Raw genomic sequence first — 113,670 nt, forward strand, 5'->3', positions numbered from 1 at the left:
TCATGGCGACATCGGCATGGCGGTGGAGGCGATCAGGAACGGCGCATGGGACTTCCTGTCCAAGCCGTTCGATCCCGAGGCGCTGGTCGCCGCGGCGGTGCGCGCCGCGACCGCACGCGGGCTGACGCTGGAGAACCGGCGGCTGCGCGCGCTCGCCGACGAACAGCAGGGCGAGACGCTGATCGGCGACAGCCTCGCGATCCGGCGATTGCGTGGCATGATCCCGCTGCTCGCCGATGCGCCGCTCGATCTGGTGATCGAGGGCGAGGTGGGGACGGGGCGCGAACATTTCGCGCGGCTGGTGCATCGCGCCGGGCGGCGTGCGCGCCATCGCTTCCTCGTCATCGACTGCGCGACGGTGCCGGTGGCGCTGGTCGAGCGCGAAGTGTTCGCGCGCAACGGCCCGATCGACCGTGCGCATCGCGGCACGTTGTTCCTCGACCATCTCGAAGCCGCCGGACCCGAATTGCAGAACCGGCTGGCGCATTTCGCCGAAAAGCGCGCGCTGCCGCTCGACGGCCGCGATCCGCATGCGGTCGACGTGCGGATCGTCGCCGCGCTGGAGGAGGGGCAGCGCGACCGCATCCTGCCCGGCCTGTTCCACCTGCTCGCCGGCGTGCCGCTGCGCCTGCCGCCGCTGTCCGAGCGCAAGGAGGATATTCCAATGCTGTTCGCGCATTTCGCCGCGCGCGCCGCCGAGCGCCATCGCTGCGCGGTGCCGGCATTGGCCGATCACGCGATGCGGCTGGCGGCGCGGCCATGGCCGGGCAACGTGCTCGAACTGGAGAAAGCGGCGGAGCGCATCTGCCTCGGCCTCGACGACGGCGCGCCGAGCAGCGGCGAACCCGCGTCGCTGCCCGAGCGGCTCGACGCATTCGAGCGGGCGACGATCATCGACGCCATCGCCGCTGCGGACGGCGAGATCGCCGCCGCGATCCAGGCGCTCAAATTGCCGCGCAAGACCTTCTATTATCGCGTCAACCGGCTCGGCATCGACCTGCGCGCGATCCGCCGCCAGACCCGTCCGTGACCGCCTGACCGGCATCGGTGGTCGAGGCAACAGGAGAGCCTCGACCCGCTCCTGCTACCGGTCGAACAGGAAGCGGAACCAGCCCTGATACATGCCGCCGATCGCGATCAGGCAGGCGACGACCAGCAGCGCGATCGCGGTATAAGCGACCGGCCCGGGCCGCACCTTGTCCGGACGCTTGCTTCCGTCGCTCATGCCGGGGCCGCCTTTCGCCTGCGATAGCCACGATCCTGCCGCAAGCAGGTTACAGATCGCTGACGGTGCCGGGAGAGGGAGACGGCATGCCCTGATCCGGCCTGCCGTCCCACCCGGCGGTTACGCCGGCTGGCCGTTGCCGCCGGTCGAGCCGAAGATCTGGCCGGTCGAATAGCTCAGCGCCGGATCGGCGGCGGCGACGTAGAGGCCGGCAATTTCAGCGGGCTGCCCCGCACGCGCCAGCGGCGAATCGCCGCCGAAGCTCTTGAGCTTGTCGGGCGTCGCGCCGCCGCTCACCTGCAACGGCGTCCAGAACGGCCCCGGCGCCACTGCGTTGACGCGGATGCCGCGGCTGGCGAGTTGCTTGGCCATGCTTTTGGTGAAGTTGAGCACCGCAGCGCGGGTCAGCGCATAATCGACGATGTCGGGCGAGGGGTTGCCCGCTTGCTCGGACGAGGTGTTGACGATCACCGCACCCGCGCCCATCCGCTCGACCGCCGCCTTGGTCAGCCAGAAGGGCGCATAGACGTTGGTCTTCATCGTATCGTCGAAATCCTGGCTGGAGATATCGGCGATGCCGGGGCGGGTCTGCTGCCGCGCGGCGTTGTTGACGAGGATGTCGAGCCCGCCGAGCTGCTCGGCCGCCTGCTGCACCAGCTTGCGGCAGAAGCGTTCGTCGCGCAGATCGCCGGGGATGGCGACCGCCTTGCGACCCTCCGCCCGGATCAGCGCGACGACCTCGCGCGCATCGGGCTCCTCCGCGGGCAGATAGTTGATCGCGACGTCGGCGCCTTCGCGGGCGTAGGCGATCGCCGCAGCGCGGCCGATGCCGCTGTCGCCGCCGGTGATCAGGGCCTTCTTGCCGGCGAGCTTGCCCGATCCCTTGTAGCTCGTCTCGCCATGATCGGGGCGCGGCGTCATCTTGCTGGCGAGGCCGGGCCAGGGCTGGCGCTGCACCGGATAGGGCGGCTTGGGGTAAGCCGCGGCGGCGGGCGTCGTGGCGGCGGCGCTGCCGCCGGCCTGGGCGGCGGCGGCGGCAGTGGCGGTGGCGGCGGTGCCGGCAGCCAGCGCTGCCCCCGCCACGAAGGTGCGGCGTGTGGTATCGGTCATGATCGTTACTCCCGGAAAGATCACGACCAGAAGCGTCGACCGAACGGTTCCGTTCCGAACCTTTCGGGCTGCCGACCCCCCGATCGGCAGCCCGGTACGGTTACAGACCGTAAGACAGGCGCAGATAGCCGAAGCGACCGGGGATATCGTAGGTGGTCGGGTCGAAATTGTTGAGGCTGCAGCTGAAGCAGGCCGGCGGATCCTTGTCGAAGACGTTGTTGACGCCGAATGTGAAGGCGAATTTCGCATCGAGCCAGCTCGGGCGGAATTGCAGCTGCGCGTCGCCGTACAGCCGGCTCTTCAGCTCGTTCTCCGCCGCGATCTCCTGGACGTTGTCGATATAGCGTGCGGTGATGCTCGCGGTGACCGGGCCGAGCGTCCAGTCGATCGTGCCCAGCCCCTTGAAGTGCGGATAGGCCTGATCGGGCGATCCACGCTCGGTGCCGACATAGTCGGTGGTGGTGAAGCCGTCGGTCGCCGGCGTGCGCTCGGCATATTTGAGCAGGTAATTGCCCGAGACGTAGAGGCCGAAGCGGCCGGCGCCGGTCTCGCCCGAGCGGACGGTCAGCGTCGCGTCGATGCCCTTGGTGCGGACGCCGCCGGTGTTGAGCAGCAGGCCGTTGATCGCGGTGACGATGCCGCTCGGCGCGCGGCGGATCGCGGTGCAGCTGAGCGCGTCACCGGTCTCGGCGCAGCGGCTGAGCAGCACCTGCGCCGGGATCGACGCAATCGCGCCATCGACCTTGATGTCGTAATAATTGACCTCGAGGCTGAGCGCCGAAAGCGTGCCGTTGCGCGCCCAGCGCGGGCTGTAGACGCCGCCGAACAGCAGGGTGCGCGCGGTTTCGGGGCGCAGGTCGGGGTTGCCGCCGGTCAGCACCGGCAACTGGCCCGACGGCTCGGCATAGCTGCCGCTGGCGGGAACGCCGTTGGCGACGCAATTGGCGCGCACCGTGGCGTTCGACGGGAACAGGCCGCCCGCCGCGCTGGTGCAGGGATCGTCGATCGTCGCGTCGAAGCGTGACTGCGCGCCATAGAGTTCGCCGATCGACGGCGCGCGCAGCGATTCGGCATATTGGCCGCGCAGCAGCAAGTCGTTGAACGGCTTCCACAACGCGCCGCCGCTGAACGTCGTGTTGCTGCCGAAGGTCGAATAATTCGAATGGCGGACCGCGCCGTTCAGCTCGAACGAGGCGATGGCGGGCAGGTCGCGCAGCAGCGGCAGGCGGATCTCGCCATAGACCTCGTCGACGTTGAAGCGGCCGCTCGCCGCCTGCGCGGGGATGTCGGCGCCCAGGCCCGCCTGGATGATCGGATCGGGGGTGAAGCTGCCGAACTGGTAGCGATGTTCGTAGCCCACCGCGATGCCGACCGGGCCGCCGGGCAGGTCGAACAATTCGCCCGACAGATTGGCGGTATAGTCGTTGAGCGTCTGGCGGCTGCGATCGCGCTCGTCGAAGCCGATATAGCCGAGCATCGCCGGGGTGATCGAGCCCACGCCGCCGAAGAAGTTGAACGGCACGCATTCGTCGGTGCACTGGCTGACCGGGCCGATCGCGCGGGCGAGGCGGGCGGCGTTGATATTGCCGGTGAACAGCTGCTTGGCGTCGTTATAGCCGAGCACGGCATTGACGTCCCAATACCAGTTGCGGTCGAACATCCGGAACTTGCCGTCGAGCGTGCCGGTCAGCGACATGGTGTCGACCTGCTGGCTGTAGGTGCGCTGCCCCGCCTCGACGAGGCGGCGGAAGATCGCGGTATAATTCTGGCCGGGGGTCAGCGTGACGCCGAACGGATTGTACGGATTGGTGGCATCCACGGACAATCCGTCGAGCATGTTGCCGTTGCCGACGTCGGGGCCGATGCCGAGCGGCAGATAGGCCGCCTGATTTTGCGAATTGCGCCGGTTGTAGACCGCCTTCACGCTGAGGTTGATCGCGTCGGAGAAGCGCGCGCGGGCGTTGACGAAGCCGCCGAAGCGCTCGACCGGGGTCAGGAAGTAATTGAACGGCGCGAAATTGTAGCGGTCGGCGGCGGTGAACGCCTTGAAGTCGCCGGTCGCCAGCGTCGGGTCGTAGACCGGGCGGCCGCTGGCGACGGGGCCGCGCAACGTGATGTTCTGGCCGTTGACCAGGAAGCGGCCGAGCGGGGTGAAGCTGGAACAGCCGCCGATCGGGTCCGCACAGCTCGTCTGGCCGGGGTTGGGGAATTGCGAGATGCTGCGGTTCGCGGCGCTGACCGATTCCTGCTTGGTGTAATAGCCGCCCGCGACGACATGGACGTCGTCGCCGCCGACGCCGTAGCTGAGCTGGTAATCCTGCGTCTTGCCGTCATTGTCGCCGAGGAACTGGCCGTATTGCGCCGAGCCCTTGAAGCCCTTCTGGCTCTGTTTGGTGATGATGTTGACGACGCCGGCGATCGCGTCCGAACCATATTGCGGCGAGGCACCCGATTGCAGCACTTCGACGCGTTCGATCATCGACGAGGGGATCGAGTTGAGATCGACGGTGGCGGGGATGCCGCTCGCCGAGGCGCCGTTGACGAAGCGCAGCCCGTCGACCAGCACCAGGGTGCGCTTGGCACCGAGATAGCGCAGGTCGAGCACTGCCGAGCCGGCACCGACGCCGCCGCCGTCGGGCGGGTTGCCGAAATTGCCCGAGCTGTTGAACTTGGAGTTGAGCCCGCCCGACGAGGCCGGCAGCCGCTGCAGCACGTCGGCGATCGAGGACAGGCCGGTGCGCGCGATCGCGCTATCGTCGATGGTGACGACGGGGGAGGGCTGATCGAGCGGGTCGCGGCGGATGCGCGATCCGGTCACGACGATGTCCTCGGCGGGGGCCTCGGTCGCGGCGGGGGCGGTCGGCGTCTGCGGATCGGTCGCCAGCTGCGCGGCGGCGACCTGCGCCGACAGTGCCAGCCCGGCCATCATCGCCAGGCTCGACGATCGCATCATCCACGTCGTTGCACGCATTGCTCATTCCCCTTGTCTTGCGCCCTTTGCGGCGTCGCAGGGGGAATATGCAGGATTGTTGCCGCGCGGCCATATCGCAGCGCCGGGCAAGAACCATAATGGCAATATTTCGGTAACGATGTTGCTGCGCGGTAACAGGCCGGAGCGCATAATGCATAGATTTACAGCAGTTTGCCCGGTCCCTGCCTTGTGATGCGGCACGATGCCGCCGATAGGCGCGGCCATGACCGATCATCCCGCGCCACCCGGCATGCACCCGCGCGAGTTCGTCGCGTTCATCGCCGCCGTGATGGCGGTCAACGCATTGGGCGTCGACCTGATGCTGCCGGCGCTCGCCGAAATCGGCCGCGACCTGCTGGTGAGCGCGGCCAACCACCGGCAGTGGGTGGTGACCGTCTACATGGTCGGCTTCGGCGCCGGCCAGCTCGTCTACGGGCCGCTCGCCGACCGGCTGGGGCGGCGGCCGGTGCTGATCGCGACGCTGCTCGGCTTCATCGCGGCGAGCGTCTTCGCGGCGAGTTCGGTGACCTTCGCCGCGCTGCTCGGCGCGCGGCTGTTGCAGGGGCTGATGTCGGCCTCGACGCGCGTGCTCGCGGTGGCGATCGTCCGCGACGGCGCCTCGGGGCGGCAGATGGCGCGCACCATGTCGATCGCGCAGATGATCTTCTTCATCGTGCCGATCCTCGCGCCGACGCTCGGCCAGGGGCTGCTCGCCTTCGGCCCGTGGCGGTTCATCTTCTACGCGCTGGGCGGCTTCGCGGCGTTGGTGCTCGCCTGGTCGCTGGTCCGCCTGCCCGAGACGCTGCCGGTAGCGCGGCGGCTGCCGCTGTCGCTCGCCAATCTGCGGCAAAGCTACCGCCTGACGCTGACCAACCGCTATTCGATCGGCTATGCGATCGCCGCGGCGCTGACCTTCGGCGGCATCATCGCCTTCGTTTCCTCGGCGCAGCAGATCTTCGTCGACGAATTCGGCGCAGGCCGGCGGTTCACCTTGTTGTTCGCGATCTGCGCCTTTTCGATGGGCGTCGCCTCCTTCGCCAACAGCCGGCTGGTCGAGCGGCTGGGAACGCGGCTGATCTCGCAGGCGGCGGTGCTGGCGCTGATCGCGCTGTCGGTCGTCCACCTGATCGTCATCCAGGCGGGGCAGGAGACGCTGACCAGCTATATGATCCTGCAGGCGCTCAGCATGACCTGCATCGGCCTGTGCGGATCGAACTTCGGCGCGATGGCGATGGAGCCGGTCGGCCATATCGCCGGCACCGCCTCGTCGGTGCAGGGCTTCATCACCAGCATCGGTGCGGTGCTGGTCGGCTCGGCGATCGGCCAGTCCTATGCCGGCACGACGCTGCCGCTGGCGATCGGCTATCTGCTGATCGGCGTTGCGGTGCTCGCGCTGATCTGGGTGGTGGAGAAGGGCGAGCTGTTTCGGCCGCGGATGGCGGGTTAGCGGTATCTGCGATCGTACGTTCGGGTGATCCCGGCGTCGGCCAGACCTTGCGATCCTCGATACGCTGTACCCCGGCGGAGGCCGGGGCCCAGTTGGGGAAGGTTTGTAATAGCTTACAGGGGCCTTCCCAACTGGGCCCCGGCCTTCGCCGGGGTACATCAGGGAGTCTCGCGTCGGGCCGGATGCCCGAATCCTACAGCAATTTGTCGAGGGTGATCGGCAGGTCGCGGATGCGCTTGCCGGTGGCGTTGAACACCGCATTCGCCACCGCCGCGCCGACGCCGGTGATGCCGATCTCGCCGACGCCGCGCGCACCCATCGGCGTGTGGGGATCGGGGATGTCGGTCCACATCACCTCGATCTCGGGCACGTCCATATGCACCGGCACGTGATATTCGGCGAGGCTGGGGTTCATGATCCGGCCGTTGCGCTCGTCATATTGCGTCTCCTCCATCAGCGCGAGGCCGAGCCCCATGATGATGCCGCCGCGGAACTGACTCGCCGCGGTCTTGGGATTGAGGATGCGGCCGCAGTCGAACGAGCCGAGGAAGCGGCTGACCCGCACCTCGCCGGTCACGATATTGACCCGCACCTCGCAGAACATCGCGCCGTGCGAGTGCATCGACCAATGCATCGTCTCGAGCGGCATCGGCGGCGTCGCCTCGACCACGACCGTGTCGCGCTGCGCGCGCGCGAGGATCGAGGCATAGCTTTCGTGCCGCGTCGGCTCGTCGAGCTTGGCGAGGCCGCCGTCGATCCCGCCGACCTCGTCGGCATCGAGCCCGGCGAGCGGCGAATCGTTGCCAGCGAGCTTGAGCAACTCGCCGACCAGAGCGCGATGCGCGGCGATCACCGAGGCGCCGATCGCCGCGGTCTGCTGCGACCCGCCGGCCATGACGACGCCGGGCAGGCTGCTGTCGCCGTAGCGGAAGGTCACCTGCTCCATCTCCAGCCCGAGCCGGTCGGCGGCGACCTGCGTCTGCGCGGTGGCGGTGCCCATCCCCATGTCGTGCGCGGCGATGTCGACCGTGGCATGGCCGTGGCGGGTCAGCGTGATCCGCGCCGCGCCGCCGGGCATCCGGTAATAGGGATAGGTGGCGGTGGCGACGCCCATGCCGACCAGCCATTCGCCCTCGCGCCGCGCCCCGGGCTTGCCGCGCTGCGCCCAGCCGAAGCGGGCGGCGCCGTCGCGATAGGCCTTCTCGACCTCGCGCGACGAGAAGGGCGCGCCGGTGGTCGGGTCCTTCTCGGGCTCGTTGCGCATCCGCAGCTCGATCGGATCGATGTCCATCGCCACGGCGAGTTCGTCGATCGCGCTCTCCAGCGCGAAGGTGCCGACCGCCTCGCCGGGCGCGCGCATGAAGGTGTTGGCGACCATGTCGAGATAGGCGACCTCGACGTCGAGCTTCATCGTCTTGCTCGCATAGGCGCTGCGCGTCGGCAGGATGAACGGTTCGGGCAGGACATTGTGGTGGCTCATCGCCACCGTGCCGGTGTGGACCAGCGCGTCGAAGCCGCCATCCGCCTGCGCGCCGATCGCGACGCGCTGCTCGGTGATCGTGCGGCCGCCGACGATGCGATAGACGCCCTCGCGCGACAGCATCAGCCGCACCGGCCGGCCGGACAGCTTTGCGGCGGCGGCGGCGAGCACCTGATGCTGCCACAGCCCCTTGCCGCCGAAGCCGCCGCCGACGAACGGCGAGGTGACGTGGACCTGATCCTCGTCGAGCCCGAAGACGTGACCGAGCGACCACGCCATGTGCGCGACCATCTGCGACGCGTCGTGGACGCGCAGCGTCTCGCCCTCCCAGACGACGGTGACCGCATGCAGCTCGATCGCATTGTGGCTGTGGCGCGGCGTCGTATAGGTCGCATCGACGCGATGCGGTGCGGCGGCGAGCGCCGCGTCGGCGTCGCCGCTCTCGTATTTGAGCGGCTGGCCCATGAACTGGCCGGGCTCGGTGCCGTTGGCCTTGGCCTCGTCGAGCGCGGTGACCGAGGCTTCGGCGACGTAATCGACGTGGATCAGCGAGGCGGCATGATCGGCCTCGTCCTGCGTCTCGGCGAGCACCAGCGCGACCGGCTCGCCGTTCCAATAGACGCGGTCGTCCTGCATGATCGGCAGGTCGTTGCCGCCGCACGCCTTCTCCGAGGTCATGAACAGCGGCATCGGCGCCATCCGCGGCGCGTTGCGATAGGTCATCACCAGCGCGACGCCGGGCGCGGCCTCCGCCGCCGCGGTGTCGAGCGTGGCGATGCGGCCCTTGGCGACGGTGCTGAACACCAGCGCGGCATAGGCCATGCGATCGAGGGGGAATTCGGCGGCATAAGGCGCGATGCCGCGCACCTTGATGGCGCCGTCGAGCCGCGAGATCGGCTTGCCGACGAAGCCGTGCTGCTGGCGGATCAGCGGATCGGGGCGGCCGCCGGGCATCCAGCTGTCCGGCGCCATCTGCACCGCGGTCTGCATCGCGGCCTGCGCGGCGCCCTTTACCGCCTGTTTGGCGTCTTCGACGATGCTCATGAATCCACTCCCGCGAGGTCGGCGAGCACGGCGACGATCGTCCGCCGCGCCAGTTCGATCTTGAAGCCATTGTCGCGCAGCGGCTGCGCCGCCGCGAGTTCCGCCGCCGCCGCCGCCTCGAAGGCGGCTCGCGTCGCCGGGCCGCCCCGCAGCGCGGCCTCCGCCTGCGTCGCACGCCACGGCTTGTGCGCGACGCCGCCGAGCGCGAGGCGGACGTCGGCGACCCGCCCGTCCCGCACCTCGATCGCCGCGGCGACCGAGATCAGCGCGAAGGCATAGCTCGCGCGGTCGCGCACCTTGCGATAGGTCGAGTGCGCGGCGAGCGGCAGCGCGGGCAGCTCGATCGCGGTGATCAGCTCGCCGGGTTCGAGCAAAGTCTCGATCTCGGGATGATCGCCGGGCAGGCGGTGCAGCTCGGTCAGCGGCAGCGTGCGGGTGCCGCCCGGCGCGGCGAGATGGACGGTCGCGTCGAGCGCGGCGAGCGCCACCGCCATGTCGGACGGATGCGTCGCGACGCAGGCGGACGACGCGCCGAGGATCGCGTGGATGCGGTTGAAGCCGTGGATCGCGTCGCAGCCCTGGCCGGGCTGGCGCTTGTTGCAGCGCGACCCCTCGACGTCGTAGAAATAGGTGCAGCGGGTGCGCTGGAGCAGATTGCCGCCGATCGTCGCCATGTTGCGGATCTGCGCGCTGGCGCCGGCGAGGATCGCCCGGCTGAGCATCGGGTAGCGGCTGCGCACGATCGGATGCGCGGCGAGCGTGCCGTTGCGCACGCCCGCGCCGATGCGCAGCCCGCCCCGCTCGGTCTCCTCGATCGTGGTCGACAGCGCGGTGACGTCGACCAGCGCGGCGGGACGCTCGATCGTCTCGCGCATCAGGTCGACCAGATTGGTGCCGCCGCCGAGATAGCGGGCGTCGGGCGCCGCGGCGAGGCGGAGCGCCTCGTCGGTGGCGGTCGCGCGGGCGAAGGTGAAGGGGGTCATGCCGCCACCGCCCGGTCGTCCGCCGCGGGGGCGTAGACGTCGAGGATCGCATCGACGATGCCGTTATGCGCGCCGCAGCGGCACAGATTGCCGCTCATCCGCTCGCGCAATTCGTCGCGGTCGAGCGTGATCGCGGCGCCGAGATCGGCGGTGACGTGGCTCGGCATGCCGCGTTCCAGCTCGGCGGCCATGCCGATCGCCGAACAGATCTGTCCGGGCGTGCAGTAACCGCATTGGAAGCCGTCATGCGCGATGAAGGCGGCTTGCAGCGGATGCAGCGTCTCGCCATCGGCAAGCCCCTCGATCGTCGTCACCGACCGGCCGTCATATTGCACCGCGAGCGCGAGGCACGAGACGATCCGCTCGCCGTCGACCAGCACGGTACAGGCGCCGCACGCGCCCTGGTTGCAGCCGAGCTTGGTGCCGGAGAGGTGGAGGCGCTCGCGCAGCAGGTCTAGCAGAGAGACGCGGGGGTCGTCGGGCAGCGGCACCGAAGATCCGTTGACGGTGATGGGCATCGCGATTTCTCCCAATATTTTGGCCAACTTAGCCGAGGCGCGGCGGGCCGGCAACGCAGCCGTCGGCTTTTTGGGAAAGCGATGCGATCTGACGCGTTCGGGTCATCGAGCATAAGGAATTCCCGATGAAAGCGATGACATTGCCCGCCCCCGGCGGCCTCGACCGGCTGGCCTTCGCGGAGCGCGCCGATCCCGGCGCGCCCGGCCTGCAGCAGATCCGCGTCGCGCTGCACGGCAGCTCGCTCAACTATCACGATCTCGGCATCGCCACCGGCCGGATGCCGAGCGCCGACGGCCGCATCCCGCTCGCCGACGGCGCCGGGATCGTCGAGGCGGTCGGCGAGGGCGTGAGCGAGTTCGCGGTCGGCGACATGGTCGTCTCCTGCTTCTTTCCCGACTGGCAGGACGGCACCCCGACCGTCGGCGACTTCAGCCGCACGCCGGGCGACGGTATCGACGGCTTCGCGCAGGAGCATGTCGTCCTGCCCGCCACCGCCTTCACCCATGCACCCAAGGGCTATGACGCGGTCGAGGCGGCGACGATCACCACCGCGGGGCTGACCGCGTGGCGCGCGCTCGTCGTCGATGCGCAGATCAAGGCGGGCGACACCCTGCTGCTGCTCGGCACCGGCGGCGTATCGATCTGGGCGTTGCAGATCGCCAAGGCGATGGGTGCGCGCGTCGCGATCAGCTCGTCGTCCGACGAGAAGCTCGCGCGCGCCGAGGCGCTCGGGGCCGACTTCACGCTCAACTATCGCAGCGACGAGAAGTGGGGCCGGACGGTGCGCGACTGGACCGGCGGGCGCGGCGTCGATCACGTCGTCGAGGTCGGCGGCCCGGGCACGCTCGCCCAGTCGATCGAGGCGGTCCGCGTCGGCGGGCATATCTCGTTGATCGGCGTGCTTACCGGCGTATCGGGCGAGGTGCCGACCGCGGCGCTGATGGGCAAGCAGGCGCGGCTCCAGGGCCTGATCGTCGGCAGCCGCCGCGAGCAGCAGGAGTTCGTCCGCGCATTGGAGGCGACCGGCATCCGCCCGGTGATCGACCGCCGCTTCCCGCTCGACCGGCTCGCCGAGGCGTTCCAGTATGAGATGGACGGCAGCCATTTCGGCAAGATCGGCATCGAATGGTGAGTTCAGGGGCGCCCGCACCTAATTCCCGTTAGCCCTGAGCTTGTCGAAGGGCGGCGCTGCAAGCGAATCCGGCTCTTGTGGAACCCGTGCTTCGACAAGCTCAGCACGAACGGGTGGTGGAGGGTTGGTTGAAGGGTGATGGAGCGGTGGCTCAGCGGATGCCGAACCCCTCATTTCCGTTAGCCCTGAGCCTGTCGAAGGGCGGGTGCCGCAAACGCACCCGCCTCTTGTCGAGCCCCATGTTTCGACAAGCTCAGCATGAACGGGGATAGAGGGTTTGTGGAGAAGTGGTGGAGAGGCGGCGGAGCGGTGGTGGAACGCATACCCGACCCCTCTCCGTTAGCCCTGAGCCTGTCGAAGGGCTGTGCCGCACACGATAGGTCGGATGTAAAAACCCGTGCATCGACAAGCCGCAACCCCCCATCGGAAACGCCCACAGCACGGCGCGTTCAGAACGCCGCGATCGCCTTGAGCACCCGATCGGCCTGCGCCACCAGCCGCGGCAGTTCCGCCGGCAGGTCGATCGCGGCGACGCTGTGCGTGTGCAAAGCATCGGTGTCGATCGCGCCCTGCCGGATCGCGTCGATCACGCGGGCGAAGTCGGCGGCGAGCGCGTTGCGGCTGGCGAGCAGCGTCGTCTCGCGCTTGTGGAAGTCTGGGTCGGCGAAGATCAGGTCACCCTTGGCGACGCCTACCAGCACGTAGCTGCCGCCATGCGCGACCTCGGCGAGGCCGGCGTTCATCGCCGCGATGCTGCCGGTGGCGTCGAACACCGTCGCAAAGCCGCTGCCCTCGGTCAGCACCGCGAGGCGCGCCGCGGCACCCTCGTCGGCAAGGATGCAATCGCCGAAGCCGAGCCGGTCGCGGGCATGGTCGAGCCGGGCGGCGCGCGTGTCACAGAGCACGACGTGCGCGCCATCCAGTCGCGCGAACAAGGCGGTGGCGACGCCGATCGGTCCCGCGCCGCGGACCAGCACGCGCTCGCCCGCCGCCAGTCGCGCGCGCGCGACCGCATGCGCGCCGATCGCGAGGAATTCGACCATCGCCGCCTGGTCGAGGCTGAGCCCGGTCGCATCGATCGCGGCGCGTTCGGGGATCGCGATCACCTCCGCCATGCCACCGTCGACATGGACGCCGAGCACCGCGACGGTGACGCAGCAATTGGGCTTGCCGCCGCGACAGGCGACACAGACGCCGCAGGCGAGATAGGGATTGATCGTGATCCGCTGGCCGGCGCGGAAGGCGCTGCCCGCGGGCGCCTCGACCACCTCGCCGGCGAGTTCGTGCCCCATCACCCGCGGATAGGCGAGGAACGGCTGGTTGCCGGCGTAAATATGGTAATCGGTGCCGCACAGGCCGACGCGGCGGATGCGGACCAGTAGTTCGCCCGGCCCCGCCTGCGGCGGGTCGCGCTCGACCGCCTGCAGGTCGAAAGGTTGCTGGCACACGATCGTCAACACAAGGCCAGCCTCTATTTGCAAGTCAGCTTGCAAATATGAAAGAACACGGGATCTGGCAAGCACCGATCGCCGACCCGCGGCGAACCGGTCAGGAGGGGTGGTAGCCCATCGCGATCGAGATGTCGGCGGCGGCGTTGCGCAGATGCTCGCGTGCCGCCTGCATGTCGACGGTCTGCGATCCGTCGATCAGTTCGAGGAAGGGGATGGTCAGCGCCGCCGCGACCTGCCCGTCGAAGCCGAAGATCGGGAAGCTGAGGTCGGTGACGCCGCGGGTGATCGGGCTCTTGCGCTGATCGTAACCGCGGGCGCGGACCTGCGCCAATTGCCGGTCGAGCGCCGCGCGATCGACCGGTGTGCGGGCCGCGGGGATCGCCTGCGCGAGCACCTGGTCGCGTGCCTCGTCGGAGGAGAAAGCGAGCAGCACGTTGCCCGAACAGCTCGCCAGCATGTCGATCCCGGCGCCGAGCCGCAGCGAAAAGCCGCGCGTGCCCGGATTCTGTTCGCGGGTGATGACGAGGCCGCTGCCGTCGTTGACGACGACGAGGTGGCAGGACTGGCCGGTGTCGATCGCGAGGCGGCGCATCGCGGCGCGCGCGGCGGTGACGAGATCCTGCGCGGGCGTCGCGCGATAGGCGAGGTCGAGCAGCTTGTAGGCGACCGAATAGCGATCGTCCTTGCTCGATTTCTGGAGATAGCCGAGCTTCTCCATCACCACGACGATGCGGAACAGCTCGCCGACCGAACGGTTGAGCCGCACCGCCATCTCGCTGATCAGGATACCGCTCGGCTGCGTTTCGAGCAGTTCGAAGATCTCGAACGCCTTTTCCACGGCCGGCGCCGCGTAGGTCGTCTTCGAACCCGATGCCATCTGGCCCTCCTCCGTTCGTCGTCGCCATGCGGGGACCGCAGGCGGCTGTCAAATCGCTCGCCGCTGCCGGATGCGCGCCGAGCTGCGCGAGGCGGCGGCACGCGCGCCTTGCCGCATCCCGGCGTACGGGCGATGTTGCCGCATCCCCAAGCACTTGCAGCGAGAATGCCGACGATGACGCGCCACCTTCTGTTCCTCGACATCGATCCGTCGTCGGCCTCGGTCGCGGCCTATCGCGACTGGCACCGCGCCGGCGGGCCTCCCGCCGCGATCAACCGCTCGATTCGCGCCAGCGGCATCGAATCGCTCGAGATCTGGCACGTCGGCGACCGGCTCGCGATGATCATGGAGACCGGCCCCGATTTCTCCGCCGCGGCGAAGGCGGCGGCGGATGCGGCGGACCCCGACGTCCAGGCCTGGGAAGCGTTGATGGAGCGCTTCCAGCGGCGGCTGCCGTTCGCCCCCGACGGCGAGAAATGGGTCGCGGCGGAGCGCGTCTATTCGCTCGACGAACAGCCCTGACGTGCCGCCCGGCGGCCTTGTCGCCGCGGTAAGACTATGAAAGGCGACGATCTTTCACGACAAGGCGAGGTGGAACGTGGCAATCGGAACGGCAGGCAGCACCGCGATCGCCGGGGTGGTCGACGCGCATCACCATGTCTGGCGGCTCGACTGGCCGGGGCATCAATGGCCCGATGCGAGCCTGCCGGCGATCCACCGTGACTTTGCGCTCGCCGATCTGCGCGCCGACAGTCGCGGCGTGGATCTCGCCGCGACGGTGCTCGTCCAGTCGCAGCCGACCGATGCCGATACCGACCGGCTCTGCGCGATCGCCGCCGCCGAGCCGCTGGTCGGCGCGCTGGTCGGCTGGGTCGATCTCGCCGCCGCCGACGCGCCGCGCCGGATCGCGCAACTGGCGGCGGCCCCCAAGCTGCGCGGGCTGCGGCCGATGCTCCAGTCGATCGCCGACACCGACTGGATCCTGCAACCGGCGCTGGACGATGCGATCGCGGCGATGGTCGCGCACGGCCTGCGCTTCGACGCGCTGGTCCAGCCGCGCCATCTCAGCGCGCTGCATCGCCTCGCGCACCGCTGGCCCGACCTGCCGATCGTGATCGATCACGCCGCCAAGCCGAGCGCGGCGGCAGGCGGGCTCGATCCGTGGCGCGACGAGATCGCCGCGCTGGCGGCGTGCGACACCGTCTGGTGCAAATTGTCCGGCCTGCGCACCGAACAGCCGCCGGGCGAGCCCGCCGCGGCTCTGGCGCCCTATGTCGCGCATCTCGTCGCCTGTTTCGGCGAGCGGCTGATGTGGGGCAGCGATTGGCCGGTGCTGCACCTTAGCGGCGACGATTACGGCAGCTGGTTCCAGGCCGCCCGCACGCTCGCCGCACTCGACCCCGCCGGCGAGCGCAGCCTGTTCGCCGACAGCGCCCGGCGGTTCTACGGACTCGCCCTGCCATAGAATGCCCGGAAGATCGCTTGCCTAATGAAAATACATTTGCAAGTATGATAACTTGACCGAGCGCCCGACCTGGCGGCGAGCGGCGCGGGAGAGAGACATGGCGGGCATCAGCAAGCGCGAATTGTTGGGGGCATCGCTCGGCGCGGGGCTCGCCGCCGGGCCGTTCGCGCGCGCCGTCGCCGCCGCACCGCTGCCCGCGATCGCCCCCGGCCGCTTCCAGCCGACGGTGGACTCGCTCAGCGCCTATCAGACGCCCGACTGGTTCCGCGACGCCAAGTTCGGCATCTGGGCGCATTGGGGGCCGCAGGCGGTGCCGCGGCGGGGCGATTGGTACGCGCGCTTCATGTACGTGCCGGGTCATCCGCATTACGCGCATCACCTCGCCACCTACGGCCATCCGTCCGAATTCGGCTATAAGGACATCATTCCGCTGTGGACCGCGGACAAGTTCGATCCCGAAGCGCTGATGGACCGCTACGCCGCCGCGGGCGCCAAATATTTCGTGTCGATGGGCGTCCATCACGACAATTTCGACCTGTGGAAGTCGCGGCATCATCGCTGGAACGCGGTCGCGATGGGACCCAAGCGCGATATCGTCGGCGACTGGCAAAAGGCCGCGACGCGTCGCAAGCTGCGCTTCGGCGTCTCCGAACATCTCGGCGCCAGCCACAATTGGTGGTATCCGAGCCATCTCTACGACCAGTTCTGGCCGAAGCTCGGCGTCGATTACGACGGCGCCGATCCGCGCTTCGCCGATCTCTACCACAAGCCGCACGACGAGCCCTACACCAACAAGCCGGGCAGCTGGTACACCAACGATCCGGCCTATCATGCGCTGTGGTTCGCGCGCATCCGCGACCTCGTCGACAGCTACCAGCCCGACCTGCTCTATTCCGACGGCGGCCTGCCGTTCGGCGCCACCGGCCGGTCGCTGGTCGCGCATCTCTACAACAGCAGCATCGCCCGCCACGGCAAGCTCGACGCGGTCTACACCTGCAAGGATCAGGGCTCGGGCGATTTCTACAAGGGCGCCTGCGTCCAGGACGTCGAGCGCGGCGTGCTCGCCGGCATCAACCCGCTGGCCTGGCAGACCGACACGTCGAACGGCGACTGGTTCGACAATGTCGACGACAAGTTCAAGACGCCGCCGCAGGTGATCGCGATGCTCGCCGACATCGTCAGCAAGAACGGCAACATGCTGCTCAACGTCGCGCTGCATGCCGACGGCAGCCTGCCGCCGCAGTCGGAGACGCTGCTCGCCGAACTCGCCGCATGGATGGCGGTCAATGCCGAGGCGATCCACGGCACCCGGCCGTGGACGATCTACGGCGAGGGGCCGACCGAGGCGGTGGCGGGCAGCTTCAAGGAAGATGGCAGCTACGTCGCACAGGACATCCGTTTCACCACCAAACGCGGCCGGCTGTATGCGATCACGCTCGGCGAGCCCGCCGGCGCGACCGCGATCAAGGCGCTGGCGCAGGGCAATCCGCACGATCCGCGCCGGATCCGGCGGGTGCGCCTGCTCGGCCACGGCGGCGCGATCCGCTTCGAACAGACCGGCCAGGCGCTGGTGATCGAACGACCGGACCGGCTGCCGACCCGCCACGCCAGCGTGTTCGAGATCAGCTTCGCCTGAGCGGCGATCCTAAAGACAATCGAAAGTACAATCATGATCCCGATCAAATCCTTCGCGCTCGCGGCGGGTGCGCTCCTGCTGGCGGCGGCGCCGGCCCCCGCGGTCCACGCGCAGGATTCCGCAATGCGCGCCGACTGGCCCGGCAAGGGCGATCTGTTCGTCGGCACCTGCTACCAGCCGGTCGACCGGTCGCCGGCGCAGATCGCGCAGGACATTGCGGTGATGAAGGGCGCGGGCTTCACGATGGTCCGCATGGGCGACCTGTCGTGGGATTCGTTCGAGCCGGAGGAGGGGCGCTACACCTTCGCCTGGTTCGACAGCGTCATGGACCAGATGCACCGCGCCGGCATCCGGGTGGTGCTCGACATCCCCGGCCTGCCGGCGCCCGGCTGGCTGCACAAGACATATCCCGGCGTCGACCTGATCAACCAGGACGGCGCGCGGCTGCATGCCGCCAGCCGCTATTGGGACGACATCAGCGATCCCGACTACCGCCGGCACGTCCATGCGCTCGCCGAGCAGATGCTCAAGCGCTACGCGCACCACCCCGCGGTGATCGCGATCGGCTATGACAATGAGGTCGGCAGCTCGCCGATGTCCTATTCGGACGGAGTCCGGCAGCGGTTCGTCGGCTGGCTCAAGCAAAAATATGGCACGATCGAGGCGCTCAACACCGCCTGGGCGACGCAGCGCTGGTCGCGGCGCATCGCCGATTGGGACGGCGTCGACATTCCTTATGGCAACGGGCCGGGGCCGAACGAGCGCAATCTCGACCTCCATCGTTTCTGGTCCGACCAGACGATCGCCGCGCTCGACGATCTCGACGGCGTCCGCCGGCAATATGCCCCGCACCTGCCGACCGCATCGAACCTGTGGCCGGAGGCGGGCAACAAGGGATTCGACTATCTGCGGTCGTGGAACCGCTATGCGACCTATGGCGCGCTCGGCTTCTATCCGGGCGATGCGCTCGGCGCCGCGTTCCAGGTGATGATGATGAAGGCGGGACACCGGACGCCGGTGTGGTTCAACGAATTCACCGCCGGCGGCGGCGGCGATTACGGCATGCCGGACCGGTCGCGGATGTGGGCCTATTTCGGCCTGCTCAATTATGCGCAGACCTTCCTCGCCTGGACGTTCAACTCGCATCTCGGCGGCGAGGAGCAATCGTTGTTCGGGCTGCTCGATCATGACGACCGGCCGTCGTGGAAGGTCGCCGAATTCGCGCGGATCGCCAAGGAGTTCGGCAGGATGAAGACGCTCGGCTTCCCGCGCGACGTACAGCCGCAGGTGGCGATCGCTTATTCGTTCGATACCAACTGGCTGGTCAGCCCGCCGCCCGGCCCCAATACGATCAAGCAATATTTCGCCGGCAGCTACGTCGATCAGGCCAAGGCGGCGTTCCAGCCTTTGTTCGAGGACAATGTCGATACCGCGGTGATCGACATCGCGCACGACCCGATCGACGCCTACAAACTCGTCGTGCTGCCGAGCGCCTATATCATGGATGCGCCGACCGCCGCGGCGGTGCGGCGCTATGTTGCGGGCGGCGGCACCGTGGTGATGACCGGCTATTCCGCCAAGGCGGACGAGACCGGCAAATGGTTCGCGACGCCGCTGCCCGGGCGACTTACCGATGTGTTCGGGCTGCGCACCAACGCCTTCTACCGCGCCGCCACGCCGCTCAAGGTGACGCTGAACGGCGCGACGGCGACCGCGACGGACGGCTATTACGAGATCCTCGAACCCTCGACCGCCAGGCCGCTCGCGATGTTCGACGGGCTCGCGCAGCCGACGCCGGCGATCACCGTCAACCGCTTCGGCAAGGGGCGCGCCATCTATCTGGCGACCGCGCCGCAGGCGGCGCTGCTCGGCCCGCTGCTCCTCTCGCTCTATGCCGGGACCGGCATCGTGCCGGGGCCGAAGACGCCCGCCGGGGTCGTCGCGCGAACGGTCGAGGGGCGGACGATGTACGTCAACACGACCACGGCGCCGGTCGCGGTGCCGCTCGCCAAACCGGGTCGCGACATGATCGGCGGCCGCGCGGTGGCGGGAACGCTGACGCTGCCGGCCTATGAGGTGGCGCTGGTCGAGTGAGCCGCGGCCGGTGCGGCGGCGGCGCTACAGGCGGATGCCGCGCCGCGTCATCTCGGCCACCGCGATCGCGCCGAGCGGCGTGTCGGCCGAGGCGTTGAAGATATCGGCGAGGTCGAGCAGATCCTCGTCGCCGAGCTGGAGGATCGAGGTTTCGATGTCGGCGAGACGCTGCACCGCCAGCTCGCCGCGATCGGCAAGCCGCTTCATCCGTGTTCTTAGCATGACGGGGTCCTAGCAAAGATGGCGGGGCAATGGCAGCAGAGACTTGCCGCGGTCAATCGAGCCGGCGTTGCGCCTCGAACAAGCGTTCCAGCATCGTCTGGACCATCTCGTACCCCAGTTTCGACAGCGCCAGCAGGCCGTCGCGTCGCTCGATCAGCCCGGCTTGGGCGAGCGCGATCACCCAGCGTTCGGTCGTCGCGGGCGGCCCGCCGAGTTCGGCTTCCGACGGATAATGCGCCGCTTCCTCGGCGACGAACAGCGCGAGCAGGATATTGGTCGGCAACGGCGCGTTGAAGCCTTGCGGCAGCGCCTCTGCCACCACCTGCGCCGCGGCGAGCATCCGCTCGGCGAGCTTGGTCGTGGTCGTCGTGCTCACGATCCGCACCGAACCATCCGACGGTGTCAAGGTGCGCGGCATGACCTTCTCCCCCCAAGGTCATCTGTTTAACTTCCATTGATATGGAAAATCAACAAGCTACGGTAAGATCAATGCGGCGGCCCGGCCTGCATCCGCACCTCGATGTCGCTGAGCACGTCGACCGGCAGCGGATGGCTGAACTCCACGCCGACCTCATGCTCGCGGTTCCATGCGATCCAGCCTTCCAGCTTGGTCAGCTGCGGCATGTCGATCGTCACATAGGTGCCGACCGTGACGCGATGCGCCAGCATGATCCGGCATCCCAGATGGGTGATGTCGCTGATCGAACATGCCTCCGCATCGAACTTCATCGACGAGATCGTCGCCGGCCAGACGACGGCGAGACGCTCCGCCTGGCGCTCTTCTTGCGCGAGCCAGGACGGATAGGGGGTGGGATCTACGGAAGCCATGGCTCCTGCTACGGAAAATAGGTTAATATCCCGTCTTGCCGGCGGCTGGACGGGCGCGCTGACACGATGGCAACAGCCAGTGGCACACGGGCAATGGCCGCGCCGGTATCGGCGTCGCACCCGCCGCTCTAGGGCCGGAGCCGACGGGCTGGATTGCGGGGGCACGCATGACCTATTTCATCGTCGCGGCGGCGGCCACGGTCGCTGCCGTCGCGACCTATGGCTATGGCCGGCATCGCCAGCGGCGTGCGCTGCGCAGCGATGCCCGCCGTCGCCTGTCGCGGACGATGGCCGGTGCCCGCGCCGGTGCCGGACGGTCGCGGGACTGACTTTTCGCCGTATCCGACCGCGCTGAACCCTGGATAAACACTTGGTTCAGCATCATTCCATAGCAGTGGGCGCAGTACCATGGGTTTTTGAGGAGCGTATCATGCCTGCTCTACGCTGCCGCATCGGCCTGCATAAATGGACGATCAAGCCGGCGACCCACCGGCCGGGAACGACGGTCCACCGCTGTTCGCATTGCGGCCTCGTCCGCCTCCGCCACGCCCGGCCCAGCTAGGCCGGATCGACAGTCCCGATCCCAGCGGCCCCGTCCGTCACCCCGGGCTTGACCCGGGGTCCCGCTTTTCCCGATCGACACGGTGAAGAATGTGGCGAGACCCCGGATCAAGTCCGGGGTGACGGCGGGGGCTATCGCATTTGGCTGAGGCGATGAGGTTCGATCGGTGTCCTCATAGAATTCGTCACCCCGGACTCGTTCCGGGGTCCGCCCGGCCGCAAGAGAATGGTGGCGACTCAAGCCTTTCTCCTCGCCGCGGAGTGGACCCCGGAACAAGTCCGGGGTGACGGGGCGGGTTTTGAAGACGGCAGGCTCACCCCAGATCCTCATATGCGATAGCCCTCGTGGTGACGGCGACGGGGTAACGCGGTTGCGGCAGCGAAAGATGACGAGCGGTCCCGCCCTCCTTACGGCACCGCCACCGTCGCGATCGCCTCGCCCGCGTCGCGCAGCCGCAGGGAGAGGCTGGCGGGCTTCTGCCCGGCGACCGACGGTGCGACCTCGACCGCATTGCCGGTGAAGCCGTCGGGAATCGCCTGCGCCGCATCGACGCGCGCGTCGGTGGCGATCGCCTGCGCCAGGAACAGCCGGTCGCCGGTCACCGTGCAGCGGCCCGCCGCCGTACAGGCGATCGACCGCAGCTCGGGCAGGCGGACGACGCTGCCGAGCGGAACCCAGCGCGTCGCCACGCCATCCTGCACGATGCGGAGGCGCAGCGCGCCGTGTACCAACGGGCCGAGTGCCTCGGCAGGCACGATCGTGCCGATGCCGGTCGTCGCATCCTGCAGGTCATAGCCCTTGCCGGCGGTCAGCCGGCTCGTCGTCTGGCCATCGGCGGTGGCGATCTCGACCACCTCCTTGCCGGTGAGCGGCGTCGCGGGATCGAGGCGGAAGGCGAAGGTGAGCCGCGCGTCCTGCGCGAACACGCCGTCGGGCTGCACTGTCATCGGCAGCACACCCGCGTGCGGCACCGGCTGCGCGCTGCGCTGGAGCACCAGCGGCGTGCGCCGTGCGGCGCCGACGGTCACCGCGATCGTCTTGTGGCGGTTGCCGGCGAAGGTAACGTCGGCGACGATCCGGCTGCCGGCGGCGAGCGCGCGCAACGCCGCGGGATCGGCGGCGGCGAGCGTCAGCTGATCCGCCCGGTCCGACCGGGTCAGCGCCCCCGGCGTCAGCGTGACGCCGCCTAGCCTGACCTCGCGCACCTGATCCAGCCGCGATCCGGTCAGCATCGCCGCATCGTCGCCGGCCGCGATCGTCAGCGCGTCGAGCCGGCCGATCTCCTGCAGGGCGGGCAAGGTGATCGTCGCCGGCGCCGCGCCGGCCGCACCGGTCACGGTCAGCGTCACCGGGCCGGGCGTCGCCTTGTCGAGCGGCACGTCGACGACGATCCTGCGCTGGCCGTCCTGCTTCCAGTCCAGCGTCTCGCTGGCGCCGTCGCCGCGGCGCATCTCGACCCTGGCGACGCAGCCAGCGCCTTCGCCGGCGAGCGCGAGCGTGTTGGTGCGGCCGACCACCAACGTCGTGTTGGCGGGTGCCGCCCACAGGTTCGCCTGCGGCCGCGACAGCGTGAAGCGCGGCCCGTCGAAGGCGGTGAACCCCCAATTGCCGTGCAGCTGCGCGCCGACCGGCCCGGCGAAGCCGGCGTCGGGCAGCCCCTTGTCGAGCACGTATCCGCCGCGGCGGGCGTCGGCATGCGCGGGCAGGTCGACCGACGCGCCGCCGGCGCCGGCGATGCGGACCATGACGTCGCGGGCATAGCGCGTCGCATAGACGAGCGGCGCGCCCTCGACCGGCAGCACCGCGCCGCTCGCCGCACACAGCAGGCCGGCGCCCTCGCCACGGCGCAGCGGCGGCGGCTTGGCGGCCTCGATCGCGGGCAGGCCGACGACCATCACCGATGCCGGCTTGGCGAAGGACAGCGGCGTGTTGAGCAGCAGGGTGATCCGGCTGTCGCCCATCCGCGCCAGCGCCGGCACGAACTGGAGCTGCGTCGACTGGAAGGCGCCGAACAGCCGGAAGATGTCGCGCACCACGCCGATATACGAACTGTAGAAGCCATAGCCCGCCTGCGGCGTCGCGCTGAGCTGGAAGGCGAGGTCGGTCGGCGCGCCGGTCAGCGTGTCGGCGAGCGCCGAGCTGTGCGTGTCGGCGAACAGCAAGGTCTCGCGATCGCCGGTCAGGCAGGCGGCCTGCAGTTCGGCGGGCTGTTGCAGGCACTCCGCCTTCAGCTTGATCGACAGGCTGCGGGTGAGCACCTGCGAGGTCGCGCCGACGCTCGCCGGATCCTCGCGCTCGGCCTGGAGCAATACGTCGAGGAAGGTGTCGAGCCGCGCGCGGTCGAGCGTCGCCTGGTTGAGGTCCTGCACCGCGCGCACGAAGGCGCCGGGCTGTTTGCGCACCGCGCTGGCCACCGCATCGGCGCTGCCGCCCTTTTCGGGCAGGATGAACAGCGCGAGCTGCTGCGCGCCCTTGGGCACGATCAGCGACAGGTCGCCGCCTTTGCCCTTGCCGCCCAGCGTATCGTGGAACCAGTCGCGCGGCGGCCGCTCCACCGCGCCGCGCAGGAACACCGCGACCAGCCGGAAGCGCTCGCTGCCGGCGGGCGGCAGGTCGAGCTTGATCGACACCCGGTCGCCCTCGGCGAGATTGGGCACCCAGGCGAGCGGCAAGGTCGCGCCATCATGGGTAACCGCGACGTCGAGCCGCGGCCCGACCAGATCGAATTGCGAAGGCGCCGCCTCGACCCGCCACGCGGCGGCGGCGAGCAGGGCGAAGACGCTGAGATGGCGGAACACACGCGGCATGAGGCAGGCAGCAATCCCGGTTCAACGACGCCGCGCTTCTGCCCCGCGCTTGTGTTCAGATTGAGGCTGGCGGGGTGGAAAAGCCGCCCCCGTCACCTCAAAACGCCGGCAGCACCGCGCCCTTGTAGTGGCTGTCGATGAACGCCTTGGTCTGCGGGCTGCGCAGCGCGGCGATCAGCTTGACGACGCGCGGGTCGTTCTGTTCGCCGGCACGGCCGACGACGAAATTGACGTAGGGCGATTTGGCGTCCTCGATCACCAGCGCGTCGCGGGTCGGGTTGAGCTTGGCGTCGAGCGCGTAATTGGTGTTGATCATCGCCAGATCGACCTCGCCGAGCACGCGCGGCAGCGTCGCCGCCTCCAGCTCCTTGAACTGCAGACGTTTGGGATTGGCGGCGATGTCGCGCAGCGTCGACAGCGCGTTGGTCGGCGCCTTCAGCCGGATCAGCCCGGCGCGCTGGAGCAGCAGCAGCGCGCGGCCGCCGTTGCTCGGCTCGTTGGGCAACGCGACCACCGCGCCGTCGGGCAGCTGCGCCAGCGTCTTGTAGCGGCGCGAATAGCCGCCGAGCGGCTCGACGTGGATGCCCGCGAACGGCACCAGATGGGTGCCGCGCGCGGCGTTGAACTGGTCGAGATACGGCTTGGTCTGGAAGTAATTGACGTCGATCTGGCGCTGGTCGACCTGCAGATTGGGCTGCACGTAATCGTTGAACACGCGGATATCGAGCGTCAGCCCCTGTCTGGCGAGCAGCGGCTTCACCTGTTCGAGGATCTCGGCATGCGGCACCGCGGTGGCGGCGACGGTGAGCGTCGCGCCATCGGGCTTGGCGCCGCCCGAACAGGCGGCGAGCAGGCCGAGCGACACGACGGCGGGCAGGGCAGCGAGCAGGGTACGACGGTTCATCGGCAGGACCTTCATCGGCGGGTGACGCGGCGGGCGAGACGATCGCCGCCATATTGGATAGACTGGACGAGCGCGACGAGCAGCACGACGGTGACGACCATCACGTCGGTCTGGAAACGCTGGTAGCCGAAGCGGATGGCGAGATCGCCGAGCCCGCCCGCGCCGACCACGCCGGCCATTGCGGTGAACGAGACGAGCGCGACCGCGGTCACCGTCGCGCCGGCGATCAGCCCGGGCAGGGCCTCGGGGATCAGCGCGCCGGTGACGATCTGCCGCGTCGTCGCGCCCATCGCCTGCGTCGCCTCGATCGTGGTGCGGTCGACCTCGCGCAGCGCGCTTTCGACCAGCCGCGCATAGAAAGGCGCCGCGCCGACGACGAGCGGCGGGATCGCGCCGGCGACGCCGAGCGAGGTGCCGACCAGCGCCATCGTCAGCGGGATCATCACGATCAGCAGGATGATGAACGGCACCGAGCGCAGCACGTTGACGAGGCCGCCGAGCATTGCATTGCCGAACCGGTTGGCGAGCAGCCCGCGTTCGCCGGTGAGATAGAGCAGCACGCCGAGCGGCAGCCCGAACAGGATCGACAGCAGCAGCGATCCCGACAGCATCGCCAGCGTATCGACGCAGGCGCGGCCGATCTCGGGCCAGTCGATATTGGCGAACAGGCCGGTCATGCCGCCACCGCCGAAAGCATGCGCTGCGTCGCCGGGTGGCGCGCCGCGGCGAAGACGGCGTCGACCGCGCCGGTTTCGACGATCCGCCCCGCCTCGATCACCGCGACGCGGTCGCAGATGCTGCGCACCACCGCCATTTCGTGCGTGATCAGCACGATGGTGAGGCCGAGTTCGCGATTGAGGTCGCGCAGCAGCGCGAGCACGTCGCGCGTCGTCTCGGGATCGAGCGCGCTGGTCGCCTCGTCGCACAGGAGCACGGCGGGGTCGGTCGCCAGCGCGCGGGCGATGCCGACGCGCTGGCGCTGGCCGCCCGAGAGCTGCGCGGGATAGCGGTTCGCGAACGCGGCGAGGCCGACGCGGTCGAGCAGGGCGGCGACCTTCGCCTCGCGGTCGCGCCGCGGCGCGCCGGCGAGTTCGAGCGGAAAGCCGACGTTGCCCGCCACCGTACGCGACGACAGTAGGCCGAAATTCTGGAAGATCATGCCCGTGCGCTGGCGCAACCGGCGCAGGTCGGCGGCGGGCAGCGTCTCGATCACCTGCCCGTCGATGGCGACATGGCCCGAGGAGGGCCGTTCGAGCCCGTTGAGCAGCCGGATCAGCGTCGACTTGCCCGCGCCCGAACGGCCGATGATCCCGAACACCTCGCCCTTCGCGATCTCGAGCGACACGCCGTCGAGCGCCGGCGCGGCGCCGCCGGGGAATTGCTTTCGGACGTCGGTAAGCTTGATCATGATCGCTGGTTCGCCGCCTTCGCTACGCAAAGGCCGAGCCTGTGCCGGATCGGACGGCGCAATGCCATCGGCAGAAGACTTGGGGCCGCTAAAGGAGGCTTTGCCCGTCGCGGCGGGCGAGGCGGGCCGGTGCGGCCCCACAAGGTCCGCCACCCCGGACGTGTTTGCCACCCTGCGAAACTCCCATCACCAGCAGATCAGCGCAGTGCTCCTGCGAAAGCAGGAGCCCAGGGTATCAAGCGCCATAAGGCGTTGCTTTGCTTGGCCCTAGCCTCCTGCTTTCGCAGGAGCACCGTGCCGCTCCTCCGGGCGATGCCGGCTTCCGCAGAGGTTTGGAACGGGTCCGAAGTGACGGGGGTGAAGTTTGAGCGCGAGCGCCGGCCCTATCCGATCGCCCCGGTCACCATTGGCGGCGCAGCGCGCGGATCGCGTCGATGCTGTCGCGGCGGGCGCGGGCGGGATCGGGCGTCGCTGCCGGCGGGGACGCCGCCGTCGCGGCGGCGCCGGGGCGCGGCGCGGGCGGCTCGGCAGCGGCGATGCGTGGCGGCGCGACCGCCGCGGGCGGCGGCGGCTCGGCCGCCGGCGCCGGTGCCACGCTGTCGCGCACGGTTGCCGCCAGCGCCTCGGCGAGCAATGGCGTGCTCGGCGTCGTGCCCGGCGGGGAGGTCGGCAGCTCCGGCGACGGAACCGCCGCGAACGCCCGGCGACGGCGGCGGATCGGACGGAACTGGGACTGGGCCGCGGCGGTCGTCGCGGTGACGGTCGCCGACGCGGCCGGCGCCGGCGCGCCGGGCACCTCGATTACCCGGTGCGGCGGCGTCGCGGGCGTAATCGTCACCGATCGGCCGACGAACAGCCCGACCCCGGCGACCAGCGCGATGCCGAGCGACGCGGCGACCGTCGCCGAGGCGCGCCGCGACGTCTTGACCCGGTGCAGCGTCGGTACCGCGCCGGCCGGCTCCTCGGGCGGCGGCGGCGGCGCGGCGGCCGGCGCGTCGGGCAGGCCGAGGATCGAGGCGAGATTGGCGTCGAGCCGTTTGTCGTTGAAGCCGGGCGGGGACATCAGCCGTTCCGGACCATGGAATCGTCGTCGGACGTCGCGTCGTCCTCGGTCAGCATCAGTTCGGGCAGCAAGGTGGTGTGCAGCATCCAGCGCTCGCCGCCCTCGATGCCGATCGCGGTGAGCTGGTTGGTGCGATAGGCGCCGGTATCGATGCCGATCCGGTTGTTGCGCACCACCGGGCGATGTTCGGAAATGGTGTGGCCGTGGACGACGATCATGCCGTGCGACGCCTCGGATTCGAGGAAATCGTCGGTGATCCACAGCAGGTCCTCGGCACGCTGCCGGCGCAGCGCGACGCCGGGGCGGATGCCGGCATGGACGAACAGATAGTCGCCGTGGCGATGATAGAGGGGCAGGCGCGCCAGCCACTGGATCGCCTCCTCGCCGACGATCGCGGCGGCGTGGCGCAGCTTGTCCATCGTCGCCGGCCCGTCCAGCAGCGCCTCGTCGACGCCCCAGCTCAGCAACGTCTCGCGGCCGCCGAACTTCAGCCACTGGCGATAGGCGTAGAGGCTGCCGCGCAGCGCATCGACCATCATCTCCTCGTGATTGCCCTTCAGCACCATGAAGCGGTCGGTCGAGGCGGTGAGGTTCATGCAGCCCTTCACCATCTTGGCGGAATCGGGGCCGCGATCGACGATGTCGCCGAGCAGGATCAGCCGCGTCGGCGCCGCCAGCCGGCTCGCCTGGTCGCGCTCGATGATGTTCATCAGCCGCCGGAACAGGTCGTAGCGGCCGTGCACGTCGCCGATCGCATAGACCCGCGTCACCGCATCGCCCAGCTCGGCATCGTTCAGCTCAGCGGGCATTGCGCTTCTGGAGGCCGAGCGACAGCGACAGCCCGGCCGAGGCCGCGGCGGCGCCGCGCGACAGGCCGGCGGTGGCGAAGCCGGTGAGCCGCAGCGGGGTGCCGCCGAGCCGGGTCGAGGCGCCGGCGAACAATTCGTGCGCATCCGCGACCAGCCGCGTCGCCGCGCGCGAATAATGGTAGGAGGCGAGCAGGAAGCTGTCGGTGCCGAGCGCATAGGAGGCGCCGGCCGAGGCCGCCGGCCCGTCGCGCAGGTCGTAGCGCGCGGTGTCGCCGAGGAAGCGATAGCTGACCGAGCCGAACGGGGTGACCTTGCCGATCGGATAGGAGACGTCGACGCCGCCGGCATAATCGTTCTTGCCGCTCGACAGGCCGCTGCTGTCCGTCGCGGTGTTGATCTTGGCGCGGCCGGACAGCTGCACCTCCAGCGGCATATTGGCGGAGACGATCGTATAGGCGGCGCCCAGCGTCAGGTCGCCGAAGCCGTCGAAGGTCCGCTTGGTCGCGGCGGTGTCGGTCGCGACCAGGATCGGCGTCGAATCGATGCCGGTGAAGATCGTCGAGCGGCTGCGGATCCGCATCCACGGCAGCGAGGCGGAGAGCGTCCAGTCGCCCATGCGTACCCGCGCGCCGAGCGCCGAACTCCAGATCGTCGTCTTGGACGCGGTGCCGAACTTGCCCTCGGCATAGATCGAGCCGAGCGAGACATCGGCACGCGCGTCCTCGTCGGTCAGCCGCTCCATCGCCTGCGGCACGCTGCTCGCCGAGACCGTCGCGGTGCCGCTCGACGGCGACACCGGACCGCTGATGTCGTAGCGGATCGCCTGCCGCGTGGCGTCGTCGCCGCGCGCGCGCTGATCCTGCGCCGCGGCCGGCACGGCCGTGACGATCGCGACGATGGCAGTGCCGATGGTCCCCACCCGGTGCGTCATATCTGTCTCCCTAGCGGAAGACCTACCACGAATCGAAGATGGTTAATCGAGAATTTGGCTTAATCTATCGTGTGATGCGGGCCATCTGCCCCGGGCGCCGGCCGGCTGGCGATCCACGCCGCGCAGGCGAGCAGCACCGCGGCGACCGCTATCGCGGGCAGCGCGCCGGGGCGGACGAGCGCATAGAAGGAGACGAAGCCGATCGTGATCCCGACGCAGGCGGCGATCTTGGCGTGGCGCGGGATCGCGCGCTGCGTCCGCCACGCGCGCAGCGGCGGGCCGACGCGGGGATGATCGAGCAGCCATTGTTCCAGCCGCACCGACGAGCGCGCGAAACAGGGCAGAGCGAGGATCAGGAAGTCGGTGGTCGGCAGCAACGGCACGAACAGGCCGACGAAGCCGATGCCGACCAGCATCCAGCCGAGCGTCATCCACAAGGCCCGGCTGACCCGGCCGCGCGCGATCGCGCCGGGCGCCAGCGGCGTGCCGTCAGCGGAGGGTATCGTCGGCATAGGCCTGCACCCGGGCAAAGGCGGCCTCGGCGCCGGCGATCACCCGGTCCTCCGCGGCGGCGTCGAGCGCGATGCCGTCGAGCGCGGCGGTGAAGATGCGCCAATAGGCCGCCGGCCCCTCGGGCGCCGGCGCGAGATGGCGCGCACCGAAATCGTCCGACAGGCCGAGCCTGGCGGCATCCTTGCGCAGCAATGTCGCCCCCATCCGCGACCCTTCCGCGACGTAGAGCCAGCCGAGCGCGGTCGGCAGGTCGATCGCCGCGTCGGGCACGAAGGCCGGGGCGGTGTCGGGCTGCGGCACCGCGGCGGCGAGATCGGCGAGGTCCTGCTGCACCAGCGGCAATTGCCGCCGCTCGCCGAGGCCGGGAAACAGCGTCTGCAGATCGGCGTCGGCGTAGAGTGCGTCGATGTCGCGATGGAACAGGAACTGCATGCGGGCGAACCGCACATAGCCGTCGCGCGAGGCGAAGGAGGACGCGCCCGCCACCGTGGTGTCGAGCCGCTCGTGCGTATCGTGGGTCAGCGCCTTCAGCCGCTTCGCCCGGCTCGGCGGCGGCGCCGGCTGGGCGGGGGAGGCGGCGGTGGGGGCGAGCGTCATGGCGAAGTCTCCGGAACGGTAATAGGGGTGGCGTGGCGGACTGGAAGCCGGTCCGTTCGACATGGATGACGTCCCCGAGCGCATTTTGACTACCTTGATGCAGCTATTGCGAAGCATTCTCATCCTATGCCGGGGCGATGAGGATTGCCAGCGAAATACCGCAAGTCGTTGTTCCGCTTGGCTCCTGATGGCTGCGTTAGCGAGAAGTTTGTGATGATTACGCGCAGCCGTTGGTCTCCGACACCGGCAGCTCGATCGTGCAATGCAGGCCATCGGGTCCGAGCGAGAAGTGCGTCTCGGCATCGAGCTGATAGGGCAGCGCGCGCTCGATCAGCTCGCGCCCCTGGCCGGTGCCGCGCGGTGCGTCGCCCTGCGGCATCACCACCTGCGATTCGCGCCACGCGATGCGCAACCGCGGCGACGCCCCGTCGGCGGCGGGGGTCAGCGACCAGCGCACCGTCAGCCGCGCCTGCGGCTGGCCGAGCGCGCCATATTTAAGCGCGTTGGTCGCCAGTTCGTGCAGCGCCATCGCCAGCATCTGCACCGCCGACGAGCGCAGCCGGATACCCGCCGGCCCGTCGAGCACGATCCGCTCCGACACCCCGGCCATCGCCGACATCTCGCTGTGCACGAGCTCGTCGAAACTGACCCGATCGACGTCCTGCAAGCGCGACAGCAGCCCCTGCACGCGGGCGAGCGCCGCGAGCCGATCGACGAAGCGGTCGCGAAAGCCGGCCAGGTCGCTGCTCGACCGCACCGTCCGGTCGGCGATCGAGCGGACCAGGTTGATGAGGTTGCGGGTACGGTGCTGCAATTCGGCGACCAGCACCTCCAGCCGCTCGGAATTGGCGACGACCTCGGTCACGTCGACGCTGATCCCGCCGATCCGTTCGACCGCGCCGCCGTTGCGCAGCGCGAAGACGGTGTCGTGCACCCAGCGCGTCTCGCCGTCCCCCGGGCGGCGGATGCGGAACGTGCTGGTCCGATGCTCCCCCGCGCAGGCGCTGCGGATCGCCGCGACCGCGGGTGCGCGATCCTCGGCGACGACCAACTCCGCCCATTGCGCCACATCCACCGCGTCCGCGTCCAGACCATAGAGGCGCGCGAACGCCGGATTCGCATATTCCAGCCGCAACCCTCCGGCTTCCCGCACCCACAAGGCATTCGACGACGCATCCCCGAACTGGCGAAAGCGCGTCTCGCTCTCCTGCAACGCCCGCTCGATTTCCATCCGCGCGGTCAGGTCGACGGTGACGACCAACAGATGGCCCGGCTGGCCGCGCACGTCCGCCATCGGCGTGACCGTGCTGTTCGCCCAGATCAGCGTGCCGTCGGGCCGGCGGTACCGTTTGTCGAGCACCGCCGGCTGGCGATCGGTCACCGCCTTGGCGAGCGCACGGACCGACGCCGGAAAGTCGTCGGCGAACGTGACGTCGGCGACGGTGCTGCGCAGCAGGACATCCTCGCTGCGCGCGAGGATCCGGCACAGCTCCTGGTTGACGCGCAGGAATCGCCCCTCGGCATCGATGACCGACAGGCCCACCGCGGCATCGGCGAAGATCGCCCCCAGCCGCGCCTCGCGTTCCGCGGCGCGCATCGCATCCTCGCGCCGGGCGGTGATGTCGCGCTGCAGCGACAGCCAGGCGGTGATCTGGCCGGCGTCGTCGCGCACCGGGTCGATCGTCCAGTCGACCAGATAGGCGCTGCCGTCCTTGCGGTAGTTGATGCCCTCGCCGTGGAACCCCTCGCCCGCGGCCAGCGCCGTGCGCATCCGCGCGAGCAGGTCCCGGTCGGTGCCGGGGCCCTGCATCATGCGCGGCGTTGCGCCGACCAGCTCGTCGCGCGTATAGCCGGTCATCGCCTGCATCGCCGGATTGACGTAGCGGATGATCGGGCCGGGCGGGTCGATCGCCGGGCCGGTGATCACGACCGCATGGCGCGCGGCGTCGAGCATCGCCCATTCACCGGGAAGCTCACTGGCGGGAAACGGCAGGTCGTCGATCGTCCGCCTCCCTGTTCCGGCCCCGATCATCGCCTTATCGCCGGGCGACGCCCGAATCCAGATCGTTCGGGGGCGGCGCGGCGGTGCGGTCGACACCGATCCGGCGATGAAAAGGCTTGACGACGCGCCGTCGAAACCGCGTTTATCCGCCACGATGACTCTCAACCTTCTCCTGGTCGAGGACGATGCCGCCTACGCCGAGGCACTGGCCGAGGAACTGCGCGTGATCGGCCACGCCACCGCGATCGCCAGCGACGGCCGGCAGGCGCTGACGGTGATGAACGAGGCGGCGTTCGATGCGGTGATCCTCGACCGGATGATGCCGCGGCTCGACGGCATGTCGGTGCTCCAGACCTTGCGGGCGGGGGGGATGACGTTGCCGGTTATCATGCTGACCGCGCTGTCCGGCTCGCAGGACAAGGTCGAGGGGCTGGAGGCGGGCGCCGACGATTATGTCGTCAAGCCGGTCGCGGCGATGGAATTGCATGCGCGATTGACCGCGATCCTGCGCGGGCGTGGCTGGACGATGTCGAGCGCCGACACGTTGCAGGCCGGCGATATCGTCGTCAGCCCGACCAGCTTCCGCGCCTGGCGGGGCGGCAGGCCGATCGACCTCGCCAAGCTGGAACTCAAGCTGCTCGTCGAACTGGTCCGCAACGCCGATGCGGTGCTGACCCGGGCGATGCTGATCGAGCGGGTGTGGGGCTATGACTTCATCCCCGACACCAATATCGTCGACGTCCACATCCGCCGGCTGCGCCGCAAGCTGACCGAGGGCGGCGGCGACGATCCGATCCAGACGCTGCGCGGCATCGGCTATATGATGCGCGGATGAAGCCCAGCCTGCGTGCGCTGACCATCGGCTTCCTGGCGGCGTTCCTCGTCGCGACGGCGGGCACCGGACTGGCGACCTATCGCCTGACCTTGGGGACGATCGACCGGTTGGTCGACCGGCGGATCGAGAACGTCAGCGCTCTGGTCGCCGCCGACGGCCGCCGCGCCACCGCACCGCGGCTGCTGGCGCGGATCGCCGCCCTCGCCCGGCGGCGCGACACCGGCGACATCGGTTTCCAACTCACCGACGCCGCCGGCCGGCGGCTCGGTGGCAACGTCACGCTGACGCGGCGGTTCGCGCCGGGCTATGCCGACGTGCGGCGGCGCGACCGTATCCAGGGGCTATCGGCGGGGCGGGCGTTCACCCGGCCGGTCGGCGACGGGCTGACGCTGACCACGATCGCCGAGACCGAGCCGTTCGACGGCTATCGCGGCGCGCGGCGGTACATCTACCTGCTCGGTTATGCGCTGATCGTGGTCATCGTGCTCGGCGGGCTCGTCGCGTTCGGACGGACGATCGCGCGGCGCTTTGCGGAGACGCGGCGGACGGTGGAGGCGATCATCGCCGGCGACATGCAGCAGCGCATCGCGGTGACCGGATCCGCCGACGAGTTCGACCGCCAAGCGCATGCCTTCAACCGCATGCTCGACCGGATCGCCGAGTTGATGGAGGGGCTGCGCAACGTCTCCAACGACGTCGCGCACGATCTGCGCACGCCGCTCGCGCGGTTGCGCAGCCGGCTGGCGACGACCGCGGCGCGGGCGGACGGCCGGACGCGCGACGAGGTCGAACAGGCGATCGGCGAATGCGATGCGATCCTCGGGATGGTCGGGGCGATGCTGCGGATCGCCGAAATCGAGAGCGGGCGGCGCACGGCGGGCTTCACCCGCGTCGATCTGGCCGCATTGGTCGCGGAAATCGGCGAGGCGATGGCACCGGTCGTGGAGGACGGTGGCCGTGATCTGGTGGTCGAGGCGGGTGGGCCGGTGCCGATCACCGGAGACCCGCGGCTGATCGAACAAGCGCTGCTCAACGGTGTCGAGAATGCGCTGCGGCATACGCCGGCGGGAACGCGGATCACGCTCGGTACGGCGGTTTCGGGGGACTGTGCCACGGTCACGATCGGCGATGATGGGCCGGGCATAGCGGCCGACCAGCGTGCGCTGGCGTTGCGCCGCTTCGGGCGGCTGGAGGCGAGCCGCAATCGGCCCGGCCATGGTCTGGGATTGCCGCTGATCGCCGCGATCATGCGGCTGCACGGCGGCGACCTGCTGCTGGAGGATGGCGAGCCCGGGCTGGTGCTCGGGCTCGCCTTTCCCTTGGGATCAGCCGATCAGAACTTGACCGACGCTTCGAGGCCGTAGGTGCGCGGCGCGTTGAAATTGCCGTAATCGCCCAACACGCCGTTGATGTTGCCCGTCGTTGCTCCCGGCGTCGTCGGCGCGGCGGGGAGGCTGTTGGACGGGTCGCGACGGAAGATGTACTGCTTGTCGAACAGGTTCCGCACCCAGGCCGAGATCGTCAGTTGGTTGGTGCCGAGGTTGATGTTCGACAAGGCGACGCGGCTGTTGACGATGAACGAGGCATCGTTGTGGGTCGCGAACTGGTCGAACGCCTGCGTCGACTGTGCGTAGTTGCCGTCGATGTGTAACTTCAGGTCCAGATCGTTGAGCGGGATCGTGTAATCGATCGCGCCATTCGCGGCGTTGCGCGGCGTGAAGACGATGTAGAAGTTCTGATAGACGTTGGTCGACGTGATCAACACCGGCGGAATCTTGGTATAGGTATAGGCATAGCCGGCGGTAAGCGTGAGGTGATCAACCGGCTGTACGGTCAGGTCAGCCTCGATGCCGCGAATCTTGGTGATGCCGGGGGCGTTGATCGTCACGAGATTGTTGAAATTGCCCGTCGCGGTCGGCTGGATCGAGCTGATGTCGACTTGGCTGTTCTTCCGATCCATGATGTAGCCGGCGAGGTTGAGCCGCGCACGGTGTTCCCAAAAGTCGGACTTCATGCCGATTTCGTAGGACTTCACGTCCTCAGGGTTGAACGGCAGATAATTCGCCGTGCGCGAGCTGGCACCGCCGGCGCGATAGCCGGTGGCGTATTTGGCGTAGAGATGGACGCTGTCGCTCGCGTCGAAGGCCAAGGTCGCCATCGGGTTGAACCGCTTCCAGGTCCGGTCGAGCGGCTGATAGCCATTCCGCGTCGCCGCCGCAGTGTTGGTGTCGTAATTGATGTTGCGCGAGAAGTGCAGGACGCCCTGCTTCTCGTCGCGCGTGTAGCGCCCGCCGACGGTCAGGTGCACCGCGTCGGTCGCGTTCCACGTCACCTGGCCATAGCCGGCATAGCTCTTCGACCAGACTTCCGAGGCGCGATCGATCGAGCGGCAACCGGGCTGCGAGCCCGCCGGTGACGTCGTACCACCGACCGGCAGGCCGTTGACGACGGTGAAGCCGGTGGTGATCGTGGCGCAGGGATCGACGATACTGATCGTGCCGGTCGCCGCATTGTAGAAGTTCGAATTGGGCGTCGCGGCGTCGTCGCTGACGTGCTCGTTGAAATAATAGAGGCCGGCGACATAGTCGAGCTGCCCGACGGTGCCGACCGCCTGGAATTCCTGGCTGAACTGGTTCTGATGCAGGTCGGCAAGCGAATAGCGGCTGAACAAGGTGCCGTTCTGCAATTGGCCGTTAATGACGACGTTGCTGGAATTGAGTACCGGTACGCGGTGCGCGCCGCCACTATTGTCCCATTGCGTCGAATCGACGCCGCGCCACGCGGTGATCGAGCGCAGCTCTATCTCGGGGGCGACGTTCCAGCGGATGTTCGAGGTGAAACCGTGCGTCTTGTCGATGCTCGGCTGCTGCGGCACGCCGATATCGGCGACCTTCTGACGGCTGGTGCCGTTGATGACGGTGCCGGGAATCAGCGACTTCACCGTGCCGGTCAGTGAGGTGTAGTTCGTGCCGGGAAGCTTGCAGTTCGGCTGCGATGCTTGCGTGCCGGCGACGCAGCCGTTGGGATTGTAGTTCAGCAACTGGCTGTAGAATGGGCTGTTGGCATCATAGCCGTTGTCGTAGCTGAAGTCGGCGGTCATGCCGTCGACGGGCTTGATCCGCGCAGTCGCCTTGAAGCCGCGTCGGTCGAAATAGTTGAAGCCGGTTTGGCCGGCGAGCGGGTTCTTAGTCGTCGGCCCCTGATATTGGACGACGCCGTCGAGCTTCAGGCTGACGCCGTAGGTCTCGGGCAGGTCGAGACGCAACGCGCCGTTATAGCCGCCGTAATTGGCGATGCCAGCCGTGGCGCTGCCGTCGAACTTGCCGCTCGGCCCCTTGGTGACGAGGCTGAGCGCGCCGCCCTCAGTGTTGCGGCCGAACAACGTCCCCTGCGGGCCCTTGAGCACTTCGATCCGCTCGATGTCGAACAAGGCGGCGTTGAGGCCGTGCTGGCGGCCAAGGTAGACGCCGTCGACATAGATGCCGACACCCTGTTCGCGTGCGGGCTGGTTGGCGTCGAGCGGCACGATGCCGCGGATACCGATCGTCAGCGCGCTCTGGCGCGCTTCGAAGGTGGCGACGCGCAGCGACGGCACGGCGCCGTCGGCGAGGTCGTAGAGGCTCTGGACGTGACGATCGACCAGCGAAGTCGCGGTCAGCACGTTCATCGAGATCGGCGTCTTCTGCAGGTTCGTCTCGCGCTTCGTCGCGGTCACGACGATGTCCTGCAACTGGCTGCCGCCGGTCTCGGGATCGGGATCGGCGACGACCGCCGGTGCAGCCGCAGTGTCGGCCTGGGCCTGTGCGAAGGCCGGGGCGGCACCGGCCAGCGCCAGCAGCGCCGCGCCAGCCAGCAGATACGCGCGGGCATGAGAAGAACCGGACAAAGAACGTCCCCCTGAAAGTGATTATGTGATGAGCCGCGCCACTAGCGGCGACGGAAGTATTCTCCGTGACTGTTCGGTGACGCCGATCGATGCGGCGATGTCATCCTGAGTTCATCTTTATGGCGGCGGCGACGTGCAAGGAGGCGTCGCTGCGTTCGCTACGCCACGACCCGCCGCCAGGAGCGGATGAAAGCGGCAAATATATGCGAATGCTATGCGATTGCCCGAAAGCGATCTCGCTTTGCTACGCGCGGCCTGCCTAATCGCACTGCCTGGGACGCGCCCCGCCGTCGATCATGACGGCCCGGCCGCGACCAAAAGGGTAACGTGATGATCGTCTATCGTTTATGGGGCGCCGCACTGCTGTGCGGCCTGCCGGCTTCCGCCCTCGCCCAACCCGCCGCGAGCGAGACCGCACCGCCGCCGGCGGTCACCGTCTCGGGCTCGGTCGGGCTGGTGTCCGACTATCGATTCCGCGGCGTGTCGCAGTCCGACAAGGACATGGCGGTGCAGGGCGGGCTGACCGTCGCGCATGAGAGCGGGCTGTATGTCGGCACCTGGGCGTCGAACCTTGCCGGGTGGGGTACGTTCGGCGGCGCCAATATGGAGCTGGACCTGATCGGCGGCTACAGGCGCGCGCTCGCGCCCAATGCGACGCTCGACGTCGGGCTGACCTGGTACATGTACCCCGGCGGCGCCGACAAGACCGACTTCGCCGAACCCTATGCGAAGCTGACCGGCACCGCCGGCCCGGCGACGCTCACCGCCAGCGTCGCTTACGCGCCCAAGCAGCAGGCGCTGGGCCGCTGGTATCGCACCGGCGCCGAGGCGGCGGCGGGCGTCTATACCGACCGCGGCGACAAGAAGGACAATCTCTACCTCGCCGGCGACGGCGCGCTGCCGATCGCCGGCACGCCGCTGACCGCGCGCGCGCATGTCGGCCATAGCTGGGGCAATGACGGGCTAGGGCCGAACGCGACGAGCGTGACGCCGACCGGCGACTATTGGGACTGGTCGCTCGGCGCCGACGCGCATTGGCGCAGCCTGACGCTCGGCCTGAGCTACGTCGACACCGACATCGGCCGCCGCGACGCCGCCTATCTTCAGCCGAGCTTCAGCCGCGGCCAGGACGGCCGCGGCAGCATCGCCGACGGCGCGGTCGTCGTCGGCCTCACCGCCGCCTTCTGAGGACACCGCCATGCACGATTTGCTGTGGATCGCGATCCTGATCGGGCTGGTGGCGGCGACGCTCGCCTACGCCCGGCTCTGCGACAACGCCTGACCGGAGACGCATGCCATGACGCTCGACCTGTGGCTGGCGGCGCTGACCGCGCTTGGCCTGCTCCTCTATCTCGTGGCGGTGCTGATCCGTCCCGAACGCTTCTAGAAAGGAGCGCATTCCCATGACCTTGCAGGGATGGATCCTGATCCTCGGCTTCGTCGGCATCCTGCTGGCGCTGACCAAGCCCGTCGGTATGTGGCTGTTCGCGCTGTACGAGGGGCGGCGCACGCCGCTCCACGCGCTGCTCGGCCCGGTCGAGACCGGCTTCTACAAGCTCGCCGGCGTCGACCCGACCGCCGAACAGGGCTGGCGCCGCTACGCCGTCCATATGCTGATCTTCAACGTCGCGCTGATGGTCTTCACCTATGCGGTGCTGCGGCTGCAGGGCATGCTGCCCGGCAATCCGCAGGGGCTCGCCGGCCTGTCGCCCGACCTCGCGTTCAACACCGCGGTCAGCTTCACCACCAACACCAACTGGCAGAGCTATGGCGGCGAATCGACGATGTCGAACCTCAGCCAGATGCTCGGGCTGACCATCCACAATTTCCTGTCGGCGGCGACCGGTATCGCCCTCGCCTTCGCGCTGTTCCGCGGCTTCGCGCGGCGCGAGGCGAAGGCGATCGGCAATTTCTGGGCCGATTGCACGCGCGTCACGCTCTACCTGCTGCTGCCGCTCTGCGTCGTCTACACCGTGTTCCTGATCGCCAGCGGCGTGCCGCAGGCGCTCGCCGGCGTCGTCGACGTCACCACGCTGGAGGGCGCGAAACAGTCGCTGCTGCTCGGCCCGGTCGCCAGTCAGGAGGCGATCAAGATGCTCGGCACCAACGGCGGCGGCTTCTATAACGCCAACAGCGCGCATCCCTTCGAGAACCCGACCGCGTTGACCAACATGGTGCAGATGCTGTCGATCTTCCTGATCGGCTTCGGCCTTACCTGGACGTTCGGCAAGGCGGTCGGCAACACGCGGCAAGGCTGGGCGATCCTGTCGGCGATGGTGATCCTGTTCCTCGCCGGCGTTACCGTCACCTACTGGCAGGAAGCCGCGGGCAACCCCGTGCTCCATCACCTCGGCGTCGGCGGCGGCAATATGGAGGGCAAGGAGGTGCGCTTCGGCATCGCCGCCTCGTCGCTGTTCGCGGTCGTCACCACCGCCGCCTCGTGCGGCGCGGTCGACGCGATGCACGACAGCTTCACCGCACTCGGCGGGCTGGTGCCGCTGTTCAACATGCAATTGGGCGAGGTCGTGATCGGCGGCGTCGGCGCCGGCATCTACGGCTTCCTGCTGTTCGCGATCCTCGCGGTGTTCGTCGCCGGGCTGATGGTCGGGCGCACCCCCGAATATGTCGGCAAGAAGATCGAGAGCCGCGAGGTCAAGCTCGCAGTGCTGGCGATCGCGGTGCTGCCGCTGATGATCCTCGGCCTCACCGCCTTGTCGTCGGTGCTGGCGCAGGGGCTGGCCGGGCCGCTCAACAAGGGGCCGCACGGCTTCAGCGAGATCCTCTACGCCTTCACCAGCGCGGTCGGCAACAATGGCTCCGCCTTTGCCGGGCTGACCGCGAACACGCCCTATTACAACGGGCTGCTCGGGCTGGCGATGTGGGTGGGGCGGTTCTTCATCATCGTGCCGATGCTCGCCATCGCCGGCAGCCTCGCCGCCAAGAAGCACACGCCGGAAAGCGCCGGCTCGTTCCCGACCACCGGCGGCCTGTGGGTCGGCCTGCTCGTCGGCATCGTGCTGATCCTGGGCGGGCTCACCTTCCTGCCGGGCCTCGCGCTCGGTCCCATCGCGGATCATCTCGCCATGATCCACGGTCAACTCTCCTAGAAGGCGCCGCACATGGCACGCGCACACAGCAAATCCCTGTTCACCGCCGACCTGATCCTGCCGGCGATCGGCGATGCGTTCCGCAAGCTCGACCCGCGTCAGCTCGTCCGCAACCCGGTGATGTTCGTCACCGCCGTCGTCGCGTTGCTGCTCACCGCCTTACTCGCGGTCGGCAGCGACGGGCTGACGCTCGGCTTCAAGCTGCAACTCGTCGTCTGGCTGTGGCTGACGGTGCTGTTCGGCACCTTCGCCGAGGCGCTGGCGGAAGGCCGCGGCAAGGCACAGGCGGCCAGCCTGCGCGACGCCAAGGCCGAATTGCGCGCCAAGCTGCTGATCGGCGTCGCCGACGCCTGGGAGCTGGTGCCCGCCAGCCGGCTGTCGATCGGCGACGTGGTGCTGGTCGAGACCGGCGACCTGATCCCCAGCGACGGGGAGGTGATCGCCGGAGTCGCCTCGGTCAACGAGGCGGCGATCACCGGCGAGAGCGCGCCGGTGATCCGCGAGGCGGGCGGCGACCGTTCGGCGGTGACCGCGGGTACGCGCGTCATTTCCGACAGCATCCGCGTGCGGGTGACGGTCAATCCGGGACAGGGGTTCCTCGACCGGATGATCGCGCTCGTCGAGGGCGCCGAGCGGCAGAAGACGCCGAACGAGATCGCGCTGACCATCCTGCTCGTCGGGCTGACGATCATCTTCCTGATCGCGGTCGGCACGGTGCCGGGCTTCGCCGCCTATGCCGGCGGATCGATCCCGGTGTCGATCCTCGCCGCGCTGCTGATCACGCTGATCCCGACGACGATCGCGGCGCTGCTGTCGGCGATCGGCATCGCGGGCATGGACCGGCTGGTGCGCTTCAACGTGCTCGCCAAATCCGGTCGCGCAGTGGAGGCGGCGGGTGACGTCGACGTGCTGCTGCTCGACAAGACCGGCACGATCACGATCGGCGACCGTCAGGCGAGCGAATTCCGCGCGGTCGCCGGGGTCAGCCTGAGCGAGCTCGCCGAGGCGGCGCTGCTCGCCAGCCTCGCCGACGAGACGCCGGAGGGCCGCTCGATCGTCACGCTGGCGCGCGAGCGCTTCGGGGTCGCCACCGCGCGTCTGCCCGACGATGCCGAGGTGATCCCGTTCACCGCGCAGACGCGCATCTCGGGCGTGCAGATCGGCGCGACCCTGATTCAGAAGGGCGCGGTCGACTCGATTCTGCGCGCCAATGCAGGCGCGGGCGAGACCGCGGCGGCGACCGAGCTGCGCCGCGCCACCGACGAGATCGCCCGCGCCGGCGGCACCCCGCTCGCGGTGGCGATGGACGGGCGGCTGCTCGGCGCGATCTTCCTCAAGGACGTGGTCAAGGCGGGCATCCGCGAGCGTTTCGGCGAGCTGCGCACGATGGGCATCCGCACGGTGATGGTCACCGGCGACAATCCGCTCACCGCCGCGGCGATCGCCGCCGAGGCGGGGGTGGACGACTTCCTCGCGCAGGCGACGCCGGAGGACAAGCTGGCGCTGATCCGCAAGGAACAGCAGGGCGGCAAGCTGGTCGCGATGTGCGGCGACGGCACCAACGACGCGCCCGCATTGGCGCAGGCCGATGTCGGCGTCGCGATGAACACCGGCACGCAGGCGGCGCGCGAGGCGGGCAATATGGTCGACCTCGACAGCGATCCGACCAAGCTCATCGAGGTGGTCGGGCTCGGCAAGCAGTTGCTGATGACGCGCGGCGCGCTGACCACCTTCTCGGTCGCCAACGACGTCGCCAAATATTTCGCGATCATCCCGGCGATGTTCGTCGCGCTCTACCCCGGGCTCGGCGTGCTCAACGTGATGGGGCTGGCGACGCCGCAATCGGCGATCCTCAGCGCGATCATCTTCAACGCGCTGATCATCCCGCTGCTCGTGCCGCTGGCGCTGAAGGGCGTGGCGTACAAGCCGATGGCGGCGGGGCCGCTGCTCGCACGCAACCTGGCGGTCTACGGGCTCGGCGGGCTGCTCGCCCCCTTCGCGGGGATCAAGCTGATCGACCTCGCCGTGGGCGGCCTGGGACTGGCGTAACACGCAACATCTGCCCCTCCCGCGGGCGGGAGGGGCGAAAGGACCGACGATGACTTCCGATTTCACTTCCGCGCTCCGTCCCGCGCTCGTGCTGACGATCCTGTTCGCAGCCTTGCTCGGGATCGGCTATCCCCTTGCGATGACCGGTATCGGACAGACGCTTTTCCCCGCTCAGGCCAATGGCAGCCTCGTCACCGCCGGCGGCAGGGTGATCGGCTCGACCGTGGTCGGGCAGGCGTTCGTCAGCGACCGCTATTTCCAGACGCGGCCGTCGGCGGCGGGCAAGGGCTATGACGGGCTCGCCTCGTCGGGCTCGAACCTCGGCCCCGCCAGCAAGGCGCTGGTCGATCGCGTCACGCCCGACGTGACGAAGCGCCGCGGCGAGGGCGTCGCCGGGCCGCTGCCCGCCGATCTGGTCACCGCCAGCGGCTCGGGTCTCGACCCCGATCTGTCGCCCGCCGCGGCGCTGGCGCAGGCCCCTCGCGTCGCCCGGGTCCGTGGCCTGCCGGTCGCGACGGTGCGTGCACTGGTCGAGCGACAGGTGGAGGATTCGCCGTTCGGCGATCCGCACGTCAACGTTCTCGCGCTCAACCGGGCGCTCGACGCAGGCCGTTGAGCGACGCCGCCGCCCGCCCCGATCCCGACGCCCTGCTGCGCCACGCCGCGCAGGAGGGGCGCGGGCGGCTGAAGATCTTCCTCGGCGCCGCACCCGGCGTCGGCAAGACCTACGAGATGCTGTCCGAGGGCGCGGCGCGGGCGCGCGAGGGCGTCGACGTCGTCATCGGCGTGGTCGAGACGCATGGCCGCAGCGAGACCGAGGCGCTGACCCGCGGCTATACGATCGTGCCGCGGCGGATCGTGCCGCACGAGGGCCATGGCCTCGCCGAGATGGATATCGACGCGATCCTGGCGCGGGCGCCGCGGCTGGTGCTGGTCGACGAACTCGCGCACAGCAACGCGCCGGGCAGCCGCCACGCCAAGCGCTATCAGGACGTCGAGGAGCTGCTCGCGGCGGGGATCGACGTCTATTCCACGGTCAACATCCAGCACGTCGAGAGCCTCAACGACGTCGTCGCCGGCTTCACCCGCGTGCGGGTGCGCGAGACGGTGCCCGACCGCATCCTCGAACTGGCCGAGATCGAGGTCGTCGACATTCCGCCCGACGAGCTGATCGAGCGGCTGAAGGCAGGCAAGGTCTATCTACCGCAGGAGGCGACACGGGCGCTCGCGCATTTCTTCTCCAAGACCAATCTGTCGGCGTTGCGCGAGCTGGCGCTGCGCCGCGCCGCACAGGCGGTCGATGCACAGATGCTCGACCATGTCCGCGCGCTCGGTGTCGGCGGCACCTGGGCGGGCGGCGAGCGCGTCGTCGTCGCGGTCAGCGAGGCGGCGGGAGTGGAATCGCTGGTGCGCGCCGCCAAGCGGCTCGCCGACGCGCTGCACGCGCCGTGGACCGCGGTGTTTGTCGAGACGCCGCGCACGCAAGCGTTCGCCGCGGTGGAGCACCGCCAGGTCGCCAAGGTGATGACGCTCGCGACGCAACTCGGTGGTGCGGCGGCGGCGGTGCCGGCGCAGACCGTGCTCGCCGGGCTCAAGGCCTATGTCGGCGAGGCGCGCGCGACGCAGCTTATCGTCGGCAAGTCGACGCGCTCGCGCTGGTTCGAGCTGCGCCACGGCTCGATCGTCGACCGGCTGGTGCGCGAGACGCCCGACATCGCGATCCACGTGCTGCCGATGCCCGCCGCGGTGCGCGGCCGCCGGGCGGCGCCGGTCGATCGCTGGGGCAGCCGCAGCGGCTACGTCTGGACCGGCGCGATGGTCGCGGCGGTGACCGGCGTCGCCAGCGCGCTGTTCCACATCCTCGACCTCGGCAACGTCGCCTTGCTCTATCTGCTGCCGGTGATGATGGCGGCAAGCCTGTTCGGCCTGTGGACCGGGCTGTTCGCCGGGCTCGCGTCGAGCATCGCCTATAATTTCTTCTTCCTGCCGCCGACCGGCACGCTGACGATCAGTAATCCCGAAAACGTCGTGTCGGTGCTGGTGCTGCTCGGCATCGCGATCGCGACCAGCCATCTGACGGCGCGGGTGCGCGCGCAGGCGGACATCGCCGCGGCGAGCGCGCGGACCAATGCGGCGCTCGCCGGCTTCCTGCGCCAGCTCACCCGGCTGAACGATCCCGTCGCGGTGGCGCAGGCAATCTGCGACGAGGTCGGGCAATTGTTCGGGTTGCACACGGTGATGCTCGTCGCCGAGGGGGCGGGGCTGGCGGTGCAGGCGGCGAACGGCAGCGACTATCGGCTCGAGACGATGGAGATGGCGGCGGCGCAATGGGCCTATGACGGCGGCGCGCCCGCCGGGCGCGGTTCGGCGACGCTCGCCGCCTCGCAATGGTTCTTCCAGCCGCTGGTGACCGGCGAGCGGACGCTCGGCGTGCTCGGCCTCGCCAACGAGGCGGGCGGCGATCCGCTGCGCCCCGACCAGATCCCGCTGTTCCTGAACCTGATCGAACAGGCGACTTTGGCGTTCGAACGGCTGCGGCTGGAGATCGAGACGCGCGACCTCGGCGCGATGCGCGAGCGCGAGCGGTTGCGCACCGCGCTGCTGTCGTCGGTCAGCCACGATCTGCGCACGCCGCTGACCGCGGTGATCGCGGCGGCGGCGCAGCTGCACCATGGCGCCACCCCCGACCTGATCGCGACGATCGAGGGCGAGGCGGCGCGGCTGCATCGCTTCGTCGCCAACCTGCTCGACATGGCGCGGGTCGAGGCGGGGGCGCTGACGCTGCGCATGGAGGCGGTCGACCTCGCCGATGCGGTCGCCGGCGCGGCGCATGACGCCCGCCGTGCGCTGGACGGACATGCCGTGCAGCTCGACGTGCCGCCAGACCTGCCGCTGGTCCGCGCCGACCAGCAATTGCTCCACCATTGCCTGCTCAACCTGCTCGACAATGCCGGCCGCTATGCCGATCCCGGCACGCCGATCCGCGTCGAGGCGCGCCATCGCTACGGCGTCATCCTGCTGTCGGTCGAGGACGAGGGGCCGGGCCTGCCGCCGGGGCGTGAGGCGGAGGTGTTCGACACCTTCCGCCGCTTCGCCGGTTCGGATCGCGCGATCGGCGGCACCGGCCTGGGGCTGGCGATCGTCAAGGCGTTCGCCGCGGCGATGGGCATCGGCGTCGAGGCCGCGAACCGGCAGGACCGGCCGGGCGCGCGCTTCGGCCTGTCCTTTCCGGCGGCATTGATCGTGCGCGACATGGTGGAGGAAGGCGACTGATGGCGGCCAAGATCCTGGTGGTGGACGACGAACAGCCGATCCGCCGGCTGCTGCGCAACACGCTCGAACGCGCCGGCTATGCGGTGGTCGAGGCGATCAACGGCCGCGAGGCGCTGGCCGCGGTCGCCGCCGAGACGCCCGACGCGGTGCTGCTCGACCTCGGTCTGCCCGATCGCGACGGGCTCGAACTGGTGCCGCTGATCCGCCGGGCGGGCGATGCGGTGATCCTCGTCGTCTCGGCGCGCGACGCGACCGATCAGAAGGTCGCCGCACTCGATCTCGGCGCCGAGGATTACGTCACCAAGCCGTTCGACGGCGAGGAATTGCTTGCTCGGCTGCGCGCGGCGCTGCGCCACCGCGGCATCGATGCGGCGGCGGCGAGCGTGATCCGCCGCGACGGGCTGGAGATCGACCTCGACCAGCGCCTCGTCCGGCGCGGCGGCGAGGCGTTCCACCTGACGCGCAAGGAGCATGACGTGCTCGCGGTGCTTGCCCGCCACCCCGGGCGGGTGGTGACGCACCAGCGAATCCTTGCGGCGGCGTGGGGCGGCGACGACGATCCGCGGGTGGAATATCTGCGCATCGTCGTGCGCAACCTGCGCCTGAAGCTGGAAGAGCCGAACGCGACCGGGAGCGTGATCGCCAACGAACTGGGCGTGGGATATCGGTTGCTGGTGGGGTGAAAGAGGGGGGCGACCGTTCGCCCTGAGCTCGTCGAAGGGCAGGTGGGTCTCACCGTGCTTCGACAGGCTCAGCACGAACGGGTCAGGGGCGGATCAATCCCTCCCCGGAAACGGCTGCAACGGCAGCACCATGCCGGCGGCGACGAAATAGACCTGGCGCATCGCGGTGGCGACCTGCTGGTTGAGCCGGCCCGCGGCGTCGCGGAAGGCGCGGCCGAGCGGATGGTCGGGGACGATGCCGAGGCCGACCTCGTTGCTGACGACGAACAGCGGCAGCGGGGTTGCGGCGAGCGCGGCGAGCAGGGCGTCCGACCGCGCCGCCACGTCGTGCTCGCCGAGCATCACGTTGGTCAGCCAGAGCGTCAGGCAGTCGATCAGGATCGCGCCATCCTCGATTGCGGCGATCGCCTCGGGCAGCGCGAGCGGGCATTCGACGGTCGTCCAGCGCGTGTCGCGGTCGGCGCGGTGGCGGGCGATCCGGTCGGTCATCTCGCCGTCCCACGCCTCGGCCGTGGCGAGATAATGGAGCGGGCCGGCGCAGCGCTCGGCGGCGGCCTGCGCCAGCCGGCTTTTGCCCGAGCGGGCACCGCCCAGGAACAGCGTCTTGGCTGCGATCATCTTGCCTTCGTCTCCGCGGGGTTCTAGGGGCGCCAATGCGACAGGTTCCCAGAGATGGGATGAAAAGGGAACCCGGAAGCGAGCCTTGAGGCTCGCCGGCCGGGGCTGCCCCCGCAACTGTGACCGGCGAGCCCTGCTCCCCGCGCGCCACTGGATCATCCCGATCCGGGAAGGCCGGGCAGGGCGACGACCCGCGAGCCAGGAGACCTGCCCGTCGCGGTTGTCCTTCGTCCGGACGGGGTGTGCCGGCACGATCGAGGATTTCCTCGCGAGACGACGATGTTGGGGGCGTTGCGCGGCGGACAGACCGGTTCCGGCGAAATCGCGGTGCGTGCTCCCGTTGTTGCAACGAGGGGGAAACCATCGTGAAGAACTACGCCTGTCTCATCCTGCTGCCGTGCATCGCGGCCGCGACACCTGCCTTCGCCCAGACCGCGCAATCGACCAGCGGCCTTGAGCAGGTCGCCGACGCCGGCAGCGACATCCTCGTCACCGCCAATCGCGAGGCGCGACCCGCTTCCACCGTCGGCCAGGCGGTGACCGTCCTCGACACCGCGACGATCACCCAGCGGCAGGCGGTGGTCGTCGCCGACCTGCTGCGCCAGACGCCGGGCGTCAGCGTGACGCGCAACGGCGGCGTCGGCACCGCGACCTCGGTCAACATCCGCGGCGCGGAGAGCGATCAGACCGTCGCGCTGATCGACGGGATCAAGCTCAACGATCCCTCGTCGCCGGGCGGCGGCTTCGACTTCGGCGGGTTGCTGATCGGCAATATCGCGCGGATCGAGGTGCTGCGCGGCGCACAATCGGTGCTGTGGGGCAGTCAGGCGATCGGCGGCGTCGTCAACCTCATCACCCGTCAGCCGACCGAGCAGGTCGCGGTCAACGCGCGCGTCGAGGGCGGCTGGCACGAGACCGGGCAGGGCTTCGCCAACGTCTCTGGCAAGATGGGGCCGGTGTCGGCGAGCCTGGGCGGCGGCTATTACACCACCGAGGGCATCTCGGCCTATGCCCCCGGCACGGAGCGCGACGGTTACCGCAATTATGCCGCCAACGGCAGCCTCGGCATCGCGCTGGCGCCGACCGTCTCGGTCGATGTGCGCGGTTTCTATTCCAACGGCCGCACCGATATCGACGGCTTCCCGCCGCCGACCTTCGCCTTTGGCGATACGCGCGAATATGGCACGAGCGAGCAATGGACGGGCTATGCCGGACTCAATGCGGCGCTGTTCGACGGCCGGTTCCGCAACCGCTTCGGCTATGCGCACACCGATACCGACCGGCACAATTACGATCCCGACGGCACGCCGACCGAGACGTTCGCCGGCAAGGGGCGCAACGACCGGATCGAATATCAGGGCGTCGCCGATCTTGGTTCCGCGGTGTTCGCCACCTTCGGCGCGGAGCGCGAGGTGTCGCGCTTCACGACGGCGAGCTACGGCGGACCGGCGACCCGGGGGCGGGCGCGGATCTTCAGCGTCTACGGCCAGCTCGCAATGACGCCGATCGCCGGACTGACCGCGACCGGCGGCGTGCGCCACGACGACCACAATATCTTCGGCGGAGCGACGACCGTCTCGGCCAGCGGCGTCTATTCACCCAACGATGGCGCGACCGCGTTCCGCGCGAGCTATTCCGAGGGGTTCAAGGCGCCGACCCTGTATCAGTTGCAGAGCGAATATGGGAATGCGCGGCTCAACCCCGAACGCTCGCGCGGCTGGGACGCGGGCGTGGCGCAAAAGGCGCTCGACGGCGCGGTCGAGGCGAGCGTGACCTATTTCCGCCGCACCTCGTTCGACCTCATCAATTTCGTGTCCTGCGACACGTCCGTGGGGATTTGCGCCGACCGGCCGTTCGGCACCTATGACAATGTCGCGCGGGCACGGGCGCAGGGCGTGGAATTCGCGCTGACGCTCCGCCCGGTCGAGGCGCTGACGGTCAGTGCCGCCTATACCTATCTCGACGCCAAGAACCGCTCGACCGGCACCGCCAATGCCGGCCGCGATCTCGCCCGGCGGCCGGACAACAGCGTATCGGTGAACGCCGACTATCGCTGGCCGTTCGGGCTGACCACCGGCGCGACCGTCACCGCGGTGGGGGACAGTTTCAACAACGCATCCAATTCGCAGCGGCTCGACGGCTATGTCGTCACCGACCTGCGCGCGTCCTTCCCGATCGTCGATCATGTCGAGGTCTATGGCCGGATCGAGAATGCGTTCGACCAGCGTTATCAGACGATCCTGCAATACGGCCAGCCGGGGCGCGGCGCCTTCGGCGGCGTCCGCCTGACCTATTGATGATCGAACCGCGCGCTCCTGTCCCCCATCCCTGGGCCACCTTCTGCGCCCATGGCGGGCGGGTGGCGGCGGCGCGCGCGGCGTTCGGCGGCGCGGACTGGATCGACCTGTCGACCGGCATCGCGCCATGGTCTTGGCCGGTCGACACGCTGGCGGGGCTCGATCGTCTGCCCGAGCCGGCGGAGATCGCGGCGCTGGAGGCGGCGGCGGCGCGGGCGTTCGGCGTCGCCGACCCCGCGCAGGTCGTCGCTGTGCCGGGGACCGATCTGGCGATGCGGCTGCTCGCACCGCTGATCGGCGCGCGCGCGCCGGCGGTACGCCATCCCGGCTATGCCGGCCATCGCGCGGCATGGCCGGGGGCGGAATTGGTGGCGGAGGGGCCGGGCGACCATGACCTGTTCGTGCTGGCGAGCCCGGCCAATCCCGACGGGCGCCTCGCCGGCCCGGTGGATCTGCTGGCCGCGCCGATGACGCTGGTGCTCGACGAAGCCTATGCCGATCCCGCCGCCGGTCTGTGCCCGCACGCGTCGGACCGGCTGATCGTGCTGCGCTCGTTCGGCAAATTCTACGGCCTGCCTGGCTTGCGGCTCGGCTTCGTGGTGGCGGGGGATCGAATCGCCGGCGGGCTGCGCGCGATGCTCGGCGACTGGCCGGTGTCGTCGCCGGCGGTGGCGATCGGCACCGCCGCCTATCGCGATATCGCGTGGCGGCGTGCGCAGGCGAGCCGCATCGTCGAGACGGGCGCGCTGCTCGACACGGTGCTGCACGAAGCCGGGCTGGCGCTGGCCGGCAGCGCGCCGTTGTTCCGGCTGGTCGCCTGCGACGATGCCGCCCGACTGTTCGGGACGCTCGCGCATCATGCTATCCTGACCCGCCCCTTCGCCGATCGGACCGACCGGTTGCGGATCGGCCTGCCGCGCGGTGCGACCGCGCTCACCCGCCTCGCCGCGGCCCTCGAGGAGTATCGCTCATGACCGACGACTATGCCCGCCACAACGCCCGCATGGCGAAGGTCGCCGCGGCGCGCGAGAAGATGCAGGCGCGCCGCACGCTCGAACGCGGGCTGCTGATCGTTCACACCGGCAACGGCAAGGGCAAGTCGTCGTCCGCCTTCGGCATGGCGATCCGCAGCATCGGCTGGGGGCTGAAGGTCGCGATCCTCCAGTACGTCAAAGGCAAATGGGAGACGGGCGAGCGCAATTTCTTCGAGGCGCATCCCGATCTCGCCACCTTCGAGGTGATGGGCGAGGGCTTCACATGGGACACGCAGGACCGCGCGCGCGACATCGCCGCGGCGCAGGCGGCGTGGGAGCGGTCGAAGGCGATGATCCGCGATCCCGAGATCGATTTCGTCATCCTCGACGAGCTCAACATCGTGCTGCGCGACGGGACGCTGCCGATCGACGATATCGTGGCGTTCCTCAAGGAGCGGCCGCTGACCAAGCATATCTGCATCACCGGCCGCCACGCCAAGCCCGAATTGCTGGCGATCGCCGATCTGGTCACCGAATTCGGTGAGGTGAAGCATCCGTACAATGCCGGGTTCAAGGCGCAGAAGGGCGTCGAATATTGATCCGGCCGCTCGCCATCGCGCTCGCCGCGCTGCCGCTGGTGTCGGCGGCCCCGCCGCCGCGGCCGCCGCGGATCGTATCGATCAATCCGTGTATCGACGCGGTGCTGATGCACGTCGCCGACCCCGCGCAGATCGCCGGGATCAGCCATTATTCGCAGGACCCGCGTGCGACCTCAATCCCGCTGGCGCAGGCGAGGCGCTTCGCCGCAACCTCGGGGACGGCGGAGGAGGTGGTGGCGCTGGCGCCCGACATGGTGCTGACCGGCCCGCACGTCGCGCCCGCGACGATCGCGGCGCTGACCCGGATGAAGATCCGCATCGTCCAATATCCAGTGCCGGACACGGTCGCGGAAAGCGAGGAGCAGGTGCGCGATATCGCGCGCGTCGTCGGCCATCCGCAGCGCGGCACGGCGTTGGCGGCGCGGATCGCGGCGGCGGCGCGGCCGGCGGCGGTGACGCCAGTGCCGGCGCTGATCTGGCAGTCGGGCGGGCTGGTGCCGGGCAGCGGCACATTGTCCGCCGACTTGCTGCGCCGCGCCGGGTTTCGCGACATGAGCGCGACCTACGGCCTCAAGAAATGGGACGTGCTGCCGCTCGAATATCTCGTTGCGCGGCCGCCGCGCGTGCTGCTGTCGACCGCCGCGGCCGACGTCGGCGAGGACCGGATGACGTCGCATCCGGCGGTGCGGCGGCTGGCGGGACGGATCACCGTCGCGCCCTATCCGACGCGGCTGATGAATTGCGGCGGGCCGACGATCATCGCGGCGATGGCGCGGCTGCGGCAGGTGCGCGGGGGATTCGGGGCATGACGCGGCTCAATATCGGACTGCTGGTCGCGCTGTTTGCCGTCGCGGCGCTGTCGGTCGCGGCGGGCAAGGTGTGGGTGCCGTGGGACGCGTGGACCGCCGCCGATCCGCGCTCGATCATCATCGTCGAGCTGCGCCTGCCGCGCACCGTGCTGGCGCTGGTCGTCGGCGCGGCGCTCGGCCTGTCGGGGGCGGTGATGCAGGGCTATCTGCGCAATCCGCTCGCCGATCCGGGGCTGTTCGGCGTGTCGACCGGCGCGGCGTTCGGCGCGGTGCTGGCGCTCTATTTCGGCTATGCTGCGCAGATGTGGCTGTTGCCGGGCTTCGCGCTGGTCGGCGCGGGGGTGACGATGGCGTTGCTCGCGCTGATCGCCGGCCGTTCCGGAAGCCTGATCCTGTTCACGCTGGCGGGGATGATCCTCACCAGCATCTTCGGGTCGCTGACCAGTCTGGCGATCAGCCTCGCGCCGACGCCGTTCGTCTCATCGCAGATCGTGACGTGGCTGCTCGGCGCGCTGACCGATCGGAGCTGGGACGACGTCAAGGTCGCTGCGCCGCTGGTCACGGTCGGCGCGGCATTGCTGTTCGCCACCGGCCGCTCGCTCGACGCGCTCACATTGGGCGAACAGGCGGCACGGTCGATGGGGGTCGATCCGGCGCGGCTGCAATGGCTGGTGATCGCCGGAGTGGCGCTGACCGTCGGCGCCTCGGTGGCGACGGCGGGACAGATCGGCTTCGTCGGGCTGATCGTGCCGCATATGGTGCGGCCGTTCGCCGGACACCGGCCGTCGGCGATCCTGCTGCCCTCGGCGCTGGGCGGCGCGCTGCTGCTGACGCTGGCCGATGCGCTGGTACGGATCGTGCCGACGGTCAGCGAGCTGCGGCTCGGCATCGCGATGTCGATGCTGGGCGGGCCGTTCTTCCTTTATTTGCTGATCGCGATGCGCCGGAGGCTCGCATGACCGGACTCGCGGCCGAGGGGATCGGCCTGACGCTCGGCGGCAACCGGGTGCTCGACGACGTCAGCTTCGCCTTCCGGCGCGGGCGGGTGACCGCGCTGCTCGGCGCGAATGGTGCGGGCAAGAGCACGTTGCTTAGCTGTCTCGCCGCGCTGCGCCGGCCGGACCAGGGCGCAGCGACGCTCGACGGGGTCGACGTGCAGGCGCTCGACCGGCGGGCGCGGGCGCGCGCGATCGGTCTGCTGCCGCAGGCGGCGGACGTGCATTGGGATATCGACGTCGTGACGCTCGTCGGGCTCGGGCGACTGCCGCATCGCGGCCGCTGGGGCGAGACCGACGACGACCGCGCCGCGGTGGCGCGTGCGCTGGCGGCGACCGACATGACCGGCTTCGCGACGCGCGGCGTCGAGCGGCTGTCCGGCGGCGAGCGTGGCCGGGCCTTGCTCGCGCGGGTGCTGGCGGGCGAGCCCGACTGGCTGCTCGCCGACGAGCCGCTCGCCAGCTTCGATCCGGCGCACCAGCTCGACGTGCTCGCGCGGCTGCGCGGTGTCGCCGTGGGCGGCAGCGGCGTGGTGCTGGTGCTGCACGACCTGCACCTCGCGGCGCGGATCGCCGACGATGCGGTGCTGCTGCGTGGCGGGCGCGTCGTCGCGGCGGGGCCGGCGGAGACGGTGCTGACCGCGCCGCTGATCGCGCAAGCCTATGGGGTGGAGGTCGAGATCGGCGTCACCCCCGCCGGGCAGCGCTTCATCCTGCCGATCGCGCGGTGAGCCATGCGCTGCCGCTGTTTGCCATGCTGATTGCGGAGGCGGCGTTCGGCTATCCGCGGCGCTGGCGGCATCCGGTGGTGGCGGTGGGGGCGCTGATTGATGGGGTCGAGCGGCGCTGGAACCGCGGCGACGCGGTGCGGCAGCGGCTCGGCGGGGTGGCGCTGCTGGCGCTGCTGGTCGGGCTGGCGGCGCTGGCCGGCGGCGCGATCGAGCGGCTGGCGGGGCAGGGCTGGGGGCTGGTCGCGGTGGTGGCGATCGGCACCACCGGGCTGGCGCAGCGCAGCCTGTACGATCATGTCGCGGCGGTGCTGGGGCCGCTCGCTCGCGGCGACCTGCCCGCGGCGCGGCGCGCGGTGGCGATGATCGTCGGCCGTGATACCGAGACGCTCGACGAGCGCGGCGTCGCCGTCGCAGCGATCGAGAGCCTTGCCGAGAGTTTCTGCGACGGCGTCGTCGCGCCCGCCTGCTGGTTCCTCGTCGCCGGCCTGCCGGGGCTGTTCGCCGCCAAGGCGATCAACACCGCCGATTCGATGGTCGGCCATCGGACGCCGCGGCTGATCTGGTTCGGCTGGGCGTCGGCGCGTGCGGACGATCTGGTCAACTGGCTGCCGGCGCGGCTCTCCGGGTTGCTGGTCTGTCTGGCGGGTGGCGGCGGCTGGGCCACGATGCTGCGCGATGCGCGCCGCCATGCCTCACCCAACGGCGGCTGGCCGGAGGCGGCGATGGCGGGGGCGCTGGGGCGGCGGCTGGGCGGCGCAATATGCTATGACGGCGAGCCGGCGCAGCGTGCGGTGCTGGGCGCGGGGCCGCTGCCCGATGCCGCCGATCTGGCGCGGGCGCTGCGTATCTATCGCATCGCCTGCCTGTTGCTGTGGATCCTCGTCGGAGCGCTGGCATGGGCGCGGTGATGCTGCAGGGAACCGGGTCGGACGTCGGCAAGTCGGTGCTGGTCGCCGGCCTGTGCCGCGCGTTCGCCAACCGTGGCCTCGTCGTCCGCCCGTTCAAGCCGCAGAATATGTCGAACAACGCCGCGGTGACCGCCGACGGCGGCGAGATCGGCCGCGCGCAGGCGTTGCAGGCGATCGCCGCGCGCGTCGCGCCGCATGTCGACATGAACCCGGTGCTGCTCAAGCCGCAGAGCGACCGCACCTCGCAGCTCGTCGTCGCCGGCCGGTCACGCGGGACACTCGCGGCGGGCGACTATTGGCGGCGCAAGCCCGATCTGCTCGGCGAGGTGCTCGATGCCTATCGGCGGCTGGCGGCGGCGGCGGATATCGTCGTGGTCGAGGGGGCGGGGTCGCCGGCCGAGATCAACCTGCGGCGCAACGACATCGCCAACATGGGTTTCGCCCGTGCCGCCGGGGTGCCGGTGGTGTTGGTCGGCGATATCGACCGCGGCGGCGTGATCGCGTCGTTGGTCGGGACGCGGGCGGTGATCGACGCGGACGATGCGGCGATGATCCATGGCTTCATCGTCAACAAATTCCGCGGCGATCCCGCGCTGTTCGCGGACGGGCTGACGGAGATCGTCGCGCGTACCGGCTGGCGGTCGATCGGCGTCGTGCCGTGGCTGGCCGAGGCAGCGCTGCTGCCCGCCGAGGATGCGGTGGCGCTGGGGCGTGCGGCGGCGGGCGCGGGCGTGACGATTGCGGTGCCGATGCTGTCGCGGATCGCCAATTTCGACGATTTCGACGCGCTGGCGCACGAACCGGGCGTGCGGCTGGCGATGATCCCGCCGGGCCGGCCGCTGCCGGGCGATGCGGCGCTGGTCGTGCTGCCGGGGAGCAAGGCGACGATCGCCGACCTCGCCTTCTTCCGCGCACAGGGGTGGGACGTCGATCTCGCCGCGCATGTCCGCCGCGGCGGGCGGGTGCTGGGCATCTGCGGTGGTTATCAGATGCTCGGGCGGACGGTCGCCGATCCGCGGGGGATCGAGGGGCCGGCGGAGACGGTCGTGGGTCTCGGGCTGCTGCCGGTCGATACGGTGATCGCCGCGGACAAGCGGACCCGGCCGATCACCGGCGAGATCGGTGCCGGCATCGGCTTCACCGGTTATGAGATCCACGCCGGCGTCACCGCGCCCGATGCGGGCACGCCGCCGCTGCTCCGCTTCGCCGATGGCGTCGCCGACGGCGCGCGCGCGCAGGACGGCCGCATCGCGGGCTGCTACGTCCACGGCCTGTTCGACGACCCCGCCGCACGCGCGCACCTGCTCGCGCCGCTCGGTGTCGTCTCGGACGGGTTCGACCGGCGGGAGGCGATCGACGAGGCGCTCGACGCGATCGCCACGACGCTGGAACGGGCGCTCGACATCGACGCGCTGATCGCGCTTGCAAGGACCGCCGCATGACCGACGCCGACGTTCGCGCCCATCTCGATGCGCTCGCCAAGCCGCGCGGCAGCCTGGGGCGGCTGGAGGATATCGCGGTGCGGCTGGCGCGGACGCAGGATCGGCTCGATCCGCGCACCCGGCCGCGGCGGATCGTGCTGTTCGCCGGCGATCACGGCTGCGTCGCCGATGGCGTGTCGGCCTGGCCGTCGGCGGTGACGGGGATGATGGTCGCGACGATCCTTACCGGTCGCGCCACCAGCAACGCGCTCGCCGCGGCGCACGAATGCCCGCTGCGGCTGGTCGACGTCGGCGTCGCGGGGCCGCGGATCGAGCACGCGCCCGCTTTCTTCCGCGATGCGCGGGTGGCGGACGGCACCGCGAGCCTTGCGCGGGGCGCAGCGATGACGGCGGCGCAGTTCGAGGCGGCGTGGCAGGTCGGCGCGGAGGAGGCGGATGCTGCGATCGACGACGGCGCGGCGCTGCTGATCGCCGGCGAGATGGGGATCGGCAATACGACGCCCGCCGCGGCGCTCACCGTGCTGCTGACCGGACTTCCCGCCGCGCCGGCGGTCGGGCGGGGTGCCGGCGCCGATGCGGCGATCGTCGCCAACAAGACGCGGATCGTCGCCGATGCGGTCGCGCGGGTTGCACCGGGGCTTGCCGGGGACACGCTAGGGACGATCGCCGCGGTCGTCGGCTATGAGATCGCCGCGATGGCGGGCTTCTTCGCACGCGGCGGCGCACGCGGCGCGACGCTGCTGCTCGACGGCTATGTCGCCACGGCGGCGGCGCTGGTCGCAGAGCGGCTCGCACCCGGCAGCGTGCGCGCGATGATCGCCGGGCATCGCTCCGCCGAACCGGGCCATGCCGCGGCGCTCGCGCAGCTCGGGCTGGAGCCGTTGCTCGATTGGGGCATGCGGCTGGGCGAGGGGAGTGGGGCGCTCGTCGCATTGCCGCTGCTCGACGCGGCGGCGGCGGTGTTGTGCGACGTCGCGCGGCTCGATGCGATCGGCGCCGAGCGGGCGGATTGATGGCGCGGGCCCCGCTCTGGGCACCGCCGTTGCTGGCGGTGCAGTTCCTCACCCGGCTGCCGGTGCCCGCACTGGCGCGGCTGGACGCGGCGGCGGCGGACGGGTTCGCCCGGGCGATGGCGTGGCTGCCGCTGGTCGGCGCCTTGATCGGGGGAGTGACCGCCTCAATCTTCGTCGCGGCGCAGGCGCTGTGGCCGCCGGTGATCGCGGCACTGCTCGCGCTGGCGGTCGAGGCGTTGCTGACCGGCGCCTTCCACGAGGATGCGGTCGCCGATTTCTGCGATGCCTTCGGCGGCACCGCGCGTGGCGACAGGGCGATCGAGATCATGCGCGACAGCCGAATCGGCAGTTATGGTGCGCTCGGCCTGGGGCTGATGGTCGGCTTGCGGCTGGCGGCGATCGGCGCGCTGCCGCCGATGCTGGCGGCGGCGGCGATCGTCGCGGCGGCGGCGGTGGGGCGGTTGTGGGCGGTGCTGCTCGTCGCGATCCTGCCGCCGGTGGCGACGGGGACGGCGGCGCGGGCCGGCGGTGTGCCGCCGCGCCGGGCGCTCGCCGCGCTGGCGCTGACGGTGCCGGGCGTGCTGCCGCTGGCGTGGCTGAGCCCGCTGTCGCTGCTGGTCGCTGCCGCGATCGGCGTGGCGGTGCTGGGGTGGCTGGCGCGCTTCCTGCGGCGGCGGATCGGCGGCAGCACCGGTGATTGCCTCGGGTTCGCCGCCTACGCCGGTCAGCTGACGCTGCTGCTCGCAGTGGCGGCGGGATGATCGCGCAGGTGCTGCTCGTCCGCCATCCGCCGGTGGCGAAGGCGTGGGCGGGGCGGTGCTACGGTCGGTCCGACATGGGGTGGAGCCGCGACGGCGCGGCGCTGGCGCGACGGCTGGCGACCGAACTCGCCGCCGAACCGTTCGCGACGATCGTCCATTCCGGCGCGATCCGCACAAGGCGACTTGCCGGGATGGTCGCGCGGCTGACGGGGCGGCCGGTGCAGGACGATCCCCGCTGGCTGGAGCGCGATTTCGGAACCTGGGAGGGGCGACGCTGGGATGCGATCTGGCGCGAGACCGGCGACCTGATGGACCGGATGATGACGCATCCGCGCGACTTCCGCCCCGGTGGCGGCGAGACCGGGCTCGACCTCGCCCGCCGTGCCGGCGCCGCGTGGGATGCGCTGCCGCTTGCGGAGGACGTGCTGGTCATCAGCCACGGCGGGCCGATCGCGGCGATCCGGACGCGGCTCGCCGGTCTGCCGCTCGAACGGATGATCGCGGCAGTGCCGCCGTGCGGCGCGATCGTCCGTCTGCCGCGCCTGGGGTCAGCGGACGACGCGTAACCCCTTGGCGGTCTTGGGCGGCTGGTGGAGCAGTGCATCGACACGCGCGGCGAGATCGACCTGGCGGAACGGCTTGGCAAGCCGCGGCACGTCGCCGGGCACGTCGGCGCCGGTCGCGGCATAGCCGGTGATCAGCAGCGCGGGCAGAGGGTGGCCGGTGGCGCGCAATTCGCTGATCAGCGCTGCGCCGGTGATCCCCGGCATCAGATAATCGGTGACGAGCAGGTCGACGTCGACGCCGCCGCGGATCGCCGCCAGCGCCTGGCTGCCCGATGCTGCCTCGACGACCTGATAGCCGATGTCGCGAAGCATGTCGGCGGTGGCGAAGCGGACGATATCCTCGTCGTCGACCAGCAGGATCTTGGCGGCGCGACGCGCGGTGACCGGCTCGTTACGGTGGTCGGCGACCACCGCGGGTTCCTCCTGTGTCGCCGGCAGCCATAGTTCGACGCGGGTGCCGCGGCCCGGCTCGCTCGACAGCGTCAGCGTCCCGCCCGATTGCGCGGCGAGGCCGTGGATCATCGACAGGCCGAGCCCGGTGCCCTTGCCGACGCCCTTGGTCGAGAAGAATGGCTCGGTCGCGCGGGCCAGCGTCGCCTTGTCCATGCCGATGCCGGTATCGCTCGCCAGGATGCGCACGTAGCGGCCGGCGGACAGGCCGATGGCGTTGCGTTCGTCGACCGCGGCGCCGCCGACGGTGATGGTGAGCTGGCCACCGCCCGGCATCGCGTCGCGCGCATTGATCGCGAGGTTGAGCAGGGCGAGTTCGAGCTGGTTGGGATCGACCCGCGCCGACGGCAGATCGTCGGCGACCTCGATCGTCACCTTGATCGTCGGCCCGAGCGAGCGGCGGATCAGATCGACCAGCCCCTCGATCAGCGCGCCGACGTCGACCGCCTTCGGCTGCAAGGCCTGGCGTCGTGCGAAGGCGAGCAGCCGCTGGGTCAGCGTCGCAGCACGCTCGGCCGCCTGCATCGCACCGCTTACCATCCGCTGCGTACGCTCGTCATCCTTGTGCCGCCGCCGGACGAGATCGAGGCTGCCGACGATCGGGGTGAGCAGATTGTTGAAATCGTGCGCGACGCCGCCGGTGAGCTGGCCGATCGCGTCCATCTTCTGCGCCTGGGCGAGCTGGGCGTCGGCCTCTTTCCGCGTGGTGATGTCGGCGACGACGCCGGTCAGCCGTTCGGGCGCCCCATCGGCATCGTAGCGCATCCGCCCCTTCTTGCTGATCCAGCGACGGCTGCCGTCGGCACCCTGGATCGCGCATTCGACATCGAGCGAGCCGGTCCGCGCCGCATCGGTTAGCGCCGCAGCGATCTCGTCGCGCTGTGCCGGGTCGACATGGCCGATCAGCCGCTCGACCGACCAATAGGATTGCGGTTCGCCATAGCCGAAGATTTCATCGTGGCGCGGGCTGCGGCGGATATCGCCGCTGGCGACGTCGAGGTCCCAACTGCCCATGCCCGCCGCCTCGAGCGCGAATTCGAGGCTGTCGCGCGCCGCTTCGAGTTCGGCGGTACGCTGCGCCACCGCCGCCTCCAGCGTCGCGGCGGCAGTGCGCAGCTCGTATTGGCGCTGCCGTGCCTTGATCGCCGAGCGGACCGCGCCCAGCATTGCCTCGGCATGCAGCGGCCGCTCGAGCATCACGACGTTGCCGAGTTCGTCGAGCCGCTGCGCCGCCGCCGCCGAGCGCGGCGCGCGGCCGCCGTTGGCGAGCATCACGAACGGCAGGTCGGACCAGGTCGGCTGCGCCGCGACCCAGGCGGCCAGCGCCGACCGGTCGCCGGCGACCAGCGCCTCCTCGGTGATCAGCACCGCGGCGACGCCGCGCGCCAGTTCGGCGACGAGCGTCGCCAGATCGGGCACGATCTCCGCCGGGATCGCGCCACGCCGCAGCAGGTCGGCGGCGACGAAGGCATCGCGCCCCCGCGGCGCGAGGATGAGGACGCGATCGTCCATCGTCATCCGCCACCGCCATCGGCCCGGGCGAGCAGCGCCTTGCTCTCGCCCGAAAAGCTCGGCGCGATGCCCAGCACGTTCTGGAACGACGCCAGCGGTTCGCCCAGATGGATGCCGCCGTCGCCGATGCGAAATTCCCTCATCGTACGCTCGTGGCGAGCGGTGCGCGTCTTGATGACCGAAATCGCCTGCCGCACCGCGCCGAACGCCTCGAAATAGCGGAGTTGGACCGCGGTGTCGGCGAGATAGCTGAGATCGATGTCGGCGCGCACGTCGCCGAGGATCCCGTGCATCCCGAGGATCAGCAGCGAGGCGACGCCGCGCTGGCCGAGATAGGTCAGCAGCTCGTGCATCTGGAGCATGAGGAACTGCTCGCTCGGCATCGATTGCAGATAGGCGTTGAGGCTGTCGATGACGATGATGCGCGCCGCATCGTCCTCGACGGCGGTGCGGACCGTCGCGGCGAATTCGCCCGGCGACAGTTCGGCGGGATCGATCGCGCGCAGCGTCAGCTGGCCGTTGGCGAGATAGGGATGCAGGTCCATCCCCAATGCCTGCGACCGTGCGAGCAGCGTCGGCGTGCGCTCGTCGAACAGGAAATAGGCGGCATTCTCGCCGCGGCGCAGCGCCGCAATCATGCATTGCACCGTCGTCGTCGTCTTGCCGACGCCGGCGGGGCCGGTGAATAGCGTCGCTGTGCCGCGGACGAGACCGCCGCCGAGCAGCGCGTCGAACGCCTCCGATCCCGTCGACACGATTTCGAGGTCGTGCTCGGCCTGGTAGTCGGCCGCGGTCAGCCGGGTGTATACCGTCAGGCCGCCCCGCTCGATCTCGAAATCGTGATATCCCCCGCGGAAGCGCACACCACGCATCTTGACGACGTGCAGCCGTCGCCGCTGCGCACCGAACCCGGAGAGCGTCTGTTCGAGCGCGATCACGCCGTGCGCGATGCTATGCAATTGCAGGTCGTTGCCCGTCCCGCTCTTGTCGTCGAGGACGATCACCGTGCACTGGCGGGTCGAGAAGAAATGCTTCAGCGCCAGGATCTGGCGGCGATAGCGGATTGGGCTTTGCGCGAGCAGACGCAGTTCGGACAGGCTGTCGATGACGACGCGCGCCGGGCGCAGTTCGTCGACCTTTGCCATGATCGCGCGCACCGTCTCGCCCAGCTCGACTTCGCTGGGATGCAACAGCGTCTGTTCTTGATCGTCGCCCAGGCCATCGGCGGGTACCATCTCGAAGACGGTGATCGGATCGAGCGACCAGCCGTGCGTCTCGGCGACGGCGAGCAACTCCACCTTCGTCTCGGCAAGCGTGACGTACAGGCCGGCCTGGCCGATCGCGGCACCGGTGAGCAGGAAGCCGAGCCCCAGCGTCGTCTTGCCCGTTCCGGGCGTGCCCTCAACCAGATAGAGGCGCTCGGGCGTAAGCCCGCCGTTGAGGACGTAATCGAGCCCCGAAATGCCGGTGGATGCCTGGGTCGATCGTATAGCCTGTGCCAATCCGGTCTCCGTAAGACGTTTCCGGATGACGACGGTCCCGGTGCTGATTCTCGTTAGGCGTTTCGGCGTCTAGCGCCTAGCCGCGTCACCGTCGTGCCGTATCGGTCTTAGCGCGCTCCGCGGCAAAGGGTTCCGTGGCGTTCCAGCCCGGCCACATCCGCCCGTCGGCGATCTCGCGGCCGAGCGCATAGGCGACGCTGCCTTCCTGCGCCGCACCGGTCATGTCCCAGCGCGCGTCATATTCGTCGCAGGTCTGGTGATAGCAGCGCGCGTTATAGGCGCTGCGCTTCGCCTCGCCCGCCGCCATGCCGCCGGCGAGGATGTCGCGGCCGGCGCGGAAATAGACGCCTGGCACGCCCTTGGCGGCGAAGGCATAATGGTCGGAGCGGTAATACCAGCCCGCTTCGGTATTCTCCTCGGGGTCGACGCGCAGGCCCTGTGCCGCGGCGACGCGGGCAAGATCGGCCTCCAGCGGCGTGCGGCCGACGCCGATCAGCTCGAGATTGCGGGTACGGCCGAGCACGACATGCGGGTCGAGGTTGAACTGCGCCGCGGTGGTCGCGAGCGGCAACGCCGGGTGATCGGCATACCAGGTGGCGCCGAGCAGGCCCTTTTCTTCGGCGGTCCACAAGGCGAACACCACCGAGCGGCGCGGACGCGGTGCGGCCGCGAAGACGCGGGCGATGTCGAGCAGCGTCGCGGTACCGGTGCCATTGTCGATCGCGCCGTTGCGGATGCGGTCGGCGGGCGGGTCGAAATCGTTCTCGCCATAGGCGTCCCAATGGGCGCCGTAGAGGATGCTGCCCGCGGCGGGATCGCTGCCGGGCAGGATGCCGACGATATTGTGGCTTTCGGTGCGATCGAGCCGCGTCGTCAGCGTCGCGCTGAACGTCGCACCCGGCAGGACGATGCCGGTGAAGTCGGCGCGCTGCGCACCGCGCTTGGCGGCGGCATAGTCGAGCCCTCCCTGCGCGAGCAGCCGGACGCCGATATCGTTGCGCAGCGTGCCGCGCAGGCCGAAGGCGGGCGGCACGCTGCCGGTATCGAGCGCATAGCCCGGCACCGCATCGCCGTTCGCCAGTTGCAGCCACGGATAGCTCGACGGGAAAGTGTCGTGGATCTGCACGAAGGCGGCGGCACCGCGCTTCTGCGCCTCGGCGAGCTTGGTGCGCGCGGCGGGGCTGGAGGCGCGGCCGCCGAAGCCGAGATCGCGCCCCGCCTCGGCATCGGGATCGCCGGCCAGCGCCACCACCAGTTTGCCGCGCACGTCGATGCCGCGATAGGGATCGTAGCCGAGCCTGGGCTCGACCACGCCATAGCCGACGAACACGACGGGTATGCGGTCGAGCCGCGTCTCGCCGACGATGCGCGAACTGGCGGAGATCTCGACGCCGGCCCGCAGGGGGAGGGCGGTGCCGCCGAGGTCGAGCGTCATGTCGGCGCGCTCGCGTGTCCAGCGGAGCAGGGGGACGCGCTGGCGATAGCCGCCGTCGCCGGCCGGCTTGAGGCCGAGCTTGGCGAAGCGTTTTTCGAGGAAGTCGAGCGTGACCGGTTCGCCCGCCTGCGTCGGGCCGCGACCGTGAAAGCCGTCCGCGCTGAGCGTACGGACATCCGCCTTGATCCGCTCGGGCGAGAGGATCGGCGGCCTGGGATCGGTCGCTGCGATCAACAGCAGGGCGAGCGGGAGCAGGCGGTTCATGGCGGCGAAGGTGCCGCGGTTCCGGGCGGCGCACAAGCGGGGCTTGCGGAGGTTTCCGGGTGACGTTCGACTATTCCATTCGTCACCCCGGACTTGTTCCGGGGTCCACTGTGCGGCGAGGAGACCGGCTTGAGCGGATAAAGCGCGCTTGCGGCTGGGTGGACCCCGGAACAAGTCCGGGGTGACGGGTGGGTGGGGAGAGGTCCCGGGGTAACGGGGGTCGTTTCCGCACTTGCGGCCCGCCCGCGCGCCATGACAAAGCCGCGCGGATGACCGCTTCGCTCCCCGCCCTCGGCCTCGACTTCGGCACCACCAACTCGGTCGCCGCGATCGCGCGCGGCGACGCGGCCGAACTCGTCATGCTCGACGCGCCCGACGGCGCGCAGGCGGTGTTCCGCTCGGCGCTGTGCTTCTGGGAGGACGGCGACGTGCGCGGCGGACTCGCATCCGAGGCGGGGCCGTGGGCGATCCGCGAATATCTCGACTTCCCCGAGGGCAGCCGCTTCATCCAGTCGTTCAAGTCGGTCGCCGCCAGCGCCACCTTCGAACATGCCAACGTCTTCGAACGCCGGTTGCGCTTCGAGGATCTCGGGACGCTGTTCGTCGACAAGATGCGGGCCCGCGCGCGCGGCCGGCTCGACGGGCCGATGGCGCGGATCGTCGTCGGCCGGCCGGTCGCCTATGCCGGCAGCCGCCCCGACGAGGCGCTGGCGCGCAGCCGCTACGATCTGGTGTTCGGCGCGCTCGGTGCCGAGGTCCATTACGTCTACGAACCGCTCGGCGCCGCGTTCAGCTATGCGGCGCGGCTGACCGAGCGCGCGACGATCCTCGTCGCCGATTTCGGCGGCGGCACCAGCGACTTTTCGGTCGTCCGCGTCGACGTGCCGGGCGCGGCGCAGCGCTGCGTGCCGCTCGGCCATGCCGGCGTCGGCATCGCCGGCGACCGGTTCGACCAGCGGATCGTCGACCGGCTGGTGATGCCCTTGCTCGGCAAGGGCGGATCGTATCGCTCGTTCGACAAGGTGCTCGAGATCCCCGGTGGCTATTTCGCCGATTTCGCCGACTGGTCGCGGCTCGCGCTGATGCGCAACAAGCGGACGCTCGCCGAGCTGGAGAAACTGCGCCGCTCGGCGCTCGATCCCGAGGCGATCGGGCGGATGATCGCGGTGATCGAGCAGGAACTCGGCTACCGGCTCTACGACGCGGTCGGCGGGCTGAAGCGCGCACTGTCGGAGGCGGAGCAGGCGCGTTTCGTGTTCGAGGGCGCCGGCCTCGCGATCGAGGCGGAGGTGACGCGCGACCAGTTCGAAGCGTGGATCGCGCCCGACATGCTGCGCATCGACGCCGCGGTCGACAGCGCGCTGGCCAGCGCCGGGGTCGAGGCGGCGGACATCGACCGCGTCTTCCTGACCGGCGGCACCTCGCTCACCCCGCGCATCCGCCGGCTGTTCGACGCGCGGTTCGGCGCCGAGCGGATCGCGACCGGCGGCGAACTCACCTCGATCGCGCACGGCCTCGCGCTGATCGGCTTGCAGGACGACATCGCCGCCTGGGCGAACTGACGCGAACCCGCCTGCGATATCGACCCTTGCCGTTCGCGTCCTGTCGCGCCTAGCATAGGTCACCCCTTCTGCCGGAGATTTCCATGCGCGCCATCCTGCTGTCCTCGCTTGCCCTGCTCTCGGTCGGCGTGCAGGCGCAGCAGCAGCCGGCGGGTGACATTCCGGCGCAGTTCAAGCTGGTCGACACCGCCAACGATTACATCAAGCGCGAAGTGATGATCCCGATGCGCGACGGGACCAAGCTCTACACGGTCATCGTCATCCCCAGGAACGCGACCAACGCGCCGATCGTGCTGACCCGCACGCCCTATAACGCCAAGGCGCGCGCCAACCGCAGCGACAGCGCGTCGATGCTGGCGACCTTGCCGCTCGCCGACGAGATTTTCGTCAAGGGCGGCTATATCCGCGTCTATCAGGACGTGCGCGGCAAATACGGGTCGGAAGGCGACTATGTCGTCACCCGGCCGGTGATCGGCCCGCTCAACCCGACCAAGGTCGATCACGTCACCGACGCCTATGACACGATCGACTGGCTGGTGAACAAGGCGAACCTGCCGCAGTCGAACGGCCGCGTCGGCATGATCGGCTCGTCCTACGAGGGCTTCACCGTGGTGATGGCGCTGCTCGCGCCGCATCCTGCGCTCAAGGTCGCGGCGCCGGAAAGCCCGATGATCGACGGCTGGATGGGCGACGACTGGTTCCATTACGGCGCCTTCCGCCTCGCCAATATCGCCTGGCTCGGCGGGCAGACCGGCTACAAGGGCAACGGCACCGTGCCGCCGACCGGCGGCTGGGACGATTACGACAATTTCCGCGAGGTCGGCTCGGCGGGCGACTGGGCGAAGAAGTCGGGCTACGACCAGCTCCCTTATTGGAAGCGGATGTCGCAGCATGCCGCCTATGACGACTTCTGGCAGGGACAGGCGCTCGACAAATTGCTCGCCGCCAATCCGTCGAACGTCCCCACGCTCTGGGAACAGGGATTGTGGGACCAGGAGGATATGTACGGCGCGATCACCGCTTGGGAGGCGCTGAAGGCGAAGGGCAAGGCGGGCAACAATTTCCTCGTGATGGGGCCGTGGCGGCACAGCCAGGTCAATCGCGACGGCCGCAGCCTCGGGCCGTTCCAGTGGGACGGCGACACCGCCGCGCAGTTCCGCGAGCAGATGGTGCTGCCGCTGTTCGACCAATATCTCAAGGACGGCCCGGCGGCGAACCTGCCGCAGGCGGCGATCTACAATACCGGCGAGAACCACTGGGACCGCCTCGCCAACTGGCCGCTCGCCTGCGAGAGCGGCTGCGCGGCGCCGCTCAAGCCGATCTATCTCCAGGCGGATGGCGGGCTGGGCTTCGACAAGGCGGCGGCGGGCGGGGACAGCTATGTCTCCGATCCTGCCAAGCCGGTCCCGCACCTGCCACGCCCGGTCAATTTCAAGGACGGGCGCTGGGGCGACTGGCTAGTCAGTGACCAGCGCGGATCGGACGGGCGGCCCGACGTGATGACCTATACGACGCCGGTGCTGACCGTGGCGATGCGCGTGTCGGGCGCGCCGATCGCCGATCTCTATGCGGCGACGACCGGCACCGACGGCGATTTCGTCGTCAAGGTGATCGACGTCTATCCGGCGGAGAATGCCACCGATCCCAAGATGGGCGGATACCAGCTGCCGATCAGCCTCGACATCTTCCGTGGCCGCTATCGCGACAGCTTCGCGCAGCCGAGCGCGATTCCGGCCAACAAGGTGCAACATTACCGCTTCCGCCTGCCGACGGTGAACCACGTTTTCCAGCCGGGGCATCGCGTGATGGTGCAGGTCCAGTCGAGCCTGTTCCCGCTCTACGACCGCAACCCGCAGACCTATGTGCCCAACATCTTCTTCGCCAAGCCGGCGGACTACAAGAAGGCGACGGTGACATTGCGCCGCGGTGGTGCGACGCCGAGCGCGGTGCTGTTGCCCGTGGTGCCGGTGGAGCAGGCGCAGGCGCGGGGACAATAAGTCACCCCTGCGTCGTCGCGCGTTTGGCCGAGCCGTCGCGCAGCGCCCAGCGCAGCACCGAGCCGATTCCCGCGACGCCGGCGCGGACCGCGGGCTTGCCGAGCGGCGGGCGGTCGAGACTGTGCATCCGCGCCGCCCAGTCGGGGAGGAGGTCGATGCCGCCCTCCATCAGCACGGTCTGCGCGGGCGCCATCGCGAGGCTGGCGGGTTGCTGGCGGAGCAGCGCGCGCGAGACTTCGCGGGTGCGGTGGTCGACGCGTAGCTGCGGGCGGATCGCGAGGAGATAGGCGTCGAGCGCGGCGCGCGTCCTGGGTACGCCGGTCGCGCCGAGCCGCTCGGCGACGACCGCATATTCGGCGAGATAGCGGTCCTGCTCTGCCGCCGGGAAGGCGGGGTCGCGGTAGCGGCGGTGGGCGGCGAGGAAGCTCGCGACCTCGGCGACATGGACCCAGGTGAGCAGGTCGGGATCGTTGGCGCTGTAGGGCGTGCCGTCGGGCAGCGTGCCGGCGACGCGGTCGTGGATGCGCCGCACCTTGGCGATCAGCGCCTCCGCGGTGGCGGTCGAGCCGTAGGTGGTGCCGGAGATGAATTGCGCGGTGCGACGCAGCCGGCCGAGCATGTCGCGGCGGAAGTTGGAATGGTCCCATACCCCCGCCAGCGCGCCCGGATGGAGCATCTGGAGCAGCAGCGCGGCGACACCGCCCGCCATCATCGCGGTGAAGTCGCCATGGACGACCCAGGCGGCCGAGCCGGGGCCGAACAGGCCGTCGTCGCCGGGCGGGCGGGTGAGATCGACCGCGCCGTCGCCAAAACCGACCAGCCGATGCACCTGAGTCTGGATCGTGTCGCGAAGATCGGCCATGCTGTGTCATCTAGTGCGGCCCGGCGGCCAAACCAGTGACGGGAGACGTAACGATGCGCCTGGCTCTTTCGATGTTCGCAGCGGCGGCACTGACCACCGCGGTGGTGGCGCAGGACAAAGCGGCGCCCGCCGGCCCGGCGATCACGCGTGCGCTCGCCGATCCCGCCCGCGCCGATCAGGCGGGCGACGATGCGCGGCGACAGGCGGCGGCGGTGCTCGCCTTCGCCGGGGTGAAGCCGGGCGACACGGTGGTCGATTACCTGCCGGGCGCAGGCTATTGGACGCGGATCTTCACCGGCGTGGTCGGGCCGAAGGGCAAGGTCTATGCGCTGTGGCCCGCCGCCGGCGCGAAATATGCCGAGAAGAGCCTGCCGGCGTTGCAGGCGCGCGGCCTCGCCAACGTCGTCGCGCAGGTGCAGCCGACCAACCTGCCGACCACGCCGCAGCCGGTCGACCTGTTCTGGACGGTGCAGAATTATCACGACATCCCCAACAAGAGCGCGGGCGAGCCGGCGTTGCGCGCGTTCGACGCAGCGGTGTTCAAGCTGCTCAAGACGGGGGGCACCTATGTGGTGATCGACCATGCCGATGCGCCGGGCACCGCGATGTCGGGCACCGAGACGAAGCATCGGATCGATCCGGCGGCGGTGCGGCGGCAGGTCGAGGCGGCGGGGTTCCGCTTCGCCGGCGCGAGCAAGGTGCTGGCCAATCCGGCGGACGACCATAGCAAGAACGTGTTCGATCCGGCGGTGCGCGGCAAGACCGACCAGTTCGTGCTGAAGTTCCGGAAGCCGTAAACTCGAATATTCCTCTCCCGCCAGGGGGAGGGGGACCAGCGAAGCTGGTGGAGGGGGAGGAAAGAGTGGGAGCCTGATCGCAAAGCTTCCACCCTTTCCTCCCCCTCCACCATTCGGCTGGCGCCGAACGGTCCCCCTCCCCCTTGCGGGGAAGGAATTGGGGGCCTTTTGTTCGGGTTGCGCGTTACCTCGCCGACTTTTCGGAAGGGAATGCCTGTGCCGTCGTTGACCAAGACCCTCGCCGCCGGACTCGCCGGTGGCCTCGTCGCCAGCCTGGCGATGAACCTGTTCCAGTCGGTGAGCGCGCCGGCGTTCGGGCAGACGGGGAGCAACGACGATCCCTCGACGGTCAAGGCGGCGGACAGCGCCAAGCAGGCCGTCACCGGCGATGCGGTGACGCAGAAGCATCGCGCGGCGGCGGGAAGCCTCGTCCATTACGCCACCGGCGCCGCCCTCGGCGCAGGCTATGCGCTGGCGGTGCGGCAATGGCCCGAGTCGAACGCCGGATTCGGATCGGCGTTCGGGGTCGGCGTCGCGACGATGCTCGACGATGTCGCGGTGCCGGCGTTCGGCTGGGGCCCCGCACCGACCGAGACGCCGCCGGCAACGCATGCCTATGGGCTGGTCAGCCATGTCGTGTTCGGGCTGGTGCTGGAAGGCACCCGGCGGGCGATCGTCGAGGCGCTCGACTGAGCCCAATTGTGGCAGGATTGTGGCAACGTGGACAAGATGGACATCTTAACGGAAACGATCCGGATCGATCGTTTCCGATTTGGTGGTGATTGGTCGGCGATGTGAGCGCAATCGTCGGTCATTCGGCGTCGTCCTCACCCTTCGCCGCCTTCGGCGTCTTTCCCCCTCCCGTATGGGAGAAGGAGTGAGGTGACGATCTACGATTCGGATGGCGTGTAGGACAGGGGTAGCTTGTTCCCCTTGTGGTTCAACGCGCTACCTTATGCCGCGTCCTATACCGCGGCGCGCAGGGTGGCGCGGACGCCTTGGGGGCGGGGTTCGTATTCGACGATCGTCTGCAGGCTCTGCGCCATCGCGCGGATCAGCTTGGTGCCGAGGCCGGTGCCCTTGGGCGTCGCTTCGGCGGGCATGCCGCAGCCGTCGTCCTCGACCGAGAGACGGAAGGCACGGTCGCCGTCCGCCGCCAGCATCACGCGGATCTCGCCGCCGTCGCCGGCGGGATAGGCATATTTGCAGGCGTTGGTGACGAGTTCGGTGACGATGACGCCGAGCGAGACCGCCTTGTCGGTGGGCAGGCGGATCGGCTCGGCGGCGACGCGCAGCGCGTGCGGGGCGTCACCGCTGGTCAGCGTCTCGGCGAGTTCGGCGACGAGCGAGCCGAGATAGTCGCGCATGTCGACGCTCTCGACGTCGTTGGCCGAATAGAGGCGGCGGTGGACCTGTGCGATTGCGCCGATCCGCCTTTGCGTATCGTCGAGCGCGGCGCGCGCGGTCGGATCGGCGAGCGCGCCCGCCTGCAACCGCACCATCGCCGAGACGAGCTGGAGCGAATTGGCGACGCGATGATTGACCTCGCCGAGCAACGCCTCGAGCCGCGCGTTGCTGGCGCGCAGATCCTCCTCGGCGCGCGCCTTCTCGAGCGCCAGCCGGCTGCGGTCGAGCACCTGATCGAAACTGGCGGCGAGCAGGTCGAAGAAGTCGTCGCCGATGGTCTTGACGACGTAATCGGCGGCGCCCGCCTTGAGCGCGGCGACCGCGATCCGCCCCTCGTCCGAACCGGTGACGTAGACGACCGGCGGCATGACGGGGAGCGCGGCGAGCCGTTCGAGCGTCTCCAGCCCGTCCATCCCCGGCATGTAATGATCGACCGCGATCAGGTCGAACGGCTGCGAGGCCGCCAGCACCAGCCCCTCGGCGCCGCCCTCCGCGGTGGTGACGCGATAGCCGCGCCGCGCCAGCCCGCGCGCGGCGAGGCGGCGGATGCCGTCGTCGTCGTCGATATAGAGTACGCTGGGGTTGGCGGCTTCGGCCAGATCAGTGTTCCTCGACCGCGGGAACCTGGATCACCGACAGGAACAGGCCGAGCTGGCGGATCGCCTGCGCGAAGCTTTCGTAATTGACCGGCTTGGTGATGTAGACGTTGCAGCCGAGATCGTAGCAGCGCTGGATCTCGATCTTGTCGTCGGTGGTGGTCAGCACAACGACGGGGGTCCGCTTCAACGGGCTGCCTTCCGCCTTGATCCGCTGGAGGATGTCGGTGCCGCTCATGTCGGGCAAATTGAGATCGAGCAGGATCAGCGCCGGCGCGCCCTTGGCGGGACCGTCCTCGGCCTCGAACAGATGGTGGAGCGCCTGGGTGCCGTCGGTGAAGTGCTTGATATCGTTGAGGATGCCGGCGCGACGGATATTCTTCTCGATCAGCCGGGCATGGCCTTCGTCGTCCTCGATCATCACGATGCCGACGGATTGATGGGCGTTCATGCTGCGCTGTCCTGACTGACGTAGGTCTTGGGAAGATTGAGGCGGAAGGTGGAGCCGCGGCCCGGTTCGCTCTCCACGTCGATCGTGCCGCCGAGACGATAGGCGAGCGCCCGGACGTGCGCCAGCCCGATCCCCTCGCCGGGCTGGTCCTGCTGGCCCGACCGGCGGAACAGGTCGAAGATGCGCTGGTGATCGCGCGGATCGATGCCGCGTCCGTTGTCGGCGACCGACAGGATGACGCGGTCGCGCCGCGCCTCGCCGGCGACGGTGATGACGCCGGGACGGCCGGGCTGGAGATATTTGGTGGCGTTTTCGATCAGGTTCGACAGGATCTGTTCGAGCGCGACGCGGTCGGTGACCACCGGCGGGATCGGGCGGTGCACGCTGAAGCTGATGCCGCGCTCGTCGAGCAGGTGGCGGATCGAACCGGCGACGGTGTCGGCGATAGCGCCGGGGTCGATCGTCTCGGGTGCGATGACGCGGCGGCCCTCGCGCGATAGTTTGAGGATGGCGTTGATCAGCCGGTCCATCTTCTGCGTCGAGGTGCGGATGAAGCCGATCGATTCGGGCAGGTCCTCGCGCACCGCGAGCCGCGCCTCCTCGCTGACGATATGCGGCGCCTCCGCCTCGGCGCGGTCGACCAGTTCGGTGAGCGGGGCGGTGGCGGCGGCGAGTTCGGCAGTGAAGCCCATCACGTTGACCAACGGCGAGCGCAGGTCGTGGCTGACGATATAGGCGAAACGCTGGATCTCTTCGTTGGCGCGGCTGAGATCGGCGGTCCGCTCGTGGACGGTCTCTTCGAGATGCTCGTTGAACTCGCGCAGCGAATCGCGCGAGCGGGCGAGGTCGCGGGTATAGCCGAGCACGGTCAGCAGCGAGGCGAGCGCGACGAGGGCGAGCAGCACCGCGGCGAGCGCGAGGATGCCGTAGAAGATGCGCACGCTGCGTTGCTGCGCGGCGTCGCGCTCGGCGAGCAGGCGGCGTTCGGTCACCGCCATCCGTTCGAACGCGTCGCGGATCGCGGTGAGGCGGCGGACGCTCGCCTCGGTGCGGAACAGCGTGACCGCGGTGTCGGCGCGGCCGGCGTCGATCAGCGCGATCGTGCGCGCGCGCTGGGTGAGCAGCGCCTGGATGTCGCCGCGGAGCTGCCCGAGCGTCGCGACCTGCGCCGGATTGTCGCGGGTGAGGCCTTGCAGATAGCCGAGCGCGGCGGGGGTCGCCGCCGACCAGCGATGATAGGCGTCGCGATATTCGGGGTTGCCGGTGAGCAGATAGCCGCGCCGCGACGCCTCGCCCTGTTCGATCAGGCGGCGCGCGTTGCTGACCGCCAGTTCGACCTCATAGGTGTGGTTGACGGAGCGGGTGTGGCTCTCGTTCTGCCCCGTCGCCCAGCCGGCGCCGATCCCCGCCGCGACGAGCGCGAGGAAGCCGAGCGCCATGAACGTGACGAGCAGGCGGCCGAAACGGCCCTCGGACACGACGAACGGATTGCGGACTTTTCTGATCACGCGCGCGGCTTTACGCGAGCCGATGTCGTTACGCCAGCGATGCTGTCGGGGTGGGGCGCGTGGCGATACCGGCTGTCCATCCCGTTCGCCCTGAGCCTGTCGAAGGGCCTGAGTCTCACCTGCCCCCTTCGACGCCGCCTGCGGCGTCGCTCAGGACAGGCTTCGACAGGCTCAGGGCGAACGGTGGGAGGCACATGCCGGCATGCGGGGTAGCGAAGCCTACAGCAGCAATTCCTGCGTGGTGGCGCGGCCGACGGCGCCGCCGCCGCTGCGGCGGTCCATCTCGGCATTGGCGGTGAAGCGGATGTCGGGATCGCGATCGGCCATGAACGCCATCAGGCTCTCGTGGTCGAGCTCGCTCCACGCCTTGCCGCGATGCGGGCCGTAGCGGACGCGCGGGATCAGGCCGGGCGTGCGCGACCAGTCGAGCAATTGCGCGACGCTCGCCTCGTTGAGCTGGTCGCGCAGATGATGCGCGGTGACATAGGCGTCGGGGAAGGCGCGGTGGACGGGCAGGCCGCGGTCATGATCGAGCCCGTCGGGTTTGCGCCAGTAGCGCAGCACCTGGTTGGAGAAGCTCGGCGAATCGGGCCAGAGGCGCAGCGCGCATTTCCAGGTGCAGATCCACTCCTGACCATGGGTAAGATTAGGAGTGCAGAATTGCTGCTCGAAATCGGCGCGGTGCGCGGCGAGCGCGAGGCGGCGCGGATAAGGATCGAGCACGCGGCGGGCGACGTCGTGCCACCACGGCGCCTCGGCGACATGCTCGTCGAGGATATGGTGGATCGCCTGGGTGATCGGCGGGATGGCGCGGCCGGGGTTGACCAGGATCGCGCCGCCTTCGCCTTCCAATTCCCAGCGGCCATCCTGCTGGAGCGCGACGTCCTGCCAGCCGATCTCGCACACGCCATGCGCCGGCGGCGCGCTGCCGGTGGTTTCGAGGTCGATGACGCGGATGATCTGGGGGGTGGGTCGCATTATGCCCTAAATGGGCGCTTGCGGGCGATTATGCCAGTGCGAAGGGGGCGGCCCTGCCGTTCGTCGTCGGGATGACGATCGGGCGGACCTCACCGATACTCGTCGTCGTCGATGTCCATCTCGCGCACCCCGCGCAGGCGGCGGGCGCGGTCGACGAGCTTGCGCAGGCCTTCGCGGCGCTCGCGCGCGGCGGGGATGTCGCGCAGCACGAATTGCGCGTTGCCGGTGGTGCGGTCCGACGAGGTGATGGTGATCGTGCCGATGTCGGTGATCTGGTTGACCAGCGAATAGTCGACGCGCACGTCCTTGATCCGGTACAGTTCGATCTCGTCGATCGACTTCATGACGAGGCCGCGCTTCACGATCAGCCGCTGGTCGGTGATCTCATAGGACGCCGACAGATTCTGTAGCCAGCGCACCGCGATGACGATCAGGCCGACGCCGATCGCACAGGCGAGGATGGTCAGCCAGCCGGTGAAGCTGCCGAACAGCCAGCGATTGGTGCTCGAGCGGAAATTGTCGACCGGCCGTTCCGTGCTGTAGGTCCCCACCATAAGCCGACCCTATCCGGCGCGCCGCGGCTGTCAATCGCGTGTGACGCCCGACGCCGCCAGCGCCGCGTCGATCGCGGCGAGCAGCGCGTCGAGCCCGGCCTGATCGGCGGATTCGGCGCGGGCGGTGAGCACGTCCTGCGTGTTCGAGGCACGCAGCAGCCACCAGCCCCGCGGCGTCGTCACGCGGACGCCGTCGATCGCGATCACCGCCGTGCCGGCGGCTTCGAGGCGGGTGCGGACCTCGTCGATCACTGCGAACTTGCGCGCGGGATCGACCGGGAAGCGCAGGTCGGGGGTGTTGACGAGCGGCGGCATCGCGTCGCGTAATTGGGTGAGCGAGCGGCCGGACAGATGTACCGCGCGGATCAATTGCACCGCGGCGTGGAGCGCGTCGTCGAAGCCGTACCAATCGTGCGCGAAGAAGATATGGCCGCTGAGCTCGCCGGCGATCGGCGCGTGGTGCGCGAGCATCGCCTCCTTCATCAGGCTGTGGCCCGTCGCGCCCATCACCGGCGTACCGCCGAGCTCGGCGATGCGGTCGAAGACGAATTGCGAGGATTTGACGTCAGCGACGACGGTCGCGCCGGGCAGATCGGCGAGCACCGGCGCGATCAGCAGGCTGAGCAACTGGTCGCCCCACAGCACGCGGCCCGCGCCGTCGACCGCACCGATGCGGTCACCGTCGCCGTCGAAGGCGATGCCGAAGTCGAGTCCCTCGCGGCGGACCAGCGCCTTGAGGTCGTCGAGATTATGTTCCTCGGTCGGGTCGGGGTGGTGGTTGGGGAAGCGGCCGTCGACCTCGGTGTAGAGCAGATGATGCTCGCCGGGGAGCTGCGCGGTCAGCGCCTCGACCGCGGGGCCAGCGGCGCCGTTGCCGCAGTCCCAGCCGATCCGGTAGCTGCCGCCGCCGTGGCCGGCGAGGAGCCGCGCGACATAGGCGTCGAGCACGTCGGCGTCGGTGACGGTGCCGGCACCCGCGCTCCACGCGCCCGCGGCGGCGAGGCGGGCGAGATCCTGCACGTCGGCGCCGTAGAAGGAGCGGTGGCCGAGCACCATCTTGAAGCCGTTGTCGTCGCGCGGATTGTGGCTGCCGGTGACGTGGATGCCGGCGTCGACGCCGAGCGTCGCCTCGGCGAAATAGAGCATCGGCGTCGGGCCGATGCCGATCCGCACCACATCGACGCCGCCCGCGGTAAGGCCGGCGACCAGCGCCGCCTCGAGCTCGGGCGAGGACAGGCGGCCATCGCGGCCGACCGCGACGCGGTGGCCGCCGGCGGCGCGAACGCGGGTGGCGAAGCTGCGGCCGATCGCCGTGGCGTCGGGGGTGCCGAGGTTGCGGCCGACGGTGCCGCGCACATCATATTCCCGCAGGATCGCGGGCGACAGGACGTGGCTCATCCGCCGCGGCGCAGCGCGCCGAGCAGCAGGTCGCGCGCCGCGTTGATCTCGGTGCTCGCCGCCGCCGAGCCGCCGCGATCGGGATGCGCTTCGGCGAGCAGGCGGCGATGCGCGGCGCGGATCTCGCTTTCGTCGGCCCCGGCGCGCAGGCCGAGCACCCGGTGCGCGCGCTGCGTGTCGGTGAGCGTCGCGCGTTTGGGGGCGGGGCGGAGATAATGCCAGGCGAACCAGATCAATGCGATCGCGAGCAGCCACTTCATGCGGCGAACTGCGGCGCGGCGGGCTCGGGCAATTGCAGTGCGCTCATCATCTCGCGCAACTCCTGGCGCGAGGCGACGTGGCCGAGGCCCATCGCGCCGAATTCCTTCGAATCGATCATCGTCAGCCCGGCGGGGAACAGCTCGCGATAGATGACGCGTTCGCCGAGGCCGGGGATGATGCGGAAGCCGACGCGCTTGGCGAGCTGGCCGAGCGCATCCGACACGCGGCGCATGTTGCGCGCCTCGATATGCTGCAGGCGGTTGCGCAGCACGACCCAGTCGATCTGGGTGCCGTCGGCGCGGGCGCGCTGCTTGCGCGCGTCCCAGATCAGCTCCGAATAGAAACTCGGCCGGGTGACGTTGAACGTCTCGGGATCGACCTGGCCGATCAGGTCGAAGTCGACGAAACTGTCGTTCATCGGCGTGACCAGGGTGTTGGACAGCGCCGCAGCGGTGCGCGCGAAATAATCGTCGCGGCCGGGCGTGTCGATGATCAGGAAGTCGGCACCCTCCGACAGGCGCTGCCACGTCTCCTCGAACACCGACTCGCTCTCGCCGTCGTGCGTCGCGTGGATCGGCATCGGCAGGTCGCTGCCGGTCCGCTTGATCGTCGCGGCGCGGTTCTCGAGATAGCGGCCGACGGTACGCTGGCGATGGTCGAGGTCGAAACAGGCGACCTTGGCGCCCTTGGCGGCGAGCGCGATGGCGACGTGCACCGCCGTCGTCGACTTGCCGGTGCCGCCTTTTTCATTGGCGAAGACGATGACGTGTGGCCCTGCGGGCACGGTTCGTTCCTTATCGATGCTGGCGGGTTGCTCGGTCACGACGCTCTTCATAGAAGCCGCGCGCTCATTGTTCGAGGGATTAAACGGTGCTGACGGTTGGAGACCTGGACGGGCTGCGCGCGGCGGTCGCCGCATTCCGCGCCGACGGCGCGACGATCGCGCTGGTGCCGACGATGGGCGCGCTGCACGCCGGCCATATGGCGCTGGTCGAGGCGGCCCGCCGGCCGGGCACCAAGGTGATCGCCTCGATCTTCGTCAACCCCAGGCAATTCGGCCCGAACGAGGACCTCGCCCGCTATCCGCGGCGCGAGGCGGCCGACGCGCGACTGCTCGCCGAGGGTGGCTGCGACCTGCTGTGGCTGCCGCCGGTCGAGGTGATGTATCCGGCGGGCTTCGCGACCAACGTCGGCGTGACCGGGGTCAGCGACGGCTTCGACGGCGCGGCGCGGCCGGCCCATTTCGACGGCGTCGCCACGGTCGTCACCAAATTGTTCAACCAGACCGGTGCCGACATCGCCTATTTCGGCGAGAAGGACTTCCAGCAGCTCGCCGTGATCCGCCGCGTCGTCGCCGACCTCGACATGGCGATCGAGATCGTCGGGGTGCCGACGCAGCGCGACGACGACGGCCTCGCGCTGTCGTCGCGCAACATCTACCTCGACGACGAGCAGCGCGCCAAGGCGGTGGCGCTGCCGCGCGCGCTCGGCGTCGCGGCGCGGGCGGTGGGGCGCGGCGACGATGTCGAGACCGCGCTTGCCGAGGCGCGAGCGACGCTGACCGCGGCGGGGTTCGCGATCGATTACGTCGCGCTCGCCGATGCCGAGACGCTGGCCGAGTCGCCCGCGGCGGATCGCCCGCGCCGGCTGCTCGCCGCGGCGCGGATGGGCGCGACGCGGCTGATCGACAATGTCGCGATCGAGCCGATTGGCTAAAAAGCGCAGTTGCCGAGCCGTTAACCAATTGTCAGGACGAATCGCGGATGGTGCCCTCATGAACGATGGGGGCAAACCATGGGCAACAGTTTCAAGAGCGCACAAATCCTCATAGACAGCCGTATCGCCGACGCGATGCGCGGCCGGCCGGAGGCATTGTTCGACCTCGGCGTCTGCTACCAGACCGGCACCGCCGGCGCGGGCGTCGACCTGATCGAGGCACATAAATGGTTCAACCTCGCCGCGGTGGCGGGCTTCAGCGAAGCCGCTTATGCGCGCGCCGAGGTCGCCGACAACATGACCGCGCGCGAGATCGCGCTGGCGCAACGCCAGGCGCGCAACTGGCTGGGCATGACGCAGCGGCAGGCGGCGTAACCGACTCCGGGTGCGAGACCGCCCGCCCGACGGGCGGCGCCGGCCCATTGAAGGCGTTCGCGTCGCAATCGTCCCTGCACGGTGTCAGCCTCGTGTCGGGGACGGCGATCGCACAGCGCGCCGAAACCGGAGCAGGCGACGTTTCGTAACGAAACCTTGTCATCCGGCTGCTATCCTTGGCCGATGCAGCACCAGAGCCGCGGCCCATGTTCGCCATTTTCCTGACCCCTGCCTATGCGCCGTTCGCAATCGCATTCGTGGTGATGATCGGTATCGGGCTCATTGAGGCGATCGGCCTGGGGCTTGGCCATCTCGATGTGCATGCCGACCTGCACGCCGAGACGGACGGCGGCGGCGTGCTCGACTGGCTCGGGCTTGGCCATGAACTGCCGATCCTGATCTGGCTGACGTCGCTGCTCGGCTGCTTCACACTTGCCGGCATCGCCATCCAGCAGGGTGCGACGTTGGTGACGGGCAGCCCGCTCGGCTGGGGCGTGGCCTCTGGCGCCGCGCTGTTCGCCGGCGCCATGCTCAACACGCTGGCGGCCAACGGTCTCGCCCGCGTGATGCCGGGTTTCGAAAGCAGCGTGATCTCGACCGACGACTTGCTCCGCCGCCGCGGCACGATCCTGGAAGGCGTCGCGCGCCGCGGATCGCCGGCGCGCGCGAAGGTCGTCGATCAACACGGGCAGGCGCATTTCATCATGGTCGAGCCGCATGACGACAAGGACGCGATCGCCGCCGGCGAGACCGCGCTGATCGTCCGCCGCGACGGCACGATGTTCTATGCGCTGCCAGACACCAACGTGCTTCTGCAGCCGATCTGACCAACGCCAAACCGGGGAGGGGCTCATGCCCGCACAGCTACTGAACGTCCTGATCTACGCCGGCATCGTGCTGTTCGCGCTCGTCGTGATCGGTGTCATCCTGACCCGTCTTTACCGTCGCGCGACCAAGGACGTCGCATTGATCCGCACCGGCTTCGGCGGCGAGAAGGTCGTGCTCAACGGCGGCATCATGGTGATCCCCGTCCTGCACGAACTGATGCAGGTCCGGCTGACGACGGTGAAGCTGGAGGTGTCGCGCCTCAACAAGGATGCGCTGATCACGCTCGACAAACTGCGTGTCGATGTCGTCGGCCTGTTCCACATCAAGGTGAAGCCCGACGCGGAGTCGATCGCCGCGGCGGCGCAGACGCTCGGCGACTCGGTCAACAACCCCGATGCGGTGAAATCGCTCCTCGACGGCAAGCTGGTGTCGGCGTTGCGGTCGGTCGCGGCGACGATGACGATGGAGCACCTGCACGCCAATCGCGCCGACTTCATCCAGAAGGTGCAGGAAGCGCTGATGACCGACCTGGATATGAACGGCTTCCAGCTCGAATCGGTCAGTATCACGCATTTCGATCAGACCGCGTTCGAGCATTTCAACGAGAACAACGCCTTCGATGCCGAGGGGTTGACCGTGCTCACGCGGACCATCGAAGAGCGCAAGAAGATCCGTAACGACATCGTCGCCACCAATCGCGTCGAGATCGAACAGCGCAACCTCGATGCGAACAACCAGTCGCTCGAGATCGCGCAGGCCGCGGAACAGGCGCGGCTGACGCAGGAGCAGACGCTCTCCGCCCGACGCGCCGAGCAGGCGACGGCGATCGCCACCGCCGAAGCCGAGCAGACCCGGCTGGCCGAGATCGCACGCATCACCGCCAGCCAGGCGAAGACCGTCGCGCAGACCGAAGCGGACAAGGTGATCCAGACCGCGACGATCGCCCGAGACGGTGCGATCCAGACGGCGACGATCGAGCGCGACCGGACGATCGAGATCGCCCGGATCACCACCGCAGTACAGACCGCGCAGAAGTCCGAGGAGGAATCGACCGCGACCGCTGCCGCGAACGAAGCGCGTGCGCTCGCCGTACGCGCCGAGGAAAGCGTCGCCACCGCCAAGGCGACGGAGATCGCCAACCGCAACAAGAACGTCGCGGTGATCGCCGCCACCCAGCGCGCGCAGGAGGAAGCGGTCGGCATCACCGTCGCCGCGACCGCCGAGAAGGAGGCCGCCGAGGCGCGCGCCAGTGCGCTCCGCACGGAGGCGACCGCCGAAGCCGATGCGGAGAAGGCGCGTGCAGAAGGACGCGAGGCGGCGTTCAAGGTCGATGCCGCCGGTCAGGCTTCGCTGAACGAGGCGACCAATCTGCTGAGCGATGCGCAAACCGCGCTGCTGATCCGCCGCGCGATGCTCGACGCGCTGCCGGCGATCATCGCCGCGGCAAGCAAGCCGATCGAGAACATCGACAAGATCAGCATCGTCGATGCTCGCGGGCTGCATGGCGACGGCAGCGGTGCCGGCGACGGCGCAGCGGGCGGGGGGCAGGGCAATCTCGCCGATGCCGCGGTGGCCGCGGCGATGCGCTATCGCGTCGGCGGGCCGCTCATCGACGGTTTGATGGCCGAACTCGGCATGACCGGCAATTCGTTGAACGGCATGCTGGCCGGAAGCAATGGTGACGGCGCGGCGCCGCGCAGCCCCGCGGCCGAAGGCCGTCCGGCGACGTTGAACGGCGGTTCGGGCGGCGGGCCGGCCTGAACGGGGTTGCCGTTCACGGCGCGTGGCGGCCCGCCTGCTGCCCGGCGGCATGCGTCAGACGGTCCCAATTGCCGTGGGCGAATGCCTGTCGTGCGGCGTCGTCGAGCCCGACCGTGTCGAGGAAATGGCGGGGCGCACCGCCTTCCTTATATTGATACGGGAAATCGGTGGAGAACAGCAGGCGCTCGGGACCGACGATCTCGAGGCAGCGGTGAAGATAGGTCTCGCTCCACATGCCGCTGCCGGTGACGTACAAATTGGTGCGGGCATAGTCCGACAAGGACCGTTGCAGATCGAGCGCGCGCGCGAAGACCGCCGATGTCCGCTCCAGATAGAAGAGCACCACCTCGCCCCAATGGCCGAGGATGATCTGCAAGTCGGGCAGCGCATCGAACACGCCGGCTGCGGCCAGACGCAGCCATTGCAGGCCCGCCTCATAATGCCAGCCGAGGCCGAACGCCGCCAAAGCGAGGTCGGCGGTTTCGCCGATCCCCGAATAATTGGCCTGACGCACCTCCGCCAGCGGGGTCTGCGGATGGATGAACAGCGGCACCTGCAGCTCTGCCGCCTTGGCGAGCAGCGGGCGCAGCGCGGGATGATCGAGATGCCGCTCTCGCGTGCGGCCGCAGAGCAGCGCACCCTTCAATCCGAGATCGCGGACCGCGCGCTCGAGTTCGCGCGGGGCGGCGTCCGTGTCCGGCGTCGGCACGGCGGCCAGGCCCTGAAAGCGGTCGGGATGGCGGGTACAGGTTTCGGCGATCAGGTCGTTGACCCTCTGCGCCGTTTCGACCGCGGCGGCGGGGGCGAGATTGTGCAGCCCGGGCGTGGTGAGCGAGAGCACCTGTACGTCGACGCCCTGCTCGTCCATCAGCGCGATCCGGCCGTCGCCGAGATCCGCGAGGCGGCGGCCGTTTTCGCCGCCATCGGCGAAGGCCGAGACCGGATCGTACGGCGGCGGCGCGGCGTCCCAGGCGTCGCGGACGAATGGGGGCAGGATATGCTCTTCGATCGCGATCAGGCGCATGGGCAATCTCCCGGCAAGGTCAGCCTCGCTCAACGAGGCGCCGCGGCATTCGTTGCTGCCGGCACGAGCGCCTGCCGGATCGGCTCCACCCAGCGGTCGCGGTCGATGTCGTACAGGATGAAGTCGCTGTCGAACTGCCAATAGGCCCAGGGGAAGCCGTGCGCCTCTGCTTCGTGGCGGACGGTCGCGGTGTAGCGGGCGCGGGCCGCCATCGGCGTGCCGCTTTTCTCATAGGCGCCGAATTCGCCCATCAATACCGGGCGATCGTTCGCCTTCGACCATGCGCCGACCGTGTCATAGTCGGCCTTGATCCGCCGTTCGTCCGCGGCGGTGAAGGGCACGTTCTTCACGGCGGTCAGCTCGGGCGCCCAGGGCGCGCCCTGATGGGTGAAGCGGAACGGCTCGTAGGAGTGGAAGGTGACGAGGATGTTGCGGTCGGCCGCGGGCAGCTCGAGCCTGGGCAGTTCCTCGAGATTGTTCCAGCGGCTCGGGCCGATCACCAGCGTGCGGTCGGGGTTCGTGCGGCGAACGAGGGGGATGAGCGTGCGTAGCATCGCATTCCAGCGCGCGGCGTCGAGCGGCGCGTGCGGTTCGTTGAGCAATTCGAACAGCACGGACGGCGGCGCGTCGCGATAGCGTTCACCGATCTGCGTCCAGAAGGCGACCAATTTGGGTTCGCACGCGTCCGGCGCTTTGGAACAGGCGTTGAAATCGTGTTCGTCGATGATGGCGCCCAGCCCCGCGGCGCTCGCCTCGCGGACCATGCGGTCGAGCGTCGCGAGCCATTGCGGGTCGAGCCGGTTCTGCGCGTCCATATGGCCGAACGACTGGAGGACGATCCGGACGAAATCGAAGCCGCCCTGCCGGATGATCCGGAAGTGGCGCGTCTTGAACCGCGCCTTGGCCGCGTCGCGCCATAGCGGGTCGTAGCCGAGGATGTTGACGCCGCGGTGCAGGCGCGCCGCGGTGCGCCACGCGGGACCGGTCCCCGTCGTTGCGGCGGGCGCGGATTGCGCGGTCGCCTGACCCGCCGCGATCGCCGGAGCGACCGTGGGCGTGGTGAGGATCAGGGCCAATGTCAGTAACTTACATGTGAACCGCACGGCGCTGATCCTTCGGCAAGGCGAGAATAGGATCGGTAGACGATCCGGCGGAAGCTGTCCTCTTATTCGATGCGGCGGGCGGTGGTCGGCCGCTTGCGCTGGTGGCGGGCAGACGCCATGGCCTGTGGATGCGCAGCCTGACCCCGTTCGCCGTCCTGCTTCTGCTGCCCGCGATGGGCAGCGCCCAATCGCTCGCGCAGGAGCGCTGGGACGTCACGTCGACGGTGGTCGATCTGACCGTGCCCGGTGCACCCGGTTTCCTGCTGCGGATGGCCAAGGGCAAATCGCGCGCGGAGCATAAGTGCGTCGCGCCCGGGCAAAGCGTCGCGGCCTTGCTGGCACCCGATCCGAAGGCGCGATGCCGGGTCGACAAGCAGCAGATCGCCGATGGCCGCTACACCCAGGCGCTGACCTGTCCGCAGAAGAACGGTGCGCCGATGCAGGTCAGCCGCGCCGGAACCTATACCGCGGGTGGCTTCGTCGGCCGCGCCGAGATGACCGGTCAGACGGCCAAGGGCAGAATGAATGTCGTCCTCGATCAGCGGGCGGCCCGGGTCGCCGGCAGCTGCAAGGGCTGACGACGGGGCAGGCCGTCCCTTGGCGTCGGTCGCCCCGGCGGAATCACCGATCGTCGGGGATGTCGGCGATCTCGTTGTCGGACAGGCCGGCGCTTTCGTCGCGCAGGAAGCGCAGCAGTTCCGCCACCTCGGGCGGCCCGAAGCGGAGGCCGAGGTCGTCCATCTGGATGAAGATCGCCTGCTGCCTGTCCGGTGACATCGCCGCGACGACATCGACGCAGTCCGCCAGCGTGCCTTGGCCCACGACGTCCGACATCGCCTCGGTATCGCCTTCGATGGCGTAGATCGTCGCGGGTTCGCTTAACGGATAGGTTGTCATCGCTGCTCCAGTCGGTCGCTGTCGGGACGATAACGTGCGGGAGCTGGAATGGACGCAGGCGCTGCGCCGCGTTTGGAGAAGGTCGTCGGGCTCTTTAGGTCGTATCGACGTTCAGGGTTGCAAAAAGTCCTCCCCCGCCAGGGGGAGGAATTGACGGTGTCAAACCTACACGTCCAGATTGGCGACGTTCAGCGCGTTGTCCTGGATGAATTCGCGGCGGGGTTCGACGACTTCGCCCATCAGCTGGGTGAAGATCACGTCGGCGGCCGAGACGTCTTCCGAGGTGACGCGCAGCATCGTGCGGTTCGAGGGATCGAGCGTTGTCTCCCACAATTGGTCGGCGTTCATCTCGCCGAGCCCCTTGTAGCGCTGGATCGCCAGACCCTTGCGGCCCGCGGCGAGGATCGCGTCGAGCAATTGCGACGGCCGCGCGACGAGACTTTCGCCGCGCGAGACGGTGGTGGTGACGCTGCCGATCTGGCCGGCATTCTCCTCGGCTTCCTCGCCGCCGTCCGCGGCCGGCTCCGGGTCGGCCGCGGTGGCGGCGAGGCCCTTGAGCGGGATCAGCTTGCCCGCCGCGACGAAGCTTTCCGCCTGTTCGGCGGCGAGGCCGTGCAGCTTGCGCGCCTCGGCGCTGGCGAGGAAGGTCGCCTCGACGATGTGATGGTCGGTGACGCCGCGCCACAGCCGTTCGAAGTGGATGCCGCCGTCCTCGGTCAGCCGCGCGGTCCAGCGCGCCTCCTCGTCGCCCGATTCGAGCCGGCGGACGACCTCGGCGACCGTCGCCGCGCGCTGGTCGCGGGTGAAGCTGGGGTCGAGCGCGCCGGCGAGCGCCAGCACCTCGATGATCACCGGGTCGTAGCGCCGCGGCACGTAGCGCATCAGCGTGCGCATGCGGCGGGCATGATCGAGCAGGCTCTTGAGATCGGCGCCCGAGCGCGTGCCGCTCGGCGCGTCGAACACCATCGACGAGACGCCGGCGTCGACGAGATATTCGTCGAGCGCGGCATCGTCCTTGAGATAGACTTCCGACCGGCCCTTGGTCGCCTTGTAGAGCGGCGGCTGCGCGATGAAGAGGTGACCGCGGGTGATCAGCTCGGGCATCTGGCGGTAGAAGAAGGTCAGCAGTAGCGTCCGGATATGCGCGCCGTCGACGTCGGCGTCGGTCATGATGACGATCTTGTGGTAGCGCAATTTGTCGGCGTTGAAGTCGTCGCGGCCGATGCCGGTGCCCATCGCCTGGATCAGCGTGCCGATCTCGCGGCTGGCGATCATCCGGTCGAAGCGTGCGCGTTCGGTGTTTAGGATCTTGCCGCGCAGCGGGAGGATCGCCTGGAAGTGGCGATCGCGGCCCTGCTTGGCCGAGCCGCCGGCCGAATCGCCCTCGACGAGGAACAGCTCGGACTTGGCCGGGTCTTTTTCCTGGCAGTCGGCGAGCTTGCCGGGCAGCGAGGCGATGTCCATCACACCCTTGCGCCGGGTCAGCTCGCGGGCCTTCTTGGCGGCCTCGCGTGCGGCGGCGGCATCGATGATCTTGCCGACGATCGAGCGGCCGTGGGCGGGGTTTTCTTCCAGCCATTCGGCGAGCTTGTCGGCCATCAGCGATTCGAGCGGCTGGCGCACCTCGGACGAGACGAGCTTGTCCTTGGTCTGGCTGCTGAACTTGGGATCGGGCAGCTTGACCGAGACGATCGCGGTCAGCCCCTCGCGCATGTCGTCGCCGGTGAGCGTCACCTTCTCCTTCTTCAGCATCCCCGACTTTTCCGCATAATTGTTGAGCGTGCGGGTCAGCGCGGCGCGGAAGGCGGCGAGGTGGGTGCCGCCGTCGCGCTGCGGGATGTTGTTGGTGAAGGCGAGGACGTTCTCGTAATAGGAATCATTCCACTCGAGCGCGACGTCGATGCCGACCTCGTCGCGCTGGCCGTGGATCGCGATCGGTTCGGGGAAGAGCGGCGTCTTGGCGCGGTCGAGCCACTTCACGAACGCGGCGATGCCGCCCTCGTAATAGAGCTCCACCGTCTTGGGCTCGTCGTGACGCGCGTCGGTGAGGAACAGGCGGACGCCCGAATTGAGGAAGGCCAGCTCGCGATAGCGGTGCTCGAGCTTCTCGAAGTCGAATTCGGTGATCTTGAACGTGGCGGGCGAGGGCAGGAAGGTGACGCGCGTCCCCTTCTGGCCGGGCGCGGCGGGGCCGACGACCTTGAGCGGCGCGACCGCATCGCCGAAGGCGAAGCGCATGTAATGCTCCTCGCCGTCGCGCCAGATGGTGAGGTCGAGGAATTCGCTGAGCGCGTTGACGACCGAGACGCCGACGCCGTGCAGGCCGCCCGACACCTTATAGGCATTGTCGTCGCTGGTATTCTCGAACTTGCCGCCGGCGTGGAGCTGGGTCATGATGACCTCGGCCGCGGAGACGCCTTCCTCGGGGTGGATGCCGGTCGGGATGCCGCGGCCGTTGTCGGTGACGCTGACCGACCCGTCGGCGTTCAATTGGATGTCGATCCGGTCGCAATGGCCGGCGAGCGCCTCGTCGATCGCATTGTCGCTGACCTCGAACACCATATGGTGGAGGCCCGATCCGTCGTCGGTATCGCCGATATACATGCCCGGCCGCTTGCGCACCGCGTCGAGGCCCTTCAGCACCTTGATCGACGAGGCGCCGTATTCGTTCGCATTCTGGGGTTCTGCCATGGCGAGGATATAGGGATTGCGGGGGCGGAACGAAAGCGAAATGGGCGGGCGCGGGTGGGCACTCTCCTGCCGCATCCCGCGCGCCCCATTCGTCATCCCGGCGGAAGCCGGGACCCATGGTCATGCTGCCGTTGACGGTGATCCGCCTGACGGCTGTTCCGTTTCCATGGGTCCCGGCGTCCGCCGGGATGACGAAAGGGGGGGCGCTCTACCCCAGTTCCACGCGCGTCGCGTCGTCGCCGATTGCCGCGAAAAGCGCGGGTTCTGTCCCCGTCATCCACACCTGCCCGTGGCCCGACAGCCGTTCGAACAGCGCGGCGCGGCGGATGGGATCGAGATGCGCGGCGATCTCGTCGAGGAGGAGGATCGGGGCGTGGCCGGTGCGCTGCGCGACGAGTTCGGCATGGGCGAGGACGATGCCGAGCAGTAGCGCCTTCTGCTCGCCGGTCGAGGCGAGCGCCGCCGCCTGCGCCTTGCCGAGATGCGTCACGGCAAGATCGGCGCGGTGCGGACCGGCGAGCGCGCGGCCGGCGGCGGCGTCGCGTGAGCGGCCCTGGCGCAGCGCGTCGAGCAATTGCGCGCCATCACCGCGCCAGCCCTCCAGCGCCACCGCAGCACGCGCGAACGGGCCGTCGGGCTGGTCGGCGAGCCGCTCGCCGAGCAGCGTGACGGTGGTGCGCCGCGCGGTCTCGATCGCGCCGCCATGGTCGGCCATCTGCGTCTCCAGCGCGGTCAGCCAATCGGGATCGGCCGGCACGTCGGCGGCGAGCAGGCGGTTGCGCGCCCGCATCGCCGCTTCGTAGCGTGCGGCATGATGCGCATGGGCGGGGAGCAGCGCCAGCGTCAGCCGGTCGAGGAAGCGGCGGCGCTCGCCCGCGGGCTCGACGAACAGCCGGTCCATCGCCGGGGTCAGCCACAGCACGGTCAGCCATTCGGCGAGCGTGTTGGCGGTGGCGGTGGCGCCCTGGATGCGCAACTGGCGGCGCTCGGGCGCCGCGGCGAGCGTGCCGGTCGCGATCTCGACGTCGCCGCCGGGCGCGGCGAGCGTCGCGGCGATGCCGAAGCCGCCCGCGCCGCCCTGCCGCTGCATGTCGGCGAGCGGCGCACGGCGCAACCCGCGGCCGGGCGATAGCAGCGACACCGCCTCGAGCACGTTGGTCTTGCCCGCGCCATTCTCACCGGTGAGCACGACGAAGCCGGGGCCGGGGGCGAGCGCCAGGCCCGCATGGTTGCGGTAATCGGTCAGGACCAGGCGCGACAGCATCGTCCGCCCGCCTATAGCAAAGCGGCGATGCGGCAAATCGCCGTCATCGGCCGCGTATCCCGGCGTATCCGTTTGATCGGCAAGGAACGGATGCGACATGGGCCGGTTGCGACGGCATGACCGACACCCCTTCCGCCGCGCCGCTTGCCGGTCGGCACATCCTGATCGTCGAGGACGAATGGCTGCTAGCCGATCATCTCGACGGGATCGTCACCGAGGCCGGCGGCACGGTACTGGGTCCGTTCGCCACCGCCGACCAGGCACTGGCGGCCCTCGCCGGCGACGCACCGCGGCCGGACGCGGCGACGCTCAACGTCGTGCTGCTGGATCATATGTCGTTCGACGTCGCCGACCGGCTCGGCGCGCTGGCGATCCCCTATACCTTCCTGTCCGCCAATCGGCCGTACAGCTTGCCCGAGCGGTTCCGGACGACTCCGCTGCTCGGCAAGCCGTTCGGCGATTGGCAGGTGGTCGCGGCGCTGGTCGCGCTGCTGGATCAGGCGGAACCCGCCCGGACCCGCACCGTTGGATGAGCGAACAGCAGCAACCGGGATTCTTTGCGATGGATTACAAGAAGATCGGCTTCGGCCTCGGCGCCTTCGCGGCAGGTGCGGCGGCATGGACCGCGGCGACGGCGGCATTCGGCCCCAAGCCCGGCTCGCGCCCGCGCCGGCTGGCGGACGACGCGGGCGCGGGCGCGGTGCCGGGCGACAGCACGACCAGCCCGATCGCGCCGCGGCCGGCGACGATGGCCGCCGCGCCCGTCGGCATGGCCGAGACCGAAAAGCATTTCGAGGAGCAGCCGGGCAATCCGGCGGCCGAACACGTGCCGACCGATCTGATGGGCGACGCGCATCCCGGCAACGACAGCCGCGCGGTCGAGGCGTTCCGTCCCGACCCCACCGCGGTGCCGACCGAGGAAGAGCGGGAGGCACTGCGGCCGGCGACCGGGCCGGCGCCGACGCTGGTGGCCGATCGCGGCAGCGGGTTCAGCGAGGCGACCGGCGCCGCCTGAGTCATCCGGTGCTCCTGCGGAAGCAAGAGCACCGGCGTTCCGGACGTCATCAGACGGTGTTCTGCTTGGCCCTGGGCTCCTGCCTCCGCAGGAGCACTGGCTGCGTAGACGATGGCCGAACCTGCCCTTCACCTGACTGAGCCCCGGTCTTTGCCGGAATATATGCTCGCAGGCGTCCGCAGCGCTGTCAGTCGTTGCCGAGCAGCGAGGATTTGCGGGGGATCGTCTCGCCCTGCGGCTGGTCCTTGTCGAGCGTGTCGCTCGGGCGGCGGGCGTCGCCGCCGCGTTGATGCCCGGTGGACAAATTGGGCTCGGACGTCTCGGTGGTCGGCTTGGTGTCGTCGGTCATCGTCGCTTCCTCTCGCGACCTCAACCGCCGGGTCGCGCGCTGCGTTCCGCCGACGACGGGTTGATCCAGGTTGCAACCAAAACGGTGCAGGGGACATTCTTCCTGTCATCTGAAGCAAATGGGAGGATGTCATGCGGATACCCTTGTTGGCGGCGACGATCGCCGCGACCGCACTTGCGGGATGCTCGACGTCCGGCACGGACGGTCGCTATCGGGGCTATAGCCGGTACGACTACAACCGGGTCGACCCGGCGTACGGCGGCTATTACGCCGACCGTTATTATGCCGACGGTCCGCGGTATCGCGAGCGCCGCCTGTCGTCGCGCGACCGGATCTATCGCGGCGAGAACGGCCAATATTATTGCCGCCGCAACGACGGGACGACCGGGCTGATCGTCGGCGGCCTCGCCGGCGGCGTGCTCGGCAACATCATCGCGCCGGGCAATTCGGGGCTGCTCGGCACGTTGCTGGGCGGCGCGGCGGGTGCGGCGGTGGGACGGTCGGTCGATCGCAACAACGTACGCTGCCGATAACGCAACGCGGCGGAGCGCGGCGATCCGCGTTCCGCTTGCGGCGCGGCGGCGAGGCGCTAAGCGTCTGGAATAGTGCCTGACCCGCCGGAGTTCCGATGCGCCTGATCCTCGCCGCCGCCCTGCTCGCCTCCACCTCGCCCGCCGCCGCGCAGGCGCTGCATCAATATGGAGCGCTGGCGATCTCGCCGACGGGCGACCGGGTCGCGGCGGTCGAGAGCGCCGGCGGTCATGGCGTGGTGACGGTGCGCGGCACCGCCGACGGCCGCGTGCTGCGGACGATCGATCCGTGCAAGACGTGCAGCTATTCGGGGCTGACCTTCGCGCCCAATGGCGATCTCGTCTTCCTCGTCCGCGACACCGCCGCGGTGCGGTTGAGCTACGCCGATGCGATGACGACGCGGACGATCGCGACGATCCCCGGCATCGCGCAGACGCCGCGCGTCTCGCCCGACGGCACGCGGATCGCGCTGCTGGTGACGCTGGGCGCCGCCAAGGAATCGGGCGCGACGCAGGCGGGCGTGCGGATGATCGGCGAGATCGGCGAGAAGAACGACGAGCAACGGCTCGCGGTGTTCGACATCGGCAAGCCCGCGACGACGGTGACGCCGCTGTCGCCCGCCGGGCGCTACGTCTACGAATATGACTGGACCCCGGACGGGCGCGGCTTCGTCGCGACCACCGCGCTCGGCAATGGCGACAACAATTGGTGGGTGGCGACGCTGGATGCGATCGACGCGCGGACCGGGGCGGTGCGCCCGATCGCCAAGCCGGTGACGCAGCTCAACCAGCCGCGCGTCTCGCCGGACGGGCGGACGGTCGCCTATGTCGGCGGCTTGATGAGCGATTTCGGCTCGATCGGCGGCGACGTCTTCACCGTGCCGCTCGCCGGCGGCACGCCGCGCAACATCACCGCCGGCGCCAAGTCGACGGTCACCACGATCGACTGGACCGCGGGCGGGCTGCGCACCGTGACGCTGGCCGGGGACCGCATCCAGTTCGGCACGCTGACGCCGGGCCAGCCGGTCGCGCCGGGCTTCGCCAAACCGGCGAGCAGTGCGGCGGGCGACGGCCGCGCGGTCTTCTCCGCCGATGGCCGCGTCGCCGCGGCGGTGGTGCAGGATTACGAGCACGCGCCGGCGATCTATGCCGGGCCGGTGGCGGCGCAGGCGAACGGCGTGCGGCAGATCACCCACGACAACGACGCCGCCCCGGCCTTGGCGAGCGCGCGCAGCATCGCCTGGCAGAACGAAGGCTATGACGTGCAGGGCTGGCTGCTCGCGCCGCGCACCGCGCCCGCCGGCAAGGCGCCGATGATCACGATGGTGCACGGCGGTCCGTCGGCGGCGTCGATGCCGGGCTATGTCTCGGCGGGGTCGATGAACGGCGCGCTGTTGAAGGCGGGCTATTACGTCTTCCTGCCCAATCCGCGCGGCAGCTTCGGCCAGGGCGAGGCGTTCACCGCCGCCAACAAGCGCGACTTCGGCGGCGGCGACCTGCGCGACATCCTCGCCGGGATCGATGCGGTCGAGCGCGTCGCGCCGGTCGACGATGCGCGGCTGGGTCTCGGTGGGTGCAGCTATGGCGGGTTCATGGCGATGTGGACCAACACCCAGACCAACCGGTTCAAGGCGATCGTCGCCGGTGCCGGCCTGTCCAACTGGGTGAGCTATTACGGCACCAACGGCATCGACCAATGGCTGCTGCCGTTCTTCGGCAAGACGATGTACGACGACATCAAGGCCTATGAGGACGTGTCGGCGGTCTATCAGGCGAAGAAGGCGAAGACGCCGACCTTCATCTACGTCGGCGAGCGCGACATCGAGGTGCCGCCGACCCAGTCGATCGAATGGTGGCACGCGCTGAAGGATCGCGGCGTACCGGTCAGCCTGGTGATCTATCCCGACGCGGGCCATTGCGTGACCGCGCCGGAGCAGGCGAGCGACGTGCGCGCGCGCGCGATCGCGTGGTTCGATACATATGTGAAGGCGGCGAAATAGGGGCGGCGGCGCTCCAGGCGCGCGCCTAGAACAGCGGCTTGCCCGAATCCTTCCATTTGTCGAGCACGGTCGCGGCGGGCGGCAGCATGTCGGGCGGCGGCGTGGCGGCAGGTTGCGGCGCGCCCGGCGCGACCGGGAGCGGCGCGGCGGCGGCGATCAGCGATGGCGGCGGCACGACCGGCGGCGCGGCGAGGCGCAGGTGCGGACCGGGCATCGGCTCGCCGCCGCGGTAGTTCCGGGCGAAGGCGGCGCTGGTGCCCCAGAAGCCTTTCCAGCGGTGGAACAGATGTGCGCCGACGACGTCGGTCATCACCATCGCCCGGTTCCACGCCGGGGTCACCGCATAGGTATGGTAATGCGTGGCGAGGCCGACCGGCGCATAGACATAGCCGGCGAGCGCCATCGCCGCATGCCGCGCCGCGCGCGCCCAGGCGGCGCGCGCCGGCACCCGCGCCATCGCGCCGTCGCAGGCGAAGCTGAACTGGCAACCGGCACGCTCGGAGCCCTGATAGACGACTCCGCACACCGTCGGCGGGAAAGCGGGGTGGCGGGCGCGGTTGAGGATCACCTGCGCGACGGCGGACTGGCCGGCGTCGGATTCGGACGCCGCCTCGTAATAGATCGCCGCGGTGAGGCATTCGAGCGCGCGCGACCGGTCGAGCCCGGTCGCCGCGCTGGTCGAGAAGGGCGCGGCGCCGCTGCCGCTGCGCAGCGCCGCGGCGAGGACGGCGGCCGAGACGGGCAGCGCGGGCAGAGCGGTGGTGCCGGTGACGCCTTCCGCCGGCGCGGCGCTCTCGCCCGCGGCGGGCGTGGTGGCGGCGGCGTAGAGCAGCGCGGCGCCGGGGAAATGATCCTCCGCCTCATACCCGGCGGGCGCGGGCAGCGGCGGCGCGACGACGCCATGCGCGGCGATCGCGCGCCACGCCGCCTGCGCCGCCAGCAGCACGGCGAGCGCGAGGCATAGCGCGACCAGCGCCAGCCACAGGCGCGTCATCGTCCGGATCGTCCCCATCGGCACCCGCATTACGCGCCAATAGCTTACATCGGGTTTCGCGTCCGCGGGGATTGCGGATGCACCACGCGCATCGGTGTTCACGGGTGGTGCCGGTGACGAATCCTCCCGTCACCCCGGGCTCGACCCGGGGTCCCGCTTCTTCCTCATCGGTACCCGTAAAGGACGTAGCGGGACCCCGGATCACGTCCGGGGTGACGGCGGAATGGCGCTTGTGGGGGCGCCTCCGTCGAGCCCCCCTTACTTCAGCGTCGGGCTGTCGAGGTTGAGTTGCGCTTCGGTCAGCGTCTGCGTGTCGGGGCGCGCGGCTTTCAGCGGCGTGAGGAACTGCTTGGCGTCGCCGACGATCGCGACGCTCGCCGCCTTGGGATCGAGCAGCGCCGCCGCCGCCGATTGCACCGCGGCGGGGGTCACCGCCTCGACCTTGCCGGTATAGGCCTGCAATTCGGTGAGCGGCACGTCGTCGAGGACGTAGCTGCCGAGGATGCCGGCGATGCCACCGGTCGTCTCGACGGTGCGGCCGAAATTGCCGACCAGCACCGCCTTGCGCGTCGCCAGTTCCGCCTCGGGCACCGGCGCCGCACCCATCCGCGCCATCTCGGCGGTGATCAGCGTCACCACCTCCGCCGCGGTCGGGTTCTTGGTCTGGGTGCGCGCAGAAAATTCGCCGGCGAGGCGGCCGCCGCCGACCCCGCTCGACGCGCCGTAAGCGAGGCCGCGCTTGATCCGCACCTCCTGGTTGAGCCGCGACGAGAAGCCGCCGCCGAGCACGGTGTTGGCGACCGCCAACGGATAATAGCGCGGGTCGGCGCGCGGGATCGCCGGCCGCTCGACGACGACGCCCGCCTGGCCGGCGCCGGGCATGTCGACGACGATCGTGCGCGGCGCCGGGAAGGCGGCGACGGCGATCGGCGCGGCCGGCGCGCCGGCGGGGGCACGCCACTGGCCGAGCTGCGCCTCGGCGAGCGCCTTGGCCTGTGCCGGGGTGACGTCGCCGACGAGGATCAGCGTCGCCTGATCGGGGCGCCACGTGCGCGCATAAGCGGCGGTGACGTCGCCGCGGGTGATCGCCTTCAGCGATCTCGGTGTGCCGCCGCCCGGCGCGCCGAACGGCGAGGCGCCGAAGGTGGCGCGGTCGGCGACCATCGCGGCGAGCTGCGCCGGGTCCTTGACCGCGACGGTGACCGCATCGACCTGCTGCGCGCGGGCACGGTCGAGCTCGTCGGGCGCGAACACCGGGTGCGTCGCGACATCGGCGAGGATCGTCATCGCCGGGGCGAGCTGGTCCGACTTGACCGTCACCGAGACGGTGCCGCCCTCCTGATCCGAGCCGGCGCCGATCGATCCGCCGAGGCTTTCGACCTGCCGCGCGATCTCGGTCGCCGAGCGGGTGGTGGTGCCCTTGGTCATCAGGCTGGCGGCAAGACTGCTGACGCCCGAGCGGTCGACCGGATCGAGCACCTCGCCGCCGGTCGCGACGAGATAGGCGGTGGCGATCGGCAGCTCGTGACGCGCGACGGTGATGACGCGCAGGCCGTTGGCGAGCCGCGTCTCGACCGGCTGCGGCAGGTTCGCCTTGACCGGCGCGGCGGGGGCGGGCGGCTGGATGCGCTCGCTCTCGGGCGCGGGGGTGACGATCGCGATCTGCGCCGGCGGGGTGAGCGGCGCGGTCTGCACCGTCGGAGCGATCGCAATCGTGTCGCCGCTCCGGCCGGCGGGCTTGGCGGTGTCGGGCAGGTAGCGGATCGTCGCCGACTGGGCGTCGCCGAGATATTTGCGCGCGACGCGCTGGACGTCGGCGGCGCTGACCCGGGCGATCTCGGCGAGCTGACGGTCGGCAGCGCGGGGGTCGCCGTCGATGATCACCGACGAGGCGAGGATGCGTGCCTTGCCCTCGGCGGTCTCGCGGCTGCGGATCGCCGAGGTCAGGATCTCGTTCTTCGCCTCGGCGAGTTCGGCGGCGGTGACCGGCGCATCGCGGAAGCGCGCGATCTCGCGCTTGAGCGCACTCTCGCCCTGCTCGACCGTCTTGCCACCGGCGAGGATCGCATAAGCGATCAGATTGCCGGTGCCCTGTTTGCTGTCGAGGAAGGACGAGGCGTCCTGCGCGAGCTGGTCGCGGTAGACGAGGCTTTCGTAGAGCCGGCTGCTCTCGCCGGTCGACAGGATCGTCTGGAGCACGGTGAGCGCCGGAATGTCGGCCTCGCGGTCGGCGGGGACGTGCCAGCTCATCAGCACCGCGGGCAGCGGCGTATTGGGTTCGTAGACGGTGTAGTCGACCGCCTTGGTGCGCGGCGGCTCCTGCACCGCGACGCGCGGAATGGTCGCGGCGGGCTTGGCGATCTTGCTGAAATACTGGTCGATCCACGCATTCAGCTGCGCCGGATCGAAATTGCCCGAGACGACGAGGATCGCATTGTCGGGCCGGTAATAGGTCGCGTGGAAGGCGCGGACGTCGTCGATCGACGCGGCTTCGAGATTCTCGATGCTGCCGATCGTCGAGCGCGCATAGGGATGCGTGGTATAGGCCGCGGCCGACAGATAGGTGGAGAACAGCTTGCCATAGGGCCTCGCGAGCGTCGACTGGCGCAGCTCCTCCTTCACCACGTCGCGTTCGGAGGCGAAGCTCTTCGGCTCGACGACGAGGCTCGCCATCCGGTCGGCCTCGGCGAACAGCAGCCGTTGCAGGTGGTTGGCGGGAATGACCTCGAAATAATTGGTGTAATCGTCGTTGGTCGAGGCGTTGTTGTAGCCGCCGACGTCCTCGGTCAGCCGGTCCATCTGTTCGGAGACGAGGTTGCGCGTCGCCTTGAACATCAGATGTTCGAACATGTGCGCGAAGCCCGAGCGGCCGCGCGGATCGTCCTTCGAGCCGACGTCGTACCAGACCTGCACCGCGACGTTGGGCGTGCCGGTGTCGCGCAATGCATAGACGCGCAGGCCGTTGGCCAGCGTCCGCTCGGTGAAGGCGATCGGCTTGACCGACGCGGTGTTGGCGCGCGGGGTTGCGGTCTGGGCGGTGGCGGCGAGGGGCAGGAGCGCGGCCCCGAGCAACAGGGCGGCACGAACGAGGCGCATGGATCGGGGCTCCGGCTGGGCAGATAGGATGGCGGCGAGTTGAGCCGCAGCCGGGAGCGGTGTCAATCGCGCAGGCTTCCATCATGGCCGAAGCGAGATGACGCCGAATTCATCTAATGGGTAAGTTGTTGATCTTGCTTTGCTATACTTGCCGCTTCCAGGATTGGCCGCAATCGGGGTGGCGGGGCGATGGGTCTAATTTGGCTTGTTCGGGTTTAGCGCCACGAACCGAAGGACGTGGGCCATGGCATCGAGCGCAATTCCCGTTTCGCGATCCGCATCGTCCGACGAGACGGGGCGCGCCAGGACGGCATTGCAGGCGCTCAACTTCTTCATGGCGGACATGCAGGCGGGAATCGGGCCGTTCCTCGGCGTGTTCCTGCAGCAGCGCGGCTGGACCGCGGGGCCGATCGGCACGGTGATGTCGGCGGGCGGGGTCGCCGGCATGGTGATGACCGTGCCGGCCGGCGCGTTCATCGACCATACCGAGAAGAAGCGGTTGGTGGTGATCGTCACCGGCAACTGCACGGTGATGGCGTCGTTCCTGATCCTGCTGTCGCAATCGGGCTGGGTGGTGACGGTGAGCCAGGTGGCGACCGCGATCGCCGGCGCGGCGATCGGGCCGGCGGTGACCGGGATGACGCTGGGGGTGGTGCGCCAGCGCGGCTTCAACGCGCAGAACGGCCGCAATCAGGCGTGGAACCATGCCGGCAACATGATCGGCGCCGGCCTGTCGGGCTTTCTCGGCTGGAAGTTCGGCATGCCGGCGATCTTCTACCTCGCCGCGGCATTTGGCGTGCTGGCGATCCTCAGCGTGCTGATGATCCCCGAACGGGCGATCGACCATCGCGCCGCGCGCGGTCTGGAAGGGGGCAAAGAGGATGATGCGGACGGCGGCGGGCAGGCGGAGGGGTTCAAGACGCTGCTGCGCAACAAGCCGATGCTGATCCTCGCCGCGGCGCTCGCCTGTTTCCACCTTGGCAACGGCGCGATGCTGCCGCTCTACAGCCTCGCGGTGGTCGGCGCCGGCAAGGGCAATGCGGCGCTGTTCACCGCCACCACCGTCGTCGTCGCGCAGGCGGTGATGATCGCCGCGGCGCTGATCGCGATGAAGATGTCGGCGGGCAAGGGCTATTGGCTGGTGCTGCTGATCTCGTTCGCGGCGCTGCCGTTGCGCGGGTTCCTGGCGGGGACGTTCATCGAACATTGGGGCGTGTGGCCGGTGCAGGCGCTCGACGGTATCGGTGCCGGCTTGCAGAGCGTCGCGGTGCCCGGCCTCGTCGCCTGCCTGCTCGACGGCACCGGCCGGGTCAACGTCGGGCAGGGCGCGGTGATGACGATCCAGGGGCTCGGCGCGTCGCTGAGCCCGGCGATCGGCGGCTGGATCGCGCAGGCGTTCGGCTATCACGCCGCCTTCCTGATCCTCGGCAGCTTCGCGCTGGTCAGTCTGGCGCTGTGGATCGGCTTCGCCGGCCTGTTGCGGCCGGCATGCGAAGGCAAACGGGCGGAGAACAAGGCATGAAGACGATCACCTGGGTCCATGTCGGCGACCTGCACGCCGATCCCGCCGACGGCTGGCTGGGGATCGACCGGCTGGCGGAAATCGTCGCCGATCTCGCCGCGGTGCGCGAGGGGATCGACTTCGTCTTCGTGCCCGGCGACAACGCCAATCACGCCACCGCCGAGCAATATGACCGCATCCGGGCCGCGCTCGCGCCGCTGGCGCTGCCGGTGTTCACCATCCCGGGCGATCACGATTTCGAGGACGGCACGCTCGCCGCCTTCCGGGCCGGCACGCCCGAGGCGATGCGGCCGTTCGAACGGGTGATCGGCGGCCATCGCTGCCTGTTCCTCGATATCGTCAGCGCCGGCAGCGGCGGGCCGGACTTTCGCATCGGCGCCGGCCAGCGCCGCCGGATCGACGCCGCGCTCGCCGCCAGCGACGACGAGGGGCTGACGCCGTTGGTCTTCATGCACGCCTACCCCGGCGATCTCGCCGACGGGGGCGAGGCGCTGGCCACGGCCTTCGCCGACGCCGGCGTCGCCTTCGTCGATACCGGCCATACGCATTACAACGAACTGCTCAACGACGGCCGCGTCGTCTATGGCGCGACCCGCTCGACCGCGCAGATCGAGGAGGACGGCGGCGCCGCGGGCTATGCGATCGTCAGCGTTCATGACGGCGTGCCGAGCTGGACCTTCCGGCCGATCGGCGATGCCGCGCCCGGCTGGCCGCACGTCCAGCTCCTGTCGCCGGCCGACGTCCGGCTGCTGACCCGACCGCACGATCCGCGTCATGTGCCGGCGCCGGGCCGGATCGCGGTGACCGCGCGCGTGCTGGGACCGGAGGCCGCGCCGCCGGTGGTGGAGGCGGATGGCATCGCGACGCCGATGCAGCCGGTGCCCGGCCAGCCCGCGACCTGGACGGCGGTGGTCACGATTGGGCGGCCCGGCCTCCACCCGCTGCGGGTGCGCAGCGGCGCGGCGAGCGACACGATCGACATCCTGGTGCGCGACCGCGAGGACCGCCCCAAGCGCAACCGCCCGGTGGTGCCCGGCCATGCGGTCCATACGATCGGCGCCTGGCCGTCGCGGCACATCCTCGGCGCGCAGCTCGGCCCCAATCGCAACGGCGGCGGCTGGTGAGCGCGCGACCGGCGTCGGACTAGGTCAAAAGCACCATGGCCTAGTGCAGCAATACCGGGGGCTTGGCCCGGATTTCGGAGACATTTAGGTCGACTTGGCGGCGGCGATCCCGGACAAGCAGCCACCGACACAAGGGTGCGGTGACAGGGGATATCTTGATGGCCGATCGTCTCTTCTTCCGCGCGCCGGTCTGCGTCGCGACCGGACTTGCCGCGTTGCTGGGCGGCTGCGTCGACCCCTCGGCGCGGATCGCCACCGCGATGGAGGGGTATGGGTTCCAGCCCGCCCAGTCGCAATGCGTCGGCGACCGGCTGGAGGCGAACCTGTCGATCGGCCAGTTGCAGCAGCTCGGCCGTGCGGCGCGCGCGGCGCGGCAGGGCGACGCCAGCCCCGGGCGGCTGACCATCGGCGACTTCGTGCGCGTCGCGGGGCAGGTGAAGGACCCCAAGGTGCCGATCGAGGTCGGCAAGGCGGCCGCGGGCTGCGGCGTCCTCGCCGATGCGGCCGCGGCGGTGCCGCTCTGAACCCGCGATAAGCCCCATCCCGGAGCTTTCGCGATATTGCTGAAATGCTTACCTTGAGATAGCGCTGGTCAGGCTTGGATCGTTTCTCTTTCTCTCCCGATCCGGTCGTACCGGTGGTCGCTGCCCCGGCGGTGCGACGGTCGATCGATGCGTTCGGCGCGCGGCTGGACGCGGCGGACCCGGTCGTCATCGGGTTCCGCGACGCGACGCTGCCGATGGCGGTCAGCGACCCGACGCTGCCCGACGATCCGATCATCTACGTCAATGCCGCGTTCGAGCGGCTGACGGGCTATGCCGCCGACGAGATCGTCGGGCGCAACTGTCGGTTCCTGCAGGGCCCGGCGACCGACCCCGACGACGTCGCCCGGCTGCGCGACGCGATCGCGGCGCGGCGGCGGATCGAGATCGACCTGCTCAACCATCGCCGCGACGGCACCGCCTTCTGGAACCGGCTGACCGTCGCGCCGGTGTTCGGCGACGATGGCGCGCTGACCTATTTCGTCGCCTCGCAGACCGACGTGACGCTGGAACGGCACCGGCTGGTCGAGCTGATCGCGGACCGCGACGCGCTGCAGGTCGAGGTCGCGGTGCAGGAGGCGGCGCTGGCCGAGCGCGAGTTGCAGTTGCAGCTCGCGCTGCGTGCCGGGGGGCTGGGCTATTGGAGCTTCGACGTCGCGTCGCGGGTGCTGGAGGCCTCGCCCGGCTGCAAGGCAATCTTCGGCCGCACGCCGGACGAACCGTTCACCTATGCCGATTTCGCCGCCGCGGTGCATCCCGAGGACATGGCGACGGTCGCCGCGGCGATCGACGAGACGATCGCCGGCGTGGCGGACTGCGCGCACGATTACCGCATCGTCACGCCCGCCGGCGAGCTGCGCTGGGTGCAGACGCGCGGCGAGGTGACGCGTCGCGACGGTACGGCGCCGACGACAATGATCGGCTTCTCGACCGACATCAGCGCGCGCAAATTCGCCGAGGAGCATCGCGCGGTGCTGGCGCAGGAGCTGACGCACCGGGTGAAGAACACGCTGGCGACGGTGAGCGCGGTGGTCAGCCAGACGCTGCGCAACGCCGGCTCGATCGCCGAGGCGCAGGAGGCAATCGGCGGGCGGATCGCCAGCCTCGGCGCGGCGCACGACCTGCTGATCCGCGACGAGGTGGAGGGCGCGGCGCTCGGCGAGGTCGCCGAAGGCGTGCTGATGCCCTTCATGGACCGTGCCGGCCGCGTCTTCTCGATCGAGGGACCGGAGGTACGGCTGTCGCCCGCGATCACGCTGGCGATGTCGATGGCGCTGCACGAACTGGCGACCAATGCGGCCAAATATGGCGCGCTGTCGGTGGCGGGCGGGCATGTCGCGGTGCGCTGGCAGCACGTCGACGCCGGCGACCCGCATCGCATCCGTTTCTCCTGGGTGGAGAGCGGCGGCCCGCCGGTGGCGCCGCCGACGCGCACCGGCTTCGGCACGCGGATGATCTCGCGCGTGCTCGCGCAGCACGTGCGCGGGCAGGCCTCGATCGACTATCCGCCCGAAGGCGTGCGCTTCGTCATCGATGCGGTGATCTGAGCGCGGACAGCGGCCGGCGACGCCGCATCAGCCGTTGCGGAGCGGGGCGAGGCGCTGGAAGGCGGCGCTGAGCGCGTCGATCGAATAGGGTTTGTGGAGCAGCTCGAACTCGCCGGCGCCATGCTTGGACAGGATCTCGCTATAGCCGCTGGTCAGGATGATCGGCAGCGCCGGCAGGCGAGTGCGGATCAGCTGCGCCAGTTCGATGCCGTTCATCCCCGGCATCATCACGTCGGAGAAGACGACGTCGAAGCCGTCGCCATCCCCTTCCAGCCGGCCGAGCGCCTCCTTGGCGTTGCGCGCGAGCACGATGTCGTGGCCGAGGTCGCTGAGCGCGGCGGTGGCGAAGGTGCCGACCTCGGGATTGTCCTCGACCACCAGGATGCGCAGCGACGCGGCGGTCGCGGCGGCGGGCGGCGCAGGCGGCGGCGCGACGGCGGGCGCGGCGCGTTCGCGTGGCAGGAACAAGGTGAAGGTCGCGCCCTCGCCGACGCGGCTGGTCGCCAGGACGTCGCCGCCCGATTGCTTGGCGAAGCCGAACACCTGCGACAGGCCGAGACCGGTGCCGTGACCGACGCCCTTGGAGGTGAAGAACGGCTCGAAGATCCGATCGATATGGTCGGGCGGGATGCCGGTGCCGGTGTCGGTGATCGACACTTTGAGGAAGTCGCCCCGGCGCGCGCTGTGGCCGCGTACCGGCGGGATGCAGTCGCAGGTGTCGACCGCGATCGTCAGCCGGCCCTCCTCGCCCATCGCGTCGCGCGCATTGACCGCCATGTTGACGATCGCGGTCTCGAACTGGCTGACGTCGGCATGCGCGAAACAGGCGGCGTCGGGCAGATCGAGGTCGACGGTGATCAGCGCGCCGGCCAGCATCTCCATCATGTCGGTCAGCCCGCGGATCGTATCGCCGACGTCGAACACCTGCGGGGTCAGCGACGAACGCCGGGCGAAGGCGAGCAGCTGGCCGGTCAGCGTGCTCGCCCGGTCGGCGGTCTGGGCGATCGCCTCGATATAGCGGTCGCGCCGTTCCGCGCTCAGCCCCGGCCGGCGCAGCAGCTCGGTCGAGCCGCGGATAACAGTCAGCAAATTGTTGAAATCGTGCGCGATGCCGCCGGTGAGCTGGCCGAGTGTCTCCATCTTCTGCGCCTGGCGCAGCGCGTCGTGGGCGCGGGTCAGCGCTTCGCTGCGTTCGGCGACGCGGCGTTCGAGCGTGTCGTTGACCTCCTGCACCGCGCGGAACAGCCGCGCATTGTCGATCGCGATCGCCGCCTGCGCGGCGATGCCGACGAGCAGCCGCTCGTGACGGGCGTGGAAGCGGCCGGGCTCGGGATGGCCGAACAGCAGTCCGCCGAGCACCTCGCCGGAGCGCGACGCGACCGGCGCGGCCAGATAGCTGCGCACCGGCAGATGGCCTTCGGGCAGGCCGCGGTGCGGGGCGTTGTGGCCGTAGCGCGGGTCCGACTGGATGTCGTCGGAGCGCAGCACCCCTTCGTTGCGGAAGGTCGGCGTGAACACCGCGGTTGCGCGCGGCTTGCCGAACCCCTCGAACGCGGCGCGGCTGGCGCCGGACAAGGTGAACAGATGGAGCCGCTCGCCGTCATCGTCCCGCTGGTTGTGGAAATAGGCGCCGAACTGGGCGCCGGTCAGCGTCACGCCGGCATCGGTGACCATCTGCACGAGCGGTTCGAGGTCGAGTTCGGCGGCGAGCGCGGTGCCGATGTGGTTGAGCGTCTCGAGACTGTGCGTCTCGGCGATCAGCTCCTGCTCCAACGCCACCGCCTGCGTCACCTCGATGACGACCGCAAGGACGCCGCCCGCGGTGCCGGCCGGATCGAACACCGGTGCGTAGGTCAGGTCGAAGAACACCTCGGCCGGGAAACCGTCGCGGTGGACGGTGATCCGCTGGCGCGAGAAGCTCAGCGGCTCGCCCGCGAGGCCGGCGCGCAGCACGCGACGGTTGAAGTCCGCCGCCTCGGGCCAAGCCTGCGTGATCGGCTGGCCGAGGATGGCGGGATGGTAGCGGCCGGCGATGACGGCGTATCGATCGTTGTAGATCAGCCGGCCCTCGTCGCCCCACAGCAGCGCCATCGGCAGCGGCGATTGCAGGACGATGTCGGTGACCGTCTTGAGGTGCGGCGGCCAGCGATCGCGTGGCCCCAGCGGCGTCGCCGCCCAGTCGTGGGCGGCGACCAGCGCCGCCATCTCACCGCCACGACTGGGAAAATCCGTCAATTCTCGGGCCTTGTCATGGTCGCATCACCGATCAGAACCGGCGAGCGGCCGAACTGATCCCGATCAATGTGCGCCCATGCCGCAGGTCGTCGCAAACCGGGACGGTACGGGTCGTGTTCAGCCGGCACCGGGTTTGCGCTGTTCGGCCTCGTAATCGGCGTCGGTGCCGATCTTGCCGCTCGTCTCCGCCTCGGCAACGCCATCGGTGGCGGTCGCAGTGACCGGGCCGTCGGTGCCGGCGACCGCATGATCCCGGCGGTCGGCGGTCGGCACTGCGTTGCCGCCATCGTCGGTCGCGTCGGCGCCCTCGCGCGAGCCGGTCGCGGCGTTGGCGACGCTGGCGTCGTCGTCGCCGGCCTGGCCGCTGCCGTGATAGGCGATCTCCGTCTGGCCGCCGTGGCCCATGAAGCCGCCGCCCTCGGGCGTCTTGCCGGTGTGCGGATTGGGATAGGCACCGCCGCTGCTCTCGCCACCGGCGCTGCGGCCGTGGATCTCGCGCTCGCCGCCGCCGGGGACGCCCGAGACGCCGTCCGGCGCGCCCTTGCTGGCCGGGTTGCCGCTGACCGGATTGGGGACCTTGTCGTCGCTCATCATGTCATCCTTGGTCGTGGCCGCGGTTGCAGCCTCGATAGCCAAGCGATGCGGGTCCGCGATCGTTCCTCGCTTGAGGTGCGATTGACCGGCGTCGGCGTCACGCCGCGGGCAGGCGGCGGTTCAGGCGGGTACGGATCGGCACGTCCCAGCGCGCATGCGCGAGGCCGGCGAACAACATGGCGAAGACGAACAATGCGGCCGCGACCGTCGCGGTCAGCCAGCCCGGTCCCTGCCGCCCGGCGATCCAGTTCATGTAGAGATACACGAACGGATAATGGGTGATGTAGATCGGGTAGGAGAGGCGCCCCGCCAGCTTGCAGAGCACGACGACGCGCGGGCCGCCGTGCGAATGGCGGCCGGCGACGATGATCGCAGGGAACAGGATCAGCACGCAGGCGGCTTCGTAGAGGCCGTTGAGCTTGAGCGCGCCGATGGCGGGGAAAACCGGCGCGGCGAAGGCGAGCGCAAGCACGATGCTGAGCGTGACGAAGCCGAGCCGCAGTCGCGGCAACCGATCGCCGAGCCGGTAGAGCAGCAGCCCGGTGACGAAGGGATAGGCGAGCCGGACCGGGGCACCCCAGAAATTGGCGAGGCCCCAGCCGGTGTCGTAGGAGCCGAGCGTCAGCGCGGTCGCGGCGGAGACGATGGCGGCGAGCAGGGCGACGCTGGCGAGCGCGCGCAGGCCGAGCCGGCGCAGCAGCAGCGCGTAGGCAAGATTGGCGATATATTCCTGGAAGAGCGTCCAGGCCGGCGCGTTGAGCGGGTGACTGTCGCCGAGCCGGTTGGCGAGCGGCAGCGACGGCAGCGCGAGCAGGCCGGCGGCGAAGGCGAGCGCGATCAGTCCGGCGGACGCATCCTGCTTGTCGCCCGCGAAGGGATCGAAGAGGTAGCTGACCAGCCCCAGCACCGTACCCAGTATGACGAGCGGATGCAGCCGGACGAGGCGCCGCGCCAGAAAGCCGCGCGTCGTCATCCGCGGCCAGCGATCGTCATAGGCGTAACCGATGACGAAGCCGGACAGCGCGAAGAAGAAGTCTACCGCCAGATAGGCGTGGGGCAGCGCCAGCTTCGATGCGTCGAACAGGACCGCGATTCCCTGGATGTGGAAGGCGACCACCAGCAGCGCGGCGGTGCCGCGCAGGCCGTCGAGCACCTCGAAATGCGTCTTGCCGACGCTGGTGCGGTCGGGCGCCGGGTTCGCGGTCATGCGCGCAGCACGCGGGCGGGGTTGCCGGCGACGGTGGCGCCGGCGGGCACGTCGCGGGTAACGACGCTGCCCGCGCCGACGATCGCATCGTCGCCGATCGTCACGCCGGGCAGGATCAGCGCGCCGCCGCCGATCCAGACGTTGGCGCCGATGCGGATCGGCCGGCCGAATTCGAGCATCGCCGCGCGCGCTGCGGGGTCGCGCGGATGATCGGCGGTGAGGATCTGGACGCCCGGTCCGATCTGCGTCCCCGCACCGATCTCCACCGCGACCACGTCGAGGATGACGCAGCCGAAGTTGAGGAACACGCCGTCGCCGAGCCGGATATTGTCGCCATAATCGCAATGGAAGGGCGAGCGCACGGTGACGCCGCGGCCGACCGCACCGAGCCCTTCGACGAGCAGGGCGTGGCGCTCGGCCGGGCTTGCTGCGGCGGCGGCATTGTAGCGCGCCATCCATCGCGCGGCGCGCGCGGCGTCGGCGGCGATCTCGGGATCGTCGGCGGTGTAGAGATCGCCCGCCAGCATCTTCTCTTTCTCGGTCATCGCCTCAGCTCAGATCGTGGAGGTCTTTGCCGAGCGGCGCGGTGATGCGCAGATCGGAGAAGCGCACGCCGAGCCCGCTGCGCTCCGGCGTGCAGGCCATCGGTCCGACCCGGTAGGAGGAGGCGACGGGAAAGGGGGCGAGGCGGACCAGCTGCCAGGTCTTGCCGTCGGCGGAGACCTGCAACCGCAGCACTCCCTTGGCCACCGTCGCCCGCATCCAGAAGTCGGACGCGTCGCCGGTGTAGCGGCCGGTCGCCCAGTCCGAGCGGCCGTCGGTCAGCACGCTGCTCAGCATCGCCGCGCCGTCCGACAATTCGATCCCCGCCTTGACCCAGCGGCGTTCGTCGACGCGGACCATGATGCCGGCCTGATCGTAGAGCTGCTGGTAATCGCCGCGGATGCGCAGTTGCGCGGTGAAGGCGGCGGGGGTGGGGAAACCGAGGAAATGACCACTGTCACGGGTGAAGCCGTAATGCGTCTCGCGCCAGAAATCGGTGGCGCGATCGGTGACGATGCTCAGGTCGTCGGCGGCGTCGGCGTGCCATTGCTTGGGCGGATTGAGCCAGCGCCCGTCGTGGCGGCCGAGCACCGGCGCATCCGCCGCCTGACCGAGTGCCGCACCGGCGGTTGCGGGCAGCGCCAGTGCCGCGGCACCGCCGAGCACGGTACGACGGGATAAGGGCGGTTGGGACATGATCGGCGGCCTTTCTTGCGATACGGCGGCGTCGGCCGCGAAGAATGCGCGTACATGTACAAATGTACACATGAATGGCAAAGGAAGAATGCGTGATATCCGGCGAACCCAAGCGGAACGATCCCGATCGCCGGCAGCGGATCGTCGATGCGACGCTGGAGGTGATCGCGCAGCATGGCGTCGCGGCGACGACGCACCGGCGGATCGCCGCGGCGGCGGCGGTGCCGCTGGGATCGGTGACCTATTATTTCGCGTCGCTGGAGGCGCTGCTGACCACCGCCTTCCTGCAACTGGCGGCGGAATCGTCGGCGGCATTCGCGGCCCGGCTGGCGGAGGCGCAGGACCGCGACGGCGCGCGTGCGGCGATCGTCGACATCATCGCCGAATCGATCTGGGCGGAACCGCGCACGTTGCTGCTCAGCTACGAACTCTATGCCTTCGCCGCGCGCCACCCGCCGGTGACCGCGGTGATGCAGCGATGGATGGACGACAGCCGCGCGGCGCTGGAACGCTTCTTCGATCCGCTCACCGCACGCGCGCTGGATGCGCTGGTCGAGGGGATCGGCATCCACAATTCGATCGACCGCCAGCCGCTGCAACGCGACGCGATCCGCGAGATCGTCGATCGTGTGGCCGGCGCCTGATCCGCCTTTTCCACGATCGAGCGCGGGCCTGGCGATCGGCGCGCGACGCGAGGCGCGGGAGGCGTTAGGCGGCGGCGATGACCGACCAGACCGACCATGCCGGGATCAGCCCGGGGCTCACCGCGATCTTCTCGCTCGCCTGCGGGCTGATGGTCGCCAACCTCTATTACGCGCAGGCGCTCATCGGCGAGATCGCGCCGGCGCTGGGGCTGCACGGTGGCGTCGCCGGGCTCGTCGTCACGCTGACCCAGCTCGGCTATGGTGCCGGGCTGTTCTTCGTCGTCTCGCTCGCCGACCGGGTCGAGAACAAGCGGCTGATCCTGCTGCTCACCGTCGGCGCCTGCCTCGGGCTGGTCGGGATCTGGACCGCGACGGGGGCGACGGGCTTTCTGATCTTCTCGTTCCTCACCGGCTTCTGCTCGGTTGGCGCGCAGATCATGGTGCCGCTCGCCGCGCATCTCGCCCCCGAACGGCGCCGCGGCCAGGTGGTCGGCAACATCATGGGCGGGCTGATCACCGGCATCATGCTCGCCCGGCCACTGGCCAACGGGCTCGCCGCGGTGGCGGGGTGGCGCGCGATCTTCGGACTGTCGGCGATCGGCATGGCGCTGCTCGCCTTGCTCATCGCGCGCACCGTGCCGCAGCGGCGGCCCAAGCCCGATCTGAGCTATGGCGCGCTCCTGCGGTCGGGCCTGTCGCTGCTCGTCCGCACGCCCGCGATCCGCCGCCGCACCGCCTATCAGGCGACGATGTTCGCCGCGTTCAACCTGTTCTGGACGACGGTGCCGCTGCTGCTCGCGCAGCGTTTCGGGCTCGGCCAGATGGGGATCGCGCTGTTCGCGCTCGCCGGGGCGGGCGGCGCGCTGGCGGCGCCGATCGCGGGGCGGCTCGGCGACCGCGGCCATGTCCGCGCCGGCACCGCGGGCGCGCTGGCGGCGGCGATCCTCGCCTTCCTGCTCGCCGGCTGGGCCGGGGCGGCGCATGCGCTGATCCTGCTCGCGGTCGCGGCGGTGGTGCTCGACGCGGCGACGCAGATGAACCAGGTGCTCGGCCAGCGCGTGCTCTTCTCGATCGCGCCCGAGGCGCGCGGGCGGATCAATTCGGTCTATATGACGATGGTCTTCCTCGCCGGTGCGCTCGGCTCGACACTGGCGACGATCAGCTATGACCGCGGCGGCTGGACCGCGACCGCCGCCGTCGGCGCGGTGCTGACGACGGCGGTGTTCCTGCTGTTCCTGACCGAGCGCCGCGCCGCCTAGCGTTTGGCGGCGATGTAGCGCGTCACCTGTTCGTCGAGCAGGTCGAGCGGCAGCGCGCCCTGGTCGAGCACGACTTCGTGGAAGTCGCGGATGTCGAACTTTGCTCCCAGCGCGCGCTGGGCCCGCGCCCGTGCCTCGCTGATCCGCAGCTGGCCGACCATGTAGCTGGTCGCCTGGCCGGGCCAATTGAAATAGCGATCGACCTCGCGCGCGATGTCGGTGTCGGAGACCGAGCTGTTGGCCCGGAAATAGGCGATCGCCTTGTCGCGATCCCAGCGCTGCGCGTGGATGCCGGTGTCGAGCACCAGCCGGATCGCTCGCCACATCTGCAGCGACAGCATGCCGAACCGGGCATAGGGATCCTTGTAGAGCCCCATCTCGTCGGCGAGCCGCTCGGCATAGAGGCCCCAACCTTCCGCATAGGCGCCGTAGCCGCCGTATTTGCGGAACTTGGGGATGCCGGTCAGCTCCTGCTGGCGCGCGATCTGGAAATGGTGGCCGGGCGCGCCCTCATGCGCGGCGATGCCGGCGACCTGCACCTTCTGCGTCTGCGTCATGTCGATCAGATTGACGTAATAGATGCCCGGCCGCGATCCGTCCGCCGAGGGCGGATCGTAAAAGGCGGTCGATGCGGTCCGCTCGCGCCATGGCTCGACCGCGCGGACCTCCAGCGGCGCCTTGGGCAGGACGCGGAAATAGCGGGGTGCCGCCGCCATCGCCCCGGCGATCACCGCGCGCGCATCGCCGAGATACGCCTGCCGCCCCGCCGCGGTGTTGGGATATTTGAACTGCGGATCGGTGCGGATCTTGTCGAAGAACTGGTCGAGCGTGCCGGTGAAGCCGACCTCGCGCTTGATCCCCTCCATCTCCTGTCGGATCGTCGCGACCTGGCGCAGCCCGAGCGCGTGGATCTGCTCGGCGGTGAGATCGGTGGTGGTCGCGGTCTTGAGGCGGTCGGCATAATAGGCCGCGCCGTCGGGCAGGCTCCACGCGCCGAAATTGCCCTTGGACAGCGGCTCGACCGCGTCGAGCGCGGCGAACAGCACGTCATAGCCGCGACGGAACGGACCGGTCAGCGCCGCGGACGCCTCGCCGATGAGCTGCGTCCGGGTCGCCGGTGGCACGTCGAGCGCGGTCACCTTCTTGCGGAAATCGGCGAGCAGCGTCGAATCGGGGCCGGCGTCGAAGGGCGCACCGGTGACGACGGCGCGCGCGTCGGACCGGGCGGGGGCGAAATTGACCTTGTTGGGGACGATGCCCGCCGCCGCCTGTTCGCGCATCGTCGCGGCGACCTCTCGCATCACCCGCTCGGTGTCGCGCAGGCGGGCGATATAGGCGCGGGCGTCGGCGAGCGTGTCGATCCGGTGATTGTTGATCAGCAGGACCGGAATGTCGCCGGCCGGGCTGCCGGTGGTCGAGACCGGGAAGCGCAGTCTGCGGAAGCGGAGCGATTCGCGCCCGCGCGTCACCTCATATTCGAACAAGCGATAGCTGACCCGCGCGCTCTCGCCGAGCTGGTCGGGGCGGAAACGCGCGTGCATGTCCTGCAACTGGCGTTCGGCCAGCGCCTGATCGGCGCGCGCGCCGGCATCGGTGTAATCGTCGAGCCGATCCTCGTGCGTCTTGAGGCCGAGCTGGGTCAGCGCCTCCGGATTGCGATCGAGCTGTTCGTCGAAGGCGCGGTCGAGGAATTGCAGCAGCGCCGCGTCCTGCGTGGCGGTCGCTGCGGAACGGGGCGGGCCAGCTTTGGGCGGGGCGGCCTGGGGCGGGGCGGCGTCGGCCTGGACGAGCGGTGCCGTCGCCACCAGCAGCAGGGCAAGAGCGTGACGCATGGAGAATCCCCTGTCGAAACCATCGGCGCCGGTTGGTCCGGTGCGCGTATCGCGCCGACCTTACGTCATGCGCGCGCCGCGACAAGTCTCGCGCGTCGGCCGGACGCGAGGCGTCCGGCCGCAGGGCGTCAATCGGCGGTGACGTCCGCCGCGTTGAACTCGGCAAAGGCCTCCTTCACCTCGTCGGCGAGCGTCGCGTCGTTGATGTCGACCGACACGACGACCGCGCCGGCGTGGGCGCCGTCGTCGCGCGCCTCCGGCGTGGGGGCGCCGGCCTCGGTGTCGGAGCCGGCGTCCTCGGTGCCGACGGTATTGTCGGGGCCGTCGGCGGCGATGAACACGTCGGTGCGCGGAATCTCGAACTGCTGCACCAGCCGTTCCACCGTCATCTCCGCTTCGCGCCGCGTCTCGAACTTCGCGGTCAGGGTCGTGCTCATGAACCTCTCCCGGCGGTCACCGCGACCGCCAAGCGCCTCCAACGCGCGAACGCCGGTGTCGACGCAGGAATTCGCACGTGCTTTGCGGTCCCGCGCTCCGGTCGGTAAGAGGCGGCATGAACCCCAGCGACGTCACACCCGCGGATGCGCTCGTCATCGTCGATCCACAGATCGACTTCTGTCCCGGCGGGCGGCTCGCGGTGGCGGACGGCAACGCGGTGATGGCGCCGATCGCCGACCTCGCCGCGCGCTTCGCGCATGTCGTCGTGACGCAGGACTGGCATCCCGCCGGGCACAGTTCGTTCGCGAGCAGCCATGCCGGACGGCAGCCGTTCGAGACGGTGCGGATGCCGTATGGCGAGCAGGTGCTGTGGCCGGACCATTGCGTCCAGGGTACGCCGGGCGCCGATTTCCATCCGGCGGTGGCCGCCGCGGTGGCGCGGGCGGGGCTGATCCTGCGCAAGGGGCAGCATCGGCACGTCGATTCCTATTCGGCCTTCTTCGAAAACGACAAGACGACGCGGACCGGGCTTGCGGGCTATTTGCGCGACATCGGGGTGCGGCGGTGCGTGTTCGTCGGGCTCGCCTACGACTTTTGCGTGGCGTGGTCGGCGCTGGATGCGCGGCGCGAGGGCTTCGCGGCGGCGATCTGGACGCCGTACACGCGGGCGATCGCGATGCCGCTGGCGCAGGGCACGACGGTGGATGCGATCGAGGCGCAGCTCGCCGCCGCCGGGATCGCGTTCTAGCGGACGAAGATGTCGCTGATCGCGCGGTCGAAATGCGCGTCCATCAGCGTCGCGGCGGCGGTGGCGTCGCGATCGGCGATCGCGGCGGCGAGGTTGCGGTGGACGGCGAAGACCGTGTCGCGCTGCTCGGGCGTCTCGCGCGTCTGCCAGGCGGTGGGGACGGCGACGCGCATCAATTGCTCGAACGAGCGGACGATCTGGTGGAACAGCGCATTGCCGCCGGCGCGGGCGATCGCCTGATGAAAGGCGATGTCGTGGCGGATCAGCCGGTCGACGTCGTCGGCGCTGGTCGCCATCTGCGCGGCATGGTCGACGATCAGCCGGGCGTCGGCGTCGCTGCGATGCTCGGCGGCGAGCGCGGCGGTGCGCAATTCGAGCGTGCGACGGACGTCCCAGACGTCGCTGGTGGTGATCTGCGCGGTGGCGACGGCATGGTCGATCGAGGCGGCCATCACCGAGCCGTCGATCGCGCCGACGCGCGCCTTGCGGCCGTTGCCGACGTCGATGACGCGCAGCGCGGCGAGCGCGCCGAACGCCTCGCGCATCACCGCGCGGCTGACGCCGAGGTCGCTGGCGAACTGGCCCTCGCCCGGCAAAGTGTCGCCGACCTTGAGGTCGGCGGCGCGGATATGGTCGCGGACGCGGCGGACCGCCTGATCGACCAGCGAACCGGAAAGATCGGGGGTCATGCGGCGAGCGGGTGGTTGCGCAGCTGCGTCGGCGCCTGGCCGTAGCGGCGCGAGAAGGCGCGGGTGAAGCTGGCGTTGTTGAGATAGCCGCAGCGATAGCCGATCGACGAGACCGGCAAATCAGTGGCGAGCAGCAGCTCGCGCGCGCCGCTCAGCCGGCGGTCGGTGATCGCGTCGGCGACGCTCATTGCGAACATCGAGCGGAAACCGCGCGTGAGCTTGGCGCGGTTGAGGCCGCAGGCGCGCGAGATCGAATCGAGCGTGAGCTTCTCGTGCCAGCGCTCGTCGATCAGGCGGCGCGCCGCGGCGATGCGTTGCGCCTCGCCGGCGGACAGGGCGCCGCTGCCGTCGGCGGGGATCAGGCTGCCCTCGCCCAGTTTCTCGAAGGTCGCGCAGATCAGCTCGATGCACTTGGCGATGCGCAGCGTCGCGGCGGCGGCGCTCGCCAGCCGGCCGGGTTGCAGGGTCAGCGCGATCGCGCGCATGTCGCTGGGGATATGCCAGCTGCCGGCGCGGTCGGGTGCGCCGCCGAAGATGCGGGTGCAGGCGGTGGTCGCGACGACGAAGACGATCTCCGCCGTTTCGAGCGCGTCGGCGTCGGCGGCCGGGTGGAAGTCGAAGGTCGCGGGGGCGAGCCGGTAGCCGAACGCCACCGCCTCGAACGTCCAGTCCACCATCGGCAACGGTCCCTCGCCGATGAAGGCGAACATTTCCGGCGATACCTCGACCCGCGTTTTCATCCTGACCTCTCATTCTATTGTTGAGGGCGTGATGAACCTATCGGATAGCTGATGCAAGAGCTTTCAGATAGGTTCCGCGGTCGCCGTCGCGGGGGCGCGGCGCATCGCGACGAAGAAGGCGAGCAGCGACAGCGTGCTGGTCGCGGCGCCGACGGTGGCGAGCCCCTGGTCGAGGTGCGATTCGCCGCCGAACAGGCTGCTTGCCGCCGCGACCAGCGTCGGGGCGACGCCGAAGCCGATCAGCCCGGCGATGGCGATGAACGCGCCGATGCACAGGCCGCGCAGCTCGTTGGGGATGAGCACGGTCAGCGCCACCGAGGTGACGACGCCGGTCACCGCGCCGCACAGCAGCAGCAGCCCGAGCGCCGCCCCGAACACGGGGACAGAAGGGGCGATCGGGAACAGCCCGGCGGGGATGCCGACCGCGGCGGCGATCACCGCGCCGATCAGCAGGCCGCCGCGGCGACCGCTCTTCTGCCCCCAGTCGGCGGAGACGCCACCGACGATCGCGCCGAGCAGGCCGGCGACGAAGATCATCGTTCCCATCCAGCCCGCGACCTGATCGGGGCGGAGGCCGAAGCTGCGCGACAGCACGGGCGCGGCCCAGATCGCGGCGGCGGCGTCGGCCATCACGACGCTGACCTGTCCCATGAACAAGGGCAGCAGGAAGCCGCGGCGCGCCCACAGTTCGCCGGCGACGACGCGGAACGGGGCGTGGGTGCTCGCGGCGACTTCGTGGCGGGCGGGCTCGCGCAGCAGGAACAGCGGGATCATGAAGACGGCGCCGAGCAAAGCGAGCGCGAGATGCGCGCTGCGCCACGGCGCGGCGTGCCAGAACCAGTCAGGTGCGCCGCCATGGAGGAACAGGCCGAACAAGGCGCCGGTGAGGCCGAACGCCATCGCCTGCCCGAGCGACTTGCCGAGGTTGACGACGAGCAACGCGCGGCCGCGCTGCGTCGGCGGGCAGAGGTCGGCGCAGAGCGACAGCGCGGCGGTGAGCGCGCCGGTGGTGCCGATGCCGGTCAGCATGCGCGCGACGAACAGCAAGGCGACGCTCTGCGCGACCGCGGTGAGGACGGTGCCGAGGACGAAGGTGGCGACCAGCACGATCATGATGCGGACGCGATTGTGGCGGTCGACCCAGATGCCGATCGGGATCGAGAAGAGCGCGAGCGGCAATGCGGCGCTGAGCCCCTGGATCAGACTTAGGGTATAGTCGCTGAGGTGGAGTTCAGCCTTGGCGCCCTCCTGCACGGTGCCGAACGATCCCATCGTCGCGAAGCCGAGCATCATCGCCAAGGCGAGAGCGAGCAGCGGGAGGAGCGAGCGGGAGAAGGCGGGCGTGGCGGGCATGGCTGGCTCCTGGGGTGACGAAGTACACCCCTCCCCTTCAGGGGAGGGGTGGGGGGCGGGGGGTGTCTCACCGAGGCCTACGCTCACGGACAGGCCCCACCCCAACCCCTCCCCTGAAGGGGAGGGGCTTTTAGGAACGGTCACAGACTGAAGATCTTGCCCGGGTTGAACAGGTCCTTCGGGTCGAGCGCGCGTTTCAGCGTGCGCATCACGTCGACGGCGTCGCCGAGTTCCTCGACCAGCCAATGCTGCTTGCCGATGCCGATGCCGTGTTCGCCGGTGCACGTTCCGTCCATCGCCAGCGCGCGGGCGACGAGGCGGGCGTTGACGCCCTCGACCTCGGCGAGATCCGCTTTGGACTGCGGATCCATCGCGAAGATGACGTGGAAATTGCCGTCGCCGACATGGCCGAGGATCGTCGCGGGGACGCTGCACGTCGCGAGGTCCGCCTTGGTCGCGGTGATGCATTCGGGCAGGCGGCTGATCGGCACGCATACGTCGGTCGCCCAGCCGACCGCGCCGGGGCGCAGCGCCACCGCGGCATAATAGGCCTCGTGCCGTGCCTTCCACAATCTGCCGCGCTCCTCCGGGAGGTTGGACCAGGCGAAGTCGCCGCCGCCATTCTCCGCGGCGAGCATGCCGACCATCTCGACCTGCTCGGCGACGCCGCCCGGCGAGCCGTGGAATTCGAAGAACAAGGTCGTCACCTCGGGCAAGGCGAGCTTCGACCAGGCGTTGACCGCGCGGATCTGCATGTCGTCGAGGATCTCGACGCGGGCGAGCGGCACGCCGGCCTGGATCGACTGGACGACGGTGGTGATCGCGCCTTCGAGGCTGTCGAAGCCGCACACCGCGGACGAGATCGTCTCGGGGATCGGATGCAGGCGCAGCGTCACCTCGGTGATGATGCCGAGCGTGCCCTCGCTGCCGACGTAGAGGCGGGTGAGGTCGTAGCCCGCCGCCGACTTGCGCGCGCGGCGCGCGGTGGTGACGACCCTGCCGTCGGGGGTGACGACCTTGAGGCTCAGCACCGCTTCGCGCATCGTGCCGTAGCGCACCGCATTGGTGCCGCTGGCGCGGGTCGAGGCCATGCCGCCGATCGTGGCATTGGCGCCGGGATCGATCGGGAAGAACAGGCCGGTGTCGCGGAGATG

At 69.7% G+C, this 113,670-nt stretch carries 103 protein-coding genes and 1 riboswitch (2 of these 104 running past the window's edge); of the genes, 49 read left to right on the top strand and 54 right to left on the bottom strand.

Annotated features, from left to right (window positions below; translation table 11 throughout):
* Positions 1–1,030 carry the 3' portion of a sigma-54-dependent transcriptional regulator gene (locus tag MC45_RS16875; RefSeq protein WP_038665660.1) on the top strand. 260 nt of this gene lie to the left of the window's left edge, so 1,030 of the gene's 1,290 nt are visible here — the last part of the coding sequence; the start codon falls outside the window, past its left edge; its stop codon occupies positions 1,028–1,030.
* Positions 1,031–1,084: 54 nt separating this feature from the next.
* On the opposite strand, the gene MC45_RS19410 is transcribed toward MC45_RS16875, so the two are convergent.
* From MC45_RS19410 to MC45_RS16885, 3 genes are all read right to left on the bottom strand, one after another.
* Positions 1,085–1,225 (bottom strand): hypothetical protein, encoded by a 141-nt coding sequence (locus MC45_RS19410; protein WP_156143867.1) that lies wholly within the window; start codon positions 1,223–1,225, stop codon positions 1,085–1,087.
* A 120-nt stretch (positions 1,226–1,345) separates the two neighbouring features.
* Positions 1,346–2,335: an SDR family oxidoreductase gene (locus MC45_RS16880; protein ID WP_038665663.1), complete on the bottom strand. Its 990-nt coding sequence runs from the start codon at positions 2,333–2,335 to the stop codon at positions 1,346–1,348.
* 100 nt (positions 2,336–2,435) lie between these two features.
* Positions 2,436–5,306 (bottom strand): TonB-dependent receptor domain-containing protein, encoded by a 2,871-nt coding sequence (locus MC45_RS16885; RefSeq protein ID WP_245640762.1) that lies wholly within the window; start codon positions 5,304–5,306, stop codon positions 2,436–2,438.
* A 250-nt stretch (positions 5,307–5,556) separates the two neighbouring features.
* Between MC45_RS16885 and MC45_RS16890 the strand changes: the two genes are divergently transcribed.
* Complete coding sequence (locus MC45_RS16890; RefSeq protein WP_038667807.1) at positions 5,557–6,753, top strand: multidrug effflux MFS transporter; 1,197 nt, start codon at positions 5,557–5,559, stop codon at positions 6,751–6,753.
* 193 nt (positions 6,754–6,946) lie between these two features.
* Here the strand turns inward: MC45_RS16890 and MC45_RS16895 are convergent, their stop codons facing one another.
* The 3 genes from MC45_RS16895 to MC45_RS16905 are packed head-to-tail and all read right to left on the bottom strand — an operon-like array spanning position 6,947 to position 10,778.
* Positions 6,947–9,277 (bottom strand): xanthine dehydrogenase family protein molybdopterin-binding subunit, encoded by a 2,331-nt coding sequence (locus tag MC45_RS16895; RefSeq protein ID WP_038665666.1) that lies wholly within the window; start codon positions 9,275–9,277, stop codon positions 6,947–6,949.
* Complete coding sequence (locus tag MC45_RS16900) at positions 9,274–10,260, bottom strand: FAD binding domain-containing protein (protein ID WP_038665669.1); 987 nt, start codon at positions 10,258–10,260, stop codon at positions 9,274–9,276. Before MC45_RS16900 ends, MC45_RS16895 begins: the two co-directional genes overlap by 4 nt.
* Positions 10,257–10,778 carry a 2Fe-2S iron-sulfur cluster-binding protein gene (locus tag MC45_RS16905; protein ID WP_052075735.1) on the bottom strand — a complete coding sequence of 174 codons (522 nt, stop codon included), beginning with the start codon at positions 10,776–10,778 and terminating at the stop codon, positions 10,257–10,259. Before MC45_RS16905 ends, MC45_RS16900 begins: the two co-directional genes overlap by 4 nt.
* Before the next feature lie 125 nt (positions 10,779–10,903).
* On the opposite strand from MC45_RS16905, the gene MC45_RS16910 reads away from it, so the two are divergent.
* On the top strand, positions 10,904–11,911 hold the full coding sequence (locus MC45_RS16910) for a zinc-dependent alcohol dehydrogenase family protein (protein WP_038665672.1): 1,008 nt from the start codon (positions 10,904–10,906) through the stop codon (positions 11,909–11,911).
* A 449-nt stretch (positions 11,912–12,360) separates the two neighbouring features.
* Here MC45_RS16910 and MC45_RS16915 read toward each other — a convergent pair whose 3' ends face one another.
* Together MC45_RS16915 and MC45_RS16920 are read right to left on the bottom strand one after the other, a co-directional pair.
* Positions 12,361–13,371 carry a zinc-binding alcohol dehydrogenase family protein gene (locus tag MC45_RS16915; protein WP_038665675.1) on the bottom strand — a complete coding sequence of 337 codons (1,011 nt, stop codon included), beginning with the start codon at positions 13,369–13,371 and terminating at the stop codon, positions 12,361–12,363.
* Between the two features lie 88 nt (positions 13,372–13,459).
* Entirely contained in the window at positions 13,460–14,239 is a 780-nt protein-coding gene (locus MC45_RS16920) for an IclR family transcriptional regulator (RefSeq protein WP_038665678.1), read from the bottom strand.
* 165 nt (positions 14,240–14,404) lie between these two features.
* Here MC45_RS16920 and MC45_RS16925 point away from each other — a divergent pair, with 165 nt between their 5' ends.
* From MC45_RS16925 to MC45_RS16940, 4 genes are all read left to right on the top strand, one after another.
* Complete coding sequence (locus MC45_RS16925) at positions 14,405–14,761, top strand: L-rhamnose mutarotase (protein WP_038665681.1); 357 nt, start codon at positions 14,405–14,407, stop codon at positions 14,759–14,761.
* A gap of 76 nt (positions 14,762–14,837) precedes the next feature.
* Positions 14,838–15,704, top strand: coding sequence for an amidohydrolase family protein (locus MC45_RS16930; protein WP_245640764.1), 867 nt, complete (start codon positions 14,838–14,840; stop codon positions 15,702–15,704).
* A 97-nt stretch (positions 15,705–15,801) separates the two neighbouring features.
* On the top strand, positions 15,802–17,340 hold the full coding sequence (locus MC45_RS16935) for an alpha-L-fucosidase (protein ID WP_038665684.1): 1,539 nt from the start codon (positions 15,802–15,804) through the stop codon (positions 17,338–17,340).
* 33 nt (positions 17,341–17,373) lie between these two features.
* Positions 17,374–19,434 carry a beta-galactosidase gene (locus MC45_RS16940; RefSeq protein ID WP_038665688.1) on the top strand — a complete coding sequence of 687 codons (2,061 nt, stop codon included), beginning with the start codon at positions 17,374–17,376 and terminating at the stop codon, positions 19,432–19,434.
* 24 nt (positions 19,435–19,458) lie between these two features.
* On the opposite strand, the gene MC45_RS16945 is transcribed toward MC45_RS16940, so the two are convergent.
* From MC45_RS16945 to MC45_RS16955, 3 genes are all read right to left on the bottom strand, one after another.
* Positions 19,459–19,641, bottom strand: a complete 183-nt coding sequence (locus tag MC45_RS16945; RefSeq protein WP_245640765.1) for a hypothetical protein — start codon at positions 19,639–19,641, stop codon at positions 19,459–19,461.
* Positions 19,642–19,708: 67 nt separating this feature from the next.
* Positions 19,709–20,074, bottom strand: coding sequence for a hypothetical protein (locus MC45_RS16950; RefSeq protein WP_052075736.1), 366 nt, complete (start codon positions 20,072–20,074; stop codon positions 19,709–19,711).
* A 68-nt stretch (positions 20,075–20,142) separates the two neighbouring features.
* The gene (locus tag MC45_RS16955; RefSeq protein ID WP_038665697.1) at positions 20,143–20,484 is read right to left on the bottom strand and encodes a PilZ domain-containing protein; all 342 of its coding nucleotides are present in this window, start codon (positions 20,482–20,484) and stop codon (positions 20,143–20,145) included.
* A gap of 167 nt (positions 20,485–20,651) precedes the next feature.
* Here MC45_RS16955 and MC45_RS19415 point away from each other — a divergent pair, with 167 nt between their 5' ends.
* Together MC45_RS19415 and MC45_RS19965 are read left to right on the top strand one after the other, a co-directional pair.
* A complete protein-coding gene (locus MC45_RS19415; RefSeq protein WP_156143869.1) occupies positions 20,652–20,813 on the top strand; it encodes a hypothetical protein in 162 nt (53 codons plus the stop codon).
* 101 nt (positions 20,814–20,914) lie between these two features.
* Entirely contained in the window at positions 20,915–21,046 is a 132-nt protein-coding gene (locus MC45_RS19965; RefSeq protein ID WP_281177474.1) for a hypothetical protein, read from the top strand.
* A 407-nt stretch (positions 21,047–21,453) separates the two neighbouring features.
* On the opposite strand, the gene MC45_RS16960 is transcribed toward MC45_RS19965, so the two are convergent.
* From MC45_RS16960 to MC45_RS18660, 10 genes are all read right to left on the bottom strand, one after another.
* Positions 21,454–23,853, bottom strand: a complete 2,400-nt coding sequence (locus tag MC45_RS16960) for a hypothetical protein (RefSeq protein ID WP_038665700.1) — start codon at positions 23,851–23,853, stop codon at positions 21,454–21,456.
* A gap of 97 nt (positions 23,854–23,950) precedes the next feature.
* Complete coding sequence (locus tag MC45_RS16965; protein ID WP_156143870.1) at positions 23,951–24,757, bottom strand: MetQ/NlpA family ABC transporter substrate-binding protein; 807 nt, start codon at positions 24,755–24,757, stop codon at positions 23,951–23,953.
* Between the two features lie 11 nt (positions 24,758–24,768).
* A complete protein-coding gene (locus MC45_RS16970) occupies positions 24,769–25,434 on the bottom strand; it encodes a methionine ABC transporter permease (protein ID WP_038665706.1) in 666 nt (221 codons plus the stop codon).
* Positions 25,431–26,165: a methionine ABC transporter ATP-binding protein gene (locus tag MC45_RS16975; protein WP_052075737.1), complete on the bottom strand. Its 735-nt coding sequence runs from the start codon at positions 26,163–26,165 to the stop codon at positions 25,431–25,433. The genes MC45_RS16970 and MC45_RS16975 overlap by 4 nt, the downstream gene beginning before the upstream one ends.
* 400 nt (positions 26,166–26,565) lie before the next feature.
* On the bottom strand, positions 26,566–27,228 hold the full coding sequence (locus MC45_RS18655; protein ID WP_052075738.1) for a hypothetical protein: 663 nt from the start codon (positions 27,226–27,228) through the stop codon (positions 26,566–26,568).
* Positions 27,228–28,037, bottom strand: a complete 810-nt coding sequence (locus tag MC45_RS16985) for a metallophosphoesterase family protein (RefSeq protein WP_052075739.1) — start codon at positions 28,035–28,037, stop codon at positions 27,228–27,230. The genes MC45_RS18655 and MC45_RS16985 overlap by 1 nt, the downstream gene beginning before the upstream one ends.
* Entirely contained in the window at positions 28,027–28,968 is a 942-nt protein-coding gene (locus tag MC45_RS16990; RefSeq protein ID WP_038665710.1) for a hypothetical protein, read from the bottom strand. The genes MC45_RS16985 and MC45_RS16990 overlap by 11 nt, the downstream gene beginning before the upstream one ends.
* 59 nt (positions 28,969–29,027) lie before the next feature.
* The gene (locus MC45_RS16995) at positions 29,028–29,480 is read right to left on the bottom strand and encodes a YbaN family protein (RefSeq protein WP_081974496.1); all 453 of its coding nucleotides are present in this window, start codon (positions 29,478–29,480) and stop codon (positions 29,028–29,030) included.
* Positions 29,458–30,078: a biliverdin-producing heme oxygenase gene (locus tag MC45_RS17000; protein ID WP_038665713.1), complete on the bottom strand. Its 621-nt coding sequence runs from the start codon at positions 30,076–30,078 to the stop codon at positions 29,458–29,460. The genes MC45_RS16995 and MC45_RS17000 overlap by 23 nt, the downstream gene beginning before the upstream one ends.
* A 217-nt stretch (positions 30,079–30,295) precedes the next feature.
* On the bottom strand, positions 30,296–32,110 hold the full coding sequence (locus MC45_RS18660) for a PAS domain-containing sensor histidine kinase (protein ID WP_156143871.1): 1,815 nt from the start codon (positions 32,108–32,110) through the stop codon (positions 30,296–30,298).
* A 124-nt stretch (positions 32,111–32,234) separates the two neighbouring features.
* On the opposite strand from MC45_RS18660, the gene MC45_RS17010 reads away from it, so the two are divergent.
* Positions 32,235–32,915, top strand: coding sequence for a response regulator transcription factor (locus tag MC45_RS17010; RefSeq protein WP_038665716.1), 681 nt, complete (start codon positions 32,235–32,237; stop codon positions 32,913–32,915).
* The gene (locus tag MC45_RS17015) at positions 32,912–34,279 is read left to right on the top strand and encodes a sensor histidine kinase (RefSeq protein WP_052075741.1); all 1,368 of its coding nucleotides are present in this window, start codon (positions 32,912–32,914) and stop codon (positions 34,277–34,279) included. Before MC45_RS17010 ends, MC45_RS17015 begins: the two co-directional genes overlap by 4 nt.
* On the opposite strand, the gene MC45_RS17020 is transcribed toward MC45_RS17015, so the two are convergent.
* Complete coding sequence (locus MC45_RS17020; protein ID WP_038665719.1) at positions 34,249–36,801, bottom strand: TonB-dependent receptor; 2,553 nt, start codon at positions 36,799–36,801, stop codon at positions 34,249–34,251. The genes MC45_RS17015 and MC45_RS17020 overlap by 31 nt on opposite strands.
* 330 nt (positions 36,802–37,131) lie before the next feature.
* Between MC45_RS17020 and MC45_RS17025 the strand changes: the two genes are divergently transcribed.
* The 7 genes from MC45_RS17025 (at position 37,132) to MC45_RS17055 (ending at position 45,913) form a co-directional block, all read left to right on the top strand.
* Positions 37,132–37,989 carry a TorF family putative porin gene (locus MC45_RS17025; protein ID WP_052075742.1) on the top strand — a complete coding sequence of 286 codons (858 nt, stop codon included), beginning with the start codon at positions 37,132–37,134 and terminating at the stop codon, positions 37,987–37,989.
* 109 nt (positions 37,990–38,098) lie between these two features.
* Positions 38,099–38,188, top strand: coding sequence for a K(+)-transporting ATPase subunit F (kdpF, locus tag MC45_RS17030; protein WP_038665721.1), 90 nt, complete (start codon positions 38,099–38,101; stop codon positions 38,186–38,188).
* Positions 38,189–38,204: 16 nt separating this feature from the next.
* On the top strand, positions 38,205–39,908 hold the full coding sequence (gene kdpA, locus MC45_RS17035) for a potassium-transporting ATPase subunit KdpA (RefSeq protein WP_038665724.1): 1,704 nt from the start codon (positions 38,205–38,207) through the stop codon (positions 39,906–39,908).
* 12 nt (positions 39,909–39,920) lie between these two features.
* Positions 39,921–41,957, top strand: coding sequence for a potassium-transporting ATPase subunit KdpB (gene kdpB, locus MC45_RS17040; RefSeq protein ID WP_038665727.1), 2,037 nt, complete (start codon positions 39,921–39,923; stop codon positions 41,955–41,957).
* A gap of 49 nt (positions 41,958–42,006) precedes the next feature.
* Entirely contained in the window at positions 42,007–42,573 is a 567-nt protein-coding gene (kdpC, locus tag MC45_RS17045) for a potassium-transporting ATPase subunit KdpC (RefSeq protein WP_038665730.1), read from the top strand.
* Positions 42,570–45,230: a sensor histidine kinase gene (locus tag MC45_RS17050; RefSeq protein WP_038665733.1), complete on the top strand. Its 2,661-nt coding sequence runs from the start codon at positions 42,570–42,572 to the stop codon at positions 45,228–45,230. The genes kdpC and MC45_RS17050 overlap by 4 nt, the downstream gene beginning before the upstream one ends.
* Positions 45,230–45,913, top strand: coding sequence for a response regulator transcription factor (locus tag MC45_RS17055; protein WP_038665735.1), 684 nt, complete (start codon positions 45,230–45,232; stop codon positions 45,911–45,913). Before MC45_RS17050 ends, MC45_RS17055 begins: the two co-directional genes overlap by 1 nt.
* A gap of 93 nt (positions 45,914–46,006) precedes the next feature.
* Here the strand turns inward: MC45_RS17055 and cobU are convergent, their stop codons facing one another.
* Positions 46,007–46,528 carry a bifunctional adenosylcobinamide kinase/adenosylcobinamide-phosphate guanylyltransferase gene (cobU, locus tag MC45_RS17060; protein ID WP_038667834.1) on the bottom strand — a complete coding sequence of 174 codons (522 nt, stop codon included), beginning with the start codon at positions 46,526–46,528 and terminating at the stop codon, positions 46,007–46,009.
* A gap of 28 nt (positions 46,529–46,556) precedes the next feature.
* Positions 46,557–46,760: riboswitch (cobalamin riboswitch) on the top strand.
* 136 nt (positions 46,761–46,896) lie between these two features.
* On the opposite strand from cobU, the gene MC45_RS17065 reads away from it, so the two are divergent.
* Genes MC45_RS17065 through MC45_RS17115 form a run of 11 tightly spaced genes read left to right on the top strand, consistent with a single transcriptional unit; the run spans position 46,897 to position 57,626 of the window.
* Positions 46,897–48,828, top strand: coding sequence for a TonB-dependent receptor plug domain-containing protein (locus MC45_RS17065; RefSeq protein ID WP_052075743.1), 1,932 nt, complete (start codon positions 46,897–46,899; stop codon positions 48,826–48,828).
* Positions 48,828–49,802 (top strand): aminotransferase class I/II-fold pyridoxal phosphate-dependent enzyme, encoded by a 975-nt coding sequence (locus tag MC45_RS17070; protein WP_052075744.1) that lies wholly within the window; start codon positions 48,828–48,830, stop codon positions 49,800–49,802. Before MC45_RS17065 ends, MC45_RS17070 begins: the two co-directional genes overlap by 1 nt.
* Positions 49,799–50,401 carry a cob(I)yrinic acid a,c-diamide adenosyltransferase gene (cobO, locus tag MC45_RS17075; protein WP_038665738.1) on the top strand — a complete coding sequence of 201 codons (603 nt, stop codon included), beginning with the start codon at positions 49,799–49,801 and terminating at the stop codon, positions 50,399–50,401. The genes MC45_RS17070 and cobO overlap by 4 nt, the downstream gene beginning before the upstream one ends.
* Positions 50,398–51,210, top strand: coding sequence for an ABC transporter substrate-binding protein (locus tag MC45_RS17080; RefSeq protein ID WP_245640766.1), 813 nt, complete (start codon positions 50,398–50,400; stop codon positions 51,208–51,210). Before cobO ends, MC45_RS17080 begins: the two co-directional genes overlap by 4 nt.
* Positions 51,207–52,169 carry a FecCD family ABC transporter permease gene (locus MC45_RS17085; RefSeq protein ID WP_038665744.1) on the top strand — a complete coding sequence of 321 codons (963 nt, stop codon included), beginning with the start codon at positions 51,207–51,209 and terminating at the stop codon, positions 52,167–52,169. The genes MC45_RS17080 and MC45_RS17085 overlap by 4 nt, the downstream gene beginning before the upstream one ends.
* On the top strand, positions 52,166–52,936 hold the full coding sequence (locus MC45_RS17090) for an ABC transporter ATP-binding protein (protein WP_038665747.1): 771 nt from the start codon (positions 52,166–52,168) through the stop codon (positions 52,934–52,936). Before MC45_RS17085 ends, MC45_RS17090 begins: the two co-directional genes overlap by 4 nt.
* Positions 52,933–53,844 (top strand): adenosylcobinamide-phosphate synthase CbiB, encoded by a 912-nt coding sequence (gene cbiB, locus MC45_RS17095; protein ID WP_245640767.1) that lies wholly within the window; start codon positions 52,933–52,935, stop codon positions 53,842–53,844. The genes MC45_RS17090 and cbiB overlap by 4 nt, the downstream gene beginning before the upstream one ends.
* Positions 53,832–55,286 carry a cobyric acid synthase gene (locus MC45_RS17100; RefSeq protein ID WP_038665750.1) on the top strand — a complete coding sequence of 485 codons (1,455 nt, stop codon included), beginning with the start codon at positions 53,832–53,834 and terminating at the stop codon, positions 55,284–55,286. The genes cbiB and MC45_RS17100 overlap by 13 nt, the downstream gene beginning before the upstream one ends.
* On the top strand, positions 55,283–56,299 hold the full coding sequence (gene cobT, locus MC45_RS17105; protein WP_038665753.1) for a nicotinate-nucleotide--dimethylbenzimidazole phosphoribosyltransferase: 1,017 nt from the start codon (positions 55,283–55,285) through the stop codon (positions 56,297–56,299). The genes MC45_RS17100 and cobT overlap by 4 nt, the downstream gene beginning before the upstream one ends.
* Complete coding sequence (gene cobS, locus MC45_RS17110; RefSeq protein WP_038665756.1) at positions 56,299–57,060, top strand: adenosylcobinamide-GDP ribazoletransferase; 762 nt, start codon at positions 56,299–56,301, stop codon at positions 57,058–57,060. The genes cobT and cobS overlap by 1 nt, the downstream gene beginning before the upstream one ends.
* Positions 57,057–57,626, top strand: coding sequence for a histidine phosphatase family protein (locus tag MC45_RS17115; protein ID WP_038665759.1), 570 nt, complete (start codon positions 57,057–57,059; stop codon positions 57,624–57,626). The genes cobS and MC45_RS17115 overlap by 4 nt, the downstream gene beginning before the upstream one ends.
* On the opposite strand, the gene MC45_RS17120 is transcribed toward MC45_RS17115, so the two are convergent.
* The 3 genes from MC45_RS17120 to MC45_RS17130 all read right to left on the bottom strand — a co-directional run bounded on the left by MC45_RS17120 (position 57,609) and on the right by MC45_RS17130 (position 62,789).
* Positions 57,609–59,594, bottom strand: a complete 1,986-nt coding sequence (locus MC45_RS17120) for an ATP-binding protein (protein WP_081974497.1) — start codon at positions 59,592–59,594, stop codon at positions 57,609–57,611. The genes MC45_RS17115 and MC45_RS17120 overlap by 18 nt on opposite strands.
* On the bottom strand, positions 59,591–61,090 hold the full coding sequence (locus tag MC45_RS17125) for an ATPase domain-containing protein (protein WP_038665762.1): 1,500 nt from the start codon (positions 61,088–61,090) through the stop codon (positions 59,591–59,593). The genes MC45_RS17120 and MC45_RS17125 overlap by 4 nt, the downstream gene beginning before the upstream one ends.
* 85 nt (positions 61,091–61,175) lie before the next feature.
* Positions 61,176–62,789 carry a M28 family peptidase gene (locus MC45_RS17130; protein ID WP_038665765.1) on the bottom strand — a complete coding sequence of 538 codons (1,614 nt, stop codon included), beginning with the start codon at positions 62,787–62,789 and terminating at the stop codon, positions 61,176–61,178.
* A gap of 269 nt (positions 62,790–63,058) precedes the next feature.
* Between MC45_RS17130 and MC45_RS17135 the strand changes: the two genes are divergently transcribed.
* Complete coding sequence (locus MC45_RS17135) at positions 63,059–64,351, top strand: Hsp70 family protein (protein ID WP_038665770.1); 1,293 nt, start codon at positions 63,059–63,061, stop codon at positions 64,349–64,351.
* An 83-nt stretch (positions 64,352–64,434) separates the two neighbouring features.
* On the top strand, positions 64,435–66,348 hold the full coding sequence (locus tag MC45_RS17140; RefSeq protein WP_038665773.1) for a CocE/NonD family hydrolase: 1,914 nt from the start codon (positions 64,435–64,437) through the stop codon (positions 66,346–66,348).
* Between the two features lies 1 nt (position 66,349).
* Here MC45_RS17140 and MC45_RS17145 read toward each other — a convergent pair whose 3' ends face one another.
* Positions 66,350–67,210 (bottom strand): oxygenase MpaB family protein, encoded by an 861-nt coding sequence (locus tag MC45_RS17145; protein WP_038665776.1) that lies wholly within the window; start codon positions 67,208–67,210, stop codon positions 66,350–66,352.
* Between the two features lie 53 nt (positions 67,211–67,263).
* Here MC45_RS17145 and MC45_RS17150 point away from each other — a divergent pair, with 53 nt between their 5' ends.
* Positions 67,264–68,007: a class I SAM-dependent methyltransferase gene (locus tag MC45_RS17150; RefSeq protein ID WP_038667850.1), complete on the top strand. Its 744-nt coding sequence runs from the start codon at positions 67,264–67,266 to the stop codon at positions 68,005–68,007.
* Between the two features lie 216 nt (positions 68,008–68,223).
* Entirely contained in the window at positions 68,224–68,700 is a 477-nt protein-coding gene (locus MC45_RS17155) for a DUF1440 domain-containing protein (protein ID WP_245640768.1), read from the top strand.
* Between the two features lie 272 nt (positions 68,701–68,972).
* Here the strand turns inward: MC45_RS17155 and MC45_RS17160 are convergent, their stop codons facing one another.
* The 8 genes from MC45_RS17160 to MC45_RS17195 form a co-directional block, all read right to left on the bottom strand.
* Positions 68,973–70,013 carry a sensor histidine kinase gene (locus MC45_RS17160; RefSeq protein WP_038665782.1) on the bottom strand — a complete coding sequence of 347 codons (1,041 nt, stop codon included), beginning with the start codon at positions 70,011–70,013 and terminating at the stop codon, positions 68,973–68,975.
* Between the two features lies 1 nt (position 70,014).
* Complete coding sequence (locus MC45_RS17165) at positions 70,015–70,461, bottom strand: response regulator (protein WP_038665786.1); 447 nt, start codon at positions 70,459–70,461, stop codon at positions 70,015–70,017.
* Positions 70,458–71,969, bottom strand: coding sequence for a sensor histidine kinase (locus MC45_RS17170; RefSeq protein ID WP_038665789.1), 1,512 nt, complete (start codon positions 71,967–71,969; stop codon positions 70,458–70,460). The genes MC45_RS17165 and MC45_RS17170 overlap by 4 nt, the downstream gene beginning before the upstream one ends.
* Before the next feature lie 219 nt (positions 71,970–72,188).
* Positions 72,189–72,947: an exonuclease domain-containing protein gene (locus MC45_RS17175; RefSeq protein WP_038665792.1), complete on the bottom strand. Its 759-nt coding sequence runs from the start codon at positions 72,945–72,947 to the stop codon at positions 72,189–72,191.
* Between the two features lie 89 nt (positions 72,948–73,036).
* Entirely contained in the window at positions 73,037–73,501 is a 465-nt protein-coding gene (locus MC45_RS17180) for a PH domain-containing protein (protein WP_038665795.1), read from the bottom strand.
* Between the two features lie 30 nt (positions 73,502–73,531).
* Positions 73,532–74,899, bottom strand: a complete 1,368-nt coding sequence (gene pgmG / locus MC45_RS17185; protein ID WP_038665798.1) for a phosphoglucomutase/phosphomannomutase PgmG — start codon at positions 74,897–74,899, stop codon at positions 73,532–73,534.
* Positions 74,896–75,159 (bottom strand): J domain-containing protein, encoded by a 264-nt coding sequence (locus MC45_RS17190; protein WP_038665801.1) that lies wholly within the window; start codon positions 75,157–75,159, stop codon positions 74,896–74,898. The genes pgmG and MC45_RS17190 overlap by 4 nt, the downstream gene beginning before the upstream one ends.
* On the bottom strand, positions 75,156–75,944 hold the full coding sequence (locus MC45_RS17195) for a division plane positioning ATPase MipZ (RefSeq protein WP_038667853.1): 789 nt from the start codon (positions 75,942–75,944) through the stop codon (positions 75,156–75,158). The genes MC45_RS17190 and MC45_RS17195 overlap by 4 nt, the downstream gene beginning before the upstream one ends.
* Positions 75,945–76,030: 86 nt before the next feature.
* Here MC45_RS17195 and panC point away from each other — a divergent pair, with 86 nt between their 5' ends.
* The 4 genes from panC to MC45_RS17215 all read left to right on the top strand — a co-directional run bounded on the left by panC (position 76,031) and on the right by MC45_RS17215 (position 79,840).
* Positions 76,031–76,876, top strand: a complete 846-nt coding sequence (gene panC / locus MC45_RS17200; RefSeq protein ID WP_038665804.1) for a pantoate--beta-alanine ligase — start codon at positions 76,031–76,033, stop codon at positions 76,874–76,876.
* A gap of 78 nt (positions 76,877–76,954) precedes the next feature.
* Positions 76,955–77,251 (top strand): SEL1-like repeat protein, encoded by a 297-nt coding sequence (locus tag MC45_RS17205; RefSeq protein WP_038665808.1) that lies wholly within the window; start codon positions 76,955–76,957, stop codon positions 77,249–77,251.
* A 206-nt stretch (positions 77,252–77,457) separates the two neighbouring features.
* Positions 77,458–78,078: an OB-fold-containig protein gene (locus tag MC45_RS17210; RefSeq protein ID WP_038665810.1), complete on the top strand. Its 621-nt coding sequence runs from the start codon at positions 77,458–77,460 to the stop codon at positions 78,076–78,078.
* Positions 78,079–78,103: 25 nt separating this feature from the next.
* Positions 78,104–79,840 carry a flotillin family protein gene (locus tag MC45_RS17215; RefSeq protein WP_038665813.1) on the top strand — a complete coding sequence of 579 codons (1,737 nt, stop codon included), beginning with the start codon at positions 78,104–78,106 and terminating at the stop codon, positions 79,838–79,840.
* Positions 79,841–79,853: 13 nt separating this feature from the next.
* On the opposite strand, the gene MC45_RS17220 is transcribed toward MC45_RS17215, so the two are convergent.
* Positions 79,854–80,864: an amidohydrolase family protein gene (locus MC45_RS17220; protein ID WP_038665816.1), complete on the bottom strand. Its 1,011-nt coding sequence runs from the start codon at positions 80,862–80,864 to the stop codon at positions 79,854–79,856.
* A gap of 29 nt (positions 80,865–80,893) precedes the next feature.
* Positions 80,894–81,940, bottom strand: coding sequence for a glycoside hydrolase family 5 protein (locus MC45_RS17225; RefSeq protein ID WP_245640769.1), 1,047 nt, complete (start codon positions 81,938–81,940; stop codon positions 80,894–80,896).
* Positions 81,941–82,095: 155 nt separating this feature from the next.
* Between MC45_RS17225 and MC45_RS17230 the strand changes: the two genes are divergently transcribed.
* Positions 82,096–82,545, top strand: a complete 450-nt coding sequence (locus tag MC45_RS17230; protein ID WP_038665819.1) for a DUF3617 domain-containing protein — start codon at positions 82,096–82,098, stop codon at positions 82,543–82,545.
* 43 nt (positions 82,546–82,588) lie between these two features.
* On the opposite strand, the gene MC45_RS17235 is transcribed toward MC45_RS17230, so the two are convergent.
* The 3 genes from MC45_RS17235 to recF all read right to left on the bottom strand — a co-directional run bounded on the left by MC45_RS17235 (position 82,589) and on the right by recF (position 86,819).
* Positions 82,589–82,864, bottom strand: a complete 276-nt coding sequence (locus MC45_RS17235; RefSeq protein ID WP_038665822.1) for a hypothetical protein — start codon at positions 82,862–82,864, stop codon at positions 82,589–82,591.
* 165 nt (positions 82,865–83,029) lie between these two features.
* Positions 83,030–85,555, bottom strand: coding sequence for a DNA topoisomerase (ATP-hydrolyzing) subunit B (gyrB, locus tag MC45_RS17240; RefSeq protein WP_038665825.1), 2,526 nt, complete (start codon positions 85,553–85,555; stop codon positions 83,030–83,032).
* Positions 85,556–85,763: 208 nt separating this feature from the next.
* Positions 85,764–86,819 carry a DNA replication/repair protein RecF gene (gene recF, locus MC45_RS17245; RefSeq protein ID WP_038667860.1) on the bottom strand — a complete coding sequence of 352 codons (1,056 nt, stop codon included), beginning with the start codon at positions 86,817–86,819 and terminating at the stop codon, positions 85,764–85,766.
* Positions 86,820–86,935: 116 nt separating this feature from the next.
* On the opposite strand from recF, the gene MC45_RS17250 reads away from it, so the two are divergent.
* Positions 86,936–87,352 (top strand): response regulator, encoded by a 417-nt coding sequence (locus MC45_RS17250; RefSeq protein WP_038665830.1) that lies wholly within the window; start codon positions 86,936–86,938, stop codon positions 87,350–87,352.
* 29 nt (positions 87,353–87,381) lie between these two features.
* Positions 87,382–87,834 (top strand): hypothetical protein, encoded by a 453-nt coding sequence (locus MC45_RS17255; protein WP_038667863.1) that lies wholly within the window; start codon positions 87,382–87,384, stop codon positions 87,832–87,834.
* Positions 87,835–88,021: 187 nt separating this feature from the next.
* Here MC45_RS17255 and MC45_RS19620 read toward each other — a convergent pair whose 3' ends face one another.
* Positions 88,022–88,183: a hypothetical protein gene (locus tag MC45_RS19620; protein WP_169742559.1), complete on the bottom strand. Its 162-nt coding sequence runs from the start codon at positions 88,181–88,183 to the stop codon at positions 88,022–88,024.
* A gap of 131 nt (positions 88,184–88,314) precedes the next feature.
* On the opposite strand from MC45_RS19620, the gene MC45_RS17260 reads away from it, so the two are divergent.
* On the top strand, positions 88,315–88,716 hold the full coding sequence (locus tag MC45_RS17260; protein ID WP_038665833.1) for a glycine zipper 2TM domain-containing protein: 402 nt from the start codon (positions 88,315–88,317) through the stop codon (positions 88,714–88,716).
* A 95-nt stretch (positions 88,717–88,811) separates the two neighbouring features.
* A complete protein-coding gene (locus tag MC45_RS17265; protein WP_038665836.1) occupies positions 88,812–90,713 on the top strand; it encodes a S9 family peptidase in 1,902 nt (633 codons plus the stop codon).
* Positions 90,714–90,738: 25 nt separating this feature from the next.
* On the opposite strand, the gene MC45_RS17270 is transcribed toward MC45_RS17265, so the two are convergent.
* Positions 90,739–91,737 (bottom strand): cell wall hydrolase, encoded by a 999-nt coding sequence (locus tag MC45_RS17270; RefSeq protein WP_245640770.1) that lies wholly within the window; start codon positions 91,735–91,737, stop codon positions 90,739–90,741.
* A 228-nt stretch (positions 91,738–91,965) separates the two neighbouring features.
* Positions 91,966–94,803, bottom strand: coding sequence for a M16 family metallopeptidase (locus MC45_RS17275; RefSeq protein WP_038665839.1), 2,838 nt, complete (start codon positions 94,801–94,803; stop codon positions 91,966–91,968).
* Positions 94,804–95,047: 244 nt separating this feature from the next.
* Here MC45_RS17275 and MC45_RS17280 point away from each other — a divergent pair, with 244 nt between their 5' ends.
* From MC45_RS17280 to MC45_RS17295, 4 genes are all read left to right on the top strand, one after another.
* Positions 95,048–96,325 carry an MFS transporter gene (locus MC45_RS17280; protein ID WP_038665841.1) on the top strand — a complete coding sequence of 426 codons (1,278 nt, stop codon included), beginning with the start codon at positions 95,048–95,050 and terminating at the stop codon, positions 96,323–96,325.
* Positions 96,322–97,449 carry a metallophosphoesterase family protein gene (locus MC45_RS17285; RefSeq protein WP_038665844.1) on the top strand — a complete coding sequence of 376 codons (1,128 nt, stop codon included), beginning with the start codon at positions 96,322–96,324 and terminating at the stop codon, positions 97,447–97,449. Before MC45_RS17280 ends, MC45_RS17285 begins: the two co-directional genes overlap by 4 nt.
* A 158-nt stretch (positions 97,450–97,607) precedes the next feature.
* Positions 97,608–97,973, top strand: a complete 366-nt coding sequence (locus tag MC45_RS17290) for a hypothetical protein (protein ID WP_038665847.1) — start codon at positions 97,608–97,610, stop codon at positions 97,971–97,973.
* Between the two features lie 74 nt (positions 97,974–98,047).
* Positions 98,048–99,538 (top strand): PAS domain-containing protein, encoded by a 1,491-nt coding sequence (locus MC45_RS17295; protein ID WP_218916679.1) that lies wholly within the window; start codon positions 98,048–98,050, stop codon positions 99,536–99,538.
* A gap of 27 nt (positions 99,539–99,565) precedes the next feature.
* Here the strand turns inward: MC45_RS17295 and MC45_RS17300 are convergent, their stop codons facing one another.
* From MC45_RS17300 to MC45_RS17320, 5 genes are all read right to left on the bottom strand, one after another.
* Positions 99,566–101,743 (bottom strand): hybrid sensor histidine kinase/response regulator, encoded by a 2,178-nt coding sequence (locus MC45_RS17300; protein WP_052075747.1) that lies wholly within the window; start codon positions 101,741–101,743, stop codon positions 99,566–99,568.
* Between the two features lie 147 nt (positions 101,744–101,890).
* Positions 101,891–102,364, bottom strand: coding sequence for a hypothetical protein (locus MC45_RS19655; RefSeq protein WP_179944551.1), 474 nt, complete (start codon positions 102,362–102,364; stop codon positions 101,891–101,893).
* A 100-nt stretch (positions 102,365–102,464) separates the two neighbouring features.
* Positions 102,465–103,574 carry an acyltransferase family protein gene (locus MC45_RS17310; protein ID WP_038665852.1) on the bottom strand — a complete coding sequence of 370 codons (1,110 nt, stop codon included), beginning with the start codon at positions 103,572–103,574 and terminating at the stop codon, positions 102,465–102,467.
* On the bottom strand, positions 103,571–104,119 hold the full coding sequence (locus MC45_RS17315; protein ID WP_038665855.1) for a sugar O-acetyltransferase: 549 nt from the start codon (positions 104,117–104,119) through the stop codon (positions 103,571–103,573). The genes MC45_RS17310 and MC45_RS17315 overlap by 4 nt, the downstream gene beginning before the upstream one ends.
* A gap of 4 nt (positions 104,120–104,123) precedes the next feature.
* Positions 104,124–104,813, bottom strand: a complete 690-nt coding sequence (locus MC45_RS17320; RefSeq protein WP_038665858.1) for a DUF1349 domain-containing protein — start codon at positions 104,811–104,813, stop codon at positions 104,124–104,126.
* A 92-nt stretch (positions 104,814–104,905) separates the two neighbouring features.
* On the opposite strand from MC45_RS17320, the gene MC45_RS17325 reads away from it, so the two are divergent.
* Together MC45_RS17325 and MC45_RS17330 are read left to right on the top strand one after the other, a co-directional pair.
* Positions 104,906–105,457, top strand: coding sequence for a TetR/AcrR family transcriptional regulator (locus tag MC45_RS17325; RefSeq protein ID WP_212742992.1), 552 nt, complete (start codon positions 104,906–104,908; stop codon positions 105,455–105,457).
* 77 nt (positions 105,458–105,534) lie between these two features.
* On the top strand, positions 105,535–106,716 hold the full coding sequence (locus MC45_RS17330) for an MFS transporter (RefSeq protein WP_038665861.1): 1,182 nt from the start codon (positions 105,535–105,537) through the stop codon (positions 106,714–106,716).
* Here the strand turns inward: MC45_RS17330 and MC45_RS17335 are convergent.
* The gene (locus MC45_RS17335; RefSeq protein ID WP_038665863.1) at positions 106,713–108,548 is read right to left on the bottom strand and encodes a DUF885 domain-containing protein; all 1,836 of its coding nucleotides are present in this window, start codon (positions 108,546–108,548) and stop codon (positions 106,713–106,715) included. The genes MC45_RS17330 and MC45_RS17335 overlap by 4 nt on opposite strands.
* Positions 108,549–108,676: 128 nt before the next feature.
* Positions 108,677–108,985 carry a hypothetical protein gene (locus MC45_RS17340; protein ID WP_038665866.1) on the bottom strand — a complete coding sequence of 103 codons (309 nt, stop codon included), beginning with the start codon at positions 108,983–108,985 and terminating at the stop codon, positions 108,677–108,679.
* 116 nt (positions 108,986–109,101) lie between these two features.
* Between MC45_RS17340 and MC45_RS17345 the strand changes: the two genes are divergently transcribed.
* Positions 109,102–109,734, top strand: coding sequence for a nicotinamidase (locus MC45_RS17345; protein ID WP_038665869.1), 633 nt, complete (start codon positions 109,102–109,104; stop codon positions 109,732–109,734).
* Here MC45_RS17345 and MC45_RS17350 read toward each other — a convergent pair.
* From MC45_RS17350 to MC45_RS17365, 4 genes are all read right to left on the bottom strand, one after another.
* The gene (locus MC45_RS17350; RefSeq protein ID WP_038665872.1) at positions 109,731–110,423 is read right to left on the bottom strand and encodes a FadR/GntR family transcriptional regulator; all 693 of its coding nucleotides are present in this window, start codon (positions 110,421–110,423) and stop codon (positions 109,731–109,733) included. The genes MC45_RS17345 and MC45_RS17350 overlap by 4 nt on opposite strands.
* Positions 110,420–111,163: a helix-turn-helix transcriptional regulator gene (locus tag MC45_RS17355; protein ID WP_038665876.1), complete on the bottom strand. Its 744-nt coding sequence runs from the start codon at positions 111,161–111,163 to the stop codon at positions 110,420–110,422. The genes MC45_RS17350 and MC45_RS17355 overlap by 4 nt, the downstream gene beginning before the upstream one ends.
* A 63-nt stretch (positions 111,164–111,226) precedes the next feature.
* Positions 111,227–112,516 (bottom strand): MFS transporter, encoded by a 1,290-nt coding sequence (locus tag MC45_RS17360; protein WP_038665879.1) that lies wholly within the window; start codon positions 112,514–112,516, stop codon positions 111,227–111,229.
* 140 nt (positions 112,517–112,656) lie between these two features.
* Positions 112,657–113,670, bottom strand: the 3' portion of a protein-coding gene (locus MC45_RS17365; RefSeq protein WP_052075748.1) for an FAD-binding oxidoreductase. Its footprint extends 387 nt past the window's final position; 1,014 of the gene's 1,401 nt are visible here — the last part of the coding sequence; its start codon lies beyond the right edge, outside the window; the stop codon is at positions 112,657–112,659.

The sequence above is a fragment of the Sphingomonas taxi genome, assembly GCF_000764535.1.
Classification (GTDB): Bacteria; Pseudomonadota; Alphaproteobacteria; order Sphingomonadales; family Sphingomonadaceae; genus Sphingomonas; species Sphingomonas taxi.

Excerpts from the sequence above, each read along its gene's own strand:
- MC45_RS16905 (WP_052075735.1), bottom strand. The coding sequence starts at position 10,778 with ATGCCCATCACCGTCAACGGATCTTCGGTGCCGCTGCCCGACGACCCC.
- MC45_RS17150 (WP_038667850.1), top strand. The coding sequence starts at position 67,264 with ATGCGCCTGGCTCTTTCGATGTTCGCAGCGGCGGCACTGACCACCGCG.
- MC45_RS16940 (WP_038665688.1), top strand. The coding sequence starts at position 17,374 with ATGATCCCGATCAAATCCTTCGCGCTCGCGGCGGGTGCGCTCCTGCTG.
- MC45_RS16955 (WP_038665697.1), bottom strand. The coding sequence starts at position 20,484 with ATGGCTTCCGTAGATCCCACCCCCTATCCGTCCTGGCTCGCGCAAGAA.
- kdpA (WP_038665724.1), top strand. The coding sequence starts at position 38,205 with ATGACCTTGCAGGGATGGATCCTGATCCTCGGCTTCGTCGGCATCCTG.
- kdpF (WP_038665721.1), top strand. The coding sequence starts at position 38,099 with ATGACGCTCGACCTGTGGCTGGCGGCGCTGACCGCGCTTGGCCTGCTC.
- MC45_RS17235 (WP_038665822.1), bottom strand. The coding sequence starts at position 82,864 with ATGACAACCTATCCGTTAAGCGAACCCGCGACGATCTACGCCATCGAA.
- MC45_RS17140 (WP_038665773.1), top strand. The coding sequence starts at position 64,435 with ATGCGCGCCATCCTGCTGTCCTCGCTTGCCCTGCTCTCGGTCGGCGTG.
- MC45_RS16945 (WP_245640765.1), bottom strand. The coding sequence starts at position 19,641 with ATGAAGCGGCTTGCCGATCGCGGCGAGCTGGCGGTGCAGCGTCTCGCC.
- recF (WP_038667860.1), bottom strand. The coding sequence starts at position 86,819 with ATGCTGTCGCGCCTGGTCCTGACCGATTACCGCAACCATGCGGGCCTG.
- MC45_RS17260 (WP_038665833.1), top strand. The coding sequence starts at position 88,315 with ATGCGGATACCCTTGTTGGCGGCGACGATCGCCGCGACCGCACTTGCG.
- MC45_RS17165 (WP_038665786.1), bottom strand. The coding sequence starts at position 70,461 with ATGAACGCCCATCAATCCGTCGGCATCGTGATGATCGAGGACGACGAA.
- MC45_RS19620 (WP_169742559.1), bottom strand. The coding sequence starts at position 88,183 with ATGACCGACGACACCAAGCCGACCACCGAGACGTCCGAGCCCAATTTG.
- MC45_RS19965 (WP_281177474.1), top strand. The coding sequence starts at position 20,915 with ATGCCTGCTCTACGCTGCCGCATCGGCCTGCATAAATGGACGATCAAG.
- MC45_RS17100 (WP_038665750.1), top strand. The coding sequence starts at position 53,832 with ATGGGCGCGGTGATGCTGCAGGGAACCGGGTCGGACGTCGGCAAGTCG.
- MC45_RS17190 (WP_038665801.1), bottom strand. The coding sequence starts at position 75,159 with ATGAAGTGGCTGCTCGCGATCGCATTGATCTGGTTCGCCTGGCATTAT.
- gyrB (WP_038665825.1), bottom strand. The coding sequence starts at position 85,555 with ATGGCAGAACCCCAGAATGCGAACGAATACGGCGCCTCGTCGATCAAG.
- MC45_RS17360 (WP_038665879.1), bottom strand. The coding sequence starts at position 112,516 with ATGCCCGCCACGCCCGCCTTCTCCCGCTCGCTCCTCCCGCTGCTCGCT.
- MC45_RS17130 (WP_038665765.1), bottom strand. The coding sequence starts at position 62,789 with ATGAACCGCCTGCTCCCGCTCGCCCTGCTGTTGATCGCAGCGACCGAT.
- MC45_RS17250 (WP_038665830.1), top strand. The coding sequence starts at position 86,936 with ATGACCGACACCCCTTCCGCCGCGCCGCTTGCCGGTCGGCACATCCTG.
- MC45_RS17115 (WP_038665759.1), top strand. The coding sequence starts at position 57,057 with ATGATCGCGCAGGTGCTGCTCGTCCGCCATCCGCCGGTGGCGAAGGCG.
- MC45_RS17290 (WP_038665847.1), top strand. The coding sequence starts at position 97,608 with ATGGCCGATCGTCTCTTCTTCCGCGCGCCGGTCTGCGTCGCGACCGGA.
- cobS (WP_038665756.1), top strand. The coding sequence starts at position 56,299 with ATGGCGCGGGCCCCGCTCTGGGCACCGCCGTTGCTGGCGGTGCAGTTC.
- pgmG (WP_038665798.1), bottom strand. The coding sequence starts at position 74,899 with ATGAGCCACGTCCTGTCGCCCGCGATCCTGCGGGAATATGATGTGCGC.
- MC45_RS19415 (WP_156143869.1), top strand. The coding sequence starts at position 20,652 with ATGACCTATTTCATCGTCGCGGCGGCGGCCACGGTCGCTGCCGTCGCG.
- MC45_RS17320 (WP_038665858.1), bottom strand. The coding sequence starts at position 104,813 with ATGTCCCAACCGCCCTTATCCCGTCGTACCGTGCTCGGCGGTGCCGCG.
- MC45_RS17335 (WP_038665863.1), bottom strand. The coding sequence starts at position 108,548 with ATGCGTCACGCTCTTGCCCTGCTGCTGGTGGCGACGGCACCGCTCGTC.
- MC45_RS16990 (WP_038665710.1), bottom strand. The coding sequence starts at position 28,968 with ATGACGCACCGGGTGGGGACCATCGGCACTGCCATCGTCGCGATCGTC.
- MC45_RS17135 (WP_038665770.1), top strand. The coding sequence starts at position 63,059 with ATGACCGCTTCGCTCCCCGCCCTCGGCCTCGACTTCGGCACCACCAAC.
- MC45_RS16920 (WP_038665678.1), bottom strand. The coding sequence starts at position 14,239 with ATGGCATCGGGTTCGAAGACGACCTACGCGGCGCCGGCCGTGGAAAAG.
- MC45_RS17205 (WP_038665808.1), top strand. The coding sequence starts at position 76,955 with ATGGGCAACAGTTTCAAGAGCGCACAAATCCTCATAGACAGCCGTATC.
- MC45_RS16900 (WP_038665669.1), bottom strand. The coding sequence starts at position 10,260 with ATGACCCCCTTCACCTTCGCCCGCGCGACCGCCACCGACGAGGCGCTC.
- MC45_RS17280 (WP_038665841.1), top strand. The coding sequence starts at position 95,048 with ATGGCATCGAGCGCAATTCCCGTTTCGCGATCCGCATCGTCCGACGAG.
- MC45_RS17025 (WP_052075742.1), top strand. The coding sequence starts at position 37,132 with ATGATCGTCTATCGTTTATGGGGCGCCGCACTGCTGTGCGGCCTGCCG.
- MC45_RS17120 (WP_081974497.1), bottom strand. The coding sequence starts at position 59,594 with ATGACGATGGACGATCGCGTCCTCATCCTCGCGCCGCGGGGGCGCGAT.
- MC45_RS18655 (WP_052075738.1), bottom strand. The coding sequence starts at position 27,228 with ATGTCCCCGCCCGGCTTCAACGACAAACGGCTCGACGCCAATCTCGCC.
- MC45_RS16895 (WP_038665666.1), bottom strand. The coding sequence starts at position 9,277 with ATGAGCATCGTCGAAGACGCCAAACAGGCGGTAAAGGGCGCCGCGCAG.
- MC45_RS17220 (WP_038665816.1), bottom strand. The coding sequence starts at position 80,864 with ATGCGCCTGATCGCGATCGAAGAGCATATCCTGCCCCCATTCGTCCGC.
- MC45_RS17215 (WP_038665813.1), top strand. The coding sequence starts at position 78,104 with ATGCCCGCACAGCTACTGAACGTCCTGATCTACGCCGGCATCGTGCTG.
- MC45_RS16935 (WP_038665684.1), top strand. The coding sequence starts at position 15,802 with ATGGCGGGCATCAGCAAGCGCGAATTGTTGGGGGCATCGCTCGGCGCG.
- MC45_RS17210 (WP_038665810.1), top strand. The coding sequence starts at position 77,458 with ATGTTCGCCATTTTCCTGACCCCTGCCTATGCGCCGTTCGCAATCGCA.
- MC45_RS16985 (WP_052075739.1), bottom strand. The coding sequence starts at position 28,037 with ATGCCCGCTGAGCTGAACGATGCCGAGCTGGGCGATGCGGTGACGCGG.
- MC45_RS17265 (WP_038665836.1), top strand. The coding sequence starts at position 88,812 with ATGCGCCTGATCCTCGCCGCCGCCCTGCTCGCCTCCACCTCGCCCGCC.
- MC45_RS17300 (WP_052075747.1), bottom strand. The coding sequence starts at position 101,743 with ATGGCGGCGCTGGTCGCCGCCCACGACTGGGCGGCGACGCCGCTGGGG.
- MC45_RS17350 (WP_038665872.1), bottom strand. The coding sequence starts at position 110,423 with ATGACCCCCGATCTTTCCGGTTCGCTGGTCGATCAGGCGGTCCGCCGC.
- MC45_RS16975 (WP_052075737.1), bottom strand. The coding sequence starts at position 26,165 with ATGATCAAGCTTACCGACGTCCGAAAGCAATTCCCCGGCGGCGCCGCG.
- MC45_RS16890 (WP_038667807.1), top strand. The coding sequence starts at position 5,557 with ATGCACCCGCGCGAGTTCGTCGCGTTCATCGCCGCCGTGATGGCGGTC.
- MC45_RS17255 (WP_038667863.1), top strand. The coding sequence starts at position 87,382 with ATGGATTACAAGAAGATCGGCTTCGGCCTCGGCGCCTTCGCGGCAGGT.
- MC45_RS16995 (WP_081974496.1), bottom strand. The coding sequence starts at position 29,480 with ATGCCGACGATACCCTCCGCTGACGGCACGCCGCTGGCGCCCGGCGCG.
- MC45_RS17285 (WP_038665844.1), top strand. The coding sequence starts at position 96,322 with ATGAAGACGATCACCTGGGTCCATGTCGGCGACCTGCACGCCGATCCC.
- MC45_RS17145 (WP_038665776.1), bottom strand. The coding sequence starts at position 67,210 with ATGGCCGATCTTCGCGACACGATCCAGACTCAGGTGCATCGGCTGGTC.
- MC45_RS16965 (WP_156143870.1), bottom strand. The coding sequence starts at position 24,757 with ATGAACCGTCGTACCCTGCTCGCTGCCCTGCCCGCCGTCGTGTCGCTC.
- MC45_RS17010 (WP_038665716.1), top strand. The coding sequence starts at position 32,235 with ATGACTCTCAACCTTCTCCTGGTCGAGGACGATGCCGCCTACGCCGAG.
- MC45_RS16970 (WP_038665706.1), bottom strand. The coding sequence starts at position 25,434 with ATGACCGGCCTGTTCGCCAATATCGACTGGCCCGAGATCGGCCGCGCC.
- MC45_RS17175 (WP_038665792.1), bottom strand. The coding sequence starts at position 72,947 with ATGCGACCCACCCCCCAGATCATCCGCGTCATCGACCTCGAAACCACC.
- MC45_RS17085 (WP_038665744.1), top strand. The coding sequence starts at position 51,207 with ATGACGCGGCTCAATATCGGACTGCTGGTCGCGCTGTTTGCCGTCGCG.
- kdpB (WP_038665727.1), top strand. The coding sequence starts at position 39,921 with ATGGCACGCGCACACAGCAAATCCCTGTTCACCGCCGACCTGATCCTG.
- MC45_RS17070 (WP_052075744.1), top strand. The coding sequence starts at position 48,828 with ATGATCGAACCGCGCGCTCCTGTCCCCCATCCCTGGGCCACCTTCTGC.
- MC45_RS17345 (WP_038665869.1), top strand. The coding sequence starts at position 109,102 with ATGAACCCCAGCGACGTCACACCCGCGGATGCGCTCGTCATCGTCGAT.
- cobO (WP_038665738.1), top strand. The coding sequence starts at position 49,799 with ATGACCGACGACTATGCCCGCCACAACGCCCGCATGGCGAAGGTCGCC.
- MC45_RS17270 (WP_245640770.1), bottom strand. The coding sequence starts at position 91,737 with ATGCGGGTGCCGATGGGGACGATCCGGACGATGACGCGCCTGTGGCTG.
- MC45_RS17230 (WP_038665819.1), top strand. The coding sequence starts at position 82,096 with ATGCGCAGCCTGACCCCGTTCGCCGTCCTGCTTCTGCTGCCCGCGATG.
- MC45_RS17340 (WP_038665866.1), bottom strand. The coding sequence starts at position 108,985 with ATGAGCACGACCCTGACCGCGAAGTTCGAGACGCGGCGCGAAGCGGAG.
- cobT (WP_038665753.1), top strand. The coding sequence starts at position 55,283 with ATGACCGACGCCGACGTTCGCGCCCATCTCGATGCGCTCGCCAAGCCG.
- MC45_RS16910 (WP_038665672.1), top strand. The coding sequence starts at position 10,904 with ATGAAAGCGATGACATTGCCCGCCCCCGGCGGCCTCGACCGGCTGGCC.
- MC45_RS17180 (WP_038665795.1), bottom strand. The coding sequence starts at position 73,501 with ATGGTGGGGACCTACAGCACGGAACGGCCGGTCGACAATTTCCGCTCG.
- MC45_RS17355 (WP_038665876.1), bottom strand. The coding sequence starts at position 111,163 with ATGAAAACGCGGGTCGAGGTATCGCCGGAAATGTTCGCCTTCATCGGC.
- MC45_RS17000 (WP_038665713.1), bottom strand. The coding sequence starts at position 30,078 with ATGACGCTCGCCCCCACCGCCGCCTCCCCCGCCCAGCCGGCGCCGCCG.
- MC45_RS19410 (WP_156143867.1), bottom strand. The coding sequence starts at position 1,225 with ATGAGCGACGGAAGCAAGCGTCCGGACAAGGTGCGGCCCGGGCCGGTC.
- MC45_RS16880 (WP_038665663.1), bottom strand. The coding sequence starts at position 2,335 with ATGACCGATACCACACGCCGCACCTTCGTGGCGGGGGCAGCGCTGGCT.
- MC45_RS17015 (WP_052075741.1), top strand. The coding sequence starts at position 32,912 with ATGAAGCCCAGCCTGCGTGCGCTGACCATCGGCTTCCTGGCGGCGTTC.
- MC45_RS16960 (WP_038665700.1), bottom strand. The coding sequence starts at position 23,853 with ATGCCGCGTGTGTTCCGCCATCTCAGCGTCTTCGCCCTGCTCGCCGCC.
- MC45_RS17310 (WP_038665852.1), bottom strand. The coding sequence starts at position 103,574 with ATGACCGCGAACCCGGCGCCCGACCGCACCAGCGTCGGCAAGACGCAT.
- MC45_RS19655 (WP_179944551.1), bottom strand. The coding sequence starts at position 102,364 with ATGAGCGACGACAAGGTCCCCAATCCGGTCAGCGGCAACCCGGCCAGC.
- MC45_RS18660 (WP_156143871.1), bottom strand. The coding sequence starts at position 32,110 with ATGATCGGGGCCGGAACAGGGAGGCGGACGATCGACGACCTGCCGTTT.
- MC45_RS16885 (WP_245640762.1), bottom strand. The coding sequence starts at position 5,306 with ATGCGTGCAACGACGTGGATGATGCGATCGTCGAGCCTGGCGATGATG.
- MC45_RS17275 (WP_038665839.1), bottom strand. The coding sequence starts at position 94,803 with ATGCGCCTCGTTCGTGCCGCCCTGTTGCTCGGGGCCGCGCTCCTGCCC.
- kdpC (WP_038665730.1), top strand. The coding sequence starts at position 42,007 with ATGACTTCCGATTTCACTTCCGCGCTCCGTCCCGCGCTCGTGCTGACG.
- MC45_RS16950 (WP_052075736.1), bottom strand. The coding sequence starts at position 20,074 with ATGCCGCGCACCTTGACACCGTCGGATGGTTCGGTGCGGATCGTGAGC.
- MC45_RS16925 (WP_038665681.1), top strand. The coding sequence starts at position 14,405 with ATGCCGACGATGACGCGCCACCTTCTGTTCCTCGACATCGATCCGTCG.
- MC45_RS17315 (WP_038665855.1), bottom strand. The coding sequence starts at position 104,119 with ATGACCGAGAAAGAGAAGATGCTGGCGGGCGATCTCTACACCGCCGAC.
- MC45_RS17090 (WP_038665747.1), top strand. The coding sequence starts at position 52,166 with ATGACCGGACTCGCGGCCGAGGGGATCGGCCTGACGCTCGGCGGCAAC.
- MC45_RS17055 (WP_038665735.1), top strand. The coding sequence starts at position 45,230 with ATGGCGGCCAAGATCCTGGTGGTGGACGACGAACAGCCGATCCGCCGG.
- MC45_RS17330 (WP_038665861.1), top strand. The coding sequence starts at position 105,535 with ATGACCGACCAGACCGACCATGCCGGGATCAGCCCGGGGCTCACCGCG.